Origin of the sequence: Paenibacillus sp. MAHUQ-63 (assembly GCF_028765165.1) — a bacterium.
Lineage (GTDB): Bacteria > Bacillota > Bacilli > Paenibacillales > NBRC-103111 > Paenibacillus_E.
Map to the genome: position 1 here is coordinate 1 of NZ_JARADB010000006.1, position 115,343 is coordinate 115,343.

Genomic DNA, 115,343 nt, shown 5'->3' on the forward strand with positions numbered 1-115,343 from the left:
GCCCCCCTCAAGATGAGATTTCCCAACTAGTAAGACCCCTTGTAGACGACGAGGTTGATAGGTTCGAGGTGGAAGTGCAGCAATGCATGCAGCTGACGAATACTAATCGGTCGAGGGCTTATCCTAATATACCTAAGGTTCGACTTTACGTAAGTTTCGTATCTAGTTTTCAGGGAATAATATTTCCTGTATATATGTCTTGGAGAGATACCCAAGTGGCTATAAGGGGACCCTCTGCTAAGGGGTTAGACTGCGTAAGTGGTGCGAGGGTTCGAATCCCTCTCTCTCCGCCAGTTTCCAAACATATATATTCTGTATGGCGGCGTAGCTCAGCTGGCTAGAGCGTACGGTTCATACCCGTAAGGTCGGGGGTTCGAGCCCCTCCGCCGCTACCATATTTCAATCCGGAGGCTTAGCTCAGCTGGGAGAGCATCTGCCTTACAAGCAGAGGGTCGGCGGTTCGATCCCGTCAGCCTCCACCATCTTATGAATATGCCGTTGTAGCTCAACTGGTAGAGCAACTGACTTGTAATCAGTAGGTTGGGGGTTCAAGTCCTCTCGACGGCACCATTCACTGTAACGAATATGAATTGTCATGGAGCCGTGGTGTAGAGGCCTAACATGCCTGCCTGTCACGCAGGAGACCGCGGGTTCGAATCCCGTCGGCTCCGCCATTCATATTTTATCGTTATAGGGGACAAACTACTTTAAGTACATAAGGCTCGGTAGCTCAGTCGGTAGAGCAGAGGACTGAAAATCCTCGTGTCGGCGGTTCGATTCCGTCCCGAGCCATTGAGATGGTTGTGCTGCCACAACGCAGTACGGTTATCTCGCATATGGAGGCTTAGTGAAGTGGCTAAACACGGCAGACTGTAAATCTGCTCTCTCCGAGTTCGGTGGTTCGAATCCATCAGCCTCCATTTCCCTAAGAGCCATTAGCTCAGTTGGTAGAGCACCTGACTTTTAATCAGGGTGTCGTAGGTTCGAGTCCTACATGGCTCACTTTTATAAGTGAAAATCAGAAGGCCGTAAGGTCTTTTTTTTATGGGGCGACCGAGAGGTTGCCCCTTATATATTTCCGGTTTGTTGCCTATATCCGTCCATCCGTCAGAAGCGCAAGAGCCGCCGCCTGCCAATATTACAAAAAGCCTCCCAATCGGGAGGCTTTTGTCTTACCATTCGGTTGTTATTTCAGTTTCTCAGCGACCGATTGCATTTTCTGCGTCATAGAAGCAGCTTTATCGCGCCGGTCATCGATTTTGATCGAGGTGGAGACGCGCTCAGCACCGTTCTTGAAAGGCACTTCATGAACGGCCCGAATCACTTCCAGGATGCGATCCAGAGGGCCTTCCAGAATGGTCCCCATAGGGGTCATTTCAAAGATGATGTCCGTGTGCTTCTCCAGCTCTTTGTGCAGATCGGCGACATAACCGCTAAGGCTGGTGGTTGCTGTTCCGATGGGAATAATCGTGAATTCAGCTATGGCCATTATCGACCGCTCCTTTCATCATTTCAGCTACTTATCATTGTAGAGGAGTAGAGGAGCATAAACAAGTTGTCCATGAAGGCGTGTTTTACGTGCTGGTGAGCTCCATAATGTAATCGGACGCTCTGGCCGCGAGCGCCGACACCAAGGGGAACGAGTCCCCTCAACGAGCCGGGTATCTTCCCAGCCCTAACTTCTGCATGCTGAACTTAGCGCTAGCGTAATCCTTCTGGTGATCCCGCGGGGGACCGGCACCCAGCACTACGACATCAGGAATTTGCAAGCACGCCTCCCGCGGCACCTGCGCCAATAATCAAGATATCGGCTTCCTGCGCGTATCTCCTATTCACGGCTCCTTCACAGCCTCCCAAGGGTCGAGATGTCCCAGGTCCGCCCGAAAATAGCCGCGAGGATAGGCGGGCCCGCCGTATCCAATTTCGGACCATATCAGCGGATGCGAATAGTAGGCTTCTATGCTGAGCTGCAGTAGTTTTTGAAATAGTGCTTTCTGCGGGACGCCGTCCCATTTCTCCGTGTTGGGATATTCATTGCTGGCGATCTGCTGCATGATAAGCCGCTTGTTCGCCGAATCCAATTCGAAGAATGGCTTGCTGCTGTGAATCCATCCGGTTTCATCAATAGCTTCCAGACCATTGCGAACGAGTGTTCGAATCTCTGGGACGTTCTTCTCCCGGTTGCCCTCGCCTTGCCCCTTGGCTAGCACGTCGTCAATATGGGAGAGTACATAGCCGATAATATCCCCTCTGGAATCATCCATAAGGAGCGAGCACCAGGCGCGCAAAGTTTCCGCTTCAAGCGGTGTGATATAGCGATAGTGGTTTTCGCGTAATAATCGGGCGTTGACGATGGAGCGAGTGTGAGCGTCCCATTCATTTTGCTCATCCATAACATTATAAGACGGATAATGGCTTTGATTTGTCATCGTGAAATAAAACCTCCATATATGGCAGTAAGTCCAAACACGTTGAAGAAAGCGACCGGCAGCGGCATGATGACAGGCGACCCCATAAACCCTTTGTAAGACCTCCTGTGGGATGATTCGACCCTTGTACAATTATTTCCAATAATGCGCAATTTATGAGCCTGAGGTACTTTCATCCTCATAGCGATTGCATGGTAGAGATTCCATGGGAAGAACGTTTTGGCACCATTACCAATCCTGCGTGCGAGAGGAAACATTTTAGGAATGAAAGGCTTCTGGAAATCATGGTAATCTTGTACTAGATTTCATGGCAATTCCCATTTATACAAACAATTGCGCACTGGAGGAAATAATAATGATAAAGCATCTTGCTAAACGAACACTTGGAATTACAGCTGCCGTAACGATCGCGCTATCTGCGACTACAGCGGTGTCCGCCTACGCGGCGAATGACGATATGGATGCGGTGTCTCTTGCCAAGAAATTGGTCGGCATCGATTATTCCAGAAGCAACGAAACGCCGTCAGCCGGATTCGATTCCTCCGGTCTGATTTACTATGTTTATCAAACGTTGGACTATTCGGTGCCTAGAACGCTAGCCGAGCAGTTTAAGATGAACAAAAAGTCGATCAACGATATCTCCAAAGCGGAGCCGGGCGACATCCTGTTCTTTGGCAGCGGGAAGACGCCGTCTTATGCGGGGATTTATGTGGGGCAAGGGAAGATGGTCATGTCCTCCCAGAGCAGAGACGAAGTCGTCACACGCAACGTCAACGATTATAAGAAGAGCTTCATCGGCGGGAAAAGCATTCTATCCGCTACGGACCGCTTGAAGGCGGAGCTTATTCTTGCGGCTCAAAAATACTTAGGTGTTCCGTATGAGTTCGGTGCGAAATACGGACAAACCAAAACGATGGACTGCTCTTCATTCGTGAAAACGGTGTTCGCCCAATACGACATAACGCTGCCGCGGGTATCCCGTAATCAGGCGAAGGAAGGGAAATACGTAAGTAAAAGCAATTTGGAGGCCGGAGATTTAGTTTTCTTCACAACCCCGGATTCCGGCAAAAGCATCGGGCATGTCGGCATTTATGTAGGCAATGGGAATATGATTCATACGTACGGTGAAGGCGGCGTCAAATTCACCTCCATCAATAAAGAATGGTGGGCGGATCATTATGTGACGGCTCGCCGGATTTTGGACTGATTCAAGGTCAAACCCAAAGAACCCTTCTGCAGCTGAGGCGCGGGAGGGTTCTTTCCCATTCGGGAGCTTACATATGGTACAATAGAGAGATAGAGATAGAAGAAGTCAGGAGTAAGGAGAGAGGCAAATGGATTGGGAGCGAATCAAAGAGCGTTTGGAAGCGGTTTTACAGACACCTATGTACATCGGTTTGATAGCTGAAGCCGATTGGCTGCACTTGGCGGAAGAGCAGGCCGAAACTCCGATCAGCTTCGTCCGGAGCGTTGAGCGCGGCCGGGAGGTGCTGTTTTATTTATCCAAGGAGCACAAAGATATCAGAGTTCTGCAAGTTCCTGGAGCCAAACTCACCCCTTCCGAGCGCAAGCTCGTAGAAATGACGGTCGAATCCAAACAAACGCAGGAGAAGAAGCAGCGAGGAGCTTACCAGTCGGAAGACGAACGAAAAGCCTATCAATTACGAGAATGGCTGCTGCAGCAGATGGAGCTTGGCGCCACCTATGCGGAGCTGCCGGATGCGCTAGCTTCACAGTCCTCTCTGTATTCAACGAAAATTCCACTGCTTCTCTACGGGGATTATTCGCAAAATCAAAGCGTGACCTATACGGAGTTGAAGAAGCTGCTGGAGTCTTTCTTCGAATCGGAAATTACGCTTATTCCTTTGATGGAGAAAGAGTGGCTGATTCTGGCGCCGGAAGGACTGCTGGCAAGCGGCAGTGAAGAAAGAGAAGGCGACGAAGAAGAGAGCGTTGAGCAGATTCTGGATGCGCTAGGCTCTGGCTTATATGAAATGCTGGCGAATGAGTGGATCGGAGAATGCCATCTGGCCATCGATTATCCGGTGAAGCCGGCGAAAGCGCTGTTCGCTACGATTCTCAAATTGAGAGAGACGATCATGCTCGGCCGTTCCTTCCATGTAGGCAGCTTTATTCATCTTCGATGGGAACTCCGCCTGGAGAAACTGCTGCATTTGATAGACGAAGAAGAGAAAAACGAATTCCTGGAGCAGGTGCTCCGCGGCACCGATCATGCGCTGGATGCGGAGACGGTGACGACGCTTGAGCATTTCTTCTCTCTGGACTGCAATGTGAGCGAGACGGCGAAGAAGCTGTATATTCATAGGAATACGCTGTTGTACCGGTTGGACAAGTTCAAAAATGAGACCGGATTGGATGTCCGGACGTTTAATCATGCGGTTTTGGTGCGTCTTGCTACTCTATTGTACAAAGTAACGAAAAGAAAGTGATTTTTTTGTAGGTATTGTGCATAGTCAGTCCGGCCTTCGTGGGGTAAGATGAATGTAGTTAATAGTTGATGAACAAGTAGTGTACATCGATAAACCGTAGGGGGAATGAAACCATGGCAGGCGTACGTTTAAATCATATCGTTAAAAAATATTCCGGTGCAGAAGAATCCACAGTTAAGGATTTCCATCTTGAAATTGAAGATAAAGAGTTCGTCGTATTGGTTGGAGCATCCGGTTGCGGTAAATCCACAACGCTTCGTATGATCGCAGGACTAGAGGAAATTACTGAAGGTGAACTGTACATCGGAGATCGCCTTGTAAACGACGTTGCTCCTAAAGACCGCGATATCGCGATGGTATTCCAATCCTATGCTCTTTATCCGCATATGACTGTTTATCAAAACATGGCATTCGGTTTGAAACTTCGTAAATTCAAAAAAGCAGATATCGATGCTCGCGTTCGCGAAGCAGCGAAAATCTTGGATATCGTTCACTTGCTGGATCGTAAGCCGAAGGCTCTTTCCGGTGGTCAACGTCAACGTGTTGCCTTGGGCCGTGCGATCGTACGTGAGCCGCAAGTATTCTTGATGGATGAGCCGCTCTCCAACTTGGACGCGAAACTTCGTGTACAAATGCGCGCGGAAATCACGAAATTGACAAAACGTCTTGGTGTTACAACCATCTACGTAACGCATGACCAAATCGAAGCTATGACAATGGGCGATCGTATCGTTGTTATGGATAAAGGTATCATTCAACAGGCTGCTACACCTGAAGAAATCTACAACTACCCTGTGAACATGTTCGTTGCAGGCTTCATCGGTTCCCCGTCCATGAACTTCATGACAGGTAACTTGACGCAAGAAGGCGGCGGAATCTTCTTCAAAGCAGGTTCTGTTAACGTAGAAGTTCCAGCTGGTAAAGCACAAGTGCTGAAAGATAAAGGCTATGTAGGTAAAGAAGTGATTCTGGGTGTTCGTCCGGAAGACATTCACGAAGAGCCTGTATTCTTGGAAGCATCCCCGAACACTGTCTTCAACGTAAACGTTGAGTTGACAGAGAACTTGGGTCACGAAATGTACTTGTACCTGAACGGTATCGGTTCTAACACAGTCATCGCTCGTGTTGACGGACGTTCCGGCATCAAAGAAGGCACAAACGTGAAATTGGCTTTGGATATGAACAAAGTTCATTTCTTCGATAAAGAGTCCACATTGTCCATCTTGGTAAAATAAGTTGGATCAGAAAAGCCAGCCGATATCGGCTGGCTTTTTTTCTGTTTGGCAACGCGGCAGTTGATTTCAATATCGTATTCCTTTACGATGAAACTAATGGAAAGAAATGAAGACGAGCAGAAGGAACAGGTTGTGCTCAGGCAAAACGCAGAGGGGACAGGACAATGGCCAAAAAAGTGAAAGTTTCCGAATTGGTGGACCAGCTCCACATGGAGGTTCTTGCAGGCGAATCAGGACTTAAACGCGGTATAACGACCGGAGATCTGTACCGTCCGGGTCTGGAGATGGCGGGCTATTTCAATTACCATCCGCGGGAACGCATTCAGATGCTAGGAAAGACAGAAATCACCTTCATGGAAATGTTAACGACGGGGGTTCGCCGAAACCGCGTCGAGCAGCTGTGCGCTCCGGAAGAGACGCCTTGTATCATCGTAACGAGAGGGTTGGATGTTCCGGTCGAGCTGTTGGAGGAAGCGACGAAGCGCGATCTTCCGGTGCTTCGCAGCCAAATGTCGACGACGATCTTTGCAAGCAGACTGACGGGTTACCTCGAAAATAAATTGGCGCCAAGCACAACGATCCACGGTGTACTTGTCGATGTGTACGGCGTGGGCATGCTCATCACAGGCAGCAGCGGCATCGGGAAGAGCGAGACGGCGCTGGAGCTTGTCAAACGGGGCCACCGGCTGATCGCCGACGATGCGGTCGAGATTCGGCAAAACGGTGAAAAAGTGCTGACCGGCAACGCGCCGGAGCTGATCCGCCATCTGCTCGAAATTCGCGGTGTCGGCATCATCAACGTGATGACCTTGTTCGGTGCAGGAGCCATTCGCAATGTGAAGAAGATATCCGTTGTGGTGAAATTGGAAAACTGGCAGCAGGACAAGCAGTATGACCGTCTGGGATTGGACGAGGAATTGACACGAATCATCGATACGGATTTGCCGCTGGTCACCATTCCCGTACGCCCAGGTCGAAACTTAGCGGTGATCGTGGAAGTGGCCGCGATGAATTACCGGTTGAAGCGAATGGGCTATAACGCGGCGCTTCAATTCACGAATAAGCTGACGGAATCGCTGAATGAGGATTATGAGGACTTTGATTGATAGAAGCTGGACGCAGCTTACATTGTGAAGGAGTGAAACTATGCTAGAAAGCGTGGCGTTTTCCCTTGGACCGATTCATGTCCGGTGGTATGGCATTATTTTAGGTACAGCAGCATTGGTTGGATTGTTATTGGCCATTCAAGAAGGGAAACGATTCAAAATCGTTCCTGATTTTTTCATGGATTTATTGCTGATAGGCGTGCCTTCCGCGATTATTGGGGCAAGAATATATTATGTAGCCTTCCAATGGTCCGATTATAAGAACAACTTAGCGGAAATATTTATGATATGGCACGGCGGGATCGCCATTTACGGCGCGCTGATCGGGGCCATAATCGGGGTCTTCTTCTACGTCAGAGCCAAAGGCTACAACTTCCTGCGCATTGCGGACATTTGCGCTCCCGGCTTGATCGTGGGTCAAGCTATCGGACGCTGGGGTAACTTCATGAACCAGGAAGCGCACGGGGGCCCGGTGAGTGAGTCGTTTCTGCGCGACACGCTGCATTTGCCGAATTTCATCGTGAATCAGATGAATATTGAAGGTACTTTCTATCATCCGGCGTTTCTCTATGAATCGCTATGGAATATCGTTGGCCTGTGCGTACTCCTATGGCTTCGCCGCAGACCGTTCCTTCGGGCGGGAGAGCTGTTCTTCAGCTATTTCATCTGGTATTCCATCGGCCGTTTCTTTATCGAAGGCGTACGCACGGACAGCCTGGATTTCACAGGACCGACCTGGCTGGCATCGCTGCTCAACGCATTGTGGTCGCCGATGAAAGTCGTTTTTGAGCCGGGTGTCATGACCTATGGAGGAAATATAAGATTCTCGCAGCTGTTGGCGCTTCTGCTCGTGATTGGCATGGCGACTCTTATCATCGTCAGAAGGAAGAAAGGTTATGCGAACGTACGCTACGCAGATCCGATTGTTTCCTCGAAGCCGGCAAGCACGAAGAAAGAAGTTTCCGAACAAGAGATTGGACAGGATAAAGGAGCAGATTATGATTCAAACCGTACTGTTTGACTTGGATGGCACGATTGTCGATACGAATGAACTGATTGTACAGTCCTTTCTGCATAGCTTGGAAGGCGAAACGCCGGAGCCGGTCAGCCGGGAGCTGATCATTCCGAACATGGGCCGTCCGCTAGTGGAGCAAATGGAGTTTTTCTCCGGACGCAAAGAAGTTGAGGAGCTCATTAAGAAATATAGAACGTTTAATTTAGCCAAGCACGACGAGCTCGTGAAGGAGTTCCCGTATGTGCGGACCGTGATGGCGAAGCTGCACGAGAATGGCATCAAGATCGGCATCGTGACGAGCAAAATCAGACAAACGACGCTAATGGGTCTGAAGCTGTGCGGACTCGACCCGTATGTAAGCACGATTGTGACCGTCGAAGACGTCAAAGAGGCGAAACCGCATCCGGAAGGTATCCTGGCTGCGATGGCAACGCTCGGCGGTTCACCGGAGACGACGCTGATGGTCGGAGACAGCCATTATGATATCGAAGCCGCGAAGAATGCGGGAGTCGTATCGGTAGGCGTCACCTGGTCATGGAAAGGGCGCTCCTACCTGGAGCAGTACAACCCGGATCATCTGATTGACGATATGTTCGATCTGCTGCCGATCGTTGGGCTCGCTTCGGATGTGGAGGCTCGTTGAGACAAACGGACAAATACCCGGTCGATGGACCTAACGCCCTATGGCAGATCTATCATACCGTCAGCAAGTGGAAGGCGATCCGCAATTTCGTATTCATCCAGATTACGCGGTATTCGCCTTCCCTGCGGATGAAAAACTGGATATACCGGAACATCCTCGGCATGAAGGTCGGCGAGCATACCGCTTTTGCGCTGATGGTTATGGTGGACGTCTTTTTTCCCGAGAAAATACATATCGGCAATAATACGATTATTGGGTATAACACGACGATCCTGGCGCATGAATATTTGACGAAGGAATATCGGCTCGGCGATGTGCGAATCGGCTCCAATGTTATGATCGGTGCGAATACAACCATTCTGCCTGGGGTCACAATCGGCGACCATGCCGTTATCGGCGCGGGCTCCGTCGTTCATAAGGACGTGGCGCCGCACACCTTCGTAGCGGGCAATCCGCTGCAGACGATACGTCAGTCCCCCAATGAGAATTGAGAGAGTTGTGCGCGTGCGAGCGTGCAGCTCTTTTTCTATGCCATTCGAGAAGGCAGCGAATCTTGGGAATACCGGGAACTGGCAATTGACGCTTCTTAAGGTTACATGTTAAAATAGCCGTACATTCTTTATTTTGGTAGTATGGTAGCACGTTAACGTACTAAAGTAACAAACGGAAAACAGGATGAAATTCCTAGATGTTGGGGTGAGACGGTGTCAAAGCCAAAAGTATTTGAAAAGCCGCTAGGGGTCAAGGATTACTTGCCCGAGGCGGTAACGAAACTGCGCAATATAGAATACCGCGTGCTGGCCTGTATGGAGCGCTGGGGTTACAACCAGATTCTGACGCCTACGCTTGAATATTACGATACGGTGGGAGTGGCGAGCTCCACGGAAGATAAGAAGCTGTTCAAATTGCTGGACCGCAAAGGGCAGACCTTGGTATTGCGTTCCGAATTGACGGCTCCGATTGCTCGTGTAGCGTCCTCCTTATTGAAGGAGCATTCCTTCCCATTGCGTCTTTCTTATCATTCGAATGTATTTCGGGCAATCGAGGAGGAGGCGGGCCGGGATTCCGAGTTTTTCCAGACCGGCGTGGAGCTGATCGGCGACGCTTCGTCCGAAGCGGATGCTGAAGTCGTAGCACTGGCGATCGCTTCGCTGCAAGCCGCAGGCGTCGGCACATTCAAGATTGCCCTCGGTCATGTCGGCTTCTTGAACGGATTGTTCCAGGAAACCCTGGAAGGGCGCAGCGATGCACAGCTGAGCTTGAAGGAGCATTTGCTCGGACGCGATTATGTCGGGTACCGCGAAGCGATCAAATCGCTGGCCCTTACGCCGGAAGTGGAGCGTGAGCTCATCGGTGTCTTGAGGCTGAGAGGCGGAGACGAAATCTGCGCGCAAGCGCGGATGGTAACCCAGCATCCGATCGCACAGGATGCGATCCGACATCTTTGCGAAGTGTGGGATGTGCTGAAGGCCTACGGAGTCAGCGAGCATGTCGTCATCGATTTGACGATGATCGGCGATTTCTCCTACTACACCGGCATGACGTTCGAAGGCTATGCAGCCGACCTCGGTTTCCCGGTCTGCAGCGGCGGACGGTATGACAATCTGCTGAGCCAATTCGGGCGGCCTGCGCCGGCAACGGGCTTCGCGCTGAAGACGAACCGGATTCTTGAGGTAACGGGCGGAGAGGCAGTTCCTTCGCCTAAGCGGGTGCTGATCGGTTACGATGCCGAGCACCGGGAAGAGGCGCTTCGGTTAGCGAAGGCGAAGCGGAGCAGTGATGAAGCGGCTGTGGTCATTACGCAGCTTGTAGGCGATCAGGCAGCATGGAGACAAGCTATGGTGACGAAGCCGGACGGTTCGATTGAGGTGCAAGGCACATTGTATCAGGAAGTTATGACATTGATAGCGAAGTAAGCTCGGAAGGTAGGTTGGAACGGTGGAAGATATTCTTAAAGTAGCGATGCCGAAAGGGCGTATTTATAAACAGGCGGCGAAGCTTTTTCATAAGGCGGGACTGCCCATTCCGGAGGACCTGGAAGAAGGCCGCCGGCTCATTATTCCCGTACCGGAAGCCAGAATGGAGTTTATCCTGGCCAAGCCGGTCGATGTGCCCACATACGTCGAATACGGCGTGGCGGACATCGGGGTTGTCGGCAAGGACGTGTTGATGGAAGAGAACCGCAACGTTTACGAGCTGTTGGACTTGGGCATTGCACGCTGCCGCATGTCGGTCATTGGCTTGCCGGATTGGAAGCAAGTGATCAATCCGCGAGTGGCGACGAAGTATCCGAACGTCGCTTCGCAATATTTCCGCGAGCAGGGGCAGCAGGTCGAGGTCATTAAGCTGAACGGCTCCATCGAGCTGGCGCCGCTGATCGGCCTTGCCGACCGGATCGTGGATATGGTCGAGACGGGCCAGACGCTCAAGGAGAACGGACTCGTTGAGCAAGAAGAAATTTTTCAGATTACGAGCCGCCTGATCGCGAATCGGGTCAGTTACCGAATGAAGAACGATTCCATTCAGCGGTTATGCGATATGCTGCAGGCGGTGCTTCCTGCGCTAACGAAGGTCTAGATAGAGAGGAAGATAGCTATGCGGATACTACCCGCCTCCGAATTTGAATTGAAACGCGAGGTCGAATACGGTTCGCCCGAGCAGAACGAAACCGTCCGCCGCATCATCGATGAGGTGCGGCAGGACGGCGATGCCGCGCTGCGGCGCATGGCGCGGGAGTTCGACCGCGTCGAGGTCGCCGAGCTTCGCGTCAGCGACGAGGAGATCCAGGCGGCGTACACGCAGGTCGACGCCGGGTTCCTGACGGCGCTGCGGCAAGCCGCCGCCAATATTCGTGCGTTCCATGAGAAGCAGAAACGCACGTCGTGGATGGACCTGCAGCCGGACGGCAGCCTGCTGGGCCAAATCATCCGGCCGCTGAAGCGGGTCGGCTTGTATGTGCCCGGAGGGAAGGCGGCATACCCGTCCTCCGTGTTGATGAACGCCATCCCCGCGATCGTAGCGGGGGTGCCGGAGATCGCGATGGTGACGCCTCCGGCCACCGCCGGGGAAGAGGGCATCAACCCGCATATCCTCGTGGCGGCAGCCGAAGCGGGTGTGAAGGAGATTTACCGCGCAGGCGGAGCGCAGGCGGTAGCCGCCCTCGCCTACGGCACGGAATCGATCCAGCCGGTCGACAAGATCGTCGGCCCGGGTAACATCTACGTCGCGCTGGCGAAGCGCTTCGTGTTCGGTGTCGTCGATATCGACATGATCGCCGGACCGACGGACATCGTCGTGCTGGCGGATGAGCACGCCGATCCGGAATATGTGGCCGCCGATTTGCTGGCGCAGGCCGAGCACGACGAGATGTCACCGGCAATTCTGGTGACCCCGTCGCAGGAGCTCGCCGAGTCGGTGCGGCTGGAGCTGTGGCGGCAGCTGGACGTGCTGCCGAAGAAAGCGATCGCTGCGGTATCGACAGCAACCAGAGGCGCGATCCTCCTCGTAGACAGCTTGGACGAAGGCGTTGACGTCGTCAACCGCTTGGCGCCGGAGCACTGCGAGCTGCTCGTGCAAGAGCCGTTCAATCTGCTGCCGCGTATTGAGAACGCCGGCGCGATTTTCCTCGGCGCTTACAGCACGGAGCCTGTCGGCGATTATTTCGCCGGCCCTAACCACGTGCTGCCGACGAACGGCACGGCCCGGTTCTCATCGCCGCTGAATGTGGACGATTTCCTGAAGAAATCAAGCGTCATTCATTATAGCAAGGAAGCGCTCCTCGCGAACGGCGACATGATTATGACGCTGGCCCGCAACGAAGGGCTGGAAGGCCATGCGAGAGCGGTGGAAGTACGACTGAAGAAGGAAGGGAAATGAACCTAATGGCTGAACAGGACAATGCAAGAGTGCGCTCGGCGAGCGTAGCCCGCAAGACGAATGAGACGGACATCAAGCTATCGTTCCAAGTGGATGGAACAGGAATTTCGGAGATTGCGACGGATGTTCCCTTCTTGAACCATATGCTCGATTTATTCACGAAGCATGGCCATTTCGACTTGAAGGTCGATGCCAAGGGCGATATTGAAATCGACGATCATCACACCGTTGAAGATATCGGCATTTGCCTGGGACAGACGCTGCGCGAGGCGCTTGGCGACAAGAGAGGCATCAAACGTTATGCGAACGTGTTCGTGCCGATGGATGAGGCGCTGGCACAGGTTGCGATCGATATCAGCAACCGTCCGCATTTCGAATACCGCGCGCAATATCCAACCGCTAACGTAGGCAGCTTCGAAACGCAGCTTGTGCATGAGTTCTTGTGGAAGCTGGCGCTGGAAGCACGCATTACGCTTCATGTTATCGTTCATTACGGTCAGAACACACATCATATGATCGAAGCGGTGTTCAAAGCGTTAGGCCGTGCTATCGATGAAGCGACAACGATTGATCCTCGCGTGCAGGGGGTTCCTTCGACGAAGGGAGTGCTGTAGTCATGATCGCCATTATTGATTATGGAATGGGCAATTTACATAGCGTCAGCAAGGCGGTTGAACGCCTTGGCTATGAAGCGGTGGTGACCGGCGATGCCGAGCAGATTCTGGCTGCCCAAGGGGCGATTCTTCCGGGTGTCGGCGCATTCGGCGATGCGATGGACCAGCTGCGCGAGTCGGGACTGAATGAGGTTGTCCTGCGTTACGCGGAGTCCGGCAAACCGCTCCTCGGCATCTGCCTCGGCATGCAGCTGCTGTTCACTTCCGGCGAGGAGCATGGCAACCACGAAGGGCTGGGCCTGCTGCCCGGTTCCGTTGTGCGTTTCCGCGGTGACTATAAAGTACCGCACATGGGGTGGAACAAGCTGAGCTATCGGCACAGCGAGAGCCCGATTTTCCAAGGTGTTGAAGAGGGGCACGTATACTTCGTGCACTCCTACCATGCGAAGCCGGAGCGCGAGAGCGATTTGCTTGCGGTCACCGACTATCACCAGCCGGTGACGGCGATTGTCGGACGCGACAACGTATACGGCATGCAGTTTCACCCCGAGAAGAGCGGGGAGATCGGCATGCAGCTGTTGAGAAATTTCCTGGCTCTCTGCCAGTAAGGGGCATGACCGGCGAATGCGCCGCTTCCCCTCCTGAATGGCCGGGCTTGCAAGTTAACTAGGAGGTGCCATCATGTTAGCCAAAAGAATTATTCCTTGCCTCGACGTCAAGGACGGCCGGGTCGTCAAAGGCGTGAACTTCGTGAATTTGCGCGATGCGGGCGATCCGGTGGAACTGGCGGCGATTTACGATAAAGAAGGTGCGGACGAACTCGTATTCCTCGACATTTCGGCTTCGGTCGAAGGCCGTGCGACGATGGTGGAGGTTGTCCGCCAAACGGCGGGGGAGATTACGATTCCGTTCACTGTCGGAGGCGGCATCTCCAGCGTGGACGATATGAAACGCCTGCTGCGTGCAGGAGCGGATAAGATCGGCATCAACACGGCGGCGGTGCGTAATCCGCAGCTCGTCTCCGATGGTGCGCGCAAGTTCGGTTCCCAATGTATCGTCGTCGCCATTGACGCCAAGTACAATGCGGAGTGGGGCGAATGGGAAGTGTTCACGCACGGCGGGCGCAATGCGACAGGCATGAAGACGCTGGAGTGGGCGAAGCGCATGGAAGAGCTCGGTGCAGGCGAAATATTGCTGACCAGCATGGATGCGGACGGCACGAAGGACGGCTTCGATCTGAAGCTGACGCGCGCTGTTTCCGAGCTGTTGACCATTCCGGTGATTGCTTCCGGCGGAGCGGGCCGAACGGAGCACTTCTACGATGTGTTCACGGAAGGCAAAGCCGATGCCGGGCTGGCGGCGACGATTTTTCATTACAAAGAGCTTTCGATTCAAGGGGTCAAGGCTGACCTGAAAGATAAAGGGGTTGAAATCCGATGACATTTTCACTGGAACAGATTAAATATGACGCGCACGGACTTGTGCCTGCCATCGTGCAGGACGCGGTCAGCAAAGAAGTGCTCATGCTCGCCTATATGAACGGCGAATCCTTGCAGCGCACGATACAGACGGGCGATACTTGGTTCTGGAGCCGCTCCCGCGGAGAGCTGTGGAACAAAGGGGCAACCTCCGGTCACACGCAGAAGGTCAAAGCGCTGCGCTATGATTGCGACGCGGACACGCTGCTCGTACTTGTAGAGCAAACGGGACCTGCCTGCCACAATGGCACGTACACCTGCTTCACGCAAAGCATTCCGGTGGAAGGCGCTGCGCAAGAATGTACGGAGCCGGCAGTCTCCGGAGATCGTTTCGCCATCCTTGGGGAGCTTGAGACGGTCATTGCCTCGCGCGACGCGGAGCGTCCGGAAGGGGCGTATACGACTTACCTTTTCGAGAAAGGTGTCGACAAGATCCTCAAAAAAGTGGGCGAAGAAACGGCTGAAGTCATTATCGCCGCCAAAAATAAAGACAACGACGAGCTTCGTTATGAAGCCAGTGATCTCATTTTCCATTTAATGGTACTTCTGCGCAATAATAAACTGCCTTTGGATGAAATTATGAGAGAGCTTAGAAAACGGCATGTCCAAAAATAAATAAGACGACCTGGAGTGATTCACGATGTTGATTGATTACCATACACATCATGTGCGCTGCGGTCATGCCTCCGGGGAGCTGGAGGAGTACGTCAAACGCGGCATCGAGATCGGGCTCACGCAATTAGGGCTTTCGGATCATATGCCGCTTTTGCATGTGGATCCGCAGACGTATTGGCCGGAGATGGCTATGCCGATGGAGGAGCTGCCCCGCTATGTCGAGGAGTGCCTGCATCTGAAAGAAAAATATAAGGACCAAATCGATATACGCGTCGGTCTTGAAGGCGATTATATCGAGGGCTATGAGAAAGAGATCGAGGCGATTATCAAGGCGTATCCTTGGGATTATGTGATCGGATCGGTTCATTTTCTGGGTGAGTGGGACATTTCGGACTTCCGGCAAATTGCAGGCTGGGAAGGCAAGGATATTTATGAGGTTTATATCCAATACTACGAGGCAGTGAAGAAAGCGGTTCGTACCGGCTTCTATGATTATATCGGTCATATCGACATGATCAAGCGGTTCGGCTATGTGCCGGATCGCGACACATGGGAGCTCGAGAAAGCGGCATTAGATACGGTGAAGGCATGCGGCCTTGCCATCGAGCTTAATGCATCGGGCCTTCGTCACCCCTGTAAAGAAATGTTTCCCAGCCGCCGTATGCTCGAATACTGCCAGAAGGTGGGAATTCCCGTAACGCTGGGATCGGACGCCCATCAGCCGGAGCGGTTGGCCCAATATTTGGATGAAGCGAGATCGCTGCTCAAAATGATCGGATTTAACGAAATAGCCACATTTCATGCACGAAATCGACATCTTGTGACTTTTTAAATTCGACACCTTTCATGTATAATGAGTAGGGCGTGAACAATTTTATTTAATGAACCTTCGGAGGTAACCATTAACCATGCATAGCGACAATGTTAAAATTTTTTCCGGATCTTCGAATCCGAAGCTTGCGGAACGTATCTGTAAAGAGCTCGGCCAGCCGCTTGGACAAATTAAACTATCCCGTTTCAAAAGCGGAGAAATCTACTGCCTTTACGAAGAGACAATTCGTAACTGCGACGTATTCCTGGTGCAAACCTTTTCCCATCCGATCAATGAACATATGATGGAACTTCTGGTCATGATGGATGCGGCAAAAAGAGCTTCTGCAAGAACGATCAACCTTGTCATCCCTTACTATGGTTACTCTCGTCAAGAACGCAAAGCCGCTCCGCGCGAGCCTATTTCCGCTAAACTTGTAGCCGACTTGTTCAGTGCGGCAGGCGCCAACCGTGTTGTTACGATTGACCTGCATGCGCCGGCCATCCAAGGCTTCTTCAATATTCCAGTCGATCACCTGACGGCTCTTGATGTCATCAGTGATTGCATCAAAAAGAAAAATTTGCATAACCCGATCATCGTTTCTCCGGATGCAGGCCGTGCTACGACTGCGGAGAAAATGGCCAACATCCTCGATGCGCCGTTCGCGATGATGATCAAGAAGCGCCCTGAGCACAACGAGTCCGTTATTACTCACGTAATCGGCGACGTTGTAGGCCGCACGCCGATCATTATCGAGGATTTGATCGATACGGGAACGACGATTGTCAACGTTGTGGAGAGCTTGAAAGAGAGAGGCGCGCTGGACGTTTATATTTGCGCGACGCACCCTGTCTTCTCCGGACCTGCTCTGCAGCGCTTGGATCACCCGAACATTAAGGAAGTTATCATTACGGATTCCATCGCGATTCCGGAAGGCCATTCGGATAAATTCAATGTGCTTTCCGTAGCGCCGCTCTTGTCCGATGCCATCCGCATCATTAATGACGGCGGTTCCTTGTCCTCCCTGTTCAAATACGGCGGCGTGTAGGCCCGATCTATCCGCTGTCCAAGCACGTTTTATAAAAGTAAGATCTTACCTTGGGATTATGTTTTTGGCTTCCCGGCGATCTATGGTATAATTTGAATGTAATCAAATTGCCGGGGGTGTCTTGCTATGGAAAAGATTAAGCGTGTGTCCGAAGCGCCAAAACCAAAAGTGATTTCAATTAACATGGATGCCGCATTCTTTTTCGAGAGAGCGGTTCAATCTTTGGATCGGTTTCATTATGATAAGGCATTGAAATATTTCCGGCGGGCTGCAGAGTACGAGCAGGATAATCCTGTGAATCACTGCAACCTTGCGGGAGTTCTCTCCGAAATGGGCAATTATGACGAGTCGAACCAAATTTTGCAGCATATCCTTGATACGATCGATCCCGAGATGACGGAATGTCACTTTTATATGGCGAACAACTATGCCAATATGGAAAATTTCGAGCAGGCAGAACAAGCATTGGTTCGGTATTTGGAGACTGATCCTACGGGACAGTTCATGGAAGAATCCGAAGAGATGATGGAAATGCTGAGCTACGAGCTTGAACGCCCCGCCCCTCTCACTAGCATCAAGAGTCGAGAAGGGCTCTTCGAGCATGATAAGGCCCGCGCCCTCCTGGAGGAGGGGAAGTTCGCCGAAGCCGTGAGGCAGCTGGAGAAGCTGGTTGAGAATCAACCGGAGTTCACTGCCGCGCGGAACAACTTGGCACTGGCTTATTATTACATGGGTCAGTTCGAGAAAGCGATGGAAACGATTCATGCTGTACTCGAAATCGATCATGGCAATTTGCATGCCCTGTGCAACATGGCCATTTTCCACCAGCATTTCGGCAATAAGCGGGAGCTGGCGGAGCTTACGGACCTCTTATGCAAGACGTATCCGTATCAGCAGGATCATGTGTTCAAGCTCGCTACGACGATGGGCATTCTTTCGCAGCATGAGAAAGCGTACCATCTGTTCAGGCGTCTGCTGAAAGCGGGGGACGGTACGGCCGATCCTTGCCTGTATCATTACGCCGCTGTGGCTGCCTGCCACATTGGCCGGTTCGATGAAGCATACCGGTATTGGAAGCAAGCACATAAGCTGGATCCCGGCGCGGAAATCTCCAAATTTTATTTGGAGCAGCTGCGTACGCGCGAGAAGGTGGAAGGCCCGCTGACATGGAGCTACCATTACCATCTGCCCTTCGAAGAGCAGTTCCGCGTGCTGGAGAAATCGGCGCAGGGCATACCGGACCAACTGAAGAAAGATCCGCTTGTCCGCTCGTCCTTCTTCTGGGCGCTGCGCCACGGGGATATCGAAACGAAGCTTCAGGTCATTCAAGCTTTCGGTTTGATCGCCGACAACGAGGTGAAGGATGCCTTGCAGGACTTCATTCTGGACCGGGATGAAGATGACTACTTGAAGAAGGTTGCCATCTTCGTGCTGCGCAGCATGGGGATCCGGGAGTCTATCCCGGCTTATCTCGAGAATCAGGAGATTATGGTGGAGGCCTCGCCTTATTCGCCGCATTTGCCCGTCTGGGATGTGAAATGGCAGAACGTCATGGAGATGGCGCTCTCTCATATGCATAAGCGGTATGATATGGTGCAACAGTATGATTTGGAGATTCTATGGGTGGAGTTTCTGACGAAGCTGTATCCGTCCGTGCCGAAGATTCAGAAGTCCGAGGGTTGGGCGGCTGCGTTGGAATATTTGATCGCCAAGATGCATCGCCGCGCGATTTCGTATCAAGAAGTTTCGACGCGCTATGGCGTGACCGTTTCGACGGTGAGCCGGAATGTGAAACTCATTGACGATACTTGCGGTTTACGCGAGAAGATGGAAGCGATCTTCAACAAATTCACAAGTATTTGATCGCTTGGTCATGCCGTGACGCATGACCGGCTTTCATACATATAGGTATGCTTATTACAGATAGCTTTCCAATGGAGAGCATTTAGGAGGGAAACATATGTACAAAGCAGTCGTTGTAGGAACAGGACCATCCGGATTAACAGCAGCCATTTATTTAGCTCGCGCCAACCTGAGCCCCCTTGTCATCGAAGGACCGGAGCCAGGCGGCCAATTGACCACGACAACCGAAGTGGAGAATTTCCCGGGCTTCCCTGAAGGGATCATGGGGCCTGAACTGATGGAAAACATGCGCAAGCAAGCGGAACGCTTCGGCGCTGAATTCAAAACGGGCTGGGTGAACTCCGTAGAGTTGACGAACCGTCCGTTCAAATTGCAAGTGGAGGGCTTGGGTGAAGTCGAGACGGAAACGTTGATCATTTCAACAGGCGCTTCGGCCAAATTGCTCGGCATCGGCAACGAGAAAGAGAATATCGGACGCGGCGTAAGCACATGCGCAACCTGCGACGGTTTCTTCTTCCGCGGCAAAAAGATCATCGTTGTGGGCGGCGGAGACTCCGCGATGGAAGAGGCGAACTTCTTGACTCGCTTCGCTTCCGAGGTACGTCTGGTGCATCGTCGCGATGAACTTCGCGCCTCCAAGATCATGCAGGATCGCGCTCGCGGCAACGAGAAGGTGAAATGGGCGCTGAACAATACGCCGATTGAGGTAGTTTCCGGCGAGAAGGGCGTAACCGGCCTGAAAGTGAAAAATAACGTTACCGGTGAAGAGGAAATCATCGAAACGGACGGCATTTTCGTAGCGATCGGCCATACGCCGAATACGAAGTTCCTGGGCGGACAAATCGAAACGGACGAACAAGGCTACATTAAGGTGAAGCCGGGGACGACCGAGACGAATATTCCCGGCGTGTTCGCATGCGGCGACGTGCAGGATACGAAGTACCGTCAAGCGATCACAGCGGCAGGCAGCGGATGTGCGGCAGCGCTGGAAGCTGAGAAATTCCTGGAAGGCCACATCGTACACGATTGGAGCCAATCGCTGTAAGACTTTGTACAGCAAACGTGGGAGGCTATGCTTTCCACGTTTTCTTATTTCCTCGGGAAATAGATGAATCTTGACCTGTCTACAGCCTTGTCTTATAGTTGAAAAAGGAGCTTATGCCCGAAAATTTTAAAGATTATTCATGAGGTGACCTTGCAATGTCAAATCAGATTTATATCGGTGTAGATTTAGGCGGTACCAATATTAAAGTCGGTATCTGCGACGAGCAGGGGAAACTGCTGCAAACGTTAGAAGGCCCAACAGGTGCGGAGAACGGTGCGGAGGCTGTTATCGAGCGTATTGCGCAGCAAGTGCGCCAAATTGTCGAAGAATCTCCGTTTGAGTGGGAGCAAGTGGCGGGAATTGGCGCGGGCTTGGCTGGATTCATGGATATTCCGGAAGGTTTCGTCAAATTTTCTCCCAATTTGCAATGGCATAACGTCCCTGCCAAGAAAATGTTGGAGACGCTTCTAGGCAAAACGGTAAAAATCGACAACGACGCGAATGTGGCAGCGCTTGGCGAAGCATGGGCCGGTGCTGGCGCAGGCATTCCGAACTTGGTTTGCTATACGCTTGGAACGGGTGTTGGCGGCGGTATCATTATTAACGGCAAAATCTATCAAGGCGCTGCCGGCATGGCTGGCGAGCTCGGTCATATGTCCGTTGTGCCGGATATCGAAGCTATTCAATGCGGATGCGGACAAATGGGCTGTCTCGAGACGGTATCCTCCGCAACAGGCATCGTGCGCATGGCCAAAGAAGCGGTAGAGCGCGGCGAGCGCACATCTCTTGCGCTGCATGAGAAGATTGAAGCCAAGCATGTATTCGATGCGGCGAAAAGCGGCGACGAAGTAGCCCTGCGCATCGTGAACCGCGCGGCTTATTATCTCGGACGCTCCATGGCGGCTATGGCTGTCGTCATTAATCCGAAGAGGTTCATTATCGGCGGAGGCGTATCCAAGGCAGGAGAGATTCTGTTCCAGCCGATTCGCGACACATTTAAGAAATTTACGCCGGAAACAGCGGCAGAGGGTGTTGAGATCGTTGCGGCAACACTTGGCAACGATGCAGGCGTCGTAGGCGCTGCCGGTCTGAATTTACGTTAGACATACATGCAGGGGTTCGCATGGCTAATGCGGGTACGTGTTAGCCTGCGAAAGCACTCCAAAGGAAGGTGTCGTTCATGGAAGAAAACCACCCTTTAGCGAAGCTGGTCATTATTACGGGGATGTCGGGTGCGGGGAAGACGATTGCCGTGCAAAGTCTCGAGGATCTCGGATTTTTTTGCGTAGATAACTTGCCGCCTGTGCTCATTCCTAAGTTCGCTGAGTTAATCGTGCAGTCGATGGGGAAGATCGGCAAAGTCGCACTGGTGATTGATTTGCGGGGGCGTGAATTTTTCACTGCACTTCAGGAGTCGCTTCGCTATATTCGCGAGAATTACACGCTCAGCTATGAGATTCTTTTCCTGGACGCTACCGACGCAACGCTCGTGCAGCGCTACAAGGAGAGCCGTCGTCGTCACCCGCTGGCACCCGAAGGGGCGCCGCTTGAAGGGATCGGGCTTGAGCGCAAGCTGCTCGAGGAACTGAAGGGTCTGGCTACGCAGGTGATCGATACAAGCTCATTGAAGCCGGTCCAGCTGAAAGAAAGAATTATTTCCCGGTTCACCAATTTGGAAACGAACCGCATATCTATAAATGTAATCTCCTTCGGCTTTAAATACGGTGTACCGATTGACGCTGACTTAATCTTCGATGTTCGCTTCCTGCCCAACCCCCACTATGTGGAACAGCTACGCCCGCAGACAGGCCAAGATCCCGATGTGTACGACTACGTCATGAAATGGTCGGAGACGCAAGAATTCCTAACCAAGCTGCTTGATATGTTGAACTTCTTGATGCCGCAATACAAGAAAGAAGGCAAAAGCCAGGTTGTAGTTGGCATAGGCTGTACAGGAGGCAAGCATCGTTCTGTGGCGATTACCGAGTACCTCGGAAAAGTGCTGGGGAACAGCGAGACGGAAGCCGTGCGATTGAGTCACCGAGATGCCGAACGGGACCGCGTCTAAGCATCTTACGATTAAGGAGTGAAAGAAATTTGAAATATGATAAAACACAGCGCACTCCCAGAATAGTCGTAATTGGCGGCGGTACAGGTCTCTCGGTAATGCTTAGAGGATTGAAGGAGAAGCCGGTCGATATCACAGCCATCGTAACGGTGGCTGATGACGGCGGGAGTTCAGGCATTCTTCGCAATGAGATGCAGATGCCGCCCCCGGGCGACATTCGAAACGTGTTAACCTCTCTGGCTGATGTGGAACCGCTGCTATCGCTCATGCTGCAATATCGATTTCAGGTGGGAACTGGATTAGCAGGCCATAGTCTGGGAAATCTAATCTTAGCGGCCTTAACCGACATTACCGGTGATTTCGTCACGGCCGTTCAGGAGATGAACCGGGTGTTCGCCGTACGCGGCAGGGTCATCCCGGCTTCCAACCAGGCGATCGTGTTGAAAGCCATTATGGAAGATGGTACTTTAGTCGTAGGGGAATCGAAAATTCCGAAGGCTGAAGGGCGCATCAAGCGCGTATTCATCGAACCCGCCAACGTAACGCCTTTGGCGGATGCGGTGCAAGCGATCCGCGATGCGGATGCGATCCTCTGCGGCCCGGGCAGTTTGTACACCAGCTTGCTGCCGAACCTGCTCGTGCCGGGAATTGCCGAGGAAATTGTCAAATCGAAAGCCGTGAAGCTGTTCATATGCAATGTGATGACACAGCCCGGTGAAACCGATGACTACTCGGTAAGCGATCATCTCGATGCGATCTATGATCATCTCAAGCAGCATTTGTTTGATTATGTGATCGTCAACAATGGGGAGATTCCTCCGCAGGTGCAGGCACGATATGCCGAGAAAGGCTCGAAAGCGGTTCATTTGGACCTCGATGAGGTGACGAAGAGAGGGTATCAGGTTATTGCCGACCGGCTCGTGCTGTTCCGCACCTATCTTCGTCATGATGCAGAGAAATTGAGTGACCATATTTATCAGCTTGTCGAAAGCTGGATGTTAAGGAAGAAGTGAGTCTCATGTCCTTCGCGGCAACAACCAAAAAAGAATTGACCCTTATAACGGAATCGGAAGCCTGCTGCGAGAAAGCGGAGCTATCGGCTCTTATTCGAATGAATGGAGCTGTTCAGCTGACGAACCAACGCGTTGTGCTCGATGTATCCACCGAGAATGCGGCTATCGCCAGAAGGATCTATTCGTTAATCAAGAAGACGTACAAACTGCACACCGAGCTGCTGGTGCGGAAGAAAATGCGTCTGAAGAAGAATAACGTGTACATCGTTCGGGTGCCCGGTCAAGTCCAGGAGCTGCTTAGCGATCTGAAGATCGTTTCCGAAGGGTTTATTTTCACCACAGGCATCAACAAAGAGATTATCAAGGGCAATTGCTGCAAGCGCGCTTATTTGCGCGGGGCTTTCATGGCCGGCGGTTCGGTGAACAACCCCGAAGGGTCGTCGTATCACCTCGAAATCGCCTCGATTTATGAGGAGCATTGCAAAGCGCTTGTCCATTTGGCCAACAAGTTCGATCTCAATGCCCGCTTTATCGAACGTAAGAAGGGGTTCGTCCTGTATATCAAGGAAGGCGAGAAAATTATCGAGTTTCTAAGCATCATAGGGGCGCACCAAGCCTTGCTGCGCTTCGAGGATGTCCGGATTATGAAGGATATGAGGAACTCGGTGAACCGGATCGTCAACTGTGAAACAGCGAACCTGAACAAGACGATCGGCGCGGCGGTCAGACAGATCGAGAACATCCGTCTTCTCCAGAGAGAAGTCGGACTTGAGAGCTTGCCTGAGAAGCTCCGAGAGGTGGCCGAGATCAGGCTTCAGCATCCCGATCTGAATCTCAAGGAAGTCGGCGACATGCTGAAGGGCAACGTCAGCAAATCCGGAGTCAATCATCGTCTGCGAAAAATTGACGAATTGGCCGAAAAACAGCGAAATTCCAAGCTTTTGAGCTACTGAAGCGCAACTAAAGAAGTTTTTCTCATTTTTTCTAGTGTACTTCAGGGAAAAATGCTATAATGTTATAACAAGGAATAGCACTGTTATCAGTAGTAAATTCATATAAGCTCCACACTAGGGGGAATTAGTTCCATGTCCAGACGTCCAGTCGTTGTGAAGTTGAGAACAGGACTTCATGCCAGACCTGCGGCATTGTTTGTTCAAGAGGCGAATAAGTTTTCATCCGAGATCTTTGTTGAGAAAGATGAAAAGAAAGTGAATGCCAAAAGCATCATGGGTATTATGAGTCTTGCGATCAGTACAGGGACCGAAGTCTTCATAAGTGCAGAAGGTTCGGACGCAGAGCAGGCTGTAAACGCTTTAGTCACATTAGTCAGCAAGGAAGAGTTGGAAAACCAATAAATCCTTCAAAAGCTTCCTCTCGAGGAGGCTTTTTTGCCGGCAACCGTGAGATCTAGCGGATTCAATCAAGAAGTGTCAAACTTGTTAACTTTTACGGGAAAGTAGCAACCTTTTTCTCTTGGCAGCGTCTAATGAACGTGGTCGATGAAGGAAAGGGCTATTTGCCATTTTCAAATTTATGCATACAAACTGTTAAAGGAGCTAGGGAGAGAAATGAAATGGAATGCTTTAAAGAAAGAAATTGCCGTCATGCTCGCATCGCTGGTATTTCTGGCTAGTGTAATCGCCGCACCTGCCGCGCATGCGGTATCGACAAGTTCGTCCTTAATTTTACTTTATATCGATAAGGCCGAGGCATTCGTGAATGAAGAGCAGATTCACTTGGAATCGCCGGCCACTATTATTAATGGCAGCACATTCGTGCCAGCGAAGTTCCTGGGCGATACGCTAGGCTTCAAGGTCGAGTGGAACGCGGATTCCCGAACGATCCAGATGACCCCTCCGGGCTATAACATCGTGCTGGATGCAGACAACAAGACGATTACGACGAATGGTGAGGATATCCCTTTCGGTTCCGTCGCTTCGATCGTGAACGGGAAGCTGCTGGTGAAGCTGACATGGCTGGCCGACTACATGGGAGCGAAGTACACGTACAACAGTGAATTGCGCCGTGTGGAGATCGTCCATTTTAAAGCGCCTGAGGGCATCTACATTGACCAGGACAGCAATTCCAGACCTGTAGCCAAGTTCACTACGGCGAAGCCTACATACCGCCTTGGAGAGCCTGTGAAGTATTTGGATCTGAGCTACGATCCGGATGCGGAAGGCATTGCGTCCTATGAGTGGGTCGGCAATGAGGAAGCTTTCTTCAAGCCGGGGAAATATCCGGTAACATTGGTCGTGAAAGACCGTCATGGACATGTAAGCAAGCTGTTCAAAAACTATGTAACTGTTGTTGACGAAACGTATCTAAGTCAAATCGAGTACCCGATTTATACGAAGCCGGTTGGCGGATTCATCAAAACGGATTGGGGAACGATCTGGTCTCATTTTAACAATATGCCTCTGTTGCCGAATAAGGTGACGGAAGTGACCGGCCGCACGCTGCTCGTCAGCGACAGCCCGGAAGAGTTCACAGAGAAAGGGATTCTGTACCAGGATAACATCAATGGCAAAGCAAGATTGTATGCCGACCACATCAACGGAACCAAACAGAAGATGACGATGGCGATTTTCGCTACGAATAATACGGATAAACCGGTTACGATCAAAACAACGAACAAAGGCGAAGTATATCCTTCCGTTTATGCCAATCTGATCGGCAGCGAGGCTTCCGTCGACTTCCTGATGAACAATGTGTACACGGATCAGTTGACGGTTCCTCCGCACGAAACGTATATTTACTCGAAGCTCCCTGATTTCTATCCGGGGCAAGGCGTGAATCTGTTCTACGATGTGGAAACGGATGGTGAGCTGCAAATCACCTTCGGTGTAACCGATCAAAGGCTTATGACGTCGACGGTGAAGGAGCTTCCGTACTTGGCGTTCAACGGCCATGTGCGCGGGACGTTCCCGATATCGGAGCTTAAGTGGGATATCGATGCGGCAAGCTTCACGAAGACTTCCGTGCTCACCATAGGTGATAATAAGACGGATCCGTTCGTCAAAGGCTATGATGTGATGCGGAAGCAGAATGTGGAGAACGGCGGAAACTACGGCGTCGTTTATAAGATTCATGCCGATAAGCCGCGCAAAATGGCGGTTATGATGATGGCTAGAGGCGGCGTGTTCAAAGGGCCGTTCAAAATTAACGGCGAGATCATGCCGGTGCCGTGGTCCGGCGTAATTACAGCGTTCGACGGCATGCAAGTGCTGGCGCGCACGACCGGCACGGAAGATGCGCTCGATATCGAGTTCACGCCTCCGGCGGGATCGGCGTTCCCGATCGATTTGATCTTCTACCCGTTGGAAGATAAGAAGTAAAAAGAAGAGCCCAGGAGTGCTCCCGCTGGCGGAATCGCATGATTTCGCCGGGGAGTCTCTGGGGCTCTTGTTTGTTTTGGAGCGGGCAGCTGGCGGCTGGCAGGGGCTTGCGCAGAGAGGCATTCCGCGGAGAACCTATGGCAGCCCGAGGGGGAGCGTAAGGCTGAAGGCTTGACGGAATCAATTACCGGGAATTTATCATGTTAATTCCTGCGTTATGCCCCAGTTGAAGGGGGGTTACAGGAAATTCTCCCGTTAATTTGCCGTCACGCCGCAGAAATGGGAGAGTTTCTTGGAAATTAACGTGATGATTTCCAGTTAATCAAGCTGGAGACCGCGATGGATTGAAGAATAACGGGAGATATTCCCGTTACGTTATCCATCCGCGAACAGCAAAAAACCAGCCGCAAAGCCGCTCGCAGGAGCGGCTTTGCAGGCTGGTTTCTTCACTTCGTATGGGTTAGACGCGCTCGATGACTTTATCGATAAGTCCGTATTCCATCGCTTCCGCAGCGCTCATGAAATTGTCGCGGTCCGTATCCTTCTCGATGCGCTCGAACGTTTGTCCTGTGCGCTCTGCGAGGATTTTGTTCAGGTTGTCTCTCATCTTCAAAATGCGCTTCGCGCGAATCTCAATGTCGGAGGCTTGGCCTTCAGCGCCGCCAAGCGGCTGGTGAATCATGACTTCACTGTTCGGCAGCGCATAGCGCTTGCCTTTGGCTCCTGCCGTCAGCAGGAAAGCGCCCATGGAAGCGGCCATACCAACACAGATAGTGGACACGTCCGGCTTGATGAACTGCATGGTGTCATAGATCGCCATGCCGGCAGTAATGGAACCGCCAGGGCTGTTGATATATAACGAGATATCTTTATCAGGATCTTGGGCGGCCAAGAAAAGTAACTGAGCAATGATGGAATTCGCCACGACATCGTTAACGCCCGTGCCTAAGAAAATAATGCGGTCCTTCAGCAAGCGTGAGTAAATGTCATATCCTCTTTCACCGCGCGCGTCCTGTTCGACGACCATAGGGATAAAACTCATGAGAATGACCTCCTTGGGTGGGTACATGGTTTAAATGATTAATTCTGGTGCATACTTTTTACAGTATCTACAAGTATGATAACGAAAAAACATCCAAAGGTCAAGAAAGGTCAAACTAACATCAAAAAAAATCAGTCAACCGACTGATTTCTCTTGTGTTTGTGCTTATTCTGCTGTAATACGCGTTATTCACACTAGTACGCGCCCGAAAGGAATCGAACCTTTATCTCAGGCTTCGGAGGCCTACGTCATATCCATTGGACCACGGGCGCACAAGAATTAAAAAAAACGAAGCAAGGGTTATTATATGTCACCTCCGCGCAAAAAGCAAGACATTCCCTGATTCGCACATTTTTCAGAAAATTATATGAACAATTGTTGAATGTTCTGCCGATATTGGTTATAATAAAAAACGAGCAAGGCCAATTTTTTTTACCCGGGTGGGACACAAAATGTAGACCCGGGACATAAAACGTCCATCACGGAATCAGGAGCGTCAGAGGTCGTCATATGAGAGAAATTCTTGACATTCAGAAAAAGCTCTTGCCGGATCTCATGGACATCATGAAGAAGCGGTACTCCATTCTCCATCATATCTTGGTCTCCGGTGTAGTCGGACGCAGAACGCTAGCTTCTTCGCTCGACATGACGGAGCGGGTGCTCCGCGGTGAAGTCGAATTCCTGAAGGAGCTAGGACTTCTGGAATCGGATGCCTCAGGGATGAAGATTAGCGAGACCGGTCGTCAGCTGCTCGAAGATATGCAGCCGATCGTCAAGATTGCTTTCGGACTGACGGATCTGGAGGAAAGCATCGAGAAGGCGTTCGGCCTCAAGCAAGTCATCGTCGTTCCGGGCGATACGGACACTTCGGTCTTCACGAAGAAGGAGCTTGGACGCGCAGGAGCAGCAGCCTTGCGGAAATACGTGGCCAAGGGCGATATTATAGCCGTTACCGGCGGTTCGACCATGGCGCAGATTGCGAACAATTTGGCGATATCCTCGTCCATGAAGGGCAACTGGTTCGTACCGGCCCGGGGAGGACTTGGCGAAAGCGTGGATATGCAGGCGAACACCATCGCTTCCATTATGGCCAAGAAGACAGGCGGGAAATACAGGCTGCTTCATGTGCCGGATCATCTGGGTGAGGAAGCGTACCAGACGCTAATCCAAGATCCGCAGATTAAGGAAGTTGTTGACGCCGTGCGGAGTTGTCGCATCGTAATACACGGTATCGGAGATGCTATGGTCATGGCTCGAAGGCGTAAGGTGGATGCCGACACGACGCGCAGCTTGCAGGCAGACGGTGCTTTGGCGGAGGCGTTCGGATATTATTTTGACCGCCAAGGAAATGTCGTGCACAAGATGCCTACGGTTGGATTGCGCTTGGAGGATCTGCAGCGGACGGAAGTCGTCATCGGCGTGGCTGGGGGCAAGAGCAAAGGAGAAGCGATCGCTTCTGTACTCCGGCATGGCCAAGAGCATGTGCTGGTCACCGATGAAGCGGCAGCCATTGAGATTATGAAACATGTGTAAGCGAGACATCATAACGTAGGCTTGTATTAGATGCGTTTTGAAATAAATACAATTTGTTAATCTTAGGAGGAATTCCAAATGGTAAAAGTAGGTATTAACGGTTTCGGACGTATCGGTCGTAACGTATTCCGCGCAGCTCTGAACAACCCTGATGTGCAAATCGTAGCAGTAAACGATTTGACTGACGTGAAAACTTTGGCACACTTGCTGAAATACGACACAACTCATGGTAGACTTAACGCTACAGTCGAAGCAGGCGAAGGCGAACTGATCGTGAACGGCGTATCCGTGAAAGTATTCGCTGAGCGTGACCCTGGAAACCTTCCTTGGGCATCCGTAGGCGCTGAAATCGTTGTTGAGTCCACAGGTATCTTCACAGCGAAAGAGAAAGCTTCCCTTCACTTGAAAGGCGGCGCTAAGAAAGTTATTATCTCCGCTCCAGCTACAGACGAAGATATCACAATCGTACTTGGCGTGAACGAAGACAAATACGATCCGGCTGTTCACACTGTAATCTCCAACGCTTCCTGTACAACAAACTGCTTGGCTCCATTCGCTAAAGTAATCAACGATCAATTCGGAATCGTTAAAGGGATGATGACAACTGTTCACTCCTACACAAACGACCAATCCGTTCTTGACGTTCCACATAAAGACCTTCGCCGTGCTCGCGCAGCAGCTGAGAACATCATTCCTTCCAGCACTGGCGCAGCAAAAGCAATCGGTCTGGTATTGCCAGAACTGAAAGGCAAATTGAACGGTATGGCAATGCGCGTTCCTACACCTAACGTTTCCGTAACGGATCTGGTTGTAGAAACTAAAGTTAACGTAACAGTTGACGAAGTTAACGCTGCTCTGAAGGCTGCTGCTGAAGGCCCTCTGAAAGGCATCTTGAACTACTCCGCTGAGCCGCTTGTTTCCAGCGACTACAATGGTGATCCAGCTTCCTCTACCGTTGATGCATTGTCAACAATGGTAGTTGGCGACAACATGCTGAAAGTGGTTTCCTGGTACGACAACGAGTGGGGCTACTCCAACCGTGTAGTTGACTTGGCTGCTTTCATCGCCAAAAAAGGTCTGTAATTTCATAACATACACACACTAACAACCACATGAAGAGGAGAAGCGATTCTCCTCTTTATGTGCGATTGTCCCCTATATAACCAATGATCGGAAGTTCGGAAGTTAACCATACACACGTTCAGGAGGCTTTGACTTATGAGTAAGAAAAGTGTTCGCGATGTTGAAGTAGCTGGTAAAAAAGTTTTCGTTCGCGTTGATTTCAACGTACCTGTAGAAAACGGTCAAATTACGGACGATACACGGATCAGAGAAACGCTGCCGACGATTAAATATTTGATCGACAAAGGCGCGAAAGTTATTCTTGCAAGCCACTTCGGCCGTCCGAAAGGTCAAGTTGTGGAAGAATTGCGTTTGACACCGGTTGCGGCAAGATTGGCTGAGCTGATTGGCAAGCCGGTTGTGAAAGCGGATGAAGCGGTTGGCGAAACGGTAAAAGCGCAAGCGGCTGCTCTTGAGAACGGCGATGTGCTATTGCTGGAGAACGTACGCTTCTACGAAGGCGAAGAGAAGAACGATCCTGAATTGGCCAAAGCTTTCGCAGATCTGGCTGACCTGTTCGTGAATGACGCATTCGGTGCTGCTCACCGTGCGCACGCTTCCACTGCGGGGATTGCGGCTTACATACCGGCTGTATCCGGTCTTCTGATGGAGAAAGAGCTGGATGTCCTGGGCAAGGCGCTGAATAACCCTGAGCGTCCTTTCACAGCGATTGTCGGCGGATCCAAAGTCAAAGACAAAATTGCGGTCATCGAGAACCTCCTGAACATTGCAGATAACGTCCTGATTGGCGGCGGTCTATCCTATACATTCCTGAAAGCGCAAGGCTATGAAATCGGCAAATCCCTTCTGGATGAGTCCAAGCTTGATCTCGCGTTAAGCTTTATTGCCAAAGCGAAAGAAAAAGGCGTAAACTTCTTGCTTCCGGTGGATATCGTAGTTGCCGACGAATTCGGCGCAGATGCGAACACGCAAATCGTTAACATTGACAGCATTCCGGCTGACTGGGAAGGCATTGACATCGGACCGAAAACGCGGGCTATCTACGCAGACGTCATCGCCAAATCCAAGCTTGTTGTTTGGAACGGACCGATGGGCGTATTCGAAATCGAGCCATTCTCCCACGGTACGCGTGCTGTAGCGCAAGCGTGCGCAACAACCGAAGGTTACACGGTTATCGGCGGCGGCGATTCCGCAGCAGCAACTGAGAAATTCCACTTGGCTGAGCAAATGAACCACATGTCCACAGGCGGCGGAGCTTCCTTGGAGTTCATGGAAGGTAAAGCATTGCCAGGCGTTGTAGCCTTGAACGATAAATAATTTATTATCAAAGGAGCATAGATCCCATGAGCAGAAAACCGATTATCGCGGGTAACTGGAAAATGTTCAAAACCGTTTCCGAAGCCGTTAGCTTCGTGAACGAAGTAAAAGGCAGTACGACTGAAGGCGTTGAGAGCGTCATTTGCTCGCCGTTCACTAACCTGCCGGCGCTGGTTGAAGCTGTCAAAGGCACAGACCTGCATGTAGGTGCGCAAAACCTGCATTTTGAAGACAACGGTGCATTCACAGGCGAAATCTCCGGCGTTATGCTGAAAGATCTGGGCGTGGAGTATGTTATCATCGGTCACTCCGAGCGCAGAGCTTATTTCGCTGAAACGGATGAAATCGTGAACAAGAAAGTTGCAGCGGCTTTCAAACACGGCTTGAAGCCAATCCTGTGTGTAGGCGAGAAGCTGGAAGAGCGCGAAGCGGGCCAAACGAAGGATGTTTGCAAAGTGCAAACGGAAGCGGCTCTGTCCGGTCTGAGCGCAGAGCAAGCGGCGCAAGTCGTTATCGCTTACGAGCCGATCTGGGCGATCGGAACAGGCAAATCTTCCACAGCGGAAGATGCGCAAGACGTGATCGGTTACATTCGCCAACTGGTTGGCGACCTGTACGGCGCTTCGGTAGCGGCGGCAGTGCGCATTCAATACGGCGGCAGCGTGAAGCCGAACAACATCGCTGAGTACATGGCACAACCGGACATCGACGGCGCGCTTGTAGGCGGAGCGAGCTTGGAGTCCGCATCCTACATTCAACTCGTCCAGGGGGCGAAGTAACATGTCCAGACCGAAACCGGTAGCACTCATCATTCTCGATGGCTTCGGACTCCGCTCGGAAGAGCAGGGGAATGCGGTTGCTCATGCCAAAAAGCCGAACTATGACCGTTACTGGTTAACGTTTCCACATACGACGCTAACCGCTTGCGGTGAAGCCGTAGGTTTGCCTGAAGGCCAGATGGGGAACTCTGAAGTGGGACACCTGAACATCGGCGCAGGCCGTATTGTTTATCAGGATCTGACGCGGATTTCGAAATCGATTCGTGACGGCGAATTTTACGATAACGAAACGATCGTAGGCGCTGTGCGCCACGCCAAAGAGAACGGCAAGAAGCTGCACCTGTACGGACTGCTTTCCGATGGCGGCGTACACAGCCACATTCAGCACTTGTTCGCTTTACTGGACTTGGCGAAGAAAGAACAGTTCCAAGATGTGTACATCCATGCCTTCCTGGACGGCCGCGACGTGGCTCCGGACTCAGCGAAGAGCTACATGGCAAGCCTTCAAAATAAAATTGCGGAAGTCGGCGTAGGCCATATTGCGACCGTACAAGGCCGCTATTATGCGATGGACCGAGATAAGCGTTGGGAGCGTACGGAGAAATCGTACCGCGCCATGGTTTACGGGGAAGGTCCGACATATACGGATCCGATGAAAGCGATCATTGAATCCTACGAGAAATCGATCTTCGACGAGTTCGTCATGCCGACGGTTATCGTCGGTGCCGACGGCAAGCCGGTCGGTCTCGTGGAGTCCGGCGATGCCGTAGTCTTCTTCAACTTCCGTCCTGACCGCGCGATTCAATTGTCGCAGGTCTTCACGAATGCAGACTTCCGCGGCTTCGACCGCGGCCCTAAAGCCGCTAAGAACCTATACTTCGTATGTTTAACGCTGTTCAGCGAGTCCGTTGACGGCTATGTGGCCTACAAGCCCAAAGATCTCGACAATACACTCGGCGAGGTGCTGGCTCAGAACGGCCTCACGCAGCTTCGCGCAGCGGAAACCGAGAAATACCCGCACGTGACGTTCTTCTTCAGCGGCGGCCGCGATGCCGAGCTTCCGGGTGAAACACGCCTGCTGATCCCTTCGCCGAAGGTCGCAACCTACGACCTGAAGCCGGAGATGAGCGCTTACGAGCTCGCGGATGCGGTCGTGAAAGAGATCGAAGCGGAACGCCACGATGCGATCATCCTGAACTTCGCCAACCCCGACATGGTTGGTCACTCCGGATTGCTGGAGCCGACTGTGAAGGCGATCGAAGCGACGGACGAGTGCCTGGGCAAAGTCGTCGAGGCGGTTCTTGCCAAGGGCGGCGTCGTCTGCATCACGGCCGATCACGGCAACGCCGATGTGGTCACGAACGCGGACGGTTCCCGCAATACGGCGCACACGACGAATCCGGTCCCTTTCATTGTGACGGACAAATCTGTTACACTAAGAGACGGTGGAATTTTGGCAGATATTGCCCCAACATTGCTGGATTTCTTACAGGTTAAACAGCCGGAACAAATGACCGGAACATCGATCCTTAAGAAATAGCAACCAAACTTATATTATTTAAAGGAGTGTTTTCTGCAATGACTATTATTTCTGATGTTTACGCACGCGAAGTACTGGATTCCCGCGGTAATCCAACGGTTGAAGTTGAAGTATATCTGGAGTCCGGCGGCTTCGGACGCGCTATCGTCCCTTCTGGCGCTTCCACAGGCGCATACGAGGCTGTTGAGCTTCGTGACGGAGACAAAGGCCGTTACCTGGGCAAAGGCGTTCTGAAAGCCGTTGAGAACGTGAACGAAATCATCGCTCCTGAAATCATCGGTTTGGACGCTCTTGACCAAGTCGGCATCGACTCCAAAATGATCGAGCTTGACGGCACGCCGAACAAAGGCAAACTGGGCGCTAACGCGATCCTGGCTGTTTCCATGGCTGTAGCCCGCGCAGCTGCCGACGCTTTGGATGTTCCACTGTACACATACCTTGGCGGATTCAACGCCAAAACGCTTCCGGTTCCAATGATGAACATCATCAACGGCGGAGCGCACGCAGACAACAACGTTGACGTGCAAGAATTCATGGTTCTTCCGGTTGGCGCACCGACATTCAAAGAAGCTCTTCGCATCGGCGCAGAGATTTTCCATAGCTTGAAATCCGTATTGAAAGAAAAAGGCTTGAACACGGCTGTTGGCGACGAAGGCGGCTTCGCTCCTAACTTCACATCCAACGAAGAAGCGATCACAACGATTCTTGCGGCGATTGAGAAAGCCGGCTTCAAACCAGGCGTTGACGTATTCTTGGGTATGGACGTAGCTTCCACTGAGTTCTACAAAGACGGTAAATATGTGCTTGAAGGCGAAGGCAAATCCTTCACATCCGCTGAGTGGGTTGACTTCTTGGCTGCATGGGTTGACAAATACCCAATCATCACAGTTGAAGACGGCTGTTCCGAAGACGACTGGGAAGGTTGGAAATTGCTTACTGAGAAATTGGGCGGCAAAGTTCAACTTGTTGGTGACGACCTGTTTGTTACAAACACAGAGCGTCTATCCACGGGTATTGAGCAAAACATCGCAAACTCCATCTTGGTTAAAGTTAACCAAATCGGTACGCTTACCGAAACATTCGATGCGATCGAAATGGCAAAACGCGCTGGCTACACAGCGGTTATCTCCCACCGTTCCGGTGAGAGCGAAGACAGCACAATCGCCGATATCGCGGTTGCTACGAACGCCGGCCAAATCAAAACAGGCGCACCTTCCCGTACGGACCGCGTAGCGAAGTACAACCAGCTTCTTCGTATCGAAGACGAGTTGTTCAACGTGGCTCAATATGCAGGCAAAAAAGCATTCTACAACTTGAGAAACTTCAAGTAAGATCGAAACGTAGTAATAACTAAATAATGCCGGGCGGGCCGGTGGCAGTGCCACCGGCTTGCCCATGCAACCTTAGGGGGTCATTGCATGAGCAATTGGGTGAAGACTATTTTATTTTTGATAGGGTCCGCACTGCTCACGCATTGGATCCCCTCTTCTTTTTTCCGCAACCTGGACACGATGGTCCATGAGTTCGGGCATGCCGTCATGACGCTCGCGCTTTCTGGGCAGGTGCAGCGAATCGAGCTGTATGCCAACCACAGCGGGGTCACGTTATCGGCCATCTCACAGGCGAGATCATGGTCCATAATTCCCGTCGCATTGGCTGGGTATATGACTGCTTCTTTATTCGCCTGGTTCCTATTCTCCGCCTTCGCCAAAGGCAGGCAGCATATCGGGTTTATGGTTATGATCGCCATATCGGCGGTTTCATTGGCTTTGTTCGTCCGCAACGGGTTCGGGATGTTATTCCTGATCGGCTTCATCGGACTGACGGGCGTTATGATGGCTGTGCCTTTCAAATGGATGCGGGACTTCTACTATCTGCTGCTCGCCTTCTTATGCTTGGAGGAATCGGTATTCGGACCGATCACCTTGGTTCAATTGGCTTGGATGAATGCGAGGCAGGCAGGGGATGCTACGAACTTGGCGCTGCATACGGGAATACCGGCCATGGCGTGGGCGATCATGTTCACCTTGTTCGCCTTGTGGTGCGCGAAGCAGGCGGTTCAAGCTTTCCTGGGACGGGGACGAAGAGCAAGGAGTATGGGGCGTCCGGCTCCCTCGACCACTTATCGAGAGTAGGCATTAGGGAGCTGGCTGGGCTCTTTATTGTATTCTAGGACGAACTGTGTTAAAATACTCATGCTAGTTATAGAAGCAAAAGTTCAGGCAATTGGGGTGCTAATAAATGTTAATCTTTATGAAAATTTTGTTGATCATAGCTTCCGTTGGATTGATTGCGGTTGTCCTCCTGCAAAAAGGGAAAAGCGCAGGTTTGTCCGGTGCCATTTCCGGTGGTGCGGAGCACTTATTTGGTAAACAAAAGGCACGCGGTTTGGAGCTTTTCTTGTCCCGTTTCACGATGGGGCTTGCTGCTGCATTTTTCATTCTTTCCATTGTCGTAGCTTACGTAGTGAAATCCTAACACACATAAAACGATAACAGCAGGGGAAATCTACTCCTGCTGTTTTTTCATTTTAAGCGGGCTTGCAGGCAGGAGATGTTCAAGATCGAGAGCAGAATTTACAAGTCAACCGAGCCTTTTTACTGGACAGGCAGTGGTAGGAACCAAGAGATAGGCATATTAATGATTCATGGGTTTACAGGATCCCCTTCGGAGTTCCGAAGAATCGGCTACGAGCTGAAGGATCAAGGGTACACCATACAGGCCGTCAGGCTGCCAGGCCACGGCACGTCACCCGAAGATATGATACGAACCGGATGGACGGATTGGTATGGGCATGTGCTGGAGAGCTACGACAAGCTGGCAAACACTTGCAAAAGCGTAGTCGTTATGGGACATTCAATGGGAGGCTTATTGGCCTTGAAGCTGGCCGTAGAACGCCAAGTGGCGGGCGTTATTTCGCTTGCTACGCCCATTTATTTGACTTCCAGGAAATCGGCGCTTGCGTTCGTCGTCCAATACTTTGTCAAATATATAAACAAGAAGCCTCGTGCTTTCTCCACGATTTTAGATGAGTCATGTGCATATACCAAAACGCCGATTCGCTGCGTCGTCAGCTTGCGAAAGCTGTTAAGGCATGTTAAGAAGCTGCTCCCCCGGGTAGCGGTCCCGGTCTGGATCGGGCAGGGGAACAGGGATGGTGTCGTCCATCGCGACAGCGCCGCCTATCTGTATGAACGGATTCGCTCCACCGTGAAGGAACTTCGCTACTACCCGAAGTCTTCACACGGTCTGCTGCTGGATCAAGAGCGGGAGCATGTATATGCGGATATCTCGGCGTTTATCCTTTCTCTGCAAGTGGCATACTATGGAGTAAAGAAACAAGTACGGTGAATTTGAGCTAGGCTCAACAACAAGAAAAGGTGAAAAGTATGGTAAAAGATCAAGATATTATCGCTTTAATGCAAGATGAGGCTTATAAGCCTATGTCCTACAAAGAGCTCGAGAAACATTTTGGGATTACAGGGGCAAACGAATTTAAAGATTTTATCAAGTTATTAAATCAGATGGAAGAAAGCGGGCACGTCGTTCGCGCCGCGAATGACCGCTACGGCGTACCGGAACGGATGAATCTGGTCAGAGGGAAGCTGCAAGCGCACGCTAAGGGCTTCGCTTTCTTAATTCCGGAGGACCGCGATCATCCTGATGTGTACATTAATGCGCACGACTTGAATACCGCGATGAACGGCGATACGGTATTCGTGAAGATTACGTCGAGAAGTGCCGGCGGAGGCCGATTGGAAGGCGAGGTCGTGCGGATCATATCGCGTGCCAATACGCAGATCGTAGGCGTTTTCCAGGGACAAGAGACATATGCATTCGTTATTGCGGACGATAAGCGGGTAACGCGGGACATTTTCATTCCTCAGCATGCTTTCAACGGGGCGGTCACAGGACAGAAGGTCGTTGTGAAGATCGTGAATTATCCGGAGGGGCGCTCGGCTGCGGAAGGGGAAGTCATCGAGATTCTCGGTCATAAGGATGATCCGGGCGTTGATATTCTGGCCATTGTGCGCAAGTTCCAGCTGCCTGAGGCATTCAGCGAAGAAGTGCTTGCGGAAGCGGATGCCGCTCCGGACTCCATTACGGAAGACGAGATCGTCAGCCAAGGACGCCGCGATCTGCGTTCCAAGCGCATTGTTACGATTGACGGCGAAGACGCCAAGGACTTGGATGATGCGGTGAACGTCGAGGTTCTGGACAACGGTCATTACAAATTAGGCGTTCATATTGCGGATGTCAGTTATTATGTTCGCGAAGGCACGGCGCTTGATATCGAGGCCTATAACCGCGGCTGCTCGGTGTATCTCACCGATCGGGTGATTCCGATGCTGCCGCACCGGCTGTCGAACGGCATATGCTCGCTTAACCCGCGGGTGGACCGGCTCACTATGTCCTGCGAGATGGAGTTTGACGAAAATTTAAAAGTCGTGAATCATGAGATTTTCACCAGTGTCATCAGGACTAGCGAGCGCATGACTTACACGAATGTCCGCAAACTGCTGACCGGTGAAGCGGAGCCGGAACTTGTGGAGCGCTATGCGTATTTAATGGAAGACTTTAAGCGGATGGAAGAGCTGTCTGCGAGATTGCGGTCCAGAAGGATGAAGCGCGGAGCGATTGATTTCGATTTCGAGGAATCCAAAATTATCGTAGATCCCGAAGGCAAGCCGACGGATATCGTGAAGAGAGAGCGTTCCGTCGCGGAAATGATGATTGAGGAGTTCATGCTGGCGGCTAATGAAACAGTAGCCGAGCATTTCTCGTGGATGAAAGTGCCTTTCTTGTACCGTGTCCATGAGGATCCGGATGCTGAGAAGCTGATGAATTTCATGGAATTCGTGACCAACTTCGGATACGCCGTCAAAGGCAAAGGCAATTCGGTACATCCGCGCGCACTGCAGACCTTGCTGGAAGATATCAAGGGGACGCCGGAGGAGACGGTCATCAGTAAGGTAATGCTTCGTTCGATGAAGCAGGCGCGTTATGATGCGCAGAGCTTGGGGCATTTCGGCTTGGCTGCCGAGTTTTACTCGCATTTTACTTCGCCGATTCGCCGCTATCCGGATCTGATTATTCATCGGGTCATTCGTGAAGTGCTGGAGAGCGGGACGCTGTCGGATACGCGTCATGAGTATTTAGCTTCCCGCATGAACGATATTGCTCAGCAATCGTCCGAGCGTGAGCGCGTAGCGGTCGATGCTGAGCGGGAAACCGAGGCGTTGAAGAAGGCGCAGTACATGCTGGATAAGGTCGGCGAGGAGTTCGAAGGCATCATTTCCAGCGTAACCGGCTTCGGCATGTTCGTGGAGTTGGATAATACGGTGGAAGGCTTGATTCGCTTGAGCGATCTTACCGACGACTATTACAACTATCATGAGCGCCAGCATGCCTTGATCGGCGAGCGTACCTCCAAAATTTATCAAATCGGGGACAGCACCAAGGTGCGCGTAGCCCGTGTGAATATGGATGAGCATACGATTGACTTCGAGCTCGTGGATATGAAGCCTCGCAAAGAGGGCGGATTCAGCCGCGGCGGCGGTGGCGGCAAGTTCAAAGGCGCCGGCGGGTTCAAGGGCTTCCGCAGCGGCAAAGGAAAGCCGGAGAAGGGCAAAGGCGGCTATACGAAGGGCAAAGGCGGTTTCGCCAAGTCTCCTGGCGGCGGCGAAACAGCGAAAGCAGGCCGCGGGGGAACCCCTATCGGCGATAAATCCGCTGAGGGAGGGCGTTTGCGCCAAGGCGATGCGGCAATCCCGGCAGGCAAACCGCGTCGCAGCAAAGCTGGCGGCGCACCGCTGAGCGAGAGCCGCAGCAAACGCGGCAAGCGCGGTCCCAAGCTGAGCGAAGGCGGCAGCTTGAGCGCAAGGCTGGAGTCTGTCGGCGCCGGGCGGACAGACAGCGGTGTGGGCCGCAGCGAAAGCAAGCGCGGCCGCGGCGGCATTGCGCTGGGGGGTGGCGAAGCCCCGGCGAGCGATTGGGCGAGCGGCGTGAACGCGCTCGCCAAGGGCGGCCGCCGGCGGAGCGAGGACGGCGTTAGTGGTAAGAAGCGGCGGAAATAACGCCGCTTCTTGCTTTTCGGGCTTGATCTTGCTACAATAGGATGCACATTGTAGCAGTATTTACCTGCGTCATTAATGTGCGGGAGGAGGATCTCACGTGGCAACAAAGAAGGCGGACGGCAAGGTGCTTGCCCAGAATAAGAAGGCATCGCATGACTACTTTATTGAGGAAACCTATGAAGCGGGTCTTGTCCTGACCGGCACGGAGATCAAGTCCTTGCGAGCGGGTAAAGCGAACATCGGTGATAGTTTCTCGACGATCCGCAATGGCGAAGCCTTTGTGCATAACATGCACATCAGCCCTTTCGAGCAAGGAAACCGCAGCAATCCGGAGGATCCGACGAGGACACGGAAGCTGCTCCTGAAGAAGGTGCAGATTGCCAAGATGCTCGGGCAGGCCAAGCAGGAAGGTTACACGCTTGTGCCTCTGAAGGTGTATATCCGCAACGGATACGCCAAGCTTCTGATCGGCATCGGCAAAGGGAAGAAGCAGTACGACAAACGCGAGTCCGCGGCTAAGAAGGATGCGCAGCGCGACATCCAGCGGGCGCTGCGGGAGAAGCAGAAGGTCGCCAGATAGCTTGCAGCTGTCTGTCTGGGTATTCTGGAAGGCTGCACCTTGCTTTCCACAAACCTGACCGTTCATTTTTGCGCAGCTTGTGCTATACTAGGTTTACAGCAAGTGATTCACCAAATGAATGACAGATTCGCACTGAATCTGATTCAAGCAATTTGGCTCTCAACTGCTCGTCTTTTACCTTCTCCGCCTGACAGCGGATATGAAGGCAATCCGGGGGTGTTCTTGGATTCGACGGGGATAGTTCGAGCGCGGGTTGCGGGTAGTGGGGACGCGTCCGCTTCAACAACGCTAAAGCCTATTAAATGGCAACCAACGTACAACTTTAGCAGCAGCTTAATAACCTGATCTGCTAAGCTTCTACCTCGCATCGCCCATGTGCTAGGATAGGGGCCCAACCTTAGTGGGATACGCCGCTCGGTCTCCGCCTGGGGTCGACGGAAGAAGATAATCAGGCTGACCTTGGACATAGCCGGTTACGGGGCGCTGGCCTTGGTGACATCAAAACTGTGACTACACCCGTAGATGCCTGTGTGGCGATATTTCCGGACAGGGGTTCGACTCCCCTCACCTCCATACTGAGAACCCGCTCTGGGAGCGGGTTTTCGCCTTTTTATGAGTGAAATTACAGTGACTCAAAGTCATTTGCAGAAGCTCGTCTCCAACATACATAACCACGTATCTAATCATCAATTGTCTGTGGTTATTGTCTAAATTAAGCCTTGGGAGGCGATTGAATATGATAACAGTGCTCAATGTGGATGGTCAGAAGCTGACCCCTTGCGTGCTTGACCGGGCTTGGCGGGAAGTTAACCGAGCTCGTGCCGTCTGGATTGACGACCAGACAATCCAATTACTCTACAACCCCTTCTCATTTCGAGACTATCGCAAAACGGCATTGAAACGGGATAAATACACTTGTTTGTGGTGCGGACGTCCTGCAACAACGGTAGATCACATTGTCCCCTCAAGCAAAGGCGGCTCCGATCTTCCCCAAAACTTATTCGCAGCTTGCATGGAATGCAACACGAAACGAGGAAACCGTTCAGCGTTCTCCTATTTTATAGATAAAGTATTTTCCGTGCCGAATCTTGTAAAGCTCTCTTACCGCATCATGAAAGCGAAACATCATCATCGTCAAACGAACCGACGTAAGTATTTATACACCGCCTGAGGGCGGTTTTTTATTTTTATTGGGCGTTCAAACGGAATAGTGTGGGATGTTAGGGAGGGGCACTACTCTAGGGTTCAGTCGAAGCTAGGCAAGAAGAGATGAATTTGAGAAAATAAAAGCACGTACCACTCAATCATTTAACTTTTAAATAGTATATTTAATATACGTATGTGGTAGATTGGTGATGAACTGCAAAAGATTAAGTTAAACTAATTATTGGAAAGGTGCTGATCGAAATGAAATTAATGGACGAGCTTATTGATGCTTATTTAGATAACAACATGGAGCATCCGTACTATTTGGATTTACATACTGGACTCGTTATTTTGGATATGGACGAAGCATATACAGGGGAACCAGGCATTGACTGGGATGATGAGGAAAACGAAGAGCGGTATATCGGCATTCCAAAGATTGATTCCAATGAGGCGTTTGTCGTCATGACGAAATTTGCGAAGCAAACCAAATCTGATCCTGAAGATTTGTTATTCGAGGCACTCAATGGTAGCAAACCTTTTCGAAAGTTTAAGGACATGCTCTATCAATTAGATATTTGGGATGAGTGGAACAAGTTTGAGAACAAGTACGCAGAAGAAGCAATTCAATGGTGGATAGATCAGTCTGAGCTCAATTACGATGAATTAAGTGAGAAATACACAAAAAATTGCAGCATCGGCTGAGATTACATCGAGGGCAATATTGGAGTTAGACCGGAGGGTACTGATCGAACAGCCATTATTCATGGTGTCGGCGGAACGGAGATTGTGTTTACAAAGTGGTTTGATGCTGTTGTTTTAGGTGATTGGAGAGTGAATGAGTGTAAGGTTGAAATTGGCGCTATGGATTATGGCATACATATTGACGGTATCCCAGGGTTTGATTTCATTCGAAACGCGGGACTCATCATTGATACCAAGAAGATGAAAGTTTATGCCTCACTGTAAGCACGTCCCTCCCACATCAGCAACAAACGATACAGCAGATAGCAGAGTTTTATCGAACCAGTTCGCATGGAAGAAATCAAAGAGACACCTCAAGAGGTGTCTCTTTTTCATACAACGAGCCAGCAAGGAGTCGCCCCTCACTGTTATAGAAAAATCGCCCCTGCAATCCCGCTTAATATACCAAGCCCAATGACAGAAACGGTAACCATCAGGATAACCTTCTTGGGGAAGGATCTGGAAATCATGAGCAGGGAAGGCAGGCTGACGGCCGGAAGGGTAAGCAGCAGCGCCGCTGCCGGTCCCGTCCCCAGACCGAAGGACATTAAAGTTTGGATAATAGGGATCTCTGCCGCTGTGGGGATTACGAACAGTGTGCCCGCGATCGCCAAACCGATAATCAGCAGAATATGATTACCCGAGGATTCCTGAACGGCAGGAAATAGCCAAGCTCTGCTTGCCCCTAAGACGAGCACTGCGATGATATAGGACGGAACGATATGAAGAACCATGGACCCTATACTTTTCAACCATCTTTGTACGAATGAGCCGGATGGTTCGTCTTTCAGTTCTTCCGGCTGCACAGCCAGGCTCTCCGGGACTTCCGCTTTCCCGGCAAAAAAGTTAGCCAAATAGCTGACACCGAAGGTTAGCACGAGTCCGAATAGAAGCCGAATCAAGGTGAATTTCCACGACAAAACAAAGGTCATAAACACCAAGGTTGCCGGATTAATGGTCGGATTCCCGAGCCAGAACGCCAGGCTGGCGCCTACGGACACATTTTTCCGGCGTAATCCTACAGCTAGAGGCGCAGCGCAGCATGTGCACATCATACCAGGGATGGACGAGATTCCGCCGATTACGGTGCTTTTGAAGGTCGTTTGGCCGAGTACCCTAAGCAGCCATTTGGACGGGAGTAGCACCTGGACGAGAGAACCGAGGAGTATGCCGAGCAGTGCGGCCTTCCAAACCGATTTGTAGTAAGCCAGGGCATAATCCCATGCCGCTTGCCAAGAAGGAGCGGGAGCTGCCGGCTGTTGGCCGGAAACGATGGACGACCCGATGGAGTGTTTCGCTGCCGCATCGAATGCTTTATGATAATACGGCAGCCATTTCACATACGTTAAACCAACAATAGCGATAATCGCAAAAAGAATGACGGACAGAACGACTTTCTTGTTGATGGAATCAGTTTGATTTGAACTATTGGCAGTTGTCATAGGATTCTCCGAAAATTAGATTAGACGAGCTAAATAGGTTATTATTATAACACATCCTGTAAGTGGTGAAGGTAAAAATGATACAATTCCTGTTGCATACAGAAAGGAAGAGGAACGATGACGACCTCCGATAAAATTAAACTTACATCTTATTCTACTAAGGGCGGCTGCGGCTGTAAAATTGGTCCGGCAGATCTGTCCGAAGTGATTAAGACATTACCCTCCGCCATACCGAACCCGAACCTCCTTGTAGGCATAGATACGAGTGATGACGCCGGTGTTTATCAATTGAGCGAAGATCTGGCTCTGGTACAAACGGTTGATTTCTTCACTCCGATCGTCGATGATCCGTACTCGTTCGGACAGGTTGCTGCCGCGAATGCGATAAGCGATATTTATGCTATGGGAGGCAGACCGCTAACAGCGCTTAATATTGTTGCCTTCCCGATACGTACTCTAGATAAGCAAGTGCTCGCTGAGATCTTACGGGGCGCTGGAGATAAAATGAATGAAGCAGGCATTACACTGGTCGGCGGCCATTCCATTGACGACAATGAGCCGAAGTTCGGACTTGCCGTAACCGGACTGGTCCACCCTCAGAAGGTGCGAACCAATGCGGGAGCGATTCCGGGAGATAAGTTAATCTTAACCAAGCCTATTGGAGTAGGTATTCTGACAACTTCAATTAAGAAGGACCGGTTAAGCGAAGAGGAAGTTAAGCGGGTTACAGAAGTCATGGCCACACTTAACAAGACCGCTGCGGAAACAATGGAGCCTTACGATGTACACGCCTGCACGGACGTAACCGGCTTCGGGTTGATCGGACACTCTCTCGAAATGGCCAAAGGGAGTAAGGTGGGCATTCGCATTACCGCAAGCGATGTACCCGTACTGCCGAGAGTCAGGGAGTTGGCGGAAGAAGGGTTTGTTCCCGGAGGCACCAAAAATAATTTCGCCCATGTGCAGAATGCAATCACGTTCCCGGAAACTTTGGACCAAATCGGGCAATGGATTTTATGCGATGCGGTAACGTCCGGAGGGCTTCTCATTGCTGTAGCCGCAGACCAGGCTGATGAGCTGCTTGGCAAATTGAAGCATGCCGGGGTCGAAGCCAGCATCATCGGAGAAACGACAGATGAACATCCGGGCCGTATCGTAGTCATCTAAAGGAGCGATATGCATTGTTTCAAGATATCAACATAGAAGAACTTCTAGCTCTTAAGGATAGCAAGGAACTAGTTATGATTGACGTTCGGTCGCCTTCCGAATTCCAGGACTCCACGATTCCGGGCAGTATCAATATTCCGTTTTTTGATGATCAGGAGCGGGCGGAGATTGGAACCATTTATAAGCAAGTTAGTGTTCAGGCGGCCAAAGACAGAGGGCTTGAGATCATTTCGGCCAAATTGCCGGCTTTTGTCAAAACATTTGAAAAGATCAAAGGGCAGAAGGCGGTTTTCTGTTGGCGCGGCGGCATGCGAAGTCATACCTCTGCAACGGTTCTTTCCTTGATGGGGATACGAACCTATCGTTTAACAGGGGGCTTTCGCGCCTATCGCAAATGGGTCGTCGAAACGCTGGAGACGATGGATTTCAAGCCCCGCGTCTGTGTTATTTCCGGGAATACAGGAGCAGGCAAAACGGCTATTCTAAGGAAGCTCCAGGAGGAAGGCTATCCGGTATTGGATTTGGAAGCCATATCAGGGCATAGAGGATCTATTTTTGGCCATGTCGGACTCCGAGCCAACAATCAGAAGACGTTCGAAGCTCTGCTCGTTACCAACCTTCTGAGGTTGAAGGATTCTCCTTATTTTTTAGTTGAGGGTGAAAGCAAACGAATCGGCAAAGCGGTTGTTCCCGAATTTATCGTCAATAAGAAGGAGACGGGCACCCAGCTTTTGATTGAAATGCCGCTTGCTGAACGTGTTCGTCATATCATTGAAGATTACCGCCCTCAGGAGAACAAAGCAGAATTGCTTCAAGCCTATCGGCATATTAAGGACCGCATTCATACCCCAATCGCCAAGGAGATCGAAGCCGCGCTTCACGAGGACCAATTTGAGCATGCCGTCCGTCTCTTATTAGCGTATTACTATGACCCGAGGTATGAACATGCGATGAAGAAGTACGAGCAAGAGAAAGTAATCATTCAAGCCAAGACGATTGACGAAGCGGTTACGGCTGTGAAGGAATATTTGACAACAGCGAATTTTATGTAAAAGATTGGCGAACCACGGAAGCACCGTGCCGGCAGAAGAAATTCTTCTGCGGCATGCGTGCTTTTTTTGTTTGGCTATGTCCGGGTAAGCTGTATACGACTAGAAAACAAATCCATTTGTTGCTATACTGATACATAGTGTATCAGGAAATGGAGGATAGATGACGTATGACTTTCGGACTCATGCAAAAGATTCGCAACAAGCTGGCTATTCTGCTAGTCACAGCCCTAATGGCAACTTCCGTGATGCCGGCAGCGGCTGAAACATCGATAGCAAGCACGGGCAATTCGATGTCCTCTGTAACGGAGACTGTCTATGATAGGGTCTATGCACCGCTAGTCCGGCCAGCGGCTGCGGCAGCCCCGCTATCGTGGAATGTCCTCTCCAAGCTGAGCCGCGGCCTCCTGAGTATGACGTATGCGGCGGCAAACCGCCCGATATCGGAGCTAAGCGCGGACGAAAGGTACTTGGCTTTTCTAACGTACGATCTGACCGCTGATGCAGGAGCGGGCCGGATCGTTGTGCAAATTCAGGACCGGCGAACGGGGGAAGTACGACGTATCCAAACACCGTCGGAGACCGGGTGGGTGCATCACTTTGATATGACGCCGGATGCCCGGTACATAGCCTACAGCTACAGCGAGGAGCTCGTGAGTCCAAATGTGAAGGTGTACTTGTACGACAGAGTCTCACAGTCATTAACGACTATTAATGCTGTGGGTGCGTCCCAAGGCTTTCCGGATTTTGACAGCGAGAAGGTAGCCGTCAGCGACGATGGCCGATTCGTAGCTTTCGATACGGCAGCTAACGGTTTAGTCTCCGGGGACCAGGACGGGAAGCGTGATGTGTATCTGTACGACCGGGATGCCCCAGGTGCCAAATTGCAGCGACTTAGCACCCCGATTGATACAAATAGTAGCGATGAAAGTCTGGACCCTTCGATTAGCGCAGACGGCAGCAAAATCGCGTTCGTCTCCAAGTCGAAGCTGACGGCGCAGGATGACTATATCGGTACGGAGAGCCTCTATTTGTTCGACCGAACCGCAGCAGACGGACAGCAGTTGAAGCGAATCACGCAAGGGTACACGCCTTCGCTCAGCGGTGACGGCCGATTGATGGCGTTTACGACTTACCGGGATGACTTGGGAACCGTTGATACGAATGGTAAGAATGACATCTATGTCTATGATGATGCCGACGGCAGTTTCCGGCGAGTATCCTTCAAGGCGGACGGTACGGAGTTTGACCAAGATAGCTCGCACCCTTCCATCAGCCGCAGCGGCGCTTACGTAGCCTATGAAACGGTAGTGTTGGTGACGGACGATACGGGGGATGTGGATGAGGAGTCGGAAGTCTATGTATCCGACAGCCAAGGGCTGAACTCCGCGAGGGTCGCTGTGCCCGGAGCGCCTTATTCCTTGATTCCCCCGGGCGAACGCCCTGCGGTTTCAGATACGGGCACCGTTAATTTCTACTCTTTCAACCTAGAGCGGTTCGGCGGAACGGAAATCCCATTCCCTGATTATTTCATCGCTGCTAACGGCACCATGCCGGTTTGGCCGGCCGGCAGCAGTCTGCAGGCGTCGGATGCGGGGAAGGATCATATCACGCTAAGCTGGCCGGGAATCTCCGATCCGGATGGCGTTACGGGTTATGCCCTCTATAAGAACGGCATTCCGATCCAGTACATTCCGGCTACCGGTCAAGCGAGCTATTCGGTCGCTTTGACCAATCAGGTGCGGGAAGAGGCTATAGATGACGTATTCCAAGTGGAGGCAATTGACGGCAAGTACCATTGGAGCTCGAATGGACCGACGTATACGTGGGAATCTGATGGCGGAAGCAATCCACCCCCAACGGATCTGATGTTGAACTGGAGAGGGGAACGCAGCAATGCGAACGGTCCGTTGAAGAATGAGAGTACAATCAAGATTATAGCAAGCGGCATGCCGGGTCTCGAAACGAAGGTGGAATGGACGTATAAGGAAGAGCTCAACGGTACGGAGACTACTCAAAAGGCATCGGTGCCGTTAACCGAGGGTGCGGCGAATACCGGCATCTATCAAGGTGCCTTTAAAATGTCTCCAAACGCGACGGAGCTTACTTCCATCTTGCTGAAGCAGAGGAAAGCCGACGGCACGGAGATGGTGGAGCGAGCGGAAGATCTCCCAATTCCTGTAGGGGGAACTCTCCAAATTCAGTTTGCAAACGCGAGCTTGGAGGAGCTTCAAGGTGCAATCCTGACCGTCTGGGGGCCAGAGGGAGACCGCAGCTTGACCGTAGGCGATAAAGGCGTTGAACCGCTGACAGGCTTAATGCCGGGCGATGAGTATCAGATCTACTTGCATACGAGTAATTACCAGTACGAGATGGGCAGGCAGGAAGGCATAACCATTAGACCGGGCAGAACCAGTACGGCTATCTTGCCCGTAACGGTCCCGGCCCAAGTCCGGGTGAAAGTGGTGAATGCCGAAGGGAAACCGGTGGCGAACGTTCCCGTTACCCTATGGGATGCGGAACGCGAGCTTCTGATGATGTCTTCGACGGCAGTTGACGGCATGACGTATGCTTACGACGGACTGTTACGTGATCAAATCGTGACCGCAGAACTCGATCTTGGCGACTTGTTCTATGAACTAGCTCCAGGTACGAAGCTGAACTTGAAGCTGGAGGGCGGGGAGAATGTTCTGACTGTTCACCTCATCTCTCCTGACAGGGGCATGATGGAGCTGACGGTGAGGGATCCGGCCAATAAGCCGGTATTCAACGCCTATGTGACCGCGACTCAGACCTACAAAGGCCAACCGGTCGTCACGAAGGCGCGTACCAGTCTGGACGGGAAGGTTCGGATGGAGCTTTTTGCAGGGGAAGTGCTGTTAGAAGCCACCGAAACCTCCAATCTGTACAATTCCGGTCAGATCCACACTACGGTAGCGGCCAATACAACGACAATCATGGACATTCCCGTCAGACAGCCAGGACAGGGGATCGTGAATCTCCGGGTGTTCAAGAAGGCCTTGGATACCGAGTGGCAGGGGCCGCTGAACATGGAGAACGAGATGTTCTTATCCCACGTCCAATCGAAATTCGGATGGGTAAGCACGTATTTCTCCAATGCGGTTTCCATTGGCGGCAGTCCGGGAACGCCGGTTAATGTCTGCGTATCGGGTGCGATTTATGCCTATGTAAGCCAGTGTAAGGATGTCATCCTGGACAATAACTCCAATGCCACAGCTGAGATCAGGCTGGAGGAGACGGGGGCCCGCGTTCAGGGCAAGGTGGAGCTGGGACGAAATATTTACTATGGCGCGACGGTTTATGAATTAAAAGATAACGGCAGCAAGGTGTATGTGTCGAACGCCTGGGATAACAACTTCCAGACCGATGTTTTTAACATCAATGTGCCTCGCAGCGGCCATTACCGTCTGGAAGCCAATCGCAGCATTCGGGATGCGAATTACCGCTACCGCTATGAATATGCGACCGTGGATTTCTCCATCGCGGCGAATGAGATCAAAAATTTGGGCCAGATCACCTTCAGCCCAGCCCGGTATTTCGCCAATCAAACAGGCAACCATTTGATGGCGCAGACCGTTAGTGCAATGCCTGGAAGTACGATATCCCTGCGGGCTTCCTACCGGAACAACAATAACGCGTCTGCAGAGAATGCACTGCTGGTATTGGACATTCCGGAAGGCACGTCGTTGGTTACCGACAATCTTGGGAACAAGGCGGTAACAGGGGCCAAAGGGCCGATCACCGTGGCGGGGAATACGTTGAGCGTACCGCTTGGGAATCTGGCTAAAAATGATGAGGGGTCAGTCGTGTATAAGCTCGCCGTTTCTTCTGCGTTTAATCGTGACGTATTAGTTTCAGCTGCGCGTATCCAAGCGACGCTGGGGTCCGAGACGATAGAGGAAAAGCTGGGAACGGTTTACATGGATGCGCCGAAGGTGACCCTGGAAGCGCCGGAGCGGGTATCCGACCCTGAGAGGGCCGCCGTATTGACCGGGTTTGCTCCTGCGGGCAGTACGTTAATGATCTATGATTCCAATGTCCGAATCGGCGGGGCGGTTGCCAACGCGTCAGGCGTATGGAAAACACCGGTTACCTTAGCGGATCTGGACGGTCCCGGCTATCATGTTCTATGGGCGGAGACTTCGGTGAATGGAGTCGGCCTGAAATCAAGCAAAGTGTACGTTATGTACGATGCGAATGGACCGCAGCTGCTGCGAATGGCGATGGCTCAAGCGCCGGCAGGGCGTTGGGTGACGGCCGCAGCCGGCAAGGAGGTGCCTGATTTTGCATACACTGTTGTTCCCGGGAACCCCTTCCTGCTGGATTTCGAATTCTCGAATCCTGACCAGGTGGAGAATGTCCGCGTCTATATGGACGGACAGGAAGGCGATCCGATTGAAGCCGTGCGGGAAGGCGAGTTATTCCGGGCTACGGTGCCGACCACACATGATGCGTTAGGCGGCATTTACATCGATTATGATGTGAAAAAGCCGGAGCGCGTCTATGACGGAGCCATGCCGGACCTCGATCAAGTACGGGCATCGCTTCCTCCGATGATGAGAGATTTCGAAGTCGTCTCGAAGACCCCGTTCGAGCTTGCGAATGGCGTTTATTCGGGGACGGTGGTCCTGAAATTCCCGCAGCTCGGCAACAAGGTGATGACTATTACGCTTACGGTAGATCCCGATTCGAACTACAGGCCGACGGAGTCGGAGAAAGAATTGGCAGCACGTTCCGGCGTTCCGGCGATTCAGTCCGGATTCGAGGTCAGCGAAACGGAGACCTCTCTCAGTATCAAGACCCGCGGGTACATGCCTAGCAATCTGATCTCCGAGGAATTCACAGGCCTTGCAGGGTTGCGAGCTTTTGGCCGTCCGGCCAAGGCAGGAGACTGGGGGCACACAGCCGAGTACTTCATGGAAATCAAATCCGATGTGGATGAAGTGAAAGGTCAAATTGATGAATTCAAGGGCCAGTATGAAGATTACATGGGCTTTGCCGGCAAAGTGAACAAAATCATGTACAACGTAGAGACCAGCGGTCTGGACTGTCTGGAGGAGCTGCCGGCTACCGTTAAGCAAGGCGGTAAGGCTCTGGCGGCGCTGGTTGTCGGCGAGGTGGCCAAAACCGCTTTGGGCGCATGGACGGGAGCCATGGCGCTGACGGGAGGCGGTGCCGTCGTGGCCGGTTTCGCTACCGGCGTGCTGGAAGATAAAATCGATAACTATGTGGACGAACAGATCGATGCGATAGGATCCGGATATAACAAATGCAGCGATAATCCGGATAGGAAAAAGAATAAAGGCCGCAAAATTGCAAGGCCGAAATGGATTTACGATCCAAGCGGCTACGTATACGAAGCGGTGAAGAGCAATCCGCTTCCGGATGTAACGGCGACAGTCTCGTATCTGGATAAGAACTCGGGGGTTTGGGAGTCCTGGGACGCTAAGGAATATGATCAAATCAATCCGCAGCTGACGGATGCCGCCGGTAAATACGGCTGGGATGTGCCGCCGGGCAGATGGAAGGTCACTTGGAGCAAGAAGGGCTACCAGACTATGTCCAGCGATGAGCTTGACGTGCCGCCTCCGCGGACGGAAGTCAACGCAGGGATGATCTCAAGGGATGCTCCAACGATTTCTTCGGTAACAGGGGTTACCTATGCCGGCGGTAGTTATGTGGATATCACGTTCTCCAAGTATCTGAAGGTGGTCGGTTTGAAAGCTGGGGCCGTAACCTTAACACTGAACGGTCAGGAGTTGGAAGGGATAGCTGCCTTCATCCAGCAGGAGGCAAGCGCATCGGATGAAACAGTCATGCTTTCCAGAACGATACGGTTTACACCGAAAGCTCCGTTAACGGGGAATGGAGCCAAATACGAACTGCAGTTGGACCCTGCGTATGTCACTAGCTATGCAGGCGTGAAGATGACGGCGGCAACTAGCTTCGTACAGGAGTTTACCCCAACCGCTCTCGACACGGCAGGACCGGCATTAGCTGCTGTAAAAGTGGAAAGCGGAGGCCGCATTCTACGCCTTACTTATAATGAGCCGATCGCTGCGACTGCGGATCCCGGCAAGATCCGATTGAATGGGACCGAGGGACTGATTACTTCGGCTGTCGCAGTCACGCAGCGCGATCAAACCGAAAGCCGAGAGCTGCTATTGACCGTGGATGGAAAAGTACCGGCGGCTTCCGTACTTACGTTACTGGAAGGTGCTGTGAAGGATCTTCAAGGAAACGCTTCGCCGGCTGCTACAGCGAATCTGGCACCTGACAGCAATCCGCCCACACCCTCTTCGTCTTCAGGCGGCGGCTCACCGGTTCCTTCCACTAAGGATCCCTTGGATCTGGGTGAGAAAGCGGTAGTGGAGAAGAAAACGTCTTCCACGGGCGGAACGATCCTGTATCTGACGATTGGGAAAGAGGCAATAACGGAAGCCCTGAAACAATTGAAGCCGTCTCAAGAGCTTTATATCGGGGTCAAAGAGCCTGCTGACGAGATCATCCTGCAGTTCCCTGCAGAGAGTATCGGCCCAATGGCGGATGCACACGCTATTCTTCGAGTGACATCTGACCATACGAGCATCAAGTTGGACCCTTCCGCATTCTCGATCAGGGATGAGGAAGAGGGGGCGAAGGTTCGAGTAACCTTACATCTAGCGAAAGGTCAGCTGAGCAAAGAAGCGGAGGAAGCAGCCCGTAAGGTGAGCTTGGATCCGAATTCAATAGCGGGGGCCGCAAGTGTCGTCATCGAAACGGTGAACGGGGCCAAAGTCGTGCTTGTGCCTCTCTCCAAGGCGAATGCTATAGAGGGCAACTTCTCAGGACTTCAAGGGAAATCTCTGGATATTTACCGGTACGATCCTGCAGCCGCAGCCTGGTCGTACGTGCGCAGCAAGCCGAACGGCGATCAAGGGCTGAAGTTTGATATGAGCGGCGGCGGCATCTTTGCGGTCATGAGCTATGCGAACAGCTTCACGGACACACACAACCATTGGGCGATGGAGGAAATCGATTGGATGGCGCGGCGACTCTTGGTGAACGGGGTCTCCCCATCCGAATTCCGGCCGGAGGGTGCGGTCAGCAGGGCGGAGTTCGCCGCCATGCTCGTCCGGGCTTTGGGAATAAAGGCGCAGGGGACTCCATCGCATGTGACCTTCTCCGACGTGAGCGAGACCGCCTGGTACTATCGGGAGGTTCTTGCAGCGGCGCAGAGCGGTCTTGTCAATGGCTTGGAGTCTGGGCGATTCGCGCCTGACGAGAACATAACCCGCGAACAAATGGCGGTTATGATGGCCCGCGCTTACAGCTTCGTAACCTCAGGCAAGAGCGCCCTATCTGCGGACACTTCTACCGATAAATTTAAGGATAGTGACCGGATTCAGAGCTGGGCGAAGGATGCTGTGGCGCTGGTCGTGAAGATGGGCATTATGCAGGGGATGACGGACGATACTTATGTGCCGGAAGGCATCACAACCCGTGCACAAGCAGCAGTCGTGTTGAAGAGATTCCTAATGAAACAAGAACAAGAATAGCAGAAACGAATAGCCTCCTTCCCTGGCATGTCAGGGAAGGAGGCTATTGCTGTATGTAATGGGGTTTGCCGTTATTCAACGCCGGATTCCTTTGTAAATAAAATCGATAACTTCTTGCTCAATCGGGTAGTTATTGCTTTCCGTTTCACCGATGATGACTTCCATCATACCAACCTTGGAGACGGAAACCATGCTCATACATCCAAGGATGAGGCGCAAAGCATTCGATGTGGATTGGTATTCAAAAACGCCTTTGGCTCTGCCGTTCTCCAGAATGCTCTTTAATTTATTCGTGGAGTTTTGGATGAACGTAATGATTTTGTCCGCTCGTGTGCTGTTCATGGCCAGTTCTTGCCGGATGATTTGTGAAATTTCCCGTTCCCGCTGGTAGAAAGCAATCATCACCTCAAGGTAATTTTGCAAATCTTGCTTGGGATCCCCCGTCTCGGGAGTAAAGGGCAGCTTCTCGAGCGGTTCGAGTATGGCCAGAAAGACGTTCTCCTTGCCTCCGAAATGATACGAAATAAGCGGCAGCGACACGCCGGCTTCGTCACAAATTTTTCTGACGCTCGTTCCTTCATACCCCTGCTGGGCGAACAGCTTCTTAGCAGATATGATAATTTTATGCTTCACATCGAGTTCTTGTTTGCTCATCGAGGAATCGACTGCACCTCCGTTTAACAGTTGTTAGCAGCATCTGTTTTAACGAATTTTATAGGAGAATATCACTGAAGTCAAACGCCTGCGAGTCCTGCCAAGGGACCGCGGGTTTCTTTCATTTAAGGTCTATTGGTAATCTGGAAATTTTTCATTGACGGTCTGAGGAAGAGGACCTATAATTACCTCCATGTAGTTTAACAACTGTTAAAAACGATTGTTAAAAACAATTGTTCAAAGGGCGAGGGGGAGGAGAAACATGAAACGAAAAATTATGTTGTATGTCATTTTGACGATTATCGTTATTGGCGGAGGCGGGATTGCCGGTTATTTCTGGTATGAGGGCCAAAATTATATCTCGACCGAGGATTCCCGGCTGGCAGGGGATATCTATAAAGTCATGCCGCGTATTACAGGCAAGGTGACCTCCTTGCAGGTTGAAGAGGGCGCGCATGTGCTCGCCGATCAGATTATCGGACAGCAGGATATCAATAATCTGGCTACGAGCAGTATGGATCAAGCGGCGTTGAGATCGCCTATCGACGGCACCGTCATCAAGACTTTGATCAAGACCGGGGAAGTTGCGTCGGTTGGTCAGGCCGTTGCGATGGTTGTCGACTCCAGCAGGCTGTTCGTGTCTGCCAATATCGAGGAGACGGCGATCAATAAAGTCCATGAGGGCCAGAAGGTCGACATCAAGCTGGATAATTTTCCAGGCAAAGTGCTAACGGGGAAAGTACAGGAAATAAGCAGGGCCACAGCCTCGACTTTCTCGCTGCTGCCTGCTACGAATACGAGCGGTAATTTCACCAAAGTCACTCAGCGCATTCCGGTTAAAATAGCGATCGAAGATCATCAGGGCCTTGATTTAATGCCTGGCATCAGCTCGAACATCAAAATTCACTTGAAGAGCAATTAGACAAGGAGGAGCCATTCCAATGAATAGATTAAACAAATTAATTGTTCCTGCCGCTTTGCTGCTTGCCGCTATTACCGTGCTTCCCGCATGCGGGGCTATAGAGGCGGAAGAAGCGGGTGCGGCGGCCGTTCCTGTTCAAGTGATCAAGCTGGGACCTAGTGCGGCTGCAAGTCTGAACGGCAAAGTGATTCCCGACCAGAGCATTAATATCGTATCGAAGGTATCCGGCAAAGTTGCTGAAGTTCGTGTGCAGGAAGGCAGTAAGGTGAAGAAGGGCGATGTACTCGTGCAATTGGAGACGACGGAGTTGATTCAGCAAGTGAAACAAGCCGAATCTTCCAGCAGCGCAGCTCAGGCTAAGCTGGCCGATACGCAAGCGGGTGCCCGTAAACAAGAGATTGCCGGACTACAAAGCGCCATCACTGCAGCGAGAGGGGCATACGAGCAGGCAACGGCGGCTGTCGAACAGGCCAAGGCGGGCTTCGACCTCGCCGCAAGCACATATAACCGGCTTCGCAATGCATTCGAGAGCAGCTCCAATGTGTCGCAGGATGATATGGACAAAGGAACCTTCGAATTCGAGAAGGCCAATGCAGCTTATGAGCAAGCACAGGGCGCACAGAAAGCCGCTGAAGCACAGTGGAGAGGAACCGAAGCCAAGCTGGAGCTTGCCATCAGCGGTCCGACGGAAAATACGCTCAAAGCGCTTCAAGCGGACGTCGAACGCCTGAATGCGAGTCTTGAGCTTGCCAACAGCGGGCTGAGCAATGCGACCATTACCGCTCCGATTGACGGAGTGATCGTGAAGAAGGGCATTTCGCCGGGTGAGCTGGCGCAGGCCGGGGCGCAGATCCTCTCGTTAGTTAATATGGATCAAGTCCAAGTGGAGCTGAGCGTAGCGGATAACCAAATTACACAAGTGAAGGAAGGCATGAACGTAGACGTTACGATACAGAACGTGCCGGGTAAAAGCTTTCCGGGCGTGGTTTCATTCGTCAGCCCGGTCGCGAACACCAACAGCAATTCATTTCCTGTGAAGGTGAAGGTTGATAATAAAGAAGGCTTGCTGTTTGCCGGGATGGTAGCGGAGGTTAACCTGCAGGCTTCGCAGCAGAGTCGTCTGGAAGTGCCCAAAAGCGCTGTGATCCGCAAAGACCAGAAAGATTATGTGTTCACGGCGGACAACGGCATGGCGCATCTCGTTGAAGTGCAAACCGAAGTGAAGAACCAGGACTGGCTGTATGTGGCGTCTAACGGAAGCATCAAGGCCAATCAACAAATTATCGTGAAGCCTGCGGATAGCTTGACTGAAGGCACGAAGGTTAAAGCCGAATAGGAGGCGCACTCATGGCCGATGGATCGGTAGTAACACAACCAAAATCAGAGGGCAATGGCCAGATGTGGCTGTCGCTAATTGCTATCGTTACGGGGACTTTCGTAGCTGTACTGAACAGCAGCCTAATGAACGTAGCTATGAACAAATTCGTTGCGGTTTTCGGTTCGGACCTCGCGACGATGCAGTGGATCATAACGGGATATACACTGGCTTCCGCTATGGTGATTCCCATGAGCGGGTATTTGGGCGCGAGATTCGGCAATAAAAATTTATTTATCTATTCCGTAGCCGGGTTTACGATATTTTCCGTTCTATGCGGTTTGGCGTGGAGCGCCAACACCATGATCATATTCAGGATCATTCAAGGGTTCGCCGGCGGTTTCATCATGCCGGTGGGGATGTCGATTATTTTCACGACTTTTCCTAAGGAGAAAACAGGTACGGCAATGGGACTATGGGGGATCGCGGCCATGGTGGCGCCCGCTCTCGGGCCGACGTTCGGGGGGTATCTCATCCAGAATTTCAGCTGGCGGCTTCTCTTTTTCATCAATGTCCCGATCGGAATTCTGGCTGTTGTACTCGGTAAGATACTGATGAAGGAGTCTCCTCGGGCGTCCGGGTTGAAATTTGACACGCCGGGGGCCGCTTTATCCATGATTTTCTTCGGGAGCCTGCTGCTCGCCTTGAGCAAAGGACAATCGGAAGGCTGGACGTCCTTGTTCATTGTCAGTCTGTTATTTATTGCACTCTCCAGTTTCATGCTGTTGATTTGGGTGGAGCTTGGAGCCAAACAGCCTGTTCTGGACTTGAGCTTATTCAAAAATGTGAAATTTACGATCAGTGTCGTTTCCGGCAGCCTGGTGATGATGGCCATGATGGGCGGCACTTTCCTGGCGCCGGTGTATCTCCAAAGCATTCAAGGGCTTAATGCCATGCAGACGGGTATTCTCTTGATGCCGCAATCCATCGCGATGGCGGTGATGATGGCTGTCAGCGGCAAATTGGTAGAGAAATTCGGGGTTGTTCCGGTTTGTATCGCCGGACTGGCGATCTTAGGAATAACGACCGCGGAACTGCATCTATTGACGGCAGATACGCCGAATCATTGGCTGAACTTCATGCTCACGATCCGCGGGATTGGCATAGGCGTTTGCCTGATGCCGCTGACCTCTGCGGGCATGAATGCGGTCGCACCGGAGCAAATCGGTAACGCCTCGCCGCTCTCGAATGTGCTTCGCCAGGTGGCGGGATCGCTGGGGATTGCTATATTTACCGCGATTATGGGCAATCGTCAGATCGTCCATTATCAGCACATTACCGAAAGCGTGCCTGTCGATTCCGTGATGGCGAACACTACCGTATCGACGCTTACCGGAGCTATTTATGCTTGGGCGGTGGATAGGGCTACGGCTACGGGAACAGCGACCTCTTATCTTGCCGGCTTCATGCAGAAAGAGGCCTACGTCAGGTCTATTGCAGATACTTTTTTTATCTCGGCCATTCCGGCCTTCGTATGTATTCCGTTCGTTCTATTCTTCATTAATCGGAGAAAGAAACCCGTTGAAGTCAAAGAGCAGACCTAAGCGCATGCGGATGTAAGATCGATATATGATGGGAGGCACTAAACAATGAAGAAGAGTTTATCGGTTATAATCAGCGCGTGTATGGCTGTTACCCTGCTATCATCGGCAGCGCAAGCCGCTGCTTCGCCTAAATCCTCCTCCGATTTCAGCGATTTGAGTCAGCTGGATGCCGGAACGAGGGCTAAATTCGATGCCATGATTGCTGCGGGCATTTTTGACGGTTTGGGCGAGGGAGTGTTCGGCCTGCATGAGAAAATGAACCGCGCCCAATTCGCGAAAGCCGCCGCGTTGATTTTCAAACTGAAGGTGGACACTTCACTAAGTGTCTCAAGCTTCAGCGATGTGAGTGCAGCCGATCCTGCCAATGGGTATGCGCTGCCGTATATCGAGGCATTGAAGGCGGCGAATCTGACGGACGGCTTCGGTGCAGGCACCTTTCATCCCGCGGGCGAAGTAACCAAAGAACAACTGGCCGCCTTCTTGATCCGGGGCTTGAATAAAGAGACTGAAGCGCAATCGAATTCAGGAGGAAACGACGATACGGTATCCGAATGGGCCCGAGGGTATGCCGCAGCGGCTGTTCGAATGAATTTGCTTGGCAACCTGACCGACGGCAAGTTCGGCGGCGTATCGCCCGCAACCCGGGAATTGCTGGTGACTTCTTCTTATGAAGCGAAGCGGCTGTATGTACCGGCGGCTGCGGCGGCTATATCCGAGCTTCCGGCAGAAACGCCGCAAGAGTATACCCTGACCGACAACGCCCGGGCTCATATCAAGAGCATTTTCCAGGAAAAATCGCCAGACGGTTGGCGGGTTGGAGCAGCCATTACGTTAACGAACACATCCGAAACTACGATTCGAATCCCGGACTACGAGCTTCGCATCCGCACTGCGGATGGCACGGTCTACACCTTGCAGCCAAGCGCCGGCAATGCTCGTTCCATCCTTCCTCAAGGCAATGTGACGCTGAGCTATATGACGGATATCGGTGTGAAAAAGGATGTGCAGTTAACGAATCTTCTATGGGTCGATGTCGATCAGAATGTGTATCCTAAGCAGGAAACGCTTCTTGCGGATGCGGCAATCGATTCCATCGTATGGCGCGGCCAAGATGCCGTCATTGAAGATTCGGCCCGACTGGGCGATTGGGGTGTCCGATTCGCTCTTCCAGGTATCGATTCGGACTTGAAGTATTCGGCTGTGAAGCTATCCAAGCAGTTTACAGGACAGACGCCGGCCTACATCGTGGAGATTCAGGCGGAGAACCAAGGCAGCTATGCGGAAACGATTCCGGATTTCACCTTGAGCGGGAAGTCGGCGGGCCAAGCCTTCATCGGGAAACGGGTGGAAGAGGCTCCGATCAGCCTGGATGCCGGAGGTAAGAAGTCGATTCATTTTGCTATAACGACCGATACGAATACGACGCTGGATGCCTTATATGTCCTAACACCGGAGAGCTTCTTGAAGCAAGGTCAGAATGCGCCGCTGCAATACTGGACAGGGCGTATCGGATTCCGGCTGCCTGCTAACGCAGGGACGATTGCAGGACCGGATGCAAACACGTATCTGTTCGGCAGCCCGATGGCATTTACCCAAACGAATGACTTCATTAATCCCAGTTTGAACGTTTCGCTGGAGGAGCTGCACATAACGGATAACGAAGAGACCGGGAATCAAACAGGACTGGCTAAGTTCAAATTGTTCAACAAAAGCGATAAACCGATTCCGGTTCCGGCTTTCGGAGCGGAATTAGCGGGGGATGCCGGCAATGCGTATGCAGGCAGACGCCAGACGGTAAGTGCAGAGGATATAGCTCCTGGAACGGGAATGATCGTCAGCTACGGCTTCACCCTGCCATCCACCGAACAAAGTGAACAATTTCAATTGAATGTACAGAAAGTATTGTCTAATTCTTCCTATAAGTCGACGATTGCCAGTTATCCTGTGCAGGTTCAAACCGAGACGGATCACAATAACATCTCCTTGTATCCCTTTAAGCTGAATTTGAAAAGCTGGACGCTATCGCAGCTGACGGCGATGGGGGCGACCGGCTTCTCCTACACGTACAAATTAAATTTGGATATGGACATGGAACGTGTTTCCGAAGTTGTGCTCGATACGGCTTTTTCCAAACTGAAATTTGAACTGGTTGATCCGTTAGGGCGCTCCTTGGGTTCGAGCTCTTTCCCGTTTACCGGTGCCAACCGCTTGGTCAGCGGCACTCAGAAGCTAACCTTCAGCAATCTGACGCAAGACCAAATTCAAGGCAACATTTCGGTTAAGGTCTATGAGACCATCCTTACGCCAACCGGTGAAATTGATCGATTCATTACGGAATTGAAATAAGCGAACGGAACCAGCAGCAGGAATAATGTTCATAGTACGTTTAGAAAAGGGGTAAGCTAACTAGCAAAAAAGGAGCGTACGGACATGAATGTGATGGAAGTGCTCAATGATGCGATCAAGCCGTTTCTGGACGGTGAGAAGCCCCCTTTGAACGTCGGTGAAGTCATGAACCTGTGGTTCTATTTAACGGCTACGGAGCAGACGATGCGCGGCGAACAGGTCTCCTTCAATATCGTGCATGATGAAGAGCTTCGGGATAAGCTGGAAGAAGTGATTAACGATGTTCATCGGCCGATCTTTGAGGAACTAACGGCCTTCCTGAAAGCTGAAGGCATACCGCTGCCGCAGGTATCTCCCGATAAGCCTGTGGGCGATTTCCGCGGTATTCCCGAGGGTTCCAGGCTATCCGATGACGAAGTAGCCAATCTGCTTAGCTTCAATATTGTGCTGGGCATCAATTATGCTTGCCGCGGGTTGACGGAGTCCGTCAGGCCGGATGTAGCCGCGATGTTTGCCAGGTTTCAAATCAAAAAGTTAACGTTCTCCATTGTGCTCAAGGATCTTATGGTGAAAAGAGGGTGGTTAAAAGCACCGCCGTATTATAAGCCGGAAGCGATTGGAGATTAAGCAAGAAAGCACTCGTCTAGGACGGTTGGCCATCTAACCAACGGTTCCGTACGGGTGCTTTTTTTGGCGCCGCGGATAATTGCGGTCATCCGGTTTACAACATTCTGAGCCCAAGACTGCGTATCAGTTCTTCCTGGGTAAAGGACCCTTCTCTTCCCCAATGGATGACTCTGACCATATAGGGTTTAACGGGATCCTTCATATGATAAAAGCCGGGAACGCGCATGACTCTGGTCAGATTGGTAATCATCGGATCGGAGCCGAATTTGTCGGACAGCGCTTTCTGAATCGGGACGAATGGACCGACGCTTCCGCTCAGGAGGGGCCAATAAATGTGATAGCCGTTTTTGGTTTCGACGATCATAGCTTTCTTGATGTGGTGCCAATGCTTCCGGAGGAATTCTTGCTTCAATTGTGTTACGCGCGCCTCGGTTCTCTGCGCTTTCAAGACATAATCACCCTGTTTGCTACGCGTAATGTTGATGGAGGCCAATTTCTCGGCCGGATCGGATTTCAACCGCTTGATCGTGTGCCGGAGCAGTTCTCTAGTCGGAAACTTGCCGGATACTTTGTTCAGATCCACATCGATGAACTGGGCCCGGATTCCTGCGATGTCCCCGTCGTTTCCTCTGCGGTTGATTTCCATGAAAACAGCGTAGCCCTGGGCATTGTGACTAAGCAGGTGGATAGGTTTATTCTGTTTGGAGATCAGCCGGATTTGCGGTACCTGCTTCTCGAGCAGGAGAAGAGGTTTGTGCAGCGGGATCGCTTGCTTGCCGCCGGCCGTATTCAAGGAGTTGAGCGAATGGGCTGAGTTCGCATGGTCTCGCCTGTCGCGCTCGGAATCGTGGACGAGCAGAAAGCGAAGATGCTCATTGCCCTTGACGCAGAGCTTGTTGATGAAACGGTGCATTTGGCTGGAGCTGCGCTGCATCCGTCTGGAGTAAGGCGTAGTCTTGGTTGTCATCGAGCCACTTCCCTTATATATGGGTTTGTGTCACACGTTGTTTGATACGCTAAACAATCATATTCGGAAACCGTGCGACAAGTGTGAAGGCAGGGACCCAATTTTGGACGAGGTACGGCAAAACGAGCGTACAAATTGTACATGTCCAAAAATGGGAACAAATGTTTGTGTTTCTGAGCGTTTAGAGTTACAATAAAAGCGGAAAAATAAACTATAACCATTTTATAGGGCTCGATTCTATGTCGAAGTACTTAGACAAATGGTAATATGTTGAAATGTCCGGAATCCATATTTCACAAGGTAGAGGAGGAATGAAGTTGAACGTCTCAAGCGAAGCGGGTCACGCTTCAATCGATTTGAGCAAGATCAAGCGGGGGCCGATCGTAGCTGCACTTGTCATCGGCGCTTTCGTGGCCATCTTGAACGAAACGCTGCTGAACATCGCCTTTCCCGATCTGATGAAAGAGTTTGCCATTGAGCCTGCAACTATCCAGTGGCTATCCACCTCGTATATGCTCGTTATCGGTATTCTCGTGCCTGTTACTGCACTTCTTCAACAATGGTTTACAACGAGGCAAATGTTTCTGTCCGCCATGATTCTGTTTCTGGCGGGAACTGTCATCTGCGGAATTGCGCCTGCATTCAGCATTCTGCTGTTCGGCAGAATCATACAAGCCTTAGGAACGGGACTTATGCTGCCCGTCATGATGAACACGATACTCGTCATCTATCCGCCTGAGAAAAGGGGAGGAGCGATGGGAATGATCGGGCTCGTCATCATGTTCGGGCCGGCGATCGGACCTACGCTGGCAGGTCTGATTATCGACCAGTTGAGCTGGCGTTGGCTGTTCTATCTAGTCATTCCGCTTGCGGCCTTCTCCATTATCTTCGCCGCGGCGTATCTTCGCAACGTGTCGGATCTGACAAGGCCGAAGGTGGATATTCTCTCCATTCTGCTTTCCAGCATCGGATTCGGCGGCATCGTGTATGGCTTCAGCAAAGCGGGCGAAGGCTCGTGGAACGCTCCGGAGGTCGTGTGGACGATCGCCGTCGGTGCCGCAGCGGTCATCTTGTTTGTTATTCGCCAGCTCGTCATGAAAGAGCCGATTCTTGATCTTCGCGCTTTTAAGTTCCCGATGTTTTCCCTGGTGACGATCATGATGCTCGTGCTTATGATGACGCTGTTCTCGACGATGATTTTGCTGCCGCTATTTTTGCAGACCGCGCTGCTGATGTCAGCATTCAAGGCCGGATTAACGCTTATGCCTGGCGGTATTATCAATGGCATCATGGCGCCGATATCGGGCAAGCTGTTCGATAAATACGGGCCGCGCGTCCTCGTCATTCCTGGCTTAATTTTGGTGCTTCTGGCGATATGGTTGTTCACGGGCATTTCTGTCACCACTTCGACCGGACATGTCGTCACGCTTCATATCATTCTATTGATCGGAATTTCACTTGTTATGATGCCTGCCCAGACAACCGGGCTCAATCAACTGCCGCGTCATCTGTATCCGCACGGAACAGCGATTCTGAACACGCTGCAGCAAGTGGCGGGCGCTATCGGTACAGCGCTCTTCATCAGCATCATGTCATCCGGTACGAAATCCTACTTCATCGCCAATCCGAAAGGTAACCCCGCCGAGGGGCTTGTCGCCGGACTCCATAATGCATTCGTCACGGCGTTCTGGGTCGGCTGCCTCGCGTTGATTCTCGGTTTCTTCATCAAGCGCGTTCATGCGCCCCAAGAAGGGGAAAAGGGACTGGCTTAAGTCCGCTTGAAAAGGGCTGTCCGCAAGCAGGTAATCTGCTTGGGACAGCCCTTCGTGTTTGTTCAAGGTATTAACGCCGAACTTGGCCGCGAATTTCACCGTTCGGGTTCTGGATCGTATGAACATTCGCATAGGCGTTGCCGGTTTCGAATTCGTTGATGAGGTCTTGAAGGGTCTTCCCCTGCAGAGGACCCACGAGATCCTGGGCTGTAAGTACGCCTCGAACGACCCCGCGTCTGACGGAAATGCCGAATTTGGACGGGCCGAACAGGAAGGCAACGACGGGACCGTTGTGGCCGGCTTGTCCAAGATGTATATGGCCTTGTGTCACCCGGGATATATTGCGTACGATCAGTGCGAATCGCAACTGGGTTTCGCTGTTGTTCAATTCGAATATGGCATCGCCGGTTGCGGCGGAACGAACAGGTGGCACCTCGTTTCGACTTTTAAGTAAGGCTCGGAAGATAGTTGCCAAGGGTCACCACTCTCCTTTTCTAGTAATACTTCTATGTATTCAGAATTTGCGAGAGTTGCTTATTCATAGGCCCAGATGATAGAAAAAATTAATAGTTTCGGGTCGTGGCGAGATGGAAAAAGCACCCGTTGCCGGGTGCTCCAATTTGCATCAAATCTATGAATCCTTTATGCCGTTTGGCGCTCATACCGATTGAACATCAGATGGTACAAGCCGGCCGACAGCACGGCGATTCCCGCCAGCAGGAGGAACGTCCATGTGAAGCCGATCCACGAGGAGACCGGGATCGACAGCGGAGCCAAGGTTCGTCCAAGTGTGAACCGCAGGCTCCCTGCGGCGAAGTATTGGCCGCGCATATGCTCGGGAGCAAGCCGCGAGACGAAGGCTTGCTGGGGTCCGGCCGACATGAGCTCGGCCAGGGTGAACACGGCGATAGCCAGCGTAAAGCCCCAGAAGGTGGACATGGAGCCGAACATCACGATGCCTATCGCGTAGAAGAGCGCACCGCCAATGAACACGTAGCGGTCCCGGTAGGCCAGCATCCACTTGGTGACAATAACCGTGAATAGGGCAACGAACAAGCCGTTCTCCGAAACGATCAGCCCGAACAGCTGCTTGCCCGTTAACTGCAGGCTCCACTCTCCGTAGGAGAAAATCGTTGCGAGAGAGACGGTTTCCTCCATGAAAACGGGAAACAACAGATCGAGCTGCATGAATGTCTGAGAGAGCAGCACGCCCGCAAGGATGAACAGCAGGAAGACCCGGTCGGCAGCGATGATCTTGTAATCCCGCAGCTGCGCGGCCAGGAATCGGTACCAAGGCTCGCCGCTGCTAGTGCGTTGACGGCTTGCCAGCTGTTCCGGCAGCGTCTCGTGCAAGGTACGGCTCATCGTCAGCGAGAGGATGAGGCAGAATACGGAGGCCGCGGTCAGCACGACGTACGGGTTATCGTCATAGGTGATCGATCCGATCAGCGGCCCGATAACAACAGATATGTTCGCCGCCGTATAGAAAATGGCGAACACGCTGGAGCGGTGCTCTTCCTTCACCACGTCCGCTACCATTGCCTGACTGGCCGGCCAGTACAAGGAGCCGGCCATACTGGCGAAGCTGAAGCCGAGGAATCCAAGCGCAGGCATATCCAGCAGCGGCGACGCGGCCAAAGCGAAGAGCCCGTATCCGATGCTCTGCCCGAGAGCTGCAAGAACCATCATCCGCTTCCGGCCGAACCGGTCCGCACAATAGCCGCCAAGCAGATTAGCCAGCACGGAGAGCGCTTGTGATAGAATAAGAAGAAAGCCTGTCCAACCTTTCCCGAAAGCGCTAGCGAAGTAGATCGAAAGAAACGGAAAGAACGTCCAGAAAATAACGTTGAAAGCAGTTTCGCCGCCAAGGCGAATTTTTAAATTCATATCCCAATCTTTCATTCTCATCTGCAAGTACCTCTAGTTGTAAGTAAAATAACTTATCTATCATACAACCAAACTTCAAAGCAGAACAAGGGAAAGGAAAGAAGTGGGGATTGTCGGGATAAAGGATTTCGCATCGGTCTTAAGGCGGAGACGGAATCTAACCAGCGTCCGAATGATTATCATCGGGGATGCGATATAATGATAAAAAAAGCAGCAACAGGAGGAACAGCGATTATGAACATAGAAACGTTAGTCGGGTACGGAGTAGCCGCCCTGGTCATCATCTTGGTGATCTGGCTCAAAACCAGAGGCAGGAAACGCCCGATTAAAAACAAAGGGATCGGCATCTTGCTCCCGGTCATCTTGCTGCCGGTCTTGTTCGGCTTCTCCATCTATTCGCTAACGCAAATTCCGGACCATCCGTTTCACTTGCCAGTGCTTTGGGAAATGCTGTGCGCAATTGTGCTTGGTATCGGGTTGGGGAGCATCATGCTGTATCATACGGGCTATGAGAAGCTCGAGGACGGCTATGTGTATGCGAAGCCGAATAAAAACTTCAAATACGTCCTTATCGCGATCGTAGCTCTTCGTATCGTCCTTTCCCAATATTTCAAAGGACTCGATTATACGGAATTTACGGTGCTTACGATGTTAATGGCGTATTTATATATTTGCGTGTGGCGTGTAGGAAGCTTCATTAAGTTTCGCAGAGCTAGCGCAGGTCTTTGACCTTGAAGGAACTGCTCTCAGGCGAAAGCCCGGGGGCTTTTTCAATTGTGTCAGGGATGATCTACCAATATACGACATGAGACTTTCTCTAGAAGATCTTGCCTATATGCTGTAATATAAATTACACGAGGGTTACATATTTTTACTATGGACAAGTATGATAGGGGTGTCACATGAAATTTTTGATTTATTTTGCCCAATGCAGCGCATTAATCGTGACATTTGTATTTTTGTTAAGGTGGCTGTATCCCTACTACGTCAAATGCTCGAGAAGAGCGCAGTCGATCATGTTCGGGGTCGCTTTCGGAATTTTCGGCCTTATCATTATGCAGATGCCTCTAAATGTAGCGTATGGATTACATATGGATGTCAGACTTGTAAGCGTTATTTTCTCAGGCATTTTCGGGGGACCGCTAGCCGCTGTCATCACAACGGTTATGATTGCTGTTTATCGGATCAGCTTGGGGGGCGCGATGCTCTTTCCGCTTGGTGCGCTCGTGACGACAACGCTCATTAGTATACTTGTACATAGACGAAATGTGAAAAATAGAAAGTTCGTAGAGAAATACGGCTGGCTGCTGGGGCTCGTAATCGGCTTTCAGACCGTAGGCTGGGCGCTGCTGGCGCCGCGGGAAACGATGAACTATTTCATGAACGAGTTCTCGATTACTTATGTCATTTTCCATGCGGTAGCCATTCCTTTGTATTATTCTTTAATCTCTTATGAGATGAGAAGCTTCGAGACGGAGAGAAAGCTGCGCGCAAGCGAGGACAGGTATCGAACCTTGGTGCAGAACTCCCCGGATCTCGTTTATTGCTGCAGTCTGGATGGGACGATTACCCAAGCGAATAATAAGATGTCCAAATTTTTGAAAATGAGAGAACGCGACTTGCTCGGGCAAAATTTGCATGAGCTGATTGTTGAGGAGCAGACCCGCGAGCAATGGGAAAGTGCCATGAACGAAGTGCTGAGCACGGAGGAATCCATAGCTTTCGAAGCGGAGCGGATATTGCCAGACGGTGAAAGCCAATGCATGCATTATACGATATCGCCTATATTCAATCAGCGCGGGGAAATCGTCGAAGTCACCGGAACTGGCCATGATATTACGGAATTAAGGCAGCAGGAGAAGGCGCTTCAGCAATACAAAGAGCATCTGGAAGATTTGGTGGAGGCTCGGACCGCTGAGTTGGCTGAAGCGAAAGAAATGGCGGAGTACGCCAACCGTGCCAAAGGCGAATTTCTCGCCAATATGAGTCATGAAATCCGGACGCCCATGAATGCGGTTATCGGGCTGAGCTATTTGCTTCAGCAAACGGAGTTATCGGAGCAGCAGCAGGTGTATGTGGATAAAACGATTATTTCCGCGAAAAATTTGCTTACCCTCATTAACGACGTCCTGGACTTCTCGAAAATCGAGGCTAAGAAGCTGGTGATCGAGCAGGTGGAATTCGATTTATATGATGTACTCAATCAGATTTCGAATCTGGTTGGGATGAAAGCTTATGACAAAGGATTGAAGCTGCATTTCTCCATCCATCACGAGGTGCCGCAGATGCTTGTCGGAGACCCGTTCCGGTTGAATCAGATCTTGGTCAATCTGGCGAATAACGCCGTGAAGTTCACAGATGAAGGTGAAATTTCATTTGAAATTTGTCTCGTGACCCGAACCGACCGGAGTGTCACCATCGGCTTCACAGTACGCGATACCGGAATCGGGATTACGGATGAGCAGCAGCAAGAGCTCTTTCACCATTTCACCCAGGCGGATATGTCAACTACACGCAAGTACGGCGGTACAGGGCTGGGGCTCGTGATCAGCAAAAATCTCGTAGAATTGATGGGCGGGGCGATTGGCGTCGAGAGTGTTGCCGGGGCGGGAAGCTCCTTCTACTTCACGGCGGAATTCGGCCATAGCACGGGAACGCGAATGACGGCGGTGCACAAGGATTCCCAATTGAAATTGCTTCGCGTATTGCTGGTTTGTGATGATGCGGATATGCAGCTGGTCCTTAAGGGTCAGTTGGAGCAGTTCCAATTCATCGTGCAGACGGCGGATTCCGAGAACAGCGCGATCGAGCAAATCTATCGCAATGGCCGTTACGATCTGGTCATCGTCGACTGGAAGCTGAAGGACTCCGTCGCCGTGCCGTTGGCGGAGCGCATTCAACTCGAATTCTCCACGCCGACGCAAGTCATCGTCATGATCACGGCTTATCATGAGCCTGCCCTGCAGGATGGCGTTCGTTCGCAGGCGATTGATAAGGTGCTGTACTATCCGCTCAGCCAATCGCAGCTGTACAACGAGCTGATCGCTTTGTTTCAGCAGCATTTTGTGGCCAAGCAGTCCATGGTGGTCGACTCCGAGCGCGCGGATCGGTTCAAGGCACTGCAGAATGCCCGTGTTTTGCTTGTTGAGGATAACGAAATCAATCAATTGGTTGCCACGGAAATGCTGAAGGACGTAGGGGTGCTGGTGGATGTGGCCGAGAACGGGCTCGAAGCGGTGACGCGGGTCAAGCAGGAATATTATGATGCCATCTTGATGGACTTGCAGATGCCGGTCATGGGCGGCTATGAGGCGACCAAGCATATTCGGAAGCTGGAGCATGCCCAAGATACGCCTATTATAGCCATGACGGCCGATGCCATGAAGGGTGTGAAGGAGGAAGTGCTCGAAGCGGGAATGAACGGATATATCACGAAGCCGTTTGACCCTATTCAGCTGTTCGGACTGCTGCAACGGCTCATTCAAACCTCGAAGATGCGAGGGTACAAACAAATAGCGGCCTCGGCCGAGGTGACTGGCGACGAGTAGCAGACAAAAGGGTGTCCAAGCCGATATGGCTGGGGCATCCTTTTGTCATGCTTGCAGACACCATCCTCCTCCACACACGCACACGCATTCGCCCTTCGCATCCGCCCGCACATGGCCCCGAACTCGCAATTATCGCTTAGAGCTCCACAACCAGACCGTCATAAGCCACTTCAATGCCATGAGGCTGGAAAATAGCAACCAAGTCCTCATGCAGCAAGCCTGCATTATGCGAGAAGTGAGTGACGATGACCTGCGCCCCGGGTTTTAAGACGCCATGCGTCTCCATCCACTGCTTCGTCTCGACAACCGCATCCACATTCATATGATTGTTCCGGTGAGCGCTGCGCCCTGTCGTGCATTCGAGGATGACGAGATCGAACTGCCTATCTTGCAGCCAAGCCCAAGTCTCATCCGGAAACCAGCCGCTGTCGTTACCGTACAGAATGGATTTGCCGTTCTTCTCAATCGCATACAGCAGGCACGTTTCTAGCGGGTCATGATCCGCCAGCAGAGGAACGATCGTAGCCGTCTGCGTTTGTACGGGCTGGAACGGAAGCACCCGGTGGAACCTATAGTGATGATCGAGCCCGTTAAGTGCCTGGAAGCATAACCGGAAGGGAACGTCATGGCCGTAAACATGCATGATGCCGTCGCCTGCCTGGGCATAACCCCGTGCGCGAATGGCCATATCTTCGGCATACAAATGGTCGGAGTGCGAGTGGGTGATGAGCAGATCCTTGACACTGTTCATATCGAGCCCGTATTGAAACGAATGAAACAAGGTATCCGGCGGGAAATCCACCTTCAGATCGTGATCGATCATGACCGAAGTGCGGGAGCGAATATTTTTTCCTCCGCGTTCGCGTGCTTGCTTGCAGGTCAAACATTGGCAGAAGAGGGACGGAATTCCCTCGAATGCTGCCGTTCCAAGAATGTGGACCTTCATCGACGAGCCTCCTGCATAGTTTTTATTTTCAGCCTGTGGTGAAACTATTCCCTTGGAATTATGTTGTTTTGTTGCATATGTAATGTTGTATCATGATCAATTCTTGTTGTTTATTGACAATTGTATCCCCGCACGACGATACTGTCAACGCAGAAAAATGATTACTAAGGTTCCAAACAAAGGGAAGAATACAACTAATAAATCCCTTTTATTTGGAGGTCATCTGCAATGAACACACTTTTCAAATTGAAGGAAAGAGGCACAACCGCGGCGACGGAGCTTATGGCGGGGGTCACCACATTTTTGACGATGGTCTACATTGTCATTGTGAATCCGGGGATTCTGAGTAAAGCGGGGATGGATTTCCACGGCGTTTTCATTGCAACGGTGCTTGCCAGCATTGTGGCCACACTGATCATGGGGCTCTTCGCGAACTATCCGATTGTAATTGCGCCAGGTATGGGCCTGAATGCATACTTCGCTTTTAGCGTTGTGGGAGGAAGCGGGATCAGCTGGCAGGTTGCTCTTGGCGCCGTATTCGTAGCAGGCGTCTTATTCATATTGCTATCTCTGACGACGTTCCGCTATATGCTGCTGGATGCGATTCCGACAAGCTTGAAGCACGCCATAACAGCCGGTATCGGTTTATTCATCACATTCATCGGGCTGCAAAATGCCCAAATTATCGTTGCTTCTCCGTCAACGCTAATCACCTTGGGCAATCTGAGAGATCCTATGACAGCCTTAACGATCGTTGGTCTTATCACATCGCTGATTCTGATGGCGTATGAGGTGAGGGGCTTCCTGTTCATCGGAATGCTCATTACCGCCGTGCTGGCTTGGATGATGGGGCTGCTGGCGATGCCCGAGGCGTTCGTTGCCGTGCCGACGGGACTGTCGGCTACTGCATTTCAGCTGAATATCTATGGCGTGTTCTCCGAGGGGTTATATGCCGTTATTTTTACTTTCTTATTGATCACCCTCTTTGATACGACAGGCACGATGCTTGGGGTTGCGGGGCAAGCGGGGCTGCTCAAGGACAATAAGTTCCCCCGTTCCCGAGGCGCCCTTCTGGCTGACGCTATCGGCACAACGACGGGAGCCGTTCTAGGGACAAGCCCTACCTCCGCCTATATCGAATCATCTTCCGGCGTTGCCGTAGGCGGAAGAACCGGTCTCACGGCTGTAACGGTTTGTGTGCTGCTGGCATTCACGCTGCTGTTCTCGCCGGTTATTGCGGTTCTCGCCAGTATTCCCGCGATAACAGCCCCTGCGCTGATCATCGTCGGATTCCTGATGATGAATGTGCTGCGGCAGATTGAGTGGTGGGATCTCGAGGAAGCTTTCCCGGCTTTTCTGATCGTCGTGCTGATGCCGTTAACTTATAGTATCGCGACAGGGATCGGCATCGGGTTTATTGTCTATCCGGTGCTGAAGCTGCTGCGCGGGAAACGAAGCGATGTGCATCCGATTTTTTTATTGTTTGCCGTTTTGTTTTTCATTCAAATTGTGTTTTTCAGCCATTGAAGGTTGAATGCGGAACTCGAAATATTCGGAGAGGAAGCGGTTGATGCAAATGCAGAAGGAAGATGACAAAAGACAGCTCGTCCGAGGTTTGAAAGCACGGCATATGACGATGATCTCGCTGGGCGGATCGATCGGGACAGGTTTGTTTCTGGCCAGCGGGGGTGCCATTCAATCCGCAGGCCCGGGCGGCGCGCTTCTTGCCTATGCGGCGATAGGGTTTATGGTTTATTTTCTGATGACTTCCCTCGGTGAAATGGCCGCCTACATGCCGGTGGCGGGGTCTTTCAGTACTTATGCTGGCCGGTTCGTCGATCCTGCACTTGGTTTCGCCCTGGGGTGGAATTATTGGTTTAACTGGGCCATTACGATCGCTGCGGAAATTTCTGCGGCCAGCATCATCGTGAGCTATTGGCTGCCGGATACATCTCCATTGCTCTGGAGCGCGTTATTCCTCGGCGTTATGGTGCTTATTAACTATTTGTCCGTGAGAGCGTACGGGGAATCCGAGTTCTGGTTTTCATCGATTAAGGTCATTACCGTCATTGTCTTTATCGCGGTCGGTGTCCTGATGATCATTGGCATCATCGGCAGCCAGCGAGTCGGACTCGGTCATTTCAATGAAGGCGGCACGCCGTTTCACGGCGGCTTCATGGGGCTGCTGGGCGTCTTCATGGCGGCCGGTTTCTCCTTTCAGGGAACGGAGCTGATCGGGATTACGGCGGGAGAGAGCGAGGATGCGGCCAAAAATGTGCCGAAAGCCGTAAAGCAAATATTTTGGCGTATTCTGCTGTTTTACGTGCTCGCCATCTTCGTCATCGGCTGTCTCATCTCCTATCAAGACCCTGCCTTGTTACAAGCCGACATCAATCACATTACCGTCAGTCCCTTCACCATTGTGTTCGAGAAAGCGGGCTTTGCCTTTGCAGCTTCCGTCATGAATGCCATCATACTGACTTCGGTGCTGTCGGCCGGCAGTTCGGGAATGTATGCCTCAACGCGTATGCTGTGGTCCTTGGCCGAAGAGGGGAAAGCTCCGGGCTGGCTCAAGTATTTGAATAAGCGCGGGGTTCCCCTTGCTTCGCTAGCGGTGACAGCGGCTATCGGGATGCTTGCATTCTTCGCCTCCCTCTTCGGGTCAGGTGTTGTGTATACGTGGCTGCTCAACGCCTCCGGGATGTGCGGCTTTCTCGCGTGGCTTGGCATATCGATCAGCCATTACCGCTTTCGCCGGGCCTTTCTTGCCCAAGGACGTTCTTTGGAGCAATTGCCCTACCGCGCAAGATGGTTTCCTTTCGGGCCGATCGTCGCTTTCGTCATATGTTTGTTCGTCATCGTAGGGCAGAGCATGACCGCTTTCCAGAACGGGCAAGTGGATTGGTACGGACTGCTGGCTGCTTACATTGGTCTTCCTTTATTCCTTATCGTATATGTGCTGTATAAATGGAAGCATAGGACGAGCTTAATCCCTCTTGGGGCGTGCCGGTTTGAAGATTAGGCGTTTCTGTGTCTGTTAGCCGGCAAATAGGACGAAAATTAACACGTGGTTAATACTTTCTATCATTTTCTGCTAACATCTTACCGATAAGATTAGCTGGGGATGGCCCGAAGCCAAGCGGGCTCTTCTAGACTAATACGACTTCGGAGGATATACATGCACTCGTCAGCCAAATTACTTCAAAGATTGACAAAAAGACGAATGAAATTAAGTCTTAAACAAAAATTAATCGGATCCTTCGCAATGCTCCTTCTATTCATGGGCATTCTTAGCTTGAGTGATATGTCACGAATGAGCAATATGAAGCATGATATAACGGAAATGGTCCAGCGGTGGATGAAAGGAACTCAAGCCATTGAGGACTTCAGTTACTGGACGGAGCATTTTGCCAAAGATTTGATGGGCGTGCATAACCTCAAGGATCCTTCGGAGAAATTGCAGCTTGCGCTTGATATCGACGCGACGATCATTAAAGGCGACAAGTCGCTTGAAGTGTATAAGGGGACGGCGGGAGGCGAAGAAGATGCGAAAAACTTCGCCATGCTTCAAGAGCGATGGGATTCGCTGAAGAAGAACTATGTAAAATATAAACGGGCTGCAACCGGCGAAGAAGCGGCTGCCATATACGAGGACCTCACGCAAAATTATAACGATGTGCAAAGTATTTGCCGCCTCATGGTAGTGTTCAATCAGAAGGGGGCGGAGAGCAGCGTACAAGAGAACGACGCCTTATATCGCAGCAGCATCTTGAGCACGATTATTTTCTTGAGCTGCGCGGTGCTGCTGTCCGCATTCATCGTCTGGGTCATTGTGCGCAATATTACACGTCCGGTCATTGCCGCTTCCCAAGCGCTTGACCGCATGGCTGCCTGCGACTTGACCGTAGAGCCGCTAACATTCAAAAACAACGATGAGATCGGCGTACTCATTCAGGCTGTTAATGGCATGACGCTTCAAATGCGCGAAGCGATGGGCCGCTTGCAGGAGTCTTCCAGCAGCGTTGCGTCTTCCTCGGAACAGCTGTACGCCAGCTCGGAGCAGAACAGCGAGGCTTCCCAGCATGTAGCCGGAGAAATTCAAACGATTGCCTCCGAGGCCGAATCGCAGCGCTTGAACGCGCTGGAGTGTGCCAAAGCAATGGACGGAATCGCGGTGGGTGCGCAGCGAATTGCGGAAACGACGTCCGATGTATCCCATCTGTCGATGCAAGCGTCGGAGCAGGCCAGACAAGGACAGCTGGATGTGCATCAGGTAACGAAGACGATGAACGCTCTAAGCGCTGCTGTGGCGCAAGCGAACGAGACGATTCTTCAACTGGCGGAACACTCCCGTAATATCGGCCAAGTGTCTCAAATGATCGGCGAGATTGCGAGTCAAACGAATCTGCTGGCACTGAATGCGGCAATTGAAGCGGCGCGCGCCGGAGAGAGCGGCAGAGGCTTCGCCGTCGTAGCCGGCGAGGTGCGCAAGCTGGCTTCGCAAACGGAGCAGTCCGTTGGCGCTATCTCGCAGGTCGTGTCGAATATTCAGAAGGATACGCAGGTGGCCGTACAGGCGATGGACGCCGGATTAACAGAGGTGGAGAAAGGGCTGCAGTATGCCACACAGACGGAGAGCAGCTTCGGCGCAATCGTTCAATCGGCGGAGGAGGTAACCGCGAAGATTCAAGAGACGGCGGCGGCTGCGCAGCAAATGGCGGCAAGCTCCCAGCAGGCGGCGGCGACGGTGACGAATATGGAGAACGTTTCGAGGCGTACGTCCGAATTGGCGCAGAACGTGGCCGGTTCGACCCAGCAGCAGCTGGCCTCCTCGCAAAAAGTGACGTCTTCTTCGCAAATGCTGGCAAGCATTGCCCAGGATTTGCAGGACTTTATTAATACGTACAAAATGAACTGAATGATAGAAGAGAGGCACCTTAACGGGTGTCTTTTCTAATTCGTTACTGTTGAATGTCAGCCAGCTTGTCGCTGACGGTAGTCTCCAGCTTATAGATTCGCTGTTTTTCTTCGTTGATCTGACGCAGGATGGTGACCATGGCGGAGAGTGAGCTTTGGACACCGTTCGCGTCCGCTCTTTTGGCGTTTTGCTTGAAAGCACTCCAGTGAGGCGATAAGCCTCGGCGGATTGTTGTCAGGGCACTTTGCTTAGCTTTGATCTGCGTGTTGATGGGGGTAACCTCTTGTATATGGCCTCGCAGCTTTATGGATGCTTGGGATGCTGCTTCTTTCGCGGTTTGATAAGTCTTCTCCTTCGCACGAATGTCTGCGCGAGCGAGCTGAACAGGGATTTTCAAGGCGGTGGCTTGCATTTTGAGCAAAGTATTCAAGCCTTTGCTTTTCAGCGGCCTGGCCGCTTCGACCTGCTTATTGATTGCAGTATAACGGGATATTAGCGGTTTGTACCGCTCCTTTATTTGCATAACCTCCTGCTCCAATTGCTCCAACCGTGCCTCGTCAATATGCTTGGTTCGCTTGCTTAACACGTTATATACTTCTTTGTTCTGATTGTGCTGTGTCAAAATCTTAGCGTTCCATTCCTGCTCTACTTTCTGAAGCGCGGACAGCTCCTGCTGCAAGGCTTGGATGCGGCTGGCTTGGGATGGCGTGGCTGTGGCCATCGTTCTCTCAAGGAGCTTAGCCGTGACTTCCATCGGAGCTGCGGCGGAAGCTTCTGCCGTGAAGGCATAAGCAAGGGTAAGAGCGATGAGCAGCGAAGCGACATGTCTCAAATGAGTTCCTCCTTTATTGGGCGGAAGCACCAAAAAAGCACCTGCAAGAAAGGCGTGAGCCTTATCTTACGGGTGCTTCCAGTAAGCTTCCAATATTTACAATTATTATACCGGGGGAATCTCTCCGTTGTCAATGCGAACGCCAAATTTGCTCCTTGGGCCTCGCGTGCTTTACACTAATGATGACAGGTAAAATAACCGCAACCCAAAGGATGGAACTGCTATGATGAATCAACTTTCCATGCACGACTTGAAACGATTTAAGAATGAGATCACGCGCTTTATGATGACCTACAAATTCGCACTGGACGCGATGGAAACCCGTATAGAAATTCTTGTGCAGGAATTCGAAATGCTGCATGAATATAACCCGATCGAGCATACCAAATCCCGTTTGAAATCGCCGGAGAGCATCTTCCAGAAGCTGATCCGGAAAGGCGGAGACATGTCCTTCGAAGGGATCAGGGAAAGCGTGAAGGATATCGCCGGTATGAGGATCACATGCTCGTTCCTCTCCGATATTTATGTCATCTCCAATATGCTCAAAAAGCAAGGCGATCTGAAAGTGCTCGGGGAGAAGGACTATATTAAGCACCCGAAACCGAACGGCTATCAGAGCCTGCACCTGCTTATCGAAGTGCCTGTACATATGTCGGACAGGGAGGAAAGTGTATGCATCGAGGTCCAGATTCGGACGATTGCGATGGATTTCTGGGCTAGTCTTGAGCATAAAATTTTCTACAAATTCAACGAGGGTAACCAAGCAGTGCCGGCACGCCTTCTGGAGGAGCTCAAACAAGCGGCCGTTGCCGCCAGTAGTCTGGATCGGCAGATGGAGCGTCTGCATGCGGAAATTGCAGAGATTAAGGAGGAGCAAACCGCAGACGCGGTTGCCAGCGATAAACTTAACCGAATTGTTATCAACAACCAGCAGTTTGCGCTTCCGCAGGCCTTGCTAGGTCTTCTGAACGAAGATGATGTCTGATCGGAATCGTACCTATAATTGCCTCCATTTGCCTCATAATTCTTATCCCTTCTGTGCTATAATGGAAAGATTGGAACAGAAGGGTGAGGCTGCGACATGCAAGAATTTCAAGATTGGAATCAAAAAGTAAAAGCAACTTTCAATGCGACAAGCAATGAAGTTGTCTTGACGGTGATGGAAGCGGGAACGGCCTTAGGATTAACGAAAGATCAGATGAAGCAATATGTCGACAAAAATAATCTAACCAAAGTGCCGATAATGAGAAGTGTTCATCGGTACTTGCTGCTGAAAAGCGAGATCGATGAGATTGTTGGGAAATGATTATAGAAAGAGACACGTCCTTGTTAGGAACGTGTCTCTTTTATTTACTTGCCGCTGCGCAGACGCTCTCTGCGCAGCAGATATATGAAATACGGCGCGCCGATGACAGCCGTCATGATCCCCACGGGCACTTCGCGCGGCAGGATCACGAGGCGGCCGAGCAAGTCGCCCAGCAGCATCAGATCCGCGCCGACGACGGCCGCCAGCGGGATCAGCCACTGATGCCGCGCACCGGCAAGGCTGCGGGCGATATGCGGCGCGATCAAGCCGACGAAGCCAATCGCGCCGACAGCCGACACGGAGATGCCGGCCAGCGCAACGGCGAGGAGCAGCAGCAAGAAGCGCTGCTTCACGAGGCCAAGCCCCAGCGAGGCGGAGATATCGTCGCCAAGCTGGAACACGTTCAGCTTGGCGTAGCTCGCCCACACGACGGGCAGCAGCACGCCGATCCACGGCAGCAGCGTGAATACGTCGTGCCAGCTGCGGCTCCACAGGCTGCCGGCCAGCCAAAGCAGCGCCATGTTAATGTCGCTGGGGTGCCTTACAATCAGATACTGTGTGCCGGCTTGGAACACAGTTCCTATCGCGACGCCAACGAGCGCCAACGAGGCGGGAGACATCGTCAGGCGGCGGCTTAACAGGAGGAGCAGCAGGAACGCCGCCAGCGCGCCGGCGAAAGCGGCGATCGGCAGGACGTACCCCGGCGATCTGGGGAACAGGAAGATCACGGACGCCGCTACGAAGCCGGCCCCTTTCGTAATGCCCACCACATCCGGGCTGGCCAGCGGGTTCCTGACCAAGCCCTGCAGAATGACGCCGCCGACCGCCAAGCCGAAGCCGGCCAGCATCGCCACCAGAACGCGCGGCAGGCGCACCTGATGGACGATGAAATAGGAGGGGCTTGCGGTATCCGCAAGCCCGGCCCAAACTTCGGCAAGCGGTACGCGCACGGCTCCCACATGGACATACAGGACGGCCAGCAGGATCATGATCACGATGGCTGTAAGCAGGGAGAGCGCAGGTTTGTTCACTTGGCACCTCCTTGCTTTCTAGCCAAATAGATGAAATATGGCGCACCGAGCGCAGCGGTGACGATCCCGACCGGCGATTCGAACGGAAATGCGATGAAGCGGCTGAGAAAGTCCGCATACACGAGCAGAATGCCGCCGAGCAGCGCGGTGAAAGGGCCGAGAATATGCAGGTTCGGTCCTACCAGTGCGCGGGCGATGTGCGGCACCAGCAAACAGACGAAGCCGATCGGACCGCATAAGGCGACGGCGGAACCGGCAAGCGCGAGGACGAGCGCGATGCTAATGGCGCGCACGACACTCACGCGCTGGCCCAAGCCTGCTGCAATGTCGTCATCGAGCAGCAGCAGCTTGAACGCCGGGATCATGAGGCTGAACAAGGCCATCCCGCCGATGAAGAAGGGGGCGATGATCCGTACATCGCTCCAACCCGCCTGGTTCAGTGACCCGACCAGCCAGAAGATCATGCTGTCCGTGGCATGCTGATTCATAATAATGAAGCCTTCCGTTAAGGAAGACATGAGGAAATGAATCGTGATGCCTGCCAGCGCCAGGCGCACATACTGCTGGCGCCCTGCGCCAGCGAGCGACCAGATGAGCAGCGCGCTGAGCGCGGCTCCTCCGAACGCGAAGCCGATAAGTCCGAAGTTGCCGAGCTGCGGCAGCGCAACAAGCCCGATCACGACGGCGAGCGCCGCTCCGGCGTTAATTCCGAATATATGCGGCGAAGCCAGCGGATTCTTGGTTGTCATCTGGGTCAGCATCCCGGCCAGAGCCAGCTGCATGCCTACGAGGCATGCCATGATAGCGCGCGGCAGACGCAGCGTTTGGATGTAGAGATGCGTTTTATCGCTGCCCTGGTAAGTGACCGCTTCGAATAAAGTGCGCCAAGTTACCGGAGCCTGCCCCCACTTCAGGCAGCAGACGACGCCGATGAGCATGACGAGCACAGCGGCACAAAATAGGAAGAGCAGAGGCCATTTCCGGCTCTGCTTCTCAGTTATAGGATTCATCGGACTATTGCCCCAGGTTTTTCACGATATCCTCTAGGATTTTCTCCGAACCGAGGAACCCGCGGGATAAAGACCAGTCGCGGCGCTCTACCGTGAACACTTTCTTATTTGCGACAGCGTCGATTTTCTGCCAGAGCGGGTTCGTCTCCCACTGCTGAACGATCGTCTCTTTCTCCGTCGGCATCAGGAAAAGCACCTGCGGATTCGCTTCAACCAGCTGCTCCAGCGTGATTTGCGGGTAGGCGGCTGCGTTCTTCACAGGATCGGTATAGCCGAGCATGGCCAAGTAGGAACCGCTGTATGCGTGATCCGAATGAGCGAAGAAACCTTTCGGATTCACAACAGCCGGAAGTACGCGGAGGTTCGTGGAACCGAGCTTTTTCTTCAAAGTCTCGACTTTATTTTGATGCTCGGCCAGACGCTTCTTGCCTTCTTCTTCTTTGCCTACGGCTTTGGCGATAATGCCTACGTTCTTCAGCATTTGATTATAGTCCGCTTGGAAATCGTCCAGCACGAGTACAGGGGCAATCCCTTTCAGCTGAGGAATGGCATTCTTGTGTTTATTCATGTCGGCGATGATCAAATCGGGCTTCAGCGAAGCGATCAGCTCAATGTTCGGTTCATAGCGCGACCCGACGGATTTATAGGAAGCCAGCTGGCTCTTCACGGAGTCCATCAGAAGATCCGGGCTGTTGTCGTCGGCAACGCCTACTGGCTGTACGCCTAATGTGACCAGGATGTCGGTGAAGCCGAATTCCATGGCGACGATGCGTTCCGGTTTTTTAGGCAGCTCCAATGTGCCGGCAGCGTCCTGAACGGTAATCTTGCCATCCGTCTGTGCGGCAGGCTTCTGTGTAGCTGGGGTAGGCGCGGTTGTCGCTGCAGCAGATTCCGTATTCGTTGATTTAGCGCAAGCTGCAAGGCTTAGCGCGAATACCGCGACCAGTGCGATCAGGCTAAAGCGTGAAAAAAAGTGATTCATTTGTTCTATTCCCCCGTGACAATGATTATTATTCTCATTTGAAATGATACTCCCAAAACGAAAGAAGGGACATGTCTGATATGCAGAATCGACATGTCCCTAAGTTAGATTTAATTGCGACCGGCGAGAAATTCGGATGGCGTGGTACCGGTTTTTTTCTTGAATACTTTGCTGAAGTGGAAATAATCGACGAAACCGACGCGTCCGGCGACTTCCTTGGCGAGCATATCGGTTTGCAGGAACATTTGCTTCGCTTTCTCGATGCGCAGTGTGTACAAGTAGTTCATCATCGTCATCCCGGTCCGTTTCTTGAAAAGCACGGTGAAATAACCGACACTCATGCCCGCTCGCCTGGCTAACATCGGCAGTGTAAGCTCCAGCATGTAGTGCTCGTTCATATAGGAAAGAATCTCTTCAACGGCTTCCAGGGAGGACTTCTTGTCCTGAGTCAAATGAGATTCATATAAATAAATGAAAAGAATGCGCTCCAGCATCATACGCTTACGAAATGTATGAGCGGCCTCTTCCTCCGCCGTTAGCGGGTGGAGGTCTTGCGTCGTACGCAGCAGCTCGTCGAGCATATATAATATTTTGATCTCACTCACCGTTGTGAGAGGGCCGTGCAAGGACCAGCTATGGTCCTCGGGAAACATGCTGTACGTCATAATGACGTATTCGGCGGGTTTCGTTCTTGGAACGTGGATATGATAAGGCCCATGGTCGGGATGACAAGCATACCCTTGCGAGCATATGTAAGATTCCTCATCGCGCTTATGTATGGTGATATGGCCACGGCGAACGATAATCAGGCGGTAGGTGCCGGCCGGGCACTCCAACGAGAGAGAGGCGGAGCTCGTTTCGATCTCTTGGATGAGAGGGACGAGAGGAATGAGTTGTTGAAAATTCATCGTGAAGGATCCTTTCCATCCAGAGTCAGCTTATTTATTGATAGTGACATAGAACGGCCTTCGCAACAAGGAAAAAAACATGGAAACGCTGCAAAAGAGCCAAGCGGTTTATGCGCTTGGCTCTTTTGTTTCATTCTATAAGGCGTAGACGCTACGCATAATAATTTCCGGCAGCTCGGCATGGTGAGCTTGGTACTGCTCAGGCGTAATGCTGCCGCTGAAGAGCCGCTCCTGGAGCTGCTCGGTCAGCTCTGCGAGCTGGAGATCGATCACTTTCTGGACATCGACATGATTGGCTTGAGCGATATCAGCCAGTGATCGCCCATTATATTGGGCGTTATAAATTTCGTCCTCGGATACTAGTCCGAGCAGATGCAGCAGGTCGTTTTGGGAGGATATGAAATTTTGGCTCATACTGGATAACCACCATAAGATGAATATTATGCACGGGCAGTCCGTTCGGACTGACGGCATGGCCCCTAAGGTCTTGTTTCATTATATGCAAGAGTTCGCCGATTGGTATGGGGACTTATCTTATTACACCAAATGTGCGGAGATGAAACAGAGTGGTGTCTGCCCGCCGAGGAGACGGCCTGCCGGGTCGCATCAAGCCTGCAGGCGGCATCGGCGGGTCCGGCGGCACCGGCTAACGGACACAGCGGTCCTTATTCACCGGATCTGGGCCGCCTTGCCTGTCTAACGGACACCACAGCCGCTATTTGCTCATTTCGGCGAGTTCTTCGCCTCACAATCGGCAAATAAGCGCACTGGTGTCCGTTAGATCAGCGGCGAGGCCGTACTCGCCGAAATAACGGCCGTGCAGTCCGTTAGCCGGCTCTCTCCCTGGCGGGGCGCGGCGCTTGGTGGCGGCAGCTCCGCTAGGAGACGGCCTGCCGGGTCGCATCAAGCCTGCAGGCGCAACACCGGCGGTCGGCTAACGGACACAGAGGCCCTTATTCACCGGATCTGGGCCGCCTTGCCTGTCTAACGGACACCACAGCCGCTATTTGCCCATTTCGGCGAGTTTTTCGCCTCACAATCGGCAAATAAGCGCACTGGTGTCCGTTAGATCAGCGGCGAGGCCGCATTCGCTGAAATAACGGCCTTGCAGTCCGGTAGCCAGCCCTCTCCCGACGGGGCGCGGCGCCACTGGCGGCTGCTCCGCGGAGGAGCACGGCTGCGGTCACTTTTCGACAAGTTCTGGTACGAAAGTATACCTTCTTCCTTATCCGATCGTAGCAGAAATAAATTACTCTTGCGTATGAAGTCACAAAACGGATGGCGGGATACAATTGGTTTGTAAGCAAGAGCTGAACAAGAAGGAGGCAAGCAGCACGATGATCCGTTTGAAACGAAAAGTGATAACTGTTTCATTGAGCCTCTCGACTTTCCTCGTCATGGGTACGGCCTATGCGTACTCCGATGCAGGCATACCGCTGCAGAATTGGTACAAAGCTAGCTTTCAACAGGGGAAGAATGAAGTGAACACCAATGCCTTGCTTGGTTTGAACGAAGCGGACCATAGCCTGAGAACAGCGGCGAATGCGACGGTCTTCACGGCCAAGGCCAGCCTCAAGCAAGTGCAGGTTGACACGATCGGCCAATCTACGGAACGCATTGACGCGGTCAATCGACAATATGCGAGCCAAATTGATGCCGTTGCGTCTGAGATTGCGGAAACGGAAGCGCCCGATCGCTTCAATCAGTATGTCAGTACCGCAAACGGCGAGATTGAAAGTGAGATCGATCAATATGCCGTGGACGTGCTCCGGGAATTATCGGAAAAGCTGGGTAAGTAGTCAGTCATTGTGAGTTATGGGTCACCAAATACAAAACTAATTTAAGGGAGATTGATGAACGATGAAAGCATTGAAAAGTAAATTGGCAATTGGTGTTATCACAACAGGTTTGGTAGCAGGTATGGGGACGGCATTCGCTGCGACAGACGCTGGCGGACAACTGCAAAGCTGGTACAACAGCGCAACGAAGGTAACGAAAGCACTCGTAGCCGGCGACGTTGCAAGCTTCGTAGCTTCGAACAAAGATAAATTGGTTGAAGACTACAACACAATCAACAAAACGGCTGTGAACGATGTGAAAACAGCGGGTACGACTGAAACGACTCGTGCTAACACAGGCATTAACAACCAACTGAGCAGCTACAGCAACCAACTCGATACAACAAAAGGTGCTATTGCTGGAGCAATGCCGGCTGAGTACGACAAAGTTGTAAGTGATGCAAACAAAATCAACAACACGGCTGTGGAAGTTTTAGGCGCTCTTGGTAAGCTCGATATTGCTAAAGATGTTAACAACCAAGGGAAATCCTCGCTGAAAAGCGTAGATACAGATGTAACTGCAACTAAATCCGCTGCAGCTACTGCATTGACAAGCAAAATTGAAGCGACAAAAGCAGATTTGAATAAATTGCTTGCTGATGAAAGAACGGCCGCTTCCCAAGAAATCAAAGATAACTTGACTGCCAAAATCACAGCTAAGCTAGCCGAGCTTCAGAAGCTTGCTGATGAACTGGAAGCAACTAACGTGAAAGCAATTACGGACAAAGGCGCTTCCATTGAGACTGCAAGCAAAGCAGAATTGGAAACAATCGTTCTTAACGGCTTGAAATAATTCTACTAAGCGGACGGGCCCCGGTTACGGGGCCTTACGCTTACTTTAAGAAGAGGGAGGAATCGCAAGATGAAGAAATCGGATAGACGGAGCAGCTTGAAACCGAAGCGGATCGTCGCAGCTGGAATTGTTTCTTTAACGGTCGTCCTGTCGGCTTCCGCCGGAGTATCCTATGCGGATATCGATGTAGCCGGCGTTATGGCTTCGTGGTTTAACAAGAAGACAGAGCAGGTCATCCAAGGATTGGATGCATCTATGAAGTCGGAGACTGATGCACAGAAAGAACTCTTGAAGAAAGAATTGCAGCTTCGACTTGAAGCATCCACGCGAAGCCTCGAATCCTTCACGGATGAACAGAAACGGCTTCATCTGCAGGCTCTGGGACAATACGCCCAAAGCTTGCTGGCTAGCACGGACATTAAGACCGAACAGGATCGTGCACAAATTATGAATAAGCTGCAGACGATTCTTGACAGCGCCAAGGATGCCATGGACACACTGGCGGATAGCTATGTGCCGCCTGCAATGGTATTCGCACCGGCAGCACCGGTCATCATTGCCCCGCCAAGCGTGCCTGCACAGCCCGCACCTGGCATTCCGTCGCCGGCAGCACCAGCGCCAGCGAATCCGCAGCCTGCGGCACCGGCACCAGCAACACCAGCAGGGTCAGCACCAGCAGCACCGGCAACACCAGCAGCACCGGCTCCTGCGGGACCCGCGCCCGGCTTGCCCGCAGCGCCTGAAGCGAATCCGGCTCCGCCTGCGGCACATCAGCCGACAGTGAGCGATGATGTGTACGGACGTTAGTCTGCGGCTGGCGTTCATACAGTTACAAGCAGTTACAAGCAGCAGGACATGTAGTAGCAGTTAAGAGCGATGAAGGTGGGAATTCGTAATGACGGAAGAAGTTGTGGAACCTAGAAAGCAGCCTGTGAATAAACAAAAGAGCGAATTCTGGGGTTGGGTACGGTTCATATTGCTGCTTGGATTGGCCTATATATTGATCAATAATATGATCGGACTGACCCGGGTTTCCGGAAATTCCATGAATCCCACTTTGCAGAACGGCAACATTTTGCTCATGAATAAGCTTTCTTTATTTTTCTCGAAGCCGGAGTACGGCGACGTGGTGGTCATTAAGGATGACCGGATGGGCGGCATCAGCATCATCAAACGCGTCATCGCCGTAGAAGGCGATAGCGTATTCATCCGTGACGGCGTGATCTATGTGAACCAAACGCCGCTGCCTGAGCTGTATACGGCGGGGAAATCCGAGGACATGGACGTGGTTAACGTACCAAGCGGCCATCTGTTCGTCGTCGGCGATAACCGCAATTTGGGGGAAAGCAAGGACAGCAGAGATCCGGCGCTAGGTCCCGTTCATATTCGTGATGTTAAGGGCTACGCCTTGTTTTCTTTGTTCCCGATGCATAAGATCGCGGAACCGCTCGACCTCTAAAGTGAGAAAGATCCGGCGGGTATTCCCGGCGGATCTTTCGTGTATGATGGCTATCGCTGCATTTCGAATTGGACAAGTCCTTTGGATAAGGCGTACAGAGCGGCCTGTGTCCGGTCGGCCAGCTCCAGCTTGGCCAGCACCTGACTGACATGCTTCTTCACGGTGAACTCTGTGATGTAGAGGGCGTTCGCAATCTCCTTGTTGGAGCGCCCCCTTCCGAGCGACATGAGCACTTCCAGCTCTTTGGGCGTCAACTCGGACAGATCGGCTTCCTCCTTGCCGGACTTGTCACCCATCATGGAGCCCATCAACACGGGATCGTAATACTTCCGGCCGCGCGCGACGGCTTCAACCGCATATAGCAGATCTTCAGGGAATGCTTCTTTCAGGCAAACGCCTTCAATCTGCATGGATTGTGCAAGCTGAAGCTCACTGCGTGTAATCGATGAAGTGAGTATCATATATTTGCAAGCATGACCTCTCTTACGAGCCTCTTGGATGAAGTCCAAACCGTTACCGTTCCCCAAATTTAAGTCTACGAGCACAAGGTCCGGGCATGTCTGACCAAGCAGCCGTAGAGCCTCCTGTGCATTCGCCGCTTCCCCGACAACGTGCATCGATTGTCCCGATGAAATAACCGTACTGATGCCTTTGCGGACAAGGGGATGGTCATCAAGAATGATCATATTAATCAAATGAGTTCCCTCCAAATGGTTAGGATCTATGATATACTGAAATAGGTACAATTACCTAGTACTATATGCCTATGTTTAATTGGCTTGCTTCATTGTATAACAAAAAACGACGAAAAACCATTAAGAATTCATAAAGTTTAGGAGCAGTTCAACATGTTTTTACTTAACAGAACGAGCTTGTACGTTTTTTTTGGATGCAGATGGGTGCTGCTATTAATGGGACTGTTAATTTATACGAAATCAGGGAGTGTGACGCCAGGTCTGCTGCTATCCGCGGTTCTTGTCCAAACGCTATACAGCCTATTGTTCTTGAACAGGAGCCGGCCGATCACGGCCGCCGCAGCTTCCGCAGGAGATATGGTCTTCGGCTCGTATTTGCTCTGGTTGACGGGCGGGCTGTCATCGCCTTTCATGATTTATTGCTTTACGGGACTTCTGATGGTGAAACGGTTCTCCTCATGGCGTACGTTTTACGGGATTTCTCTCAGTTACGCGCTTCTGCTTCCGGTTATTTTTGCTTTGGCCGGGGAGGGGCCGGCGTATAAGTATATGCTGAATCATTTTGATTACAGCTTTTTCGTATTAGCCTTCTTCTGTGCTCTCAGCCTTGTGCAATATCTGTTTAACGATCTGCGCAAACAGATGCGCAAGCTGGTGCTCATTTATTCGTCGCGTTTGGCGGACAGGCAGCCGCATATGCAGGGAACGATTCCTTACATGGAAGGGTTGCTGAAACAGATCCTGGATGATCGCGAAGTGATTCTGTGCGTGGCAAACGAAGGCCGCTACGAGAACAAAGTGCAGAGTTGGAAGCATACGTATTTCACCAATTATTTGATGCAGAACAGGCCGCAAAGACAGAAGCTGTACACCAAGCTGCCGTCTCCGACAGGGGAAGCGGCGTCCTTCTATATCCTGACTTTGCTCGATCGCACGAGAGAGTCTTATGGGTGGCTGATGGTGAAGAGCGAGAAGAATGAGCTGTCCGTGCTGCACAAAATCTACATCCAATTCCTGCTGATGAAGCTGGAAGCCATTCATTTCAACGACCAGCAGCTGCTGGACGCGGAGGAAACGGCGATCGCCATCGAGCGGAATACCATTGCCCAGAATATTCATGACGGCATCACACAGGAGCTCTTCTTCATATCGATTCAGCTGTTTCAGCTGAAGAACGCGATCCCTGCACATGCGCGCAACGAAGTGCTTCCCTATGTGGCGGACATTGAGAAGAAGGTGAAAGAGAGCCATCGGGATATCCGGCAATTCATCACCGAGCTCAAGAACGAGAAGCGCAAATTCAATCTGCATCACGCCATCGACAAGCTGCTGCAGCGAATTACGGAGCACACGGACGTGAAGCCGGTTTTCGAGAATGTCGGTTGGGTGGCACAGGAGCAGCTCGATATTGAAGAGGCGATCTACCATTTGGTGGAGGAAGCCGCGAACAATGTCATGAAGCATGCCTGCGCGAAGCAGCTGTACGTGAAAATTGAGGTTACCAGCGTGCAGTGGACGATTACGGTCAAGGATGACGGGATCGGGATGCGGAATGCCGAAGTTCATGGGCAAGGACGCTTCGGGCTTGGCGGTATGGAAAGCCGCATTCGAGCCTTGAACGGGGCGATTTCCTTCCAATCCGAAGTAGGCGCTGGGACGACGGTGAAGGCTTATATTCCGCGAGAGAGGAGTATCGCTTATGTATAAAGTAGTCATAGCAGACGACCGTTCGATTGTTCGGGCGGGATTACATATATTGCTGGACAGCTGCGGGGCTTATGCGGTTATGGGCGAAGCGGCTAGCGGTACCGAAGCAATTGAGCAGACGCTGGCGCTAGCGCCGGATCTGTTGCTGACCGATTTGAAAATGCCCGGCACCTCGATCATTGAGGGAGCCAAGACGCTCAAGGATACTTACCCTCATATGAAAATTATTATATTAACTGCATTCGATGAGAGCGAGGATATTTACCGCGCTTTTAAGGCCGGAGTGGACGGCTATTTAATGAAAGACACGAGTCCGGAGGTTATTCTCGCCGCCATCGACGACGTGATGAAGGGCGCCTCCTGCTTTCAGCCCAAAGATTCCGGAGAGCATTCTGATTTCAAAAGGAGTTCGTTCCAATGAACTTACAACGCATCGCAAGCTTGCCCATTCACCAATTGCTTATCCTGATTATCGGCAGTATGGCTTCGATCTGTGCGTTGAGCGGAATCGGCTATTGGCTGGTTGTCCACAATTCGGAGTCGTACCTCTATATGGCGACTTCCTTAACGGTTTCTTTGTTTGCATGGGGAATCTACGGCATTCAAAGCGCGATCCCTCCAGATAATGCATATACGAAGCTGCTGTCTCCCGTCATTATTTTTGTGGTTGTGGTCGTTACTACATTGTACAATCCGCTTTCGTTGCAGCATATGTGGATTGCGCTAGCCTTTTACCCGATTTTGCTTAGTTTGCTGGTAAATTTCAAAATGTATGTATATGGCTGCGCGATATTTCTGCTATACTTCGTCTTTTATTATGCATTCGGGCCATCGAATGTCGCCATGGGGGACGAATCCCCCGTGATTGTAGCGACGACCAAAGCCGTCTATACATTGGGAAGTATTATTTTGGGCGGAGTCATCCTCGCAGCACTCGACCAGCATCGAAAGCGCGTTGAGGCGCAAGCCTTCCAGCGGCAGAAACAGCAGGTCATTAACCTTCTGCAATGTTTCATCCCCGTCGGAGAACGGAAAACCCAGACTTCACGCAAAGAGATCGGTGAAATGAGCGCTCTGCTCAAGTCGCTGGTTCAAGCTTACGATAGCGGAATGACCGTGCAGAATTGGGAAATTGATCTGTTGTCGCTGCTGCATTTTATCAGCCGGGTGAAGCTGCCCGATTATATGTTCGAGAAGGAAGGGAAGCTCTCCGAATTCGAGTTCGAGGTGGTGCAGGAGCACTGCTATATGGCGAAGGAGCTGTGTGAGGGCATCCCTGACTTTGCCGAGGTGGAGAACGCTTTCTTGTACCATCATGAGAAAGTGGACGGCACCGGCTACCCTTATCGGTTGGCGGGTGATCAGATTCCGCTGCTATCGCAGATGCTCGGACTGGTCGAAGTTTTCTTGGCGTTGACGACGCCGCGTTCCTATCGACCGGCTATGTCGCAGCGCGAAGCCTATGCCGAAATTCAGAAGTTGGCGGGACAATCCTTCCGCACCGACTTGGTCGAGGCATTCGGGAAAGTAATCGATTGACCTGCCCGGCAAGCTCCATCCAATATTACCCTGCTCATGATACGCCTACTCCGGCCTGCTCTGTGGCATATTAGTAACAGCTTATGGATCAAACCACAGAAGGCAAGGAGTGAATCTGTAACCGTGAACTACATCCGTATCCTTACAGTCGTGCTGGTGATGCTGTTCGGACAGGCTGCGCTCGTCCATGCAACCGCTGATGGAACGTATCATTTCGGTTTCAAAAAGAGCACCAACGGAGGACGCCCGTCCATTGATGAGGAAGGTTTCAAAAGCCTGCTGAAACAGCATGGGGCCATCTTCACGGGCGATATGTCGGTCAAAGAGTTGTATCTAACGTTCGACAACGGGTATGAGCAGGGATACACCGGCAAGATTCTAGATGTGCTGAAGGAAAAGCAAGTGCCGGCCATCTTCTTCGTAACCGGTCATTACATCAAAACCGAGCCCGAGCTGCTGAAGCGCATGGCGTCCGAAGGGCACTTGATCGGCAACCATTCTTGGAGCCATCCGGATATGAGTCAAATTTCAGCGGAGCGCATCCAGAAAGAGCTGAATCAGGTCAAAGAAGAAGTGGCGACCGTTACCGGGCAGAAAGAGATGCGCTATCTGCGTACGCCGCGGGGCATCTTCAACGGCAGGTCGTTAGCCGTAAGCGAGCAGCTGGGCTATACGAACGTATTCTGGTCCGTCGCGTACCGCGATTGGGAGCCGAAGCAGCAGAAGGGCTGGCAGTATGCGTATAAAAACGTGATGGCGCAGCTGCATCCCGGCGCTGTGATTCTGCTGCACTCCGTGTCGAAGGACAACACGGAGGCGCTTGGCAAAATCATTGACGATGCCCGCAGTCAGGGGTATCAGTTTAAAAGTCTCGACGATATGAAAGCTCGGACACCTTAATAAGATCTCAAGAAAGAAGCCCTTAGCCTTCCAATTCGGAAGAGCCAAGGGCTTCTCTATTTTTAGGCTTTGCTCAAATAATTCTCAACCGTCGATTGCGACTTTTTCTCTTGCAGCCATGTCGTGGAGAGCGATGCCAGCTTCTGCGTTGTGATCGCAGATTTGATTTCTTCCTTCTTCTCGTCCAGCGTCGGCGTGGCGGCCGCTTTGCGGTCCGTTACTTTAATGATGTCGTAGCCCGAGCTAGTCTGAACGGCGCCGCTCGTTTCACCTGCTTTCAAAGCGAAAGCCGCGGTATCGAACGCTTCATCCATGGTGCCGCTGGCGATATAGCCGAGAGAACCGCCGTTATCTTTGGTCGCCGTATCCGTAGACTTGGATTTGGCGAGCGCAGCGAAGTCCGAACCGTTCTTCAGCTCTGCCAGAATCGCATCCGCTTCCTCTTTGGTTGCAACGGTAATGTGAGACGCCTGAATTTGCTCCGGTGTTTTCAGCGTTTCGAGATTTTCATCATAATATTTCTTAATCTCATCATCGGTGATCGTTACTTGCGGTGTTAAAATCTTCTTCAAAAGCACCTGCGACTTCATGCTCTTCTTCAAATCGTCGATCGTCATGCCGTATGACGTGAGAGCTTGCTGAAACTCAGCTTCGGAACCGTAGGAGCCTTGAACGGAGGCGATCTCCTTCTCGATGTCCTCATCCGTCACTTGGATGCCGGCCTTCTGGCCTTCTTGGTTAATCAGCTCCTCGGAGATTAACGAATCGAGCGTTTGCTCGCCGCCGCTGGTCAACATGGCTTGATACAGCTGGTCAGACGAGATGCTGACGCCATTCACTTTGGCGACAGGGTCGGTGGCAGCTGCTTGACCGTTGTGTTTGACAGGCGGATAAATAGCGATATAAGTAATAAGACCGAGCAGCAGGACAGCGGAGACCCATTGCCAGGTGCGATTCGATTTTTTTTGATGTGCGGTCATGTTGTTTGCTCCCTTCGTTGTAAGCCCCTTCGGACATGAGGCTATTATCGCAGGGAAAGCTGAAGCTTACATGAAGTCTAACTGAATGTTTGATGAATACGCAGGCGGGTTGTGGAAGAACGGGAAAGTCCAGACAACGGAGCACGCAGTTGCGGCCATTTAAATTGTGTGCAATATAGTTGTTGACAAAGTAATTGGATCTTGGTATGATCTTCTCATAAGATTTGCTTCAAATTTATTTGCGAACAAGTTAATTACTCCGTGATATGGATGAAAACAGACGAGGAGGCCTTCCTATGCATTATAAAGCAATTATTATCGGTACTGGTCCCGCCGGTCTAACGGCAGCAATCTATCTGGCAAGAGCCAATGTCGCTCCGCTTGTTATTGAAGGAATTCAACCCGGCGGCCAATTGACGACAACAACCGAGGTTGATAACTTCCCGGGGTTCCCGGACGGGATTATGGGTCCTGAACTGATGGATAACATGCGCAAGCAGGCGCTGCGCTTCGGAGCTACGATTCAGTCAGGACGGGTGGCGGAAGTGGACATGTCCAAGCGGCCGTTCACGCTGTTCTTGGAGGATGGCGCTCAATTGACAGCTGACTCGCTGATTATTTCGACAGGCGCATCGGCCAAGAAGCTGGGTATCCCCGGCGAGACCGAGAATATCGGCAGAGGTGTGAGCACCTGTGCAACCTGCGACGGCTTCTTCTTCCGCAACAAGAAAATCATCGTGATTGGCGGCGGAGATACCGCGATGGAGGAGGCGCAATTCCTGACCCGGTTTGCATCCGAGGTTCGCGTCGTGCATCGCCGCAATGAACTGAAGGCTTCGAAGATCATGCAGGATCACGCGCGTGGCAACGAGAAGGTCGCCTGGAGCCTGAACCGGACACCGCTCGAAGTAACGGCGGGTCCGATGGGTGTCAGCGGACTGAAAGTGCGCAACAACGATACGGGCGAAGAGGAGCTGCTGGAAGCCGACGGAATTTTCCTGGCGATCGGCCACACGCCGAATACAGGCTTCTTGGGCGGGCAGCTGCCAACCGATGAGCTCGGTTACCTGCAAGTCATTCCAGGCACATCCCAAACCGCTATCCCTGGCGTGTTCGCCTGCGGCGACGTGCAGGACCGCATTTACCGCCAAGCCATTACGTCGGCAGGCAGCGGTTGTATGGCCGCGTTGGATGCGGAACGGTTCTTGTCCGAGCAGCACGCTTAATATTTTCACATAACTGAATCTCAATTATTCAACCATTCATAAGGGAGGCAAATGCCATGTCAGTTCAACAGATAACAGATGCTACTTTCCAAAATGAGACCGCAGCGGGTACTGTGCTCGTCGATTTCTGGGCGCCTTGGTGCGGACCCTGTAAAATGATCGCTCCGGTACTGGACGAATTGTCCGCTGAGATCGGCGATAAAGCCAAAATCGTAAAAATCAACGTGGACGACAATCCGGAATCCGCGGCCAAGTATAACGTCATGAGTATCCCTACCTTGTTAATATTCAAAGACGGGCAAGTCGTGAACCAACTCGTCGGCGTGCAGCCGAAAGATCGATTGAAGGCCGCTATCGAGCAGGCCTGAGAGTCAGCAAACAACACCCATTCACCATATTCCACTTAGGAGGCAGCAAACATGACACAATTACAAGAACGTACAGGAGTAGCGACATTAGGAGGCAACCCGATTACACTGCTGGGGCCGGAGATCAAAGTTGGGGATCAGGCACCGGACTTCACGGTAAATAAAGATCTGATGACAGAAGTCCGTCTGTCCGACTATGCGGGGAAAGTGAAGCTGATTTCCGTCGTCCCTTCCGTCGACACGGCGACTTGTGACGCACAGACGCGCCGATTCAACGTGGAGGCCGATAAATTAGGCGATGATGTCGTCATTTTGACCATCTCCGCAGACCTTCCATTCGCCCAGAGCCGTTTCTGCGGGGCAGCCGGCATCGATAAAGTCGTGACTTTATCCGATTACAAAAGCCGCTCCTTCGGTCAGGCGTACGGAGTGCTGATCAAAGAGATCCAGCTCGATCAGCGTGCAATTTTTATTGTAGATGCGAATGACACGGTGCGCTACGTCGAGTATTTAACGGAGATGAGCGCACATCCGAATTACGAGGCGGCTCTTCAAGCTTTGAAGGAGCTCGTATAAAGCCGGTTGAATGCGCGGAATGCTAACGGACCACAGATACCCTATTCGCCGGTTTCGGAGCCGAAATCACGGGTAACAAGGGGAATAACGGCGCTGACTTCCGTTAGCGGTCGAGAGCGGTCAAGGGCCGCTGGGCATCCCCAAAAAGAACAAAAGAGCTAAGCTCATAAGCGCTTAGCTCTTTTTGGTGTTTGCACCGGCAACCATCATGTAACCCACGGGCGGGCAAGCGTGCGCCTGCCTAGCGGGCAAGCGGAACGAGCCTGCTGCCCTTAACCATGGCCCTGCCGCACAGGGGGCAGGCCTTCTCCGTTCGCCGTGCCTCCTGCGGCGAAGAGATCCGCGACCAGGCCTTGCAGCCGGCCTGGCCGCATACCCATGCCGCGACCGACTCCGTCGCGGCGGAGCCCGCAGCAGCCGCGCGCGGCACGGCTGCCCGCACAGACACAGCCGCCGCAGGCTTGCGGCTGCTTGCCGTGTCCGCGCCAGGAAACGCGGACAGCAGGAAGCGGGAAGGCTCCGCCTTCTTCCCGCGGAAATACGCCGGCGAGCTGATCAGCAGCTCAGCCTTGGCGCGTGTGACGGCGACGTAGGCGAGCCGCCGCTCTTCTTCAAGCGCGGCGGCGGACTTGTCGCCCCCCGCGGTGCCGGCCATCTGAATGTCGTTCAGATGGTTCGCTTCCAGGGCCGAGGCATGCGGCATGTTGCCTTCGATCGCGCAGAGCAGGTAGACGACCTTGAACTCAAGCCCCTTGGACTTGTGGATCGTCATCAGCGAGATTTTGTTCGCGGCTTGATCTTTGGGCATCGCGCTCAGCTCTGTGCGTTTTTCTGCGACTTCATGGATAAAATAAAGAAATTGCTCCACCGTGTCGAACCGCTTGGCGGAGGACTCCAGTTCATCCAGAGTTTCCTTCAGCATTTCCCGGTGATGCGTCAGCTTGCTGCGCTTGTTCGTCTCTAAGAAAGCATCGTAGAAATCCTTGCGAATAGCTTGTATCGCTTCAAGCGGCTTCATCTCGGCAAGCGATTTAATGAGACGGATGCGGCTCTTGAGCTTATCCTTCTGAAAATCTTTCAGCTGCGGCAGCCCCAGCAGGTGGATCAGCGGCCACTTTTTGGCCTGAATCGCTTCCTGCTCCTGAATAATTCGCATGCCTTGGTCACGCCCTATATATAATGAGGGTAGGATCCCCTCGATGGCTTCGAAATTGCGGCGTTCGTGGGCGATCCGCAGATGGTCGACGATCGGCTTCACCATCCACTGCTCATAGAAGGAATCACTGGTGCCGTAATCGACAAAAGGCAAGTTGTGCAGAATCAGCTGTTCGACGATAGCTCTGGCGTTGCTCTGCGTCCGGTATAGAATGGCAAAATCGCCGTAAGAGAAGCCGCCGTCCGCGACCTTGATCCGCAGATCGTTAATAAGCCAATCGGCCTCATCGTCGCTGCTTGCGGGCCTCACGTACATCGGCTTCGTTTCGCTTTGCTTGGTGGCCAGGAGCGTTTTGTTTTTGCGCTGAACGTTATGCTTGATAATGGCATTGCCCAGTCCGACGATGCTTGACGTTGACCGGTAGTTAATATCGAGCGTGATCGTCTTCGCTGCGGGGTACTGCTCGTGGAATTGCAAAATAAACGCATTACGCGCCCCGTTGAACGAATAAATCGTCTGGTCGTCATCGCCGACAACCATTAAGTTTTGATGATTTTGCGCAATCATTTGGATGATCGCATACTGCACCGTATTCGTATCCTGAAACTCGTCGACGCTGATATAGGTGAATTTACGCTCAAGTGACCGCAAAATATCCGCATTTTCCTTCAACAGCCGGTAAGCAAGGAGAAGAATATCGTCGAAATCGATTTTCATTTGTTCCATCTTCCATTGTTCGTACTGCAGGAAAATTCGTTTCATCTCCTGATCCTCTTCGGTCTCCTCGGGGAGGTCGTCGACTTCGATCAGCTGCATTTTGTAGGAGGACAGCATGGAGATCAGCACCTCGGGCTGGTAGGCATCCTGCAATCCCATGCTCAGCATGATTCGTTTGAAAACGATCTGCTGAAAGCGGCTGTCGCTCAGAATGTCTTGTTGAAACCCGTTCATCCGCAGAAGGCGGAGGCAGAAGGCGTGGAACGTCCGAACCTGCATCGTCTGAGCCGCCTGGGCGTCCAAGCCCGGCAAAGAAGCGAGCCGTTCCCGCATTTCTTCGGCGGCTTTCTTCGAGAACGTGATGAGCAGCACATTCGACGGATGGACCCGGTGAACCCGCAGCAGATAGGCTACCCGGCACACCAGCACCGTCGTCTTCCCGGAGCCGGCTCCGGCTAGGGTCAGAAGCGGGCCTTTGAAATGGCGCACAGCCTGTACTTGCGCTTCATTCAGCAGGATTCGATGGCGCTCCAAATCGCGGAAAAAATAAGCATCCCGGTCCGCATCAGGCACAAAATCCGAGCTATTCGACAATACGGCCATCCGGGCATGCGGAATCGCTCGTTCTGTGGCGGGTTTAGCGCCTAACGGGGTGGGGTAAATAGTAAGAGAGTTCATGGTTATCACCTGTTTCATGGCATGACTGAACTACCTATTTTATCACAATTCCTGTGCAAAGAAAGGACAAGTCCGCTTATGGGTAAATCTAACTTGAAATTGCTCTGGCAGCAATTCCAGAAGCACGACGCCACGGGACTCGCTGCGCAGTGCGCCTATTATTTTTTACTGTCGCTGTTCCCGTTCCTGCTGTTTATTCTAAGCTTGCTCGCCTACCTGCCGTTCTCCTCGAACGATGTCGTCTTGCTGATCAAGGAATATATCCCGGGTGCCGTCTCCTCCTGGCTGGAAGAAACGCTCAGCAGCCTGCTCGATGTGAAAAGGGGCGGCACGCTGTCCTTCGGGCTCATACTCGCATTGGTGAGCGCCAGCGCGGCCATGAACGCCATCGTCATTGCCGTGAACAAAGCGTACGGACTGCCGGAGCGCAAAAGCTTCATACACTCGCGCTTCCTCGCGGTTATGCTTACTTTGGGCATGCTGATCGTCATCGCCTCTGCGCTCGTTCTAAGCGTGTTCGGGCACTGGATCGGGGATTGGGTGCAGGCGCATGTCCATACCGCGTCGACCATGGTGAACCTGTGGAACAAAATCCGCTGGGTGGTGAACTTTATCATTTTGTTCATCGTGTTCACAGGCATCTATTACATAGCTCCCAATACCTGCTTAACGTGCAAAAGTGTGCTCCCTGGGGCTTTATTCGCCTCTCTCGGGTGGCAGGGGACGTCGTTCGGCTTCTCCTTCTATGTTAATAATTTTACGAATTATAGTGCGACTTACGGCAGCGTCGGGGGCATTATCGTTCTGATGACGTGGTTCTATATATCGGCCTTGCTGATTATTATCGGGGGAGAGATCAACGCTTTGCGGCATGTGAAAAGCCAGGAGCACATTCATGTGATCCCGGTGGATAAATATATTCGGTAAAACGGATCCGGCTACCATGTCAGAACGCCTCCGTCAAGCCGCTTCATGCCGCGAACCTTGCTGAGGTCCTCGGCAAGCTTGAACAAGGCGAGATCCTTCATCTTCGCCTCGATCATGACATCGATACGGTCCAGACCGGCTTCCTTACAACTTTTCAAGAAAGTGATAAGCATCTCGGGCTCGATATAATCGGCGTGCGAACGGAACTCCTTCGTTTCCTTCGGGGATTTGGGCGAGGAGACATGAATTTTCATCGGGAGGCCGCTCCATGTTGCGGCAATCTCCGGCAGCAATTCCTGCGGCGAAGCCTCCGAAGGGTTGCACCAGTCGTGGTGCAGGTCCAGCATGCAGGGACGCCCCAGCTTCCGGGCCACGGCGAGCGTTTCCGCCAAGGTGTAAGTTTTGTCGTCATTCTCGAAGGTGAGCCGCTGCATGATGGACTCCGGCACTTCCGGGATCTTGGCGTACAGCCGCTCCGTCGCCGCCACCTTGTCGCCGTATACGCCGCCGACGTGAATATTGATGATCGCGGACTCGTCCAGCCCCATGCCGTCAAGGATGGCGGCGTGGTAGCGCAGATCCTGAATCGCCGCGGCAACGACCGAATCGCTTCCGTTCAGAAGCGTAAACTGGTTCGGATGCATGCTGAGGCGGATGTCATGCGCCTTGGCATAATCGCCGAGCTGCTTGAGCTCGGTGCGGTACTCGGCCGCCACATCGATCTGCACGTCCGGGTGCGTAGCTAACGGGATCAGCGACGAGGACAAGCGGAACAGACGGATGCCATGCGCGGCATTGTAGTATAGAATGCGCCGTGTGGCCTCGAGGTTTTTGCGTCCGATGTCGATGGCCCGCTGCATGGCCTCCTCGCGGGGACGCTGGGAGAACAGCTTGTACGTGAAGGTGGAGCTGGGGGTGTTATGATAAATCGCGAGAGCGATGGATACGAATCCGAGCCGGATGATCATGGAACAGAACCTCCCGTTATGATGTAGCTATACAGTTAATGTACCCCCTGCATGCGGTTTTCAGGCAAAGGCCGCACCACGAACAAAAACGCCCTGCAAGGGGGCGGCCGGGTTATAACCGGCGCCCATCATGCAAGGCGTCCAATCCGATCTAGATCTTCTTTCCCTTAGCTTCAGGGAACTTCAGTCGAACGTTACACCCGCTCAACCTTCAACAGGTTGGTCGTTCCCGACTTCCCGACCGGCACACCGGCGGAAACGACGGTCAGATCTCCCTGCTTCACATAGCCGAGCTTCTCCGCCAGCCCGATCGCCGTGCGGATCATCGCGTCCGTCGACTCGCAGAATTCGCCGCGAATCGGGATGACGCCCTGCACCATGCTCAGCAGGTTGATCGCGGACTCGCTCGCCGTCACGGCGATAATCGGCGCTTCCGGACGGTACTTGGCGATCATCCGCGCTGTGAAGCCGCTCTCCGTCGGCGTTAGAATCGCCGCCGCCTTCAGTTTGTTAGCGGATGATACGACCGCTTGGCACAGGACTTCCGTCACTTCGTTGTTGGATTGCAGCTGTGCGTCAACGAGAGAGCTGCGCTCCATCGTTTGCTCCACGCGCTCGGCAATCGTCGCCATCATCGTCACGGACTCAACAGGGTATTTGCCCGCCGCAGTCTCGCCGGACAGCATGACCATGTCGCTGCCGTCCAGTACGGCATTCGCAACGTCGCTCACTTCGGCGCGTGTCGGACGCGGATTCCGCTGCATGGAATCAAGCATTTGCGTCGCCGTAATAACCGGCTTGCCGGCCAGGTTGCACGCGCGGATCATATCCTTCTGAGCGATCGGAACTTCCTCCGTCGGAATCTCCACACCGAGATCACCCCTCGCGACCATGATGCCGTCGGAAGCTTCCAGGATGGAAGCGAAATTGGTCATGCCTTCTTCGTTCTCGATTTTCGAAATGATCGGCGTAGCTCCCGCGCCATGCTGCTCCAGGATGCCGCGTACCTCTTGAACGTCGTTCCCGTTGCGGACGAAGGACATCGCGATAATGGAGATGTTCTCTTCGATCCCGAATTTGATGTGCATCACGTCGCGTTCAGTTACCCCTGGCAGGGACGTGCGAACGCCGGGCAGATTGACACCTTTGCGCTGCTTCAGAACGCTGTTGTTCAATACGGTACAGATCACTTCCGTGCCGTCAATCGTTTCAACGCGCAGCTCGATCGAGCCGTCATCAATCAGCACAAGGTTGCCTGGCTGTACGTCCTGCGGAAGCCCAGGATAATTCACGGCAACGCGGCTGCCGTCTCCGACGATCTGCTCGGTCGTAAGGACGAGGCGGTCACCGGTTTTCAAGTCATAAGAAGCATCCTTCAGTTGGCCGATGCGGATCTCCGGTCCTTTGATATCCATCAGAATCGGAACGACAACACCGAGCTCGGATGCCGCTTGACGCACGCGTTGAATGCGCCCGCGGTGCTCATCCAAATCGCCATGCGCCATATTCAAACGGGCAACACTCATACCGGCGCGAATTAATTCCTTAAGTGTAGGGACGGAATCGCAAGCAGGTCCCATGGTGCAAATGATTTTCGTTTTACGCATTGTACAGGACTTCCTTTCATCATGGACAAATCAATTTTGGCTTCATTATATGCCTAATTTCGACAAACTTCTATGAAATATAGTATTCTATATGTACTATAGTATGTGGGTGATTCAAGGATGAAGCTTACAAGCTTTACTTATGACAAGAGCAGCAATTGGTATTCGGAAGCGCAGGAGGGGGCGGCGGATTGGACGCTTGTCCTTGTTACTTACGGGCGCTGTGTATATTGGATCGAAGAGAAGAAGCAGGTGCTGGAGAAGGGGCAGTGGCTGCTTATACCGAGCCGGACGGCCTACTACGGCAGAAGCGTTCCGACGATGCTGCATGAGAAATATGTTGTCCGGTTTATGCCGGAAGCCGCCGAGGCCGCTTTCCCGCTGCTTCAGGGTACGGGCTTCGCCAGCCGTATAACGGGCAAGTACGAACTCATTGTGGACCGCTTGCGCCATATGCACCAGCAATGGCAGGACGAACAGCCCTATTATCAGGCGCTGTGCGAAGCGCTGTTAACAGAGCTGTTCGTTTATTTACACCGGGAGTGGGATAAGGAGGACGTGCCGGGCGTCACCTCGCAGCTGGTCGAGCAGATGAAAGGTTATATCCAGAATCACTACCGGGAACATGTGACCAAGGAGGAGCTGGGTGCCTGCATCAACCGTTCGCCGAATTATGCGGCCACCTTGTTTCGCAAAGCGACCGGCCAGACGATCAGTGAATTCGTGCATGTTTCCCGGATCAAAACCGCCATTTACATGCTCAAGCATTCGGCGTTGACGGTATCCGAAATCTCTGAATTCATCGGATATAACGATCCGTCCTATTTCTACCGTGTGTTTCGAAGGATGACGGGTCTGGTGCCGACCGATTTGGTTTCCGACCGCGAGACCGTTCGCAAGTAACCTTCGCTTACATTGTTCCCCCGCCGCGCCGCACTTCGGAAGGAATCTTCTCAGGCCCGTTGTCGATGTTCTGGTAAATGAAAGTGCCGACGCTGGCCTCGTCGAACTTCGGTAGCTGCATCGTCTTGGTCCATGCCGTGACGACAACCTCCATGTCCTTCGGCACGTCCGGATTCGCAACGGCTAATACACCCGCCCCTGCTTTCTTGAAATGACTCAAATACGCCAGCTTATCCTGAAGCTCCTTAGGAGCATCGGGATGGAAATATAGAATAATATCGCCGTGCTCCAGATTATGGACGAGCATCGCGTAGGTCGGACGCTCTGTGTAAAATCCGAATTTCAAATCATGCGGGCTGTGCGTACCCGAGGTCGGAATGGTCATCTCGTAGCTTAGCATGTCTTCGCTATGGTCCCGGCCGTAGTCTTTATCCGTTGTGACTTGGATAGGCGCATTATAGTTCAGCTTCTCGACACTGTATTTGCTGGAGGAGTATTGAATCAATGAGGTCCCAAACGAACAAATGGACAGGATGAGAAGCGTGTGAGAGAGAATCAGCCAGGTTTTAAGCTTTTTCTGCAGCGTTTGCTTTTCCGCTTTCTTCAGCTTGCTTGTGTTGGCTTTGCGCGTCTTAGCGGCAAATACGTAGCCGATAACGGCCAAAATGAAAAGGGCCAGCCCGATGTAGAGCAAGATGGCTATAACGCCGGACCCGTCCTGCAGCGTGGAGTGTTCCATAATAAGATGAGCTCCTTTATGAGTAATCTATTAGACACTACATATTGTAGTTTTAAAATGAACCATAAGTCAAATGCAATATAGGGAATATACAATTTGGCATTAGGCAAAAGAGGATTACGTCGGTATATGTTGAATCATGTAATAAAATGTCTAATTTTGTTTGCGGCGAGGGGGAAATGCGTTTGTCGGATCATCTTTTGGAACTACATAGAAGAAACGGGCTGATGGTGAAGCTGCTCTGGGCATGCTTGGCGCTTGGCATGGGAGCGTCTTATCGATTGGCGGACGTGGTGCTGACGTTATTGGCATTCGGAGCGCCTATTGCGCTCGTATGCACCATTATAATCTGGAGGAAAATCTGGATTTCTTACACGAAATACATCATTGCGATAGGCCTTAATGTGATCTCTTATTTCTTTATGGCTCATAGTACGTCGCTGTCCGGCATGCTGATTCTGTACTTAAGTTTGGCCTTGGTATCCTTGTATATGGATTTCCGTCCACTGCTGCTTACCGGTGTGATCGGGTTAGTGAACATGAACCATTTCTGCAGCACCTTGTCAGGACCTATGGACTATATTTCAATCAATGCTTTCTATGTGCTGACGATTATCGCGCTGATCGGTCAAGGGCAGATCGGCATGCGGATGCTGGCCAGTGTGGCTCGGAGTGCGAGGGAATCCGAAGCCTCTCGCTTGAAGACGGAACAGATGCTGGCAGGGGTGCGAACAACGACAGATGTGCTTGGGTCCTCCAGCACAACTTTGCATGAGAATGCTTCCGTTACCGGCCGCATTACAGAGGAAGTTGTTGCAGCTTTCCAGGAAATTTCGATTGGCATCGAGTCCCAAGCTTCCTCGATTACCGATATTACATCGGCGATTCAAGAGGTGAACGAGACGGTCGAGCTGACCTCGTCCGCATCGGATACGATGAGCGGCCGGTCCCGGGATACGGCGAACATGACGAACGAAGGCAAGAACCAGATGGAGGACTTGTCGCACAAAATCAAGGACATCACGGAAATCGTCACGGAAACGTCGAGCATTATGAATGAAGTTAACGATGAAAATGTGAAAATCGGCCATATCGTCACCACGATCGCCGATATTGCCAATCAGACGAACCTGCTGTCGCTTAACGCCTCTATTGAAGCCGCGCGCGCCGGCGAACACGGCAAGGGTTTCGCGGTCGTCGCCGGTGAAATTCGCAAGCTTGCGCAGAACGCGCATGTAGCGTCCGCCGATATCTCCGAAATTCTCGGCTCGATTCAGCAGAAGGTGGAGACAGCCGTTGCTAAGGTTGCAGCGGGTAAAACAGCGGTAGAGTCCGGCAAGAAATCAGCGGACAGCGTGGACCTGCTGTTCGAAACCATCAACACGAACACAGCAGAAGTGATGGAGCAAGCGGAGAATTTGCAGCGCATGAATCAGCAGCTTCAGCGCTCCTCGCAGAAGGTTGCGGAGGAGATGACGTCCGTTGCAGCAATTACCGAGCAATCCGCCGCATCGGTGCAGCAAGTGCTGGCCAGCGCGGAAGTGCAGCAGAAGCGAGTGGAGGATATTGTCGACAGCATCCGGCAACTGAACGGTTTGGCGCAGGATTTGCAGCACCTGATCGAGAAATAAAATTCGCGAAACCCATTGCCAAATACCGGAGAATGGGCTACAGTTAAGCCAAATGAATAGCAACACGGGTGCTTGATGAAGTCAGGCTGAGATAGCGGCCTTATGCCGCTGACCGTTTAATCTGATCTGGATAATGCCAGCGTAGAGAATTCGAGTGCCTTCGTCTGCACTAATTTTATGCCTGCCGCATTCCGGCGGGCTTTTTTGCGTGTTCGCCTATCTCATTTTACATATTCGATACAAGAGAAGGAGTTGGAAAGCAGATGGCAGCAGGGGTTAAAGGATTGAAATTGACGGATATTCTGGTCACCATCGTGATCGCGGCGGTATTTGGGGTGATTTACCGGATTTGGGGACCGATGTACGATTTGATGAAGCCAATCGGTTTGCATGCGGAGCAGCTCAGCTATGGCATGTGGTTTATGGCAGGGACGTTCGCCTTCCTCATTATCCGCAAGCCGAGGGTCGCTTTGCTGGCGGAAGTTGCGGCAGCGACGATTGAGGCGTTGCTCGGCGGGTCTTGGGGCGTATCGACATTGGTGTATGGGATTCTTCAAGGACTCGGCGCGGAGCTGATTTTTGCACTTTTCCTCTATCGCAAGGTCAACGTCGGCGTGACGGTCCTGGCGGCCTTCGCTTCCGCGGCACTGTCGCTGCTCGTCGATCAGTACTACGGCTATATCGATCAGTTGACGTTCTGGAACTACTGCTTATTTATCGGACTGCGCCTGGCCGGATCGGCGATTATCGCGGGTGTGTTCGCTTATTACTTGGCAGGAGCGCTCGCGCGTACCGGTGTGCTTAGTCTGGTCCGTCCCGTTTCGAAGAAAGATTACGACGCATTGGGGTAATGGGCATGAGCGGAAAATTCGGCGTTACGAACCTGAAGTTGAAATATCCCGGAGAGGAGGTCCCCCTGTTGTTTCAGGGGGTTTCCTTGTCGGTGAGACCGGGAGAGAAGGTGCTGCTGCTCGGTCCGAGCGGCTGCGGCAAATCTACGCTGCTCCAGGTACTGAGCGGGATCGTCCCCGACATTATCGAACTCCCGCTCAAGGCGGATCATGTTGCGGTGCCCAGCCGGTGGGGCTATGTGTTTCAAGACCCGGATGCTCAGTTCTGCATGCCTTATGTCGATGAAGAGATTGCGTTCGTACTGGAAAATATGCAGGTGCCGAGAGAGGAAATGCCGGCGCAAATCGAACACTATTTGCAGCTGGTAGGATTGCGGCTGGAGGATTCGCATACCTTGATCAGCCAGCTATCCCAAGGGATGAAGCAGCGGCTCGCCATTGCCAGCGTGCTGGCGTTGGAGCCGGAGGTGCTGTTCCTCGATGAACCAACCGCCTTGTTGGATGAAGAGGGCACGCGTCTGGTATGGGAAACGATCCGGTCCGTCAGCGCCGACAAAACGCTGGTCATCGTGGAGCACAAAATTGACGGTATTCTCGATCTGGTCGATCGGCTGATCGTCCTCTCGCCGGAAGGGGAGCTGATGGCGGACGGTTCGCCCAGTGCGGTGTTCTCCACGTACCGGCAGCAGCTTGCCGATTACGGCATCTGGTATCCCGGGGTATGGGACGATATGGGGTACCCTGCGGCGTCGGCCAGATCAGCCGCAAGGGCTGACCATCAGCCGATCATGCGATTGGATGGCTTCACTGGGCTTCGCGGCGGGACCATCAGGACCTCTGTGGATAACTTGAACGTGTATCCCGGCGATTGGATTGCCATAACCGGCGGCAATGGTGCCGGCAAAAGCTCGCTCCTGCTGGCCATGATGCGCCTCATTCCGACACGCGGCAGCTGCCGCGTCGAAGGCGCGAAGGGCGGCAAGATCGAGCAGCTCGCCGAGCACGTCGGCTTCGTGTTTCAAAATCCCGAATTCCAATTCGTAACGAATTCGGTGGAGGAAGAGCTGGCCTACTCCTTGCCGGAGGGAGGCGGAAGCGCTGCGCAGCAGGCTCATATGCATGAGCTGCTGCGGCAGTACGACCTGCTCGGGCTGCGCAAGCGGCATCCGTTCCAGCTCTCGATGGGCCAGAAGCGGCGCTTGAGCGTAGCGACCGCGATGGTGCGCGGCCCCCGCATCCTGCTGCTGGATGAGCCCACCTTCGGGCTCGACGCACACGGCACGATGCGCATGCTGGAGCAGCTGGAACGGCTGCGCGCAGCCGGGACGGCCATCGTGATGGTGACGCACGATGACGAGATCGTGCAGCGCTGTGCGACGCGCGTCTGGCAGGTGGAAGCCGGCCGGGTCACGGAGACGCCTATTATGGCGCCTCCGGTCGCACAGGCCGGGAAAGCGAGGCGATCGTATGCATATAACGTTCACGTTCCGTGAAACTTGGCTGCATCGGGTTAACCCCGGGGTGAAGCTTGTCCTTTCCTTGCTTCTCTTCATCCTGGTCGTCTTCACGCATAATCTGAATACGATGGTGTATTTGACAGCGGGGACGCTGCTGCCGCTGCTGCTGTTCTCGGGGCAGCCGCTGCGCCGGCTGCTGTTATACGCTTCCCCGTTCCTTCTCATCTTCCTCTCGTCGGCGGCGGGGATGATGATGTTCGGAAGCGGGGAGACGCTGTGGTTTCGGGCGGGTATCATCCGAATCACGGAAGAAAGCTTCTACCGCGGCTTGCATCTCGGCTTCCGGGGCTTGCAGGTGGCAGCGGTAGGTTTACTGTTCAGCTTGACGACAAGGCCCGTATCCTTGTTCTACGCTTTGATGCAGCAATGGAAAGTGGCGCCGAAATATGCGTACAGCTTCCTTGCCGCTCTGCGCATGCTGCCGGTGATACTGGAGGAGCTCCAGACGCTGCGCTATGCGCTCAAGGTGCGCGGCCGCAAGAAGCGCAAATGGTTTAGCGGCTGGTACACGACGCTGCGGATGTATGCCATCCCGCTGCTGGCGCAAAGCATTCGCCGCGCCCACCGCACGGCGGTCGCGATGGAAGCGAAGCGTTTCTCCGCTCAGAGGAAACGAACCTACTATTACTTATCTTCCTATTCCAGATTGGATGTTTATTATATGGCTTATTGGGGGCTGCTTGTCGCTGTGACCGTGTGGAGCGGGACGGCGTGGCCGATTTGGGATGCTGTGGATGTTCGCTAACCGGGCACCGGCCGTTATTCACCCCATTTGAGCATTAGCGTGATTTCGCAGTAAGGAGTGTTTAACGACCTAGAATCCATTGTGAACTTCACCGAGCTTGGGGAGTACGTAGTGACAACCGCAGCTGAGCATCCGAAGGATTGGACGATGCGGTCCACTTCTTTTTGATTGCCTTGTTGGGCGTTCGCCATCAGACTACGGGCTATTTCGGGATCCTGCAGCTTATGGGTGACAAGCGAAGCATCCTTGAGCAGACTTTGCGAGGCTGCAAGGGAGTGGGAGAGCATCTTGGTATCGACTTTCGGATAGTCGCGCGGCTCCCAGACCTTGTATCCCGCCCCTATGGAATCGTACTGCTCCCATAGATGGCAGTCATTAGTGAAATGGAAGTTGTCTCCTAATCTATGTGTGGAATAATACGGTTGATAATAAGGGGAATAAGCGGGATCATGCAGGCGGATGGGCTGGGAATAACCGTAGTAAGCAGGGTAGCTGAACATCGTGGAACCCCTTTTCCTGGGAAGTTAATCATCGAAGCTGCATTAGCAATATATGTAGAATAGGCGCGAAGGTGCAAAAAAAGGCTATCCCAGAAGCAGCAGACTGCTTCGGGATAGCCTCTTGAAGTTTGCAATTAGCGGGTTAACGTGACGTAGCTGACTGCTTTTTGACCGGATGGCGCTACGGCCGTCAGTTCGAAGGAAGTTACGTTGCCTTCAACATGCACGAGGCCATTGGAGTCGACAGTTGCCGTACCTACCGCACCCAGAGCATCGTTACCATTGATATGACTGATGGTGAACAGAGTGCCTAATGCGAAGTTATAATCACGGATTTCGGTGTTCTCATACTCGATACCGAAGCTGTCAGTCAAAGTCAAATCCATGGCTGTATAGGCATCGAAATCTGCCGTGTAGGTGCTGCCTGATACGGTCATCGCTTTCTTAATCGATGTTTCACCGGCTTTGAATTCTTTCACTGAAATGGCATCATTTGTTACAGTCACTGTGACATGCAATTGCTTCGCGTCGCCGCTGCCGACTTTGACCATTAGCGTAATATCCGCTGTTCCAGCTTTATTACCTATCACGTAAGCGTGGTGGTCTGCGGACAAGCCGACTTTGGCCACTGCAGAATTCGACGAGAATACGGACTGCACGATACCAGGAGTTGCAACAACGTCCCCGTTAGCCGCGGTTACTTTCACTTTAATTTCCTTGGCAAATTTACTTTGCGTAGGATCTTCGGCGATGGCTTTCGTAATTGTACCTGTTGCACTGCCTGTCAAACCGCTGTCAATGACAGCAGCTAGCGTGTAAGGATCGGGTACCGTAACATTGCCTGTGTTATCTGAAGCAATCGTGAAGCTTCCCGTTGCCGTGCGGATCGTAGAAGCATCCAGACCGCCAAGCGTTACCGTGTAATCTCCGGCTGCCAGTGCAGCGTCAACGGCAAGCGTTGCCGTCAGGCCGTCTGTCGACCATGTCGTTTTGGCGGAAACGGCCGTTGTGCCGTTCTTCAATGTCAATGTGGCTTTAGCTGTATCGACAGCTTTGTTAAGGGAAACCGTTACTTGTTTCTTATCTGTTGAAGCTTGAACCTTCGTGATCGAAATCAACGTTTGGTTGTCATGAGCTTGCTGTGCCGTGTAGGAGCTGGATACCAGATCCGCACGGTTGGCAGGCTGGTCGCCCGATTTACCGGCTGGGTGAATGCCTAGCTCCGTCGCTTGTTTGACGGCATCCGCGTACCAAGGCGAGCCGCTTACGTTCACTTTCTTGCCGAGGCCTTTGAGAAGCAGTGTATCCAACTGACCTGCAGTAACAGAATCTCCCGGAACGAAGGTTGTATCCGTCACGCCGTCGATCAGGCCGGCTTTCTTCGCAGCTTCGATGTAAGGAACAGCCCAGCCGTTAGCGGCATCGTCCGCATGAACGTCGGAGAAGCTGGACACCTTAACCGTAAGGTCAACAGGAACGTCATAGATGAGTGTCGCTACTTTGGCGAATTGTGCGCGCGTCATATTTTGCGTAATCCCGAAAGTGGTGTCGGACACCCCTTCGAAAATGTCGGATGCCAGCATGGCATCGATTTTCGTTTTCAGCGCGGCGTCGATGTTCGCGAGATCCGTGAAGTCAGCGCTTGTTTTGCCTGCTGCGGAAGCAGGGTTCGTTAATGCTGTTGATGCGAACAAAGAGAACGCCATAGCGGCTGTTGCGATCATAGTAAGTTTTTTCATGGGTACCTCCTAAGGTAATGAAATTTATCAATGCGATTCTATTAAGCTACCAAACTATCGTGCATTGTGCTGTTGCTATAACTATACCTTGCAATAAAGAGTGTGTCATTGTCAAATTCTTGGCACTCAAGGAATGAGAGTGCTAGTTGAATGCTGTTATTTGCAAAGTGATGCTAGATAGCTTGCCGGTTAGCCTCGTTCCTTTCAATTAGACGCTGATACTCTCGGAAATGTTGCGCTCATTATGACGAGCTTTTCTGACGAACAGAGAAGCCCTTATTTCGAAGGAAAAGGTCCTCGGCGAATATGTAACGGACACCGCCGCCGTTATTTGCTCGTCTTGTGCGGGATCTAGCCTGATATCGGCAAAATAAGGTTTCCTGTGTCCATTAGATCAGGCGTGGGGTTTTCGAAAACCGTACATTTGAACACCTGCCGTAACATTTTCCCCCGCGTTATGTTGAACGCGCTTACATATCGTAAATTTGTTCCCCTAAGATGTGCGGTTTATCGGTTCAGGGCAGTGCTCGGAAGCTGTAAAGTTGTAGACAGGGAGCCGAGTCAGTCATCAAGCATTACGGCTTACCGAATCACATTCATCGTCAGAGAGAGGGTTGTACTTACTATGCAAAAGAAGTTAACAAGCTTGTTAACGGCCAGTGTGGCGCTTGCCCTAGTCGTTGCCGGTTGCTCGAGCACAAAAGAAAGCGCTCCCACGACAGGCGCGGCCTCGGCAACGGAAGCCCCGAAGACCACGGCAGCGGATAAAGCCGCTAGTCCGGTTGAAATCACATTCTGGAATATGTTCGGCGGGGGCGAAGGCGATTTCGTCGACCAAATCATCAAAGGCTACAACGAATCCCAGAAGGAAGTTACGGTGAAGCAGCTGCGTTTGGAATCTAACGAGTACTACGCGAAGCTCAGCACAGCGCTATCTTCCGCCAAAGGACCTGATGTTGCTGTAGCGCATGTCGACCGCATTTCGCCGTTCGTGAAAGCGAAACAAATCGTACCGATCGACCAACTGGCGAATAAAGTCGGCTTCAATCTCAAGCAAATTTCCGATGCGAATATGCAGAGCGTCTCTTACGATGGTAAACCGTACGCAGTTCCGTTAGACACGCATTTCCACATGTTCTATTACAACAAAGACTTACTGAAAAAGGCGGAGCTGCTGAATGATGACGGGACGCCGAAGCTTGGCGAACTGACGCCGGAGGGCTTTAAGAAAACGCTCGCCCAGATCAAAGCCAAAGTACCGGATGTGCAGGCGCTTGCCGTCAATACGCCGTATTTCCAGGAACCGTTCTTGAATCTCTACTACGAAGCCGGCGGAGACCTGCTGAATGCGGAAGGTAATAAAGCGGCCATTAACAATGACAATGCTTTAAGCGTCCTGAAATTCTATATGGATCTGTATAACAACAAATATACCGATCTTAATGACAAAACGCCGTGGGATTCGTTCCATAACGGTAAAGCGGCGCTGTGGTTCGGCGGCGTATGGGAAGCCGGCCTGCTGCTCGGCGAGAAGTCACCGAATATCGGCGCTATGCCGCTCCCGGCCATTTTCGGATCACCGGCACATTGGGGAAGCTCGCACTTGCTTGTTGTTCCTTCTTATGTAGCGGCTGAGAAGCAAGAGGCTGCGGCGAAATTCATGAAGTATTTCTCCGAGGTCGGCGGTAAGACCTGGGGCCAAGCCGGTCACGTTCCGGCGAACAGCGCTGTAACGGCAAGCGATGACTATAAGAAGCTGCCATACCGCAATTTCTTCGTCGATGCACAGAAAACGGTGAAATTCGCACCGAAAACCGATAAGTATACCACCCTCATCACGACGGTTTCGGAGTCGCTGCAAAACATTATTTTCGGTAAGCAATCCCCGGAAGACGGGCTGAAAACGATGGAGAAACAGATGAACGACATTTTGTCCAACTAGCTAACCATGAAGCGGGCGGGACTGCTTAAGAAAGAAGAGAGGGCGGTCCCGGCCAGTTGGATCGGAGCGCAATTCGAAGGAGATTACCTTATGGAGACTAAAGTGAGAAGCCAAGAAAGGACGGGAGTCCTTCGTAAACCATACGCCTTATCATTCATCACGGATTTGAAAGCAATCGTGTACCTGCTGCCGTTCCTTATCCCATTCGGCGTATTCTATCTCTGGCCGGTATGGAGAGGAGCTTGGATGAGCCTGCACGTATGGAACATTCAAGGCATGCAGAAATATGCCGGATTGGCCAATTATAAGAAGATTTTTACGGACTCCGACTTTTATTTGTATATGTGGCATTCGTTTTATTTTGTTCTGCTGTGTGCGCCGACCGTCATCGTACTGGGCTTGATACTGGCGCTGCTGATCAATCAAAATATTGTATTCCGCACGACGATACGCTCGATTTTTTTCTTGCCTTATGTATTGTCCGTATCGGTCATCAGCTTTATCTGGCTGCGTATGTTCGATTCCAAATACGGTCCGGTGCAGGCTTTCCTGAAGCTGATCGGCATCCCTGGGGAAATTCACTGGCTGACCGACAAACATTTTGCTTGGTGGGCCATTACCATAACGACTGACTGGTGGACGGTGGGGTTCGTGATGGTGCTGTTTCTCGCGGGCTTGCAAGAAATTCCGGCCGATCATTATGAAGCTGCGAAAATGGATGGCGCTGGCGCTTGGAAGCAATTTTGGCACATTACGCTGCCAGGCTTGTCCAGAGTCATGAAAATACAGGTGTTTTATCAGGTCATTGCTTGTTTAAAATTGTTCGGCCAGGTGCAGATCATGACCGGAGGAGGTCCGGGCGATTCGACCAACACGATGATCCGTTATATATATGTGACGGGGTTCAAGAAGGATATGTTCGGCTTGGCATCCGCACAGTCCATCGTGTTCTGTCTCATCATGCTGCTGATTGCCCTGATCCAATTCAAACTGACGAACCGTCAAGATTAACGGAGGCTATTGATGAAACGATTCATGCTGAACGCGTGCGCCATCGTTCTCGCGATGCTGTTTATTTTCCCGCTCATCTGGATGCTCTTGGTGTCCTTGAAGCCGAATGGCGTCAATGTATTCACGCTAGCGGACTGGTTGAAATGGTCCGATTTGACCTTAGCCAACTATGCCAAAGTGATGAAGGATTCGCAGATCGTGAGATGGACGTGGAACTCCGCGATCATCGGTCTGCTGACGACCGTCATCTCGCTTGTTTTCAGCTCGCTGGCGGCGTTCGCTTTCTCCAAAATGCCGTTTAAAACCAAAGGCATATTTTATCTCGTCATCGTATCGGGTTTGCTAATCCCTACGGAGGCGATCCTGATCCCGCTCTACGAAACTGTGCTGCATCTGCGTCTGATCGATAACATTTGGGCGATTATTTTGCCGGGCTTGACGAATCCGGTCGGCATCCTGCTGCTCAAGCAGTTTATGGACGGGGTGCCCAAAGAATATATAGAGGCCGCGCAAATCGACGGATGTCGCAGCACCTCCTTATGGCTGCGTATCTGCTTGCCGCTGACGAAGTCGGCGATGGTATCGGTCGGCATTTTCTACTTCATCCTGTCATGGAACAATTTCTTGTGGCCGTACTTATCGATTACCTCGCAGGAGAACATGATTCTATCGGCAGGACTGCCGACCTTTTTGTCGAATAATATAATGTCCTTGAACATGATTATGGCAGCAAGCTCAATAGCGGCCGTTCCAACCATCGCGGTATTCATTCTGCTGCAGCGCCACATCGTGCAAGGGGTGGCGATGTCGGGGATTAAAGGGTAAGAAGGAGTCTTCTTCCCCCTCTTTTGCCAAGACAGAAAGGATTGTCAGCATGAAGCTTTTACCGGGGAAAACAAGCAGTAGATTAGCGATATGGCCCAGCAGCATACGTTACAAATGGATGCTGCTGTTGTTTCTATTCTCCCTTACGCCTCTGTTAGCGATGGGGTTTATTTCCTTTTCCATTTCCAAATCGACGATCAATCAGAAGGCGACGGAGTACTCCGAGCAGTTGTTGAAGCAAACTGCCGATAATATTGATACCCGGCTGGGTATATACAAAGATATGATGATGCAAGTCGTGAATAATAATGAAATCGTTTCCATGCTGCGGACGTTAGATCGGGCGGACGGTACGCAGTACGATCTGGACAGCTTGTCGTTGACGACGAAGCTGTCGACGATTATCGCCATCAATCAAGATTTCCAATCGATCTCGTTTCTGTCGGAGACGCATTACATCAAAGGCATCTATCGCTGGAGCGACCGTTCTGCGGGCATCGTATCCCCGTTTCTCCAGACACTGGAGGACGGCAGCCATTTCCGCTGGTTCCCAACGCGGCTGGGTGCCTATGTCGATAGCCTGAATACGCAGAACGTGCATGTATTTTCGTTGGCCAAGCAAATTTATAAGATGTCCGACGACAGCCCTGTCGGCATCATCGCCGTGCTGGATATTCGCGAGGACGTGTTGAAAGAGATCGTCAGCAAGGTGACGAAGAGCTCCTCCGATCTCCAAAGCTTCATCATCGACGAGCAAGGGCGAATCGTTTCTTATCCGGACAATGGGTTCCTGGGCAAGAACGTGCGGGACGTGTTGGGTGAGCAGGGCTCCGCTCAATTGCTGCAAGCCACCGGCGAAACGTACGGGTTCCCGCTAACGCATGCAGGCCAGCATTGGATTGTGGGCGCGAAGAAGCTGCATACGAACGGCTGGACCGTCGTGAATGTGATCTCGGAATCCATGCTGTACAAGGATTCCAATCGCATGCTGCAAATTATTATAGTGATTGCGCTGATTTGCATTGGATTCTCCATTGTAACGGCGCTGTTCTTGACCAATTCCATCTCGAAGCCGATTCTGCGAATGATTCGGTTGATGCGGCAGGTCATGTCAGGCGATCTCAGCGTACGGTTTCAAGCGAAGAGGCGAAACGACGAGTTTGATATATTGGGTGAAAATTTCAATTACATGGTATCCCGGCTGGATGAGCTTCTGAAAGCAGTCTATGAAGAGCAGAACGAGAAGCGCGTGGCTGAGCTGAAAGCGCTGCAGGCACAGATCAATCCGCACTTTCTGTACAATACGCTGGATATTATCAAATGGACCGCTTTGCTGCAGAAGGCGAACAATGCAGCCGAGATGGTCAGCTTGCTGTCCCGGCTCCTGCGGATCTCTCTGGGCAAGGGAGAAGAGACCGTCACCGTCGAAGAAGAGATAGAACACGTCCAGTGCTATCTCGGTATTCAGAAATTCAGGTTTAATTTCGATATCCAAACCTATTTTGACATCGACGATCGTGTCCGCAGATATAAAACGCCGAAGCTTATTTTGCAGCCGATTGTAGAGAATGCCATTCTGCATGCTTTCACCGACCGTGAATCCGGGGGAGACATTCATATCCGGTGCTCGCTTGAACCGGAGGGCTGCCTACGGTTCGTCGTAGCGGATAACGGTCGGGGGATGGATGCCGTCCTCGTGAAGAGCTTGCAAGCGCCGCCTAAGGGGGCGACGGCGGATAAAATGGGCGGAATCGGCTTGGCCAATGTCGATGAGCGGATTAAGCTGATCTGCGGGAAGCCATACGGCCTAGACATCGAGAGCGCTATCGGAGCGGGAACGAGCATCGGGATCCGGCTTCCTGCGATAGAGTAGGAGGGACATCATGTTTCGAGTTGTCATCGTGGAAGATGAATATATCGTCAGGTTCGGGATCCGGTCGATGATCGATTGGGAGAAGCTGGGCTTGACTGTCATCGGGGAGGCCTCCAACGGTCAAGAAGCTTTGGAGCTTATGAGCAAGGAGATGCCGGATATTCTGATTACGGATATCAAAATGCCGCTTATGGACGGAATCGCGCTCATTACGGAGGTTCGCAAGCGGAATCCGCAGATGAAAATCCTCATCCTCAGCAATGTTGAGGATTTCGGTTATGCGAAGGAAGCAATCCGCTATGGGGTCTCGGAATATTTGATCAAATCCGACATGATGCCGCGGGACTTCGAGATGACCCTGTTGAAGGTGAAGGAAGCCATCGAGATCGCTGCACCTGACGGGGCGGTGCTTCAGGAGTTCCGGAAGGGGCCGGTGTGGAAGGAGAAGCTGCTACAGGAGCTGGCCGAAGGTGCGCAGCGGGAGACGGACCTTCTGCAAAGTGTTTGGAAGGGGGAGGAAGGCGGCTGGCTGTCCTTGCTCCATATTGGCAAGGACGCGCAAGCGCAGGGAACGGCAGACGAGCAGGCCCGCCTGCGCCTAGCGTTGGATGGCTTGTTGACGGCGGAACGGCTCGTCTATGAGATGTTTACCGACCGTCAAGGGGAGATGAATGTCGTCTTATCGACAGCAGCGCCGTCAAGGCGGAGCCAGCAGGCAGTACGCGAGCTCGCCGAGACTTTCCTTGCGTCAGTCGGTCCGGGCTGCACGGTCGGGATCAGCGAGCCTTTCCGGGCATGGGCGGATCTGCATGCTGCCTACGAACAAGCAAGGGCCGCAGTGAAGTACAAAATGTTCGTCGGAACCGGCAGAGCCATATGCTATGGCACGGACGATATGCCTGGGCGGGGCGAGGCTGGGGAGCCGATCAAAATCAGCATGCACCGTATACATTCCATGGTGTATGCGTTTCAGGCGAAGGAACTGCAAAGTTACTTGGAGGGGTTGTTCGGGCAATTAGCCGACCGCAAAGATTATGATCTCGTGCAAATTATTTCTCTAGAGCTTTTAATTATGCTGACGACATTATGGTCAGACGTCGCCAGCGATCAGCAAAGCATTTTGCTGCTGAAGAAGCAATATTTTGACGAGTTATCCAAATTAGAAACACTGAACCAGAGCAAAACTTGGTTCCTGGGCGCTTTCGACGAGCTGCTGCAGCATATGATTCACATCTATAACAGTGACCGCAACAGTATTATCAAGGCCGCGCAATACATTCAGATGAATTACCAACAGGAAATTTCCTTGCAGTCCATCGCTTCTCTCGTTCATTTGAGCAAAAATTATTTCGCTAATCTGTTCAAGAAAGAGATGGGGGAAAGCTTCCTTGAGCACTTGACGCGCATCCGCATTGAGAAGGCGAAGTCGCTGCTTGCGGGGGAGCTGAAGACGGCGGACATCGGCCATATGGTGGGCATTGCGGACCCGAAATATTTCTCCAAGGTGTTCAAAAAAATAACCGGGGTCTCGCCATCGGAATACAGAATACGCGCGAAGGGCTGAGATGGACGGATAGTGACGGGGGTGTATGCCTTGTGCTGTTTAAGCGGAGCGAAGGCTGGATTAGGGGTGTGTTGTGCGTAGGAGGACTG

At 52.1% G+C, this 115,343-nt stretch carries 100 protein-coding genes, 9 tRNA genes, 1 rRNA gene, 1 other RNA gene and 1 riboswitch; of the genes, 87 read left to right on the forward strand and 24 right to left on the reverse strand.

Going from position 1 to position 115,343, the window contains the following annotated elements:
* The 9 genes from PUT07_RS27565 to PUT07_RS27605 form a co-directional block, all read left to right on the forward strand.
* Positions 1–126: ribosomal RNA gene (locus tag PUT07_RS27565) — 23S ribosomal RNA — on the forward strand; the annotation flags it as partial.
* 75 nt (positions 127–201) lie between these two features.
* Positions 202–293, forward strand: a tRNA-Ser gene (locus PUT07_RS27570).
* A gap of 25 nt (positions 294–318) precedes the next feature.
* Positions 319–395, forward strand: a tRNA-Met gene (locus tag PUT07_RS27575).
* Positions 396–406: 11 nt separating this feature from the next.
* A tRNA-Val gene (locus tag PUT07_RS27580) sits at positions 407–482 on the forward strand.
* A 12-nt stretch (positions 483–494) separates the two neighbouring features.
* Positions 495–570 (forward strand) — tRNA-Thr (locus tag PUT07_RS27585).
* Positions 571–597: 27 nt separating this feature from the next.
* Positions 598–674 (forward strand) — tRNA-Asp (locus tag PUT07_RS27590).
* A gap of 45 nt (positions 675–719) precedes the next feature.
* Positions 720–792: transfer RNA gene (locus tag PUT07_RS27595), tRNA-Phe, on the forward strand.
* A 46-nt stretch (positions 793–838) separates the two neighbouring features.
* Positions 839–920 (forward strand) — tRNA-Tyr (locus tag PUT07_RS27600).
* 9 nt (positions 921–929) lie between these two features.
* Positions 930–1,002, forward strand: a tRNA-Lys gene (locus PUT07_RS27605).
* Positions 1,003–1,186: 184 nt separating this feature from the next.
* Here PUT07_RS27605 and PUT07_RS27610 read toward each other — a convergent pair.
* Together PUT07_RS27610 and PUT07_RS27615 are read right to left on the reverse strand one after the other, a co-directional pair.
* The gene (locus PUT07_RS27610) at positions 1,187–1,489 is read right to left on the reverse strand and encodes an MTH1187 family thiamine-binding protein (protein ID WP_274472010.1); all 303 of its coding nucleotides are present in this window, start codon (positions 1,487–1,489) and stop codon (positions 1,187–1,189) included.
* A 343-nt stretch (positions 1,490–1,832) separates the two neighbouring features.
* On the reverse strand, positions 1,833–2,429 hold the full coding sequence (locus tag PUT07_RS27615; protein WP_274472011.1) for a gluconate 2-dehydrogenase subunit 3 family protein: 597 nt from the start codon (positions 2,427–2,429) through the stop codon (positions 1,833–1,835).
* A gap of 355 nt (positions 2,430–2,784) precedes the next feature.
* Between PUT07_RS27615 and PUT07_RS27620 the strand changes: the two genes are divergently transcribed.
* The 24 genes from PUT07_RS27620 (at position 2,785) to PUT07_RS27735 (ending at position 26,647) form a co-directional block, all read left to right on the forward strand.
* Positions 2,785–3,636: a C40 family peptidase gene (locus PUT07_RS27620; RefSeq protein WP_274472012.1), complete on the forward strand. Its 852-nt coding sequence runs from the start codon at positions 2,785–2,787 to the stop codon at positions 3,634–3,636.
* A gap of 127 nt (positions 3,637–3,763) precedes the next feature.
* The gene (locus PUT07_RS27625) at positions 3,764–4,879 is read left to right on the forward strand and encodes a PucR family transcriptional regulator (RefSeq protein ID WP_274472013.1); all 1,116 of its coding nucleotides are present in this window, start codon (positions 3,764–3,766) and stop codon (positions 4,877–4,879) included.
* Between the two features lie 113 nt (positions 4,880–4,992).
* Positions 4,993–6,114, forward strand: a complete 1,122-nt coding sequence (locus PUT07_RS27630) for an ABC transporter ATP-binding protein (protein WP_274472014.1) — start codon at positions 4,993–4,995, stop codon at positions 6,112–6,114.
* Positions 6,115–6,278: 164 nt separating this feature from the next.
* The gene (gene hprK / locus PUT07_RS27635) at positions 6,279–7,220 is read left to right on the forward strand and encodes an HPr(Ser) kinase/phosphatase (protein WP_274472015.1); all 942 of its coding nucleotides are present in this window, start codon (positions 6,279–6,281) and stop codon (positions 7,218–7,220) included.
* A gap of 40 nt (positions 7,221–7,260) precedes the next feature.
* Entirely contained in the window at positions 7,261–8,241 is a 981-nt protein-coding gene (lgt, locus tag PUT07_RS27640) for a prolipoprotein diacylglyceryl transferase (RefSeq protein ID WP_274472016.1), read from the forward strand.
* Positions 8,219–8,878, forward strand: a complete 660-nt coding sequence (gene ppaX / locus PUT07_RS27645; RefSeq protein WP_274472017.1) for a pyrophosphatase PpaX — start codon at positions 8,219–8,221, stop codon at positions 8,876–8,878. The genes lgt and ppaX overlap by 23 nt, the downstream gene beginning before the upstream one ends.
* Positions 8,875–9,369 carry an acyltransferase gene (locus PUT07_RS27650; RefSeq protein ID WP_274472018.1) on the forward strand — a complete coding sequence of 165 codons (495 nt, stop codon included), beginning with the start codon at positions 8,875–8,877 and terminating at the stop codon, positions 9,367–9,369. The genes ppaX and PUT07_RS27650 overlap by 4 nt, the downstream gene beginning before the upstream one ends.
* 213 nt (positions 9,370–9,582) lie before the next feature.
* Entirely contained in the window at positions 9,583–10,794 is a 1,212-nt protein-coding gene (locus tag PUT07_RS27655; RefSeq protein WP_274472019.1) for an ATP phosphoribosyltransferase regulatory subunit, read from the forward strand.
* A 22-nt stretch (positions 10,795–10,816) separates the two neighbouring features.
* Positions 10,817–11,455, forward strand: coding sequence for an ATP phosphoribosyltransferase (gene hisG, locus PUT07_RS27660; RefSeq protein WP_274472020.1), 639 nt, complete (start codon positions 10,817–10,819; stop codon positions 11,453–11,455).
* A gap of 18 nt (positions 11,456–11,473) precedes the next feature.
* Positions 11,474–12,754, forward strand: a complete 1,281-nt coding sequence (hisD, locus tag PUT07_RS27665) for a histidinol dehydrogenase (RefSeq protein ID WP_274472021.1) — start codon at positions 11,474–11,476, stop codon at positions 12,752–12,754.
* 5 nt (positions 12,755–12,759) lie between these two features.
* Positions 12,760–13,368 (forward strand): imidazoleglycerol-phosphate dehydratase HisB, encoded by a 609-nt coding sequence (gene hisB / locus PUT07_RS27670; protein ID WP_274472278.1) that lies wholly within the window; start codon positions 12,760–12,762, stop codon positions 13,366–13,368.
* Between the two features lie 2 nt (positions 13,369–13,370).
* Positions 13,371–13,976, forward strand: coding sequence for an imidazole glycerol phosphate synthase subunit HisH (gene hisH / locus PUT07_RS27675; protein WP_274472022.1), 606 nt, complete (start codon positions 13,371–13,373; stop codon positions 13,974–13,976).
* Positions 13,977–14,049: 73 nt separating this feature from the next.
* Positions 14,050–14,808 (forward strand): imidazole glycerol phosphate synthase subunit HisF, encoded by a 759-nt coding sequence (gene hisF / locus PUT07_RS27680; RefSeq protein WP_274472023.1) that lies wholly within the window; start codon positions 14,050–14,052, stop codon positions 14,806–14,808.
* A complete protein-coding gene (hisIE, locus tag PUT07_RS27685) occupies positions 14,805–15,461 on the forward strand; it encodes a bifunctional phosphoribosyl-AMP cyclohydrolase/phosphoribosyl-ATP diphosphatase HisIE (protein ID WP_274472024.1) in 657 nt (218 codons plus the stop codon). Before hisF ends, hisIE begins: the two co-directional genes overlap by 4 nt.
* A gap of 25 nt (positions 15,462–15,486) precedes the next feature.
* Entirely contained in the window at positions 15,487–16,293 is an 807-nt protein-coding gene (hisJ, locus tag PUT07_RS27690) for a histidinol-phosphatase HisJ (RefSeq protein WP_274472025.1), read from the forward strand.
* A 76-nt stretch (positions 16,294–16,369) separates the two neighbouring features.
* On the forward strand, positions 16,370–17,320 hold the full coding sequence (locus PUT07_RS27695; protein WP_274472026.1) for a ribose-phosphate diphosphokinase: 951 nt from the start codon (positions 16,370–16,372) through the stop codon (positions 17,318–17,320).
* 126 nt (positions 17,321–17,446) lie between these two features.
* Positions 17,447–19,183, forward strand: a complete 1,737-nt coding sequence (locus tag PUT07_RS27700; RefSeq protein WP_274472027.1) for a tetratricopeptide repeat protein — start codon at positions 17,447–17,449, stop codon at positions 19,181–19,183.
* 97 nt (positions 19,184–19,280) lie between these two features.
* Positions 19,281–20,228 carry a thioredoxin-disulfide reductase gene (gene trxB / locus PUT07_RS27705; RefSeq protein ID WP_274472028.1) on the forward strand — a complete coding sequence of 316 codons (948 nt, stop codon included), beginning with the start codon at positions 19,281–19,283 and terminating at the stop codon, positions 20,226–20,228.
* A 155-nt stretch (positions 20,229–20,383) separates the two neighbouring features.
* Positions 20,384–21,331 (forward strand): ROK family glucokinase, encoded by a 948-nt coding sequence (locus PUT07_RS27710; protein WP_274472029.1) that lies wholly within the window; start codon positions 20,384–20,386, stop codon positions 21,329–21,331.
* A gap of 77 nt (positions 21,332–21,408) precedes the next feature.
* A complete protein-coding gene (rapZ, locus tag PUT07_RS27715) occupies positions 21,409–22,296 on the forward strand; it encodes an RNase adapter RapZ (protein WP_274472030.1) in 888 nt (295 codons plus the stop codon).
* 29 nt (positions 22,297–22,325) lie between these two features.
* The gene (locus tag PUT07_RS27720; RefSeq protein ID WP_274472031.1) at positions 22,326–23,309 is read left to right on the forward strand and encodes a gluconeogenesis factor YvcK family protein; all 984 of its coding nucleotides are present in this window, start codon (positions 22,326–22,328) and stop codon (positions 23,307–23,309) included.
* Between the two features lie 5 nt (positions 23,310–23,314).
* Positions 23,315–24,262, forward strand: coding sequence for a DNA-binding protein WhiA (gene whiA, locus PUT07_RS27725; protein ID WP_274472032.1), 948 nt, complete (start codon positions 23,315–23,317; stop codon positions 24,260–24,262).
* Between the two features lie 132 nt (positions 24,263–24,394).
* On the forward strand, positions 24,395–24,664 hold the full coding sequence (locus PUT07_RS27730) for an HPr family phosphocarrier protein (RefSeq protein WP_028555561.1): 270 nt from the start codon (positions 24,395–24,397) through the stop codon (positions 24,662–24,664).
* A 189-nt stretch (positions 24,665–24,853) separates the two neighbouring features.
* Positions 24,854–26,647 (forward strand): stalk domain-containing protein, encoded by a 1,794-nt coding sequence (locus PUT07_RS27735; protein ID WP_379240878.1) that lies wholly within the window; start codon positions 24,854–24,856, stop codon positions 26,645–26,647.
* A gap of 460 nt (positions 26,648–27,107) precedes the next feature.
* Here the strand turns inward: PUT07_RS27735 and clpP are convergent, their stop codons facing one another.
* Positions 27,108–27,689, reverse strand: coding sequence for an ATP-dependent Clp endopeptidase proteolytic subunit ClpP (gene clpP, locus PUT07_RS27740; protein ID WP_274472034.1), 582 nt, complete (start codon positions 27,687–27,689; stop codon positions 27,108–27,110).
* Between the two features lie 200 nt (positions 27,690–27,889).
* Positions 27,890–27,961 (reverse strand) — tRNA-Arg (locus PUT07_RS27745).
* Between the two features lie 238 nt (positions 27,962–28,199).
* Here PUT07_RS27745 and PUT07_RS27750 point away from each other — a divergent pair.
* The 15 genes from PUT07_RS27750 to PUT07_RS27820 all read left to right on the forward strand — a co-directional run bounded on the left by PUT07_RS27750 (position 28,200) and on the right by PUT07_RS27820 (position 42,713).
* Positions 28,200–29,222, forward strand: a complete 1,023-nt coding sequence (locus tag PUT07_RS27750; protein WP_274472035.1) for a sugar-binding transcriptional regulator — start codon at positions 28,200–28,202, stop codon at positions 29,220–29,222.
* Between the two features lie 78 nt (positions 29,223–29,300).
* Positions 29,301–30,305, forward strand: coding sequence for a type I glyceraldehyde-3-phosphate dehydrogenase (gene gap, locus PUT07_RS27755; RefSeq protein WP_274472036.1), 1,005 nt, complete (start codon positions 29,301–29,303; stop codon positions 30,303–30,305).
* 135 nt (positions 30,306–30,440) lie between these two features.
* The gene (locus PUT07_RS27760; RefSeq protein ID WP_274472037.1) at positions 30,441–31,622 is read left to right on the forward strand and encodes a phosphoglycerate kinase; all 1,182 of its coding nucleotides are present in this window, start codon (positions 30,441–30,443) and stop codon (positions 31,620–31,622) included.
* A gap of 26 nt (positions 31,623–31,648) precedes the next feature.
* Positions 31,649–32,401, forward strand: a complete 753-nt coding sequence (tpiA, locus tag PUT07_RS27765) for a triose-phosphate isomerase (protein WP_274472038.1) — start codon at positions 31,649–31,651, stop codon at positions 32,399–32,401.
* A gap of 1 nt (position 32,402) precedes the next feature.
* Positions 32,403–33,941, forward strand: coding sequence for a 2,3-bisphosphoglycerate-independent phosphoglycerate mutase (gene gpmI, locus PUT07_RS27770; RefSeq protein ID WP_274472039.1), 1,539 nt, complete (start codon positions 32,403–32,405; stop codon positions 33,939–33,941).
* Positions 33,942–33,979: 38 nt separating this feature from the next.
* Positions 33,980–35,272, forward strand: a complete 1,293-nt coding sequence (gene eno, locus PUT07_RS27775; RefSeq protein WP_274472040.1) for a phosphopyruvate hydratase — start codon at positions 33,980–33,982, stop codon at positions 35,270–35,272.
* 87 nt (positions 35,273–35,359) lie between these two features.
* Complete coding sequence (locus PUT07_RS27780; protein ID WP_274472041.1) at positions 35,360–36,076, forward strand: M50 family metallopeptidase; 717 nt, start codon at positions 35,360–35,362, stop codon at positions 36,074–36,076.
* 106 nt (positions 36,077–36,182) lie between these two features.
* Positions 36,183–36,419 carry a preprotein translocase subunit SecG gene (gene secG, locus PUT07_RS27785; RefSeq protein WP_274472042.1) on the forward strand — a complete coding sequence of 79 codons (237 nt, stop codon included), beginning with the start codon at positions 36,183–36,185 and terminating at the stop codon, positions 36,417–36,419.
* A gap of 162 nt (positions 36,420–36,581) precedes the next feature.
* On the forward strand, positions 36,582–37,292 hold the full coding sequence (locus PUT07_RS27790; protein ID WP_274472043.1) for an alpha/beta hydrolase: 711 nt from the start codon (positions 36,582–36,584) through the stop codon (positions 37,290–37,292).
* A gap of 38 nt (positions 37,293–37,330) precedes the next feature.
* Positions 37,331–40,018, forward strand: a complete 2,688-nt coding sequence (gene rnr, locus PUT07_RS27795) for a ribonuclease R (RefSeq protein ID WP_274472044.1) — start codon at positions 37,331–37,333, stop codon at positions 40,016–40,018.
* Between the two features lie 97 nt (positions 40,019–40,115).
* Complete coding sequence (gene smpB, locus PUT07_RS27800) at positions 40,116–40,598, forward strand: SsrA-binding protein SmpB (RefSeq protein WP_274472045.1); 483 nt, start codon at positions 40,116–40,118, stop codon at positions 40,596–40,598.
* A gap of 212 nt (positions 40,599–40,810) precedes the next feature.
* Positions 40,811–41,174, forward strand: a transfer-messenger RNA (tmRNA) gene (gene ssrA / locus PUT07_RS27805).
* A gap of 160 nt (positions 41,175–41,334) precedes the next feature.
* Positions 41,335–41,769, forward strand: coding sequence for an HNH endonuclease (locus PUT07_RS27810; protein WP_274472046.1), 435 nt, complete (start codon positions 41,335–41,337; stop codon positions 41,767–41,769).
* Between the two features lie 236 nt (positions 41,770–42,005).
* Positions 42,006–42,449, forward strand: coding sequence for a UPF0158 family protein (locus PUT07_RS27815; RefSeq protein WP_274472047.1), 444 nt, complete (start codon positions 42,006–42,008; stop codon positions 42,447–42,449).
* A gap of 129 nt (positions 42,450–42,578) precedes the next feature.
* On the forward strand, positions 42,579–42,713 hold the full coding sequence (locus PUT07_RS27820; protein ID WP_274472048.1) for a hypothetical protein: 135 nt from the start codon (positions 42,579–42,581) through the stop codon (positions 42,711–42,713).
* Positions 42,714–42,856: 143 nt separating this feature from the next.
* Here PUT07_RS27820 and PUT07_RS27825 read toward each other — a convergent pair whose 3' ends face one another.
* On the reverse strand, positions 42,857–43,930 hold the full coding sequence (locus PUT07_RS27825; RefSeq protein WP_274472049.1) for a permease: 1,074 nt from the start codon (positions 43,928–43,930) through the stop codon (positions 42,857–42,859).
* Positions 43,931–44,047: 117 nt separating this feature from the next.
* On the opposite strand from PUT07_RS27825, the gene selD reads away from it, so the two are divergent.
* The 3 genes from selD to PUT07_RS27840 all read left to right on the forward strand — a co-directional run bounded on the left by selD (position 44,048) and on the right by PUT07_RS27840 (position 53,705).
* The gene (gene selD / locus PUT07_RS27830; RefSeq protein WP_274472050.1) at positions 44,048–45,097 is read left to right on the forward strand and encodes a selenide, water dikinase SelD; all 1,050 of its coding nucleotides are present in this window, start codon (positions 44,048–44,050) and stop codon (positions 45,095–45,097) included.
* Positions 45,098–45,111: 14 nt separating this feature from the next.
* Complete coding sequence (gene mnmH, locus PUT07_RS27835; protein ID WP_274472051.1) at positions 45,112–46,149, forward strand: tRNA 2-selenouridine(34) synthase MnmH; 1,038 nt, start codon at positions 45,112–45,114, stop codon at positions 46,147–46,149.
* A 167-nt stretch (positions 46,150–46,316) separates the two neighbouring features.
* The gene (locus PUT07_RS27840) at positions 46,317–53,705 is read left to right on the forward strand and encodes an S-layer homology domain-containing protein (protein WP_274472052.1); all 7,389 of its coding nucleotides are present in this window, start codon (positions 46,317–46,319) and stop codon (positions 53,703–53,705) included.
* 75 nt (positions 53,706–53,780) lie between these two features.
* Here the strand turns inward: PUT07_RS27840 and PUT07_RS27845 are convergent, their stop codons facing one another.
* On the reverse strand, positions 53,781–54,359 hold the full coding sequence (locus PUT07_RS27845; protein ID WP_274472053.1) for a TetR/AcrR family transcriptional regulator: 579 nt from the start codon (positions 54,357–54,359) through the stop codon (positions 53,781–53,783).
* A gap of 262 nt (positions 54,360–54,621) precedes the next feature.
* Here PUT07_RS27845 and PUT07_RS27850 point away from each other — a divergent pair, with 262 nt between their 5' ends.
* From PUT07_RS27850 to PUT07_RS27870, 5 genes are all read left to right on the forward strand, one after another.
* Entirely contained in the window at positions 54,622–55,281 is a 660-nt protein-coding gene (locus PUT07_RS27850) for an HlyD family efflux transporter periplasmic adaptor subunit (protein ID WP_274472054.1), read from the forward strand.
* A 19-nt stretch (positions 55,282–55,300) separates the two neighbouring features.
* Complete coding sequence (locus PUT07_RS27855; protein ID WP_274472055.1) at positions 55,301–56,617, forward strand: efflux RND transporter periplasmic adaptor subunit; 1,317 nt, start codon at positions 55,301–55,303, stop codon at positions 56,615–56,617.
* Between the two features lie 11 nt (positions 56,618–56,628).
* Positions 56,629–58,200, forward strand: coding sequence for a DHA2 family efflux MFS transporter permease subunit (locus PUT07_RS27860; protein WP_274472056.1), 1,572 nt, complete (start codon positions 56,629–56,631; stop codon positions 58,198–58,200).
* A gap of 45 nt (positions 58,201–58,245) precedes the next feature.
* A complete protein-coding gene (locus PUT07_RS27865) occupies positions 58,246–60,546 on the forward strand; it encodes an S-layer homology domain-containing protein (protein WP_274472057.1) in 2,301 nt (766 codons plus the stop codon).
* 84 nt (positions 60,547–60,630) lie between these two features.
* Positions 60,631–61,173 carry a DUF3231 family protein gene (locus PUT07_RS27870; RefSeq protein WP_274472058.1) on the forward strand — a complete coding sequence of 181 codons (543 nt, stop codon included), beginning with the start codon at positions 60,631–60,633 and terminating at the stop codon, positions 61,171–61,173.
* Positions 61,174–61,267: 94 nt separating this feature from the next.
* Here the strand turns inward: PUT07_RS27870 and PUT07_RS27875 are convergent, their stop codons facing one another.
* Positions 61,268–62,140 carry a DNA-primase RepB domain-containing protein gene (locus PUT07_RS27875; protein WP_274472059.1) on the reverse strand — a complete coding sequence of 291 codons (873 nt, stop codon included), beginning with the start codon at positions 62,138–62,140 and terminating at the stop codon, positions 61,268–61,270.
* A gap of 317 nt (positions 62,141–62,457) precedes the next feature.
* On the opposite strand from PUT07_RS27875, the gene PUT07_RS27880 reads away from it, so the two are divergent.
* Positions 62,458–63,912, forward strand: a complete 1,455-nt coding sequence (locus tag PUT07_RS27880; RefSeq protein ID WP_274472060.1) for an MDR family MFS transporter — start codon at positions 62,458–62,460, stop codon at positions 63,910–63,912.
* A 70-nt stretch (positions 63,913–63,982) separates the two neighbouring features.
* On the opposite strand, the gene PUT07_RS27885 is transcribed toward PUT07_RS27880, so the two are convergent.
* Together PUT07_RS27885 and PUT07_RS27890 are read right to left on the reverse strand one after the other, a co-directional pair.
* Positions 63,983–64,378 carry a CHRD domain-containing protein gene (locus PUT07_RS27885; protein WP_274472279.1) on the reverse strand — a complete coding sequence of 132 codons (396 nt, stop codon included), beginning with the start codon at positions 64,376–64,378 and terminating at the stop codon, positions 63,983–63,985.
* A 176-nt stretch (positions 64,379–64,554) separates the two neighbouring features.
* On the reverse strand, positions 64,555–65,820 hold the full coding sequence (locus PUT07_RS27890; RefSeq protein WP_274472061.1) for an MDR family MFS transporter: 1,266 nt from the start codon (positions 65,818–65,820) through the stop codon (positions 64,555–64,557).
* Between the two features lie 213 nt (positions 65,821–66,033).
* On the opposite strand from PUT07_RS27890, the gene PUT07_RS27895 reads away from it, so the two are divergent.
* On the forward strand, positions 66,034–66,528 hold the full coding sequence (locus PUT07_RS27895) for a CcdC protein domain-containing protein (protein WP_274472062.1): 495 nt from the start codon (positions 66,034–66,036) through the stop codon (positions 66,526–66,528).
* A 173-nt stretch (positions 66,529–66,701) separates the two neighbouring features.
* Positions 66,702–69,347: a response regulator gene (locus PUT07_RS27900; protein ID WP_274472063.1), complete on the forward strand. Its 2,646-nt coding sequence runs from the start codon at positions 66,702–66,704 to the stop codon at positions 69,345–69,347.
* A gap of 136 nt (positions 69,348–69,483) precedes the next feature.
* Here PUT07_RS27900 and PUT07_RS27905 read toward each other — a convergent pair whose 3' ends face one another.
* Positions 69,484–70,293: an MBL fold metallo-hydrolase gene (locus PUT07_RS27905; RefSeq protein ID WP_274472064.1), complete on the reverse strand. Its 810-nt coding sequence runs from the start codon at positions 70,291–70,293 to the stop codon at positions 69,484–69,486.
* A gap of 228 nt (positions 70,294–70,521) precedes the next feature.
* Between PUT07_RS27905 and PUT07_RS27910 the strand changes: the two genes are divergently transcribed.
* From PUT07_RS27910 to PUT07_RS27920, 3 genes are all read left to right on the forward strand, one after another.
* Entirely contained in the window at positions 70,522–71,820 is a 1,299-nt protein-coding gene (locus PUT07_RS27910) for an NCS2 family permease (protein WP_274472065.1), read from the forward strand.
* Positions 71,821–71,863: 43 nt separating this feature from the next.
* Positions 71,864–73,315, forward strand: coding sequence for an amino acid permease (locus PUT07_RS27915; RefSeq protein WP_379240798.1), 1,452 nt, complete (start codon positions 71,864–71,866; stop codon positions 73,313–73,315).
* Between the two features lie 201 nt (positions 73,316–73,516).
* Complete coding sequence (locus PUT07_RS27920) at positions 73,517–75,211, forward strand: methyl-accepting chemotaxis protein (RefSeq protein WP_274472066.1); 1,695 nt, start codon at positions 73,517–73,519, stop codon at positions 75,209–75,211.
* A gap of 43 nt (positions 75,212–75,254) precedes the next feature.
* On the opposite strand, the gene PUT07_RS27925 is transcribed toward PUT07_RS27920, so the two are convergent.
* Complete coding sequence (locus PUT07_RS27925; RefSeq protein WP_274472067.1) at positions 75,255–76,043, reverse strand: hypothetical protein; 789 nt, start codon at positions 76,041–76,043, stop codon at positions 75,255–75,257.
* A gap of 226 nt (positions 76,044–76,269) precedes the next feature.
* On the opposite strand from PUT07_RS27925, the gene PUT07_RS27930 reads away from it, so the two are divergent.
* Positions 76,270–77,028 carry a GTP pyrophosphokinase gene (locus tag PUT07_RS27930; RefSeq protein WP_274472281.1) on the forward strand — a complete coding sequence of 253 codons (759 nt, stop codon included), beginning with the start codon at positions 76,270–76,272 and terminating at the stop codon, positions 77,026–77,028.
* 96 nt (positions 77,029–77,124) lie between these two features.
* On the forward strand, positions 77,125–77,349 hold the full coding sequence (locus PUT07_RS27935; RefSeq protein ID WP_274472068.1) for a DNA-binding protein: 225 nt from the start codon (positions 77,125–77,127) through the stop codon (positions 77,347–77,349).
* A gap of 44 nt (positions 77,350–77,393) precedes the next feature.
* Here PUT07_RS27935 and PUT07_RS27940 read toward each other — a convergent pair whose 3' ends face one another.
* The 5 genes from PUT07_RS27940 to PUT07_RS27960 all read right to left on the reverse strand — a co-directional run bounded on the left by PUT07_RS27940 (position 77,394) and on the right by PUT07_RS27960 (position 81,694).
* Complete coding sequence (locus tag PUT07_RS27940) at positions 77,394–78,338, reverse strand: FecCD family ABC transporter permease (protein WP_379240881.1); 945 nt, start codon at positions 78,336–78,338, stop codon at positions 77,394–77,396.
* Between the two features lie 38 nt (positions 78,339–78,376).
* Positions 78,377–79,390, reverse strand: a complete 1,014-nt coding sequence (locus PUT07_RS27945) for a FecCD family ABC transporter permease (protein WP_274472070.1) — start codon at positions 79,388–79,390, stop codon at positions 78,377–78,379.
* A gap of 4 nt (positions 79,391–79,394) precedes the next feature.
* On the reverse strand, positions 79,395–80,372 hold the full coding sequence (locus tag PUT07_RS27950) for an ABC transporter substrate-binding protein (protein ID WP_274472071.1): 978 nt from the start codon (positions 80,370–80,372) through the stop codon (positions 79,395–79,397).
* A gap of 110 nt (positions 80,373–80,482) precedes the next feature.
* Complete coding sequence (locus PUT07_RS27955; protein ID WP_274472072.1) at positions 80,483–81,280, reverse strand: AraC family transcriptional regulator; 798 nt, start codon at positions 81,278–81,280, stop codon at positions 80,483–80,485.
* Between the two features lie 135 nt (positions 81,281–81,415).
* Positions 81,416–81,694, reverse strand: a complete 279-nt coding sequence (locus PUT07_RS27960; RefSeq protein WP_274472073.1) for a hypothetical protein — start codon at positions 81,692–81,694, stop codon at positions 81,416–81,418.
* Here PUT07_RS27960 and PUT07_RS27965 point away from each other — a divergent pair.
* The 5 genes from PUT07_RS27965 to lepB all read left to right on the forward strand — a co-directional run bounded on the left by PUT07_RS27965 (position 81,678) and on the right by lepB (position 85,370).
* Positions 81,678–81,980 (forward strand): hypothetical protein, encoded by a 303-nt coding sequence (locus tag PUT07_RS27965; RefSeq protein ID WP_274472074.1) that lies wholly within the window; start codon positions 81,678–81,680, stop codon positions 81,978–81,980. The two genes, PUT07_RS27960 and PUT07_RS27965, sit on opposite strands and share 17 nt — an antisense overlap.
* Positions 81,981–82,617: 637 nt before the next feature.
* Positions 82,618–83,079 (forward strand): hypothetical protein, encoded by a 462-nt coding sequence (locus PUT07_RS27970; protein WP_274472075.1) that lies wholly within the window; start codon positions 82,618–82,620, stop codon positions 83,077–83,079.
* A gap of 61 nt (positions 83,080–83,140) precedes the next feature.
* Complete coding sequence (locus PUT07_RS27975) at positions 83,141–83,911, forward strand: hypothetical protein (protein ID WP_274472076.1); 771 nt, start codon at positions 83,141–83,143, stop codon at positions 83,909–83,911.
* 69 nt (positions 83,912–83,980) lie between these two features.
* The gene (locus tag PUT07_RS27980; RefSeq protein ID WP_274472077.1) at positions 83,981–84,718 is read left to right on the forward strand and encodes a hypothetical protein; all 738 of its coding nucleotides are present in this window, start codon (positions 83,981–83,983) and stop codon (positions 84,716–84,718) included.
* 88 nt (positions 84,719–84,806) lie between these two features.
* The gene (gene lepB / locus PUT07_RS27985) at positions 84,807–85,370 is read left to right on the forward strand and encodes a signal peptidase I (protein ID WP_274472078.1); all 564 of its coding nucleotides are present in this window, start codon (positions 84,807–84,809) and stop codon (positions 85,368–85,370) included.
* 50 nt (positions 85,371–85,420) lie between these two features.
* On the opposite strand, the gene PUT07_RS27990 is transcribed toward lepB, so the two are convergent.
* A complete protein-coding gene (locus PUT07_RS27990; protein ID WP_338000783.1) occupies positions 85,421–86,056 on the reverse strand; it encodes a response regulator transcription factor in 636 nt (211 codons plus the stop codon).
* 162 nt (positions 86,057–86,218) lie between these two features.
* Here PUT07_RS27990 and PUT07_RS27995 point away from each other — a divergent pair, with 162 nt between their 5' ends.
* The 4 genes from PUT07_RS27995 to pdaA all read left to right on the forward strand — a co-directional run bounded on the left by PUT07_RS27995 (position 86,219) and on the right by pdaA (position 90,211).
* The gene (locus PUT07_RS27995) at positions 86,219–87,772 is read left to right on the forward strand and encodes a sensor histidine kinase (RefSeq protein WP_274472079.1); all 1,554 of its coding nucleotides are present in this window, start codon (positions 86,219–86,221) and stop codon (positions 87,770–87,772) included.
* On the forward strand, positions 87,765–88,193 hold the full coding sequence (locus tag PUT07_RS28000; protein WP_274472080.1) for a response regulator: 429 nt from the start codon (positions 87,765–87,767) through the stop codon (positions 88,191–88,193). Before PUT07_RS27995 ends, PUT07_RS28000 begins: the two co-directional genes overlap by 8 nt.
* Entirely contained in the window at positions 88,190–89,311 is a 1,122-nt protein-coding gene (locus PUT07_RS28005; protein ID WP_274472081.1) for an HD-GYP domain-containing protein, read from the forward strand. The genes PUT07_RS28000 and PUT07_RS28005 overlap by 4 nt, the downstream gene beginning before the upstream one ends.
* A 159-nt stretch (positions 89,312–89,470) precedes the next feature.
* Complete coding sequence (gene pdaA / locus PUT07_RS28010) at positions 89,471–90,211, forward strand: delta-lactam-biosynthetic de-N-acetylase (RefSeq protein ID WP_274472283.1); 741 nt, start codon at positions 89,471–89,473, stop codon at positions 90,209–90,211.
* Between the two features lie 62 nt (positions 90,212–90,273).
* Here pdaA and PUT07_RS28015 read toward each other — a convergent pair whose 3' ends face one another.
* A complete protein-coding gene (locus PUT07_RS28015) occupies positions 90,274–91,191 on the reverse strand; it encodes a peptidyl-prolyl cis-trans isomerase (protein WP_274472082.1) in 918 nt (305 codons plus the stop codon).
* Between the two features lie 296 nt (positions 91,192–91,487).
* Here PUT07_RS28015 and trxB (PUT07_RS28020) point away from each other — a divergent pair, with 296 nt between their 5' ends.
* From trxB (PUT07_RS28020) to tpx, 3 genes are read left to right on the forward strand one after another with little or no spacing between them, the layout of a single operon-like run.
* Entirely contained in the window at positions 91,488–92,417 is a 930-nt protein-coding gene (trxB, locus tag PUT07_RS28020) for a thioredoxin-disulfide reductase (RefSeq protein WP_274472083.1), read from the forward strand.
* 56 nt (positions 92,418–92,473) lie between these two features.
* Positions 92,474–92,785, forward strand: coding sequence for a thioredoxin (gene trxA / locus PUT07_RS28025; RefSeq protein ID WP_274472084.1), 312 nt, complete (start codon positions 92,474–92,476; stop codon positions 92,783–92,785).
* A 51-nt stretch (positions 92,786–92,836) separates the two neighbouring features.
* Positions 92,837–93,361, forward strand: a complete 525-nt coding sequence (tpx, locus tag PUT07_RS28030) for a thiol peroxidase (RefSeq protein ID WP_274472085.1) — start codon at positions 92,837–92,839, stop codon at positions 93,359–93,361.
* A gap of 241 nt (positions 93,362–93,602) precedes the next feature.
* Here tpx and PUT07_RS28035 read toward each other — a convergent pair whose 3' ends face one another.
* Entirely contained in the window at positions 93,603–95,912 is a 2,310-nt protein-coding gene (locus PUT07_RS28035) for a UvrD-helicase domain-containing protein (RefSeq protein ID WP_274472086.1), read from the reverse strand.
* Between the two features lie 78 nt (positions 95,913–95,990).
* Here PUT07_RS28035 and PUT07_RS28040 point away from each other — a divergent pair, with 78 nt between their 5' ends.
* Positions 95,991–96,839, forward strand: coding sequence for a YihY/virulence factor BrkB family protein (locus PUT07_RS28040; protein ID WP_274472087.1), 849 nt, complete (start codon positions 95,991–95,993; stop codon positions 96,837–96,839).
* 11 nt (positions 96,840–96,850) lie between these two features.
* On the opposite strand, the gene uvsE is transcribed toward PUT07_RS28040, so the two are convergent.
* Positions 96,851–97,807 (reverse strand): UV DNA damage repair endonuclease UvsE, encoded by a 957-nt coding sequence (gene uvsE / locus PUT07_RS28045; RefSeq protein WP_274472088.1) that lies wholly within the window; start codon positions 97,805–97,807, stop codon positions 96,851–96,853.
* 194 nt (positions 97,808–98,001) lie between these two features.
* Positions 98,002–99,414 (reverse strand): pyruvate kinase, encoded by a 1,413-nt coding sequence (gene pyk / locus PUT07_RS28050; protein WP_274472089.1) that lies wholly within the window; start codon positions 99,412–99,414, stop codon positions 98,002–98,004.
* Between the two features lie 120 nt (positions 99,415–99,534).
* On the opposite strand from pyk, the gene PUT07_RS28055 reads away from it, so the two are divergent.
* Positions 99,535–100,317 (forward strand): AraC family transcriptional regulator, encoded by a 783-nt coding sequence (locus PUT07_RS28055; protein ID WP_274472090.1) that lies wholly within the window; start codon positions 99,535–99,537, stop codon positions 100,315–100,317.
* Between the two features lie 7 nt (positions 100,318–100,324).
* Here PUT07_RS28055 and PUT07_RS28060 read toward each other — a convergent pair whose 3' ends face one another.
* The gene (locus tag PUT07_RS28060; RefSeq protein WP_274472091.1) at positions 100,325–101,056 is read right to left on the reverse strand and encodes a DUF3105 domain-containing protein; all 732 of its coding nucleotides are present in this window, start codon (positions 101,054–101,056) and stop codon (positions 100,325–100,327) included.
* A gap of 185 nt (positions 101,057–101,241) precedes the next feature.
* On the opposite strand from PUT07_RS28060, the gene PUT07_RS28065 reads away from it, so the two are divergent.
* The 4 genes from PUT07_RS28065 (at position 101,242) to PUT07_RS28080 (ending at position 105,800) form a co-directional block, all read left to right on the forward strand.
* The gene (locus tag PUT07_RS28065) at positions 101,242–102,687 is read left to right on the forward strand and encodes a methyl-accepting chemotaxis protein (RefSeq protein ID WP_274472092.1); all 1,446 of its coding nucleotides are present in this window, start codon (positions 101,242–101,244) and stop codon (positions 102,685–102,687) included.
* A 54-nt stretch (positions 102,688–102,741) separates the two neighbouring features.
* Positions 102,742–102,852: riboswitch (TPP riboswitch) on the forward strand.
* A gap of 98 nt (positions 102,853–102,950) precedes the next feature.
* Positions 102,951–103,538: an ECF transporter S component gene (locus PUT07_RS28070; protein ID WP_274472093.1), complete on the forward strand. Its 588-nt coding sequence runs from the start codon at positions 102,951–102,953 to the stop codon at positions 103,536–103,538.
* Between the two features lie 5 nt (positions 103,539–103,543).
* Positions 103,544–105,031, forward strand: a complete 1,488-nt coding sequence (locus tag PUT07_RS28075; RefSeq protein ID WP_274472094.1) for an ABC transporter ATP-binding protein — start codon at positions 103,544–103,546, stop codon at positions 105,029–105,031.
* Positions 105,006–105,800 (forward strand): energy-coupling factor transporter transmembrane component T family protein, encoded by a 795-nt coding sequence (locus tag PUT07_RS28080; RefSeq protein ID WP_274472095.1) that lies wholly within the window; start codon positions 105,006–105,008, stop codon positions 105,798–105,800. Before PUT07_RS28075 ends, PUT07_RS28080 begins: the two co-directional genes overlap by 26 nt.
* Positions 105,801–105,814: 14 nt before the next feature.
* Here the strand turns inward: PUT07_RS28080 and PUT07_RS28085 are convergent, their stop codons facing one another.
* Both PUT07_RS28085 and PUT07_RS28090 read right to left on the reverse strand, forming a co-directional pair.
* Positions 105,815–106,300 (reverse strand): hypothetical protein, encoded by a 486-nt coding sequence (locus PUT07_RS28085; protein WP_274472096.1) that lies wholly within the window; start codon positions 106,298–106,300, stop codon positions 105,815–105,817.
* Positions 106,301–106,434: 134 nt separating this feature from the next.
* A complete protein-coding gene (locus tag PUT07_RS28090; RefSeq protein ID WP_274472097.1) occupies positions 106,435–108,039 on the reverse strand; it encodes an S-layer homology domain-containing protein in 1,605 nt (534 codons plus the stop codon).
* A gap of 625 nt (positions 108,040–108,664) precedes the next feature.
* Between PUT07_RS28090 and PUT07_RS28095 the strand changes: the two genes are divergently transcribed.
* The 5 genes from PUT07_RS28095 (at position 108,665) to PUT07_RS28115 (ending at position 115,254) form a co-directional block, all read left to right on the forward strand.
* Positions 108,665–109,981, forward strand: a complete 1,317-nt coding sequence (locus PUT07_RS28095) for an ABC transporter substrate-binding protein (protein WP_274472098.1) — start codon at positions 108,665–108,667, stop codon at positions 109,979–109,981.
* 90 nt (positions 109,982–110,071) lie between these two features.
* Positions 110,072–110,992 carry a carbohydrate ABC transporter permease gene (locus tag PUT07_RS28100; protein WP_274472099.1) on the forward strand — a complete coding sequence of 307 codons (921 nt, stop codon included), beginning with the start codon at positions 110,072–110,074 and terminating at the stop codon, positions 110,990–110,992.
* Between the two features lie 12 nt (positions 110,993–111,004).
* Complete coding sequence (locus tag PUT07_RS28105; RefSeq protein WP_274472100.1) at positions 111,005–111,817, forward strand: carbohydrate ABC transporter permease; 813 nt, start codon at positions 111,005–111,007, stop codon at positions 111,815–111,817.
* A gap of 49 nt (positions 111,818–111,866) precedes the next feature.
* Complete coding sequence (locus PUT07_RS28110) at positions 111,867–113,690, forward strand: sensor histidine kinase (RefSeq protein WP_274472101.1); 1,824 nt, start codon at positions 111,867–111,869, stop codon at positions 113,688–113,690.
* Positions 113,691–113,700: 10 nt separating this feature from the next.
* The gene (locus tag PUT07_RS28115; protein ID WP_274472102.1) at positions 113,701–115,254 is read left to right on the forward strand and encodes a response regulator transcription factor; all 1,554 of its coding nucleotides are present in this window, start codon (positions 113,701–113,703) and stop codon (positions 115,252–115,254) included.
* The last annotated feature ends 89 nt before the right edge of the window (positions 115,255–115,343 follow it).

Bases quoted from the DNA above. Each gene is read 5' to 3' on its own strand.
- PUT07_RS27610 (WP_274472010.1), bottom strand. From the start codon at position 1,489: ATGGCCATAGCTGAATTCACGATTATTCCCATCGGAACAGCAACCACC.
- PUT07_RS27615 (WP_274472011.1), bottom strand. From the start codon at position 2,429: ATGACAAATCAAAGCCATTATCCGTCTTATAATGTTATGGATGAGCAA.
- PUT07_RS27620 (WP_274472012.1), top strand. From the start codon at position 2,785: ATGATAAAGCATCTTGCTAAACGAACACTTGGAATTACAGCTGCCGTA.
- PUT07_RS27625 (WP_274472013.1), top strand. From the start codon at position 3,764: ATGGATTGGGAGCGAATCAAAGAGCGTTTGGAAGCGGTTTTACAGACA.
- PUT07_RS27630 (WP_274472014.1), top strand. From the start codon at position 4,993: ATGGCAGGCGTACGTTTAAATCATATCGTTAAAAAATATTCCGGTGCA.
- hprK (WP_274472015.1), top strand. From the start codon at position 6,279: ATGGCCAAAAAAGTGAAAGTTTCCGAATTGGTGGACCAGCTCCACATG.
- lgt (WP_274472016.1), top strand. From the start codon at position 7,261: ATGCTAGAAAGCGTGGCGTTTTCCCTTGGACCGATTCATGTCCGGTGG.
- ppaX (WP_274472017.1), top strand. From the start codon at position 8,219: ATGATTCAAACCGTACTGTTTGACTTGGATGGCACGATTGTCGATACG.
- hisD (WP_274472021.1), top strand. From the start codon at position 11,474: ATGCGGATACTACCCGCCTCCGAATTTGAATTGAAACGCGAGGTCGAA.
- hisB (WP_274472278.1), top strand. From the start codon at position 12,760: ATGGCTGAACAGGACAATGCAAGAGTGCGCTCGGCGAGCGTAGCCCGC.
- hisH (WP_274472022.1), top strand. From the start codon at position 13,371: ATGATCGCCATTATTGATTATGGAATGGGCAATTTACATAGCGTCAGC.
- hisF (WP_274472023.1), top strand. From the start codon at position 14,050: ATGTTAGCCAAAAGAATTATTCCTTGCCTCGACGTCAAGGACGGCCGG.
- hisIE (WP_274472024.1), top strand. From the start codon at position 14,805: ATGACATTTTCACTGGAACAGATTAAATATGACGCGCACGGACTTGTG.
- hisJ (WP_274472025.1), top strand. From the start codon at position 15,487: ATGTTGATTGATTACCATACACATCATGTGCGCTGCGGTCATGCCTCC.
- PUT07_RS27695 (WP_274472026.1), top strand. From the start codon at position 16,370: ATGCATAGCGACAATGTTAAAATTTTTTCCGGATCTTCGAATCCGAAG.
- PUT07_RS27700 (WP_274472027.1), top strand. From the start codon at position 17,447: ATGGAAAAGATTAAGCGTGTGTCCGAAGCGCCAAAACCAAAAGTGATT.
- trxB (WP_274472028.1), top strand. From the start codon at position 19,281: ATGTACAAAGCAGTCGTTGTAGGAACAGGACCATCCGGATTAACAGCA.
- PUT07_RS27710 (WP_274472029.1), top strand. From the start codon at position 20,384: ATGTCAAATCAGATTTATATCGGTGTAGATTTAGGCGGTACCAATATT.
- rapZ (WP_274472030.1), top strand. From the start codon at position 21,409: ATGGAAGAAAACCACCCTTTAGCGAAGCTGGTCATTATTACGGGGATG.
- whiA (WP_274472032.1), top strand. From the start codon at position 23,315: ATGTCCTTCGCGGCAACAACCAAAAAAGAATTGACCCTTATAACGGAA.
- PUT07_RS27730 (WP_028555561.1), top strand. From the start codon at position 24,395: ATGTCCAGACGTCCAGTCGTTGTGAAGTTGAGAACAGGACTTCATGCC.
- clpP (WP_274472034.1), bottom strand. From the start codon at position 27,689: ATGAGTTTTATCCCTATGGTCGTCGAACAGGACGCGCGCGGTGAAAGA.
- PUT07_RS27750 (WP_274472035.1), top strand. From the start codon at position 28,200: ATGAGAGAAATTCTTGACATTCAGAAAAAGCTCTTGCCGGATCTCATG.
- gap (WP_274472036.1), top strand. From the start codon at position 29,301: ATGGTAAAAGTAGGTATTAACGGTTTCGGACGTATCGGTCGTAACGTA.
- PUT07_RS27760 (WP_274472037.1), top strand. From the start codon at position 30,441: ATGAGTAAGAAAAGTGTTCGCGATGTTGAAGTAGCTGGTAAAAAAGTT.
- tpiA (WP_274472038.1), top strand. From the start codon at position 31,649: ATGAGCAGAAAACCGATTATCGCGGGTAACTGGAAAATGTTCAAAACC.
- gpmI (WP_274472039.1), top strand. From the start codon at position 32,403: ATGTCCAGACCGAAACCGGTAGCACTCATCATTCTCGATGGCTTCGGA.
- eno (WP_274472040.1), top strand. From the start codon at position 33,980: ATGACTATTATTTCTGATGTTTACGCACGCGAAGTACTGGATTCCCGC.
- PUT07_RS27780 (WP_274472041.1), top strand. From the start codon at position 35,360: ATGAGCAATTGGGTGAAGACTATTTTATTTTTGATAGGGTCCGCACTG.
- secG (WP_274472042.1), top strand. From the start codon at position 36,183: ATGTTAATCTTTATGAAAATTTTGTTGATCATAGCTTCCGTTGGATTG.
- PUT07_RS27790 (WP_274472043.1), top strand. From the start codon at position 36,582: ATGATTCATGGGTTTACAGGATCCCCTTCGGAGTTCCGAAGAATCGGC.
- rnr (WP_274472044.1), top strand. From the start codon at position 37,331: ATGGTAAAAGATCAAGATATTATCGCTTTAATGCAAGATGAGGCTTAT.
- PUT07_RS27810 (WP_274472046.1), top strand. From the start codon at position 41,335: ATGATAACAGTGCTCAATGTGGATGGTCAGAAGCTGACCCCTTGCGTG.
- PUT07_RS27815 (WP_274472047.1), top strand. From the start codon at position 42,006: ATGAAATTAATGGACGAGCTTATTGATGCTTATTTAGATAACAACATG.
- PUT07_RS27825 (WP_274472049.1), bottom strand. From the start codon at position 43,930: ATGACAACTGCCAATAGTTCAAATCAAACTGATTCCATCAACAAGAAA.
- selD (WP_274472050.1), top strand. From the start codon at position 44,048: ATGACGACCTCCGATAAAATTAAACTTACATCTTATTCTACTAAGGGC.
- PUT07_RS27840 (WP_274472052.1), top strand. From the start codon at position 46,317: ATGACTTTCGGACTCATGCAAAAGATTCGCAACAAGCTGGCTATTCTG.
- PUT07_RS27845 (WP_274472053.1), bottom strand. From the start codon at position 54,359: ATGAGCAAACAAGAACTCGATGTGAAGCATAAAATTATCATATCTGCT.
- PUT07_RS27850 (WP_274472054.1), top strand. From the start codon at position 54,622: ATGAAACGAAAAATTATGTTGTATGTCATTTTGACGATTATCGTTATT.
- PUT07_RS27855 (WP_274472055.1), top strand. From the start codon at position 55,301: ATGAATAGATTAAACAAATTAATTGTTCCTGCCGCTTTGCTGCTTGCC.
- PUT07_RS27860 (WP_274472056.1), top strand. From the start codon at position 56,629: ATGGCCGATGGATCGGTAGTAACACAACCAAAATCAGAGGGCAATGGC.
- PUT07_RS27865 (WP_274472057.1), top strand. From the start codon at position 58,246: ATGAAGAAGAGTTTATCGGTTATAATCAGCGCGTGTATGGCTGTTACC.
- PUT07_RS27870 (WP_274472058.1), top strand. From the start codon at position 60,631: ATGAATGTGATGGAAGTGCTCAATGATGCGATCAAGCCGTTTCTGGAC.
- PUT07_RS27875 (WP_274472059.1), bottom strand. From the start codon at position 62,140: ATGACAACCAAGACTACGCCTTACTCCAGACGGATGCAGCGCAGCTCC.
- PUT07_RS27890 (WP_274472061.1), bottom strand. From the start codon at position 65,820: ATGAGAATGAAAGATTGGGATATGAATTTAAAAATTCGCCTTGGCGGC.
- PUT07_RS27895 (WP_274472062.1), top strand. From the start codon at position 66,034: ATGAACATAGAAACGTTAGTCGGGTACGGAGTAGCCGCCCTGGTCATC.
- PUT07_RS27900 (WP_274472063.1), top strand. From the start codon at position 66,702: ATGAAATTTTTGATTTATTTTGCCCAATGCAGCGCATTAATCGTGACA.
- PUT07_RS27905 (WP_274472064.1), bottom strand. From the start codon at position 70,293: ATGAAGGTCCACATTCTTGGAACGGCAGCATTCGAGGGAATTCCGTCC.
- PUT07_RS27910 (WP_274472065.1), top strand. From the start codon at position 70,522: ATGAACACACTTTTCAAATTGAAGGAAAGAGGCACAACCGCGGCGACG.
- PUT07_RS27915 (WP_379240798.1), top strand. From the start codon at position 71,864: ATGCAAATGCAGAAGGAAGATGACAAAAGACAGCTCGTCCGAGGTTTG.
- PUT07_RS27920 (WP_274472066.1), top strand. From the start codon at position 73,517: ATGAAATTAAGTCTTAAACAAAAATTAATCGGATCCTTCGCAATGCTC.
- PUT07_RS27930 (WP_274472281.1), top strand. From the start codon at position 76,270: ATGAATCAACTTTCCATGCACGACTTGAAACGATTTAAGAATGAGATC.
- PUT07_RS27935 (WP_274472068.1), top strand. From the start codon at position 77,125: ATGCAAGAATTTCAAGATTGGAATCAAAAAGTAAAAGCAACTTTCAAT.
- PUT07_RS27940 (WP_379240881.1), bottom strand. From the start codon at position 78,338: ATGATCCTGCTGGCCGTCCTGTATGTCCATGTGGGAGCCGTGCGCGTA.
- PUT07_RS27945 (WP_274472070.1), bottom strand. From the start codon at position 79,390: ATGAATCCTATAACTGAGAAGCAGAGCCGGAAATGGCCTCTGCTCTTC.
- PUT07_RS27950 (WP_274472071.1), bottom strand. From the start codon at position 80,372: ATGAATCACTTTTTTTCACGCTTTAGCCTGATCGCACTGGTCGCGGTA.
- PUT07_RS27955 (WP_274472072.1), bottom strand. From the start codon at position 81,280: ATGAATTTTCAACAACTCATTCCTCTCGTCCCTCTCATCCAAGAGATC.
- PUT07_RS27965 (WP_274472074.1), top strand. From the start codon at position 81,678: ATGAAATTTTGGCTCATACTGGATAACCACCATAAGATGAATATTATG.
- PUT07_RS27960 (WP_274472073.1), bottom strand. From the start codon at position 81,694: ATGAGCCAAAATTTCATATCCTCCCAAAACGACCTGCTGCATCTGCTC.
- PUT07_RS27970 (WP_274472075.1), top strand. From the start codon at position 82,618: ATGATCCGTTTGAAACGAAAAGTGATAACTGTTTCATTGAGCCTCTCG.
- PUT07_RS27975 (WP_274472076.1), top strand. From the start codon at position 83,141: ATGAAAGCATTGAAAAGTAAATTGGCAATTGGTGTTATCACAACAGGT.
- PUT07_RS27980 (WP_274472077.1), top strand. From the start codon at position 83,981: ATGAAGAAATCGGATAGACGGAGCAGCTTGAAACCGAAGCGGATCGTC.
- lepB (WP_274472078.1), top strand. From the start codon at position 84,807: ATGACGGAAGAAGTTGTGGAACCTAGAAAGCAGCCTGTGAATAAACAA.
- PUT07_RS27990 (WP_338000783.1), bottom strand. From the start codon at position 86,056: ATGATCATTCTTGATGACCATCCCCTTGTCCGCAAAGGCATCAGTACG.
- PUT07_RS27995 (WP_274472079.1), top strand. From the start codon at position 86,219: ATGTTTTTACTTAACAGAACGAGCTTGTACGTTTTTTTTGGATGCAGA.
- PUT07_RS28000 (WP_274472080.1), top strand. From the start codon at position 87,765: ATGTATAAAGTAGTCATAGCAGACGACCGTTCGATTGTTCGGGCGGGA.
- PUT07_RS28005 (WP_274472081.1), top strand. From the start codon at position 88,190: ATGAACTTACAACGCATCGCAAGCTTGCCCATTCACCAATTGCTTATC.
- pdaA (WP_274472283.1), top strand. From the start codon at position 89,471: ATGCTGTTCGGACAGGCTGCGCTCGTCCATGCAACCGCTGATGGAACG.
- PUT07_RS28015 (WP_274472082.1), bottom strand. From the start codon at position 91,191: ATGACCGCACATCAAAAAAAATCGAATCGCACCTGGCAATGGGTCTCC.
- trxB (WP_274472083.1), top strand. From the start codon at position 91,488: ATGCATTATAAAGCAATTATTATCGGTACTGGTCCCGCCGGTCTAACG.
- trxA (WP_274472084.1), top strand. From the start codon at position 92,474: ATGTCAGTTCAACAGATAACAGATGCTACTTTCCAAAATGAGACCGCA.
- tpx (WP_274472085.1), top strand. From the start codon at position 92,837: ATGACACAATTACAAGAACGTACAGGAGTAGCGACATTAGGAGGCAAC.
- PUT07_RS28035 (WP_274472086.1), bottom strand. From the start codon at position 95,912: ATGAACTCTCTTACTATTTACCCCACCCCGTTAGGCGCTAAACCCGCC.
- PUT07_RS28040 (WP_274472087.1), top strand. From the start codon at position 95,991: ATGGGTAAATCTAACTTGAAATTGCTCTGGCAGCAATTCCAGAAGCAC.
- uvsE (WP_274472088.1), bottom strand. From the start codon at position 97,807: ATGATCATCCGGCTCGGATTCGTATCCATCGCTCTCGCGATTTATCAT.
- pyk (WP_274472089.1), bottom strand. From the start codon at position 99,414: ATGCGTAAAACGAAAATCATTTGCACCATGGGACCTGCTTGCGATTCC.
- PUT07_RS28055 (WP_274472090.1), top strand. From the start codon at position 99,535: ATGAAGCTTACAAGCTTTACTTATGACAAGAGCAGCAATTGGTATTCG.
- PUT07_RS28060 (WP_274472091.1), bottom strand. From the start codon at position 101,056: ATGGAACACTCCACGCTGCAGGACGGGTCCGGCGTTATAGCCATCTTG.
- PUT07_RS28070 (WP_274472093.1), top strand. From the start codon at position 102,951: ATGGCAGCAGGGGTTAAAGGATTGAAATTGACGGATATTCTGGTCACC.
- PUT07_RS28075 (WP_274472094.1), top strand. From the start codon at position 103,544: ATGAGCGGAAAATTCGGCGTTACGAACCTGAAGTTGAAATATCCCGGA.
- PUT07_RS28080 (WP_274472095.1), top strand. From the start codon at position 105,006: ATGCATATAACGTTCACGTTCCGTGAAACTTGGCTGCATCGGGTTAAC.
- PUT07_RS28085 (WP_274472096.1), bottom strand. From the start codon at position 106,300: ATGTTCAGCTACCCTGCTTACTACGGTTATTCCCAGCCCATCCGCCTG.
- PUT07_RS28090 (WP_274472097.1), bottom strand. From the start codon at position 108,039: ATGAAAAAACTTACTATGATCGCAACAGCCGCTATGGCGTTCTCTTTG.
- PUT07_RS28095 (WP_274472098.1), top strand. From the start codon at position 108,665: ATGCAAAAGAAGTTAACAAGCTTGTTAACGGCCAGTGTGGCGCTTGCC.
- PUT07_RS28100 (WP_274472099.1), top strand. From the start codon at position 110,072: ATGGAGACTAAAGTGAGAAGCCAAGAAAGGACGGGAGTCCTTCGTAAA.
- PUT07_RS28105 (WP_274472100.1), top strand. From the start codon at position 111,005: ATGAAACGATTCATGCTGAACGCGTGCGCCATCGTTCTCGCGATGCTG.
- PUT07_RS28110 (WP_274472101.1), top strand. From the start codon at position 111,867: ATGAAGCTTTTACCGGGGAAAACAAGCAGTAGATTAGCGATATGGCCC.
- PUT07_RS28115 (WP_274472102.1), top strand. From the start codon at position 113,701: ATGTTTCGAGTTGTCATCGTGGAAGATGAATATATCGTCAGGTTCGGG.